General features: G+C 64.5%; 105 protein-coding genes, 3 pseudogenes and 1 riboswitch (2 of these 109 cut by a window edge). Of the genes and pseudogenes, 41 read left to right on the top strand and 67 right to left on the bottom strand.

Translation table 11 applies throughout. The features are described from left to right. A protein-coding gene (locus A4C63_RS00335; protein ID WP_063911050.1) for a sodium:alanine symporter family protein crosses the window boundary here: on the bottom strand, positions 1-529 show its start. The gene continues 914 nt to the left of window position 1, outside the view; the window shows 529 of its 1,443 coding nt (coding positions 1-529); it begins with the start codon at positions 527-529; its stop codon lies beyond the left edge, outside the window. 179 nt (positions 530-708) lie between these two features. Here A4C63_RS00335 and A4C63_RS00340 point away from each other — a divergent pair, with 179 nt between their 5' ends. After that, positions 709-1,518 (top strand): helix-turn-helix transcriptional regulator, encoded by an 810-nt coding sequence (locus tag A4C63_RS00340; RefSeq protein ID WP_063911051.1) that lies wholly within the window; start codon positions 709-711, stop codon positions 1,516-1,518. Between the two features lie 11 nt (positions 1,519-1,529). Here A4C63_RS00340 and A4C63_RS00345 read toward each other — a convergent pair whose 3' ends face one another. Both A4C63_RS00345 and A4C63_RS26670 read right to left on the bottom strand, forming a co-directional pair. After that, the gene (locus A4C63_RS00345) at positions 1,530-2,375 is read right to left on the bottom strand and encodes an alpha/beta hydrolase (RefSeq protein WP_063911052.1); all 846 of its coding nucleotides are present in this window, start codon (positions 2,373-2,375) and stop codon (positions 1,530-1,532) included. A 7-nt stretch (positions 2,376-2,382) separates the two neighbouring features. Further along, a pseudogene (locus A4C63_RS26670) lies at positions 2,383-2,639 on the bottom strand (hypothetical protein); the annotation flags it as partial. Between the two features lie 96 nt (positions 2,640-2,735). Between A4C63_RS26670 and A4C63_RS00350 the strand changes: the two are divergent. Together A4C63_RS00350 and A4C63_RS00355 are read left to right on the top strand one after the other, a co-directional pair. Further along, positions 2,736-3,620 (top strand): sugar nucleotide-binding protein, encoded by an 885-nt coding sequence (locus A4C63_RS00350; RefSeq protein ID WP_063911053.1) that lies wholly within the window; start codon positions 2,736-2,738, stop codon positions 3,618-3,620. After that, entirely contained in the window at positions 3,613-4,545 is a 933-nt protein-coding gene (locus A4C63_RS00355) for an NAD-dependent epimerase/dehydratase family protein (protein WP_063911054.1), read from the top strand. Before A4C63_RS00350 ends, A4C63_RS00355 begins: the two co-directional genes overlap by 8 nt. 131 nt (positions 4,546-4,676) lie before the next feature. On the opposite strand, the gene A4C63_RS00360 is transcribed toward A4C63_RS00355, so the two are convergent. Continuing rightward, on the bottom strand, positions 4,677-5,120 hold the full coding sequence (locus A4C63_RS00360) for a helix-turn-helix domain-containing protein (protein ID WP_063911055.1): 444 nt from the start codon (positions 5,118-5,120) through the stop codon (positions 4,677-4,679). Positions 5,121-5,222: 102 nt separating this feature from the next. Between A4C63_RS00360 and A4C63_RS00365 the strand changes: the two genes are divergently transcribed. Next, positions 5,223-6,428 carry an MFS transporter gene (locus A4C63_RS00365; RefSeq protein WP_063911056.1) on the top strand — a complete coding sequence of 402 codons (1,206 nt, stop codon included), beginning with the start codon at positions 5,223-5,225 and terminating at the stop codon, positions 6,426-6,428. On the opposite strand, the gene A4C63_RS00370 is transcribed toward A4C63_RS00365, so the two are convergent. After that, positions 6,416-7,099 carry an OmpW family protein gene (locus A4C63_RS00370; RefSeq protein ID WP_063911057.1) on the bottom strand — a complete coding sequence of 228 codons (684 nt, stop codon included), beginning with the start codon at positions 7,097-7,099 and terminating at the stop codon, positions 6,416-6,418. The genes A4C63_RS00365 and A4C63_RS00370 overlap by 13 nt on opposite strands. A 192-nt stretch (positions 7,100-7,291) precedes the next feature. Here A4C63_RS00370 and A4C63_RS00375 point away from each other — a divergent pair, with 192 nt between their 5' ends. Then, positions 7,292-8,542 (top strand): RNA-guided endonuclease TnpB family protein, encoded by a 1,251-nt coding sequence (locus A4C63_RS00375; RefSeq protein WP_063911058.1) that lies wholly within the window; start codon positions 7,292-7,294, stop codon positions 8,540-8,542. Between the two features lie 67 nt (positions 8,543-8,609). Here A4C63_RS00375 and A4C63_RS00380 read toward each other — a convergent pair whose 3' ends face one another. The 4 genes from A4C63_RS00380 to A4C63_RS00395 all read right to left on the bottom strand — a co-directional run bounded on the left by A4C63_RS00380 (position 8,610) and on the right by A4C63_RS00395 (position 11,797). Then, entirely contained in the window at positions 8,610-9,122 is a 513-nt protein-coding gene (locus A4C63_RS00380; protein ID WP_082888262.1) for a DUF3299 domain-containing protein, read from the bottom strand. A gap of 126 nt (positions 9,123-9,248) precedes the next feature. Continuing rightward, a complete protein-coding gene (locus tag A4C63_RS00385; RefSeq protein ID WP_063911060.1) occupies positions 9,249-10,514 on the bottom strand; it encodes an ABC transporter permease in 1,266 nt (421 codons plus the stop codon). Then, positions 10,514-11,224, bottom strand: coding sequence for an ABC transporter ATP-binding protein (locus tag A4C63_RS00390; RefSeq protein ID WP_063911061.1), 711 nt, complete (start codon positions 11,222-11,224; stop codon positions 10,514-10,516). Before A4C63_RS00390 ends, A4C63_RS00385 begins: the two co-directional genes overlap by 1 nt. Further along, positions 11,225-11,797 carry a DUF2796 domain-containing protein gene (locus A4C63_RS00395; protein ID WP_063911062.1) on the bottom strand — a complete coding sequence of 191 codons (573 nt, stop codon included), beginning with the start codon at positions 11,795-11,797 and terminating at the stop codon, positions 11,225-11,227. A gap of 130 nt (positions 11,798-11,927) precedes the next feature. Here A4C63_RS00395 and A4C63_RS00400 point away from each other — a divergent pair, with 130 nt between their 5' ends. Further along, positions 11,928-12,272, top strand: a complete 345-nt coding sequence (locus tag A4C63_RS00400) for a hypothetical protein (protein WP_063911063.1) — start codon at positions 11,928-11,930, stop codon at positions 12,270-12,272. A gap of 123 nt (positions 12,273-12,395) precedes the next feature. On the opposite strand, the gene trxA is transcribed toward A4C63_RS00400, so the two are convergent. Genes trxA through A4C63_RS00415 form a run of 3 tightly spaced genes read right to left on the bottom strand, consistent with a single transcriptional unit; the run spans position 12,396 to position 14,424 of the window. Then, the gene (gene trxA / locus A4C63_RS00405) at positions 12,396-13,268 is read right to left on the bottom strand and encodes a thioredoxin (RefSeq protein ID WP_063911064.1); all 873 of its coding nucleotides are present in this window, start codon (positions 13,266-13,268) and stop codon (positions 12,396-12,398) included. Between the two features lie 31 nt (positions 13,269-13,299). After that, positions 13,300-13,971, bottom strand: a complete 672-nt coding sequence (locus A4C63_RS00410) for a methyltransferase (protein ID WP_063911065.1) — start codon at positions 13,969-13,971, stop codon at positions 13,300-13,302. Continuing rightward, a complete protein-coding gene (locus A4C63_RS00415) occupies positions 13,972-14,424 on the bottom strand; it encodes a YbaY family lipoprotein (RefSeq protein ID WP_063911066.1) in 453 nt (150 codons plus the stop codon). Between the two features lie 106 nt (positions 14,425-14,530). On the opposite strand from A4C63_RS00415, the gene nrdR reads away from it, so the two are divergent. From nrdR to A4C63_RS00475, 12 genes are all read left to right on the top strand, one after another. Then, positions 14,531-14,995, top strand: coding sequence for a transcriptional regulator NrdR (gene nrdR, locus A4C63_RS00420; RefSeq protein ID WP_011531964.1), 465 nt, complete (start codon positions 14,531-14,533; stop codon positions 14,993-14,995). Positions 14,996-14,997: 2 nt separating this feature from the next. Then, the gene (gene ribD, locus A4C63_RS00425; protein WP_063911067.1) at positions 14,998-16,128 is read left to right on the top strand and encodes a bifunctional diaminohydroxyphosphoribosylaminopyrimidine deaminase/5-amino-6-(5-phosphoribosylamino)uracil reductase RibD; all 1,131 of its coding nucleotides are present in this window, start codon (positions 14,998-15,000) and stop codon (positions 16,126-16,128) included. A gap of 42 nt (positions 16,129-16,170) precedes the next feature. Further along, on the top strand, positions 16,171-16,836 hold the full coding sequence (locus A4C63_RS00430) for a riboflavin synthase (RefSeq protein ID WP_003255399.1): 666 nt from the start codon (positions 16,171-16,173) through the stop codon (positions 16,834-16,836). An 18-nt stretch (positions 16,837-16,854) separates the two neighbouring features. Continuing rightward, positions 16,855-17,946 (top strand): bifunctional 3,4-dihydroxy-2-butanone-4-phosphate synthase/GTP cyclohydrolase II, encoded by a 1,092-nt coding sequence (gene ribBA / locus A4C63_RS00435; RefSeq protein WP_016484697.1) that lies wholly within the window; start codon positions 16,855-16,857, stop codon positions 17,944-17,946. Between the two features lie 92 nt (positions 17,947-18,038). After that, positions 18,039-18,515, top strand: coding sequence for a 6,7-dimethyl-8-ribityllumazine synthase (gene ribE / locus A4C63_RS00440; RefSeq protein ID WP_003255395.1), 477 nt, complete (start codon positions 18,039-18,041; stop codon positions 18,513-18,515). Next, entirely contained in the window at positions 18,512-19,012 is a 501-nt protein-coding gene (gene nusB / locus A4C63_RS00445; RefSeq protein WP_013970674.1) for a transcription antitermination factor NusB, read from the top strand. The genes ribE and nusB overlap by 4 nt, the downstream gene beginning before the upstream one ends. 18 nt (positions 19,013-19,030) lie before the next feature. Next, positions 19,031-19,999, top strand: coding sequence for a thiamine-phosphate kinase (gene thiL, locus A4C63_RS00450; protein ID WP_063911068.1), 969 nt, complete (start codon positions 19,031-19,033; stop codon positions 19,997-19,999). Continuing rightward, positions 19,996-20,499: a phosphatidylglycerophosphatase A gene (locus A4C63_RS00455; protein ID WP_004376077.1), complete on the top strand. Its 504-nt coding sequence runs from the start codon at positions 19,996-19,998 to the stop codon at positions 20,497-20,499. The genes thiL and A4C63_RS00455 overlap by 4 nt, the downstream gene beginning before the upstream one ends. Positions 20,500-20,515: 16 nt before the next feature. Continuing rightward, positions 20,516-21,259 (top strand): ABC transporter substrate-binding protein, encoded by a 744-nt coding sequence (locus A4C63_RS00460; RefSeq protein WP_063911069.1) that lies wholly within the window; start codon positions 20,516-20,518, stop codon positions 21,257-21,259. Between the two features lie 246 nt (positions 21,260-21,505). After that, positions 21,506-22,123 (top strand): GTP cyclohydrolase II, encoded by a 618-nt coding sequence (ribA, locus tag A4C63_RS00465; protein WP_003260612.1) that lies wholly within the window; start codon positions 21,506-21,508, stop codon positions 22,121-22,123. Next, positions 22,120-22,539 carry a hypothetical protein gene (locus A4C63_RS00470; RefSeq protein WP_063911070.1) on the top strand — a complete coding sequence of 140 codons (420 nt, stop codon included), beginning with the start codon at positions 22,120-22,122 and terminating at the stop codon, positions 22,537-22,539. The genes ribA and A4C63_RS00470 overlap by 4 nt, the downstream gene beginning before the upstream one ends. Next, entirely contained in the window at positions 22,539-23,351 is an 813-nt protein-coding gene (locus A4C63_RS00475; RefSeq protein ID WP_063911071.1) for a cobalamin-binding protein, read from the top strand. The genes A4C63_RS00470 and A4C63_RS00475 overlap by 1 nt, the downstream gene beginning before the upstream one ends. A gap of 132 nt (positions 23,352-23,483) precedes the next feature. On the opposite strand, the gene dxs is transcribed toward A4C63_RS00475, so the two are convergent. The 4 genes from dxs to ribB all read right to left on the bottom strand — a co-directional run bounded on the left by dxs (position 23,484) and on the right by ribB (position 27,552). Next, positions 23,484-25,379, bottom strand: a complete 1,896-nt coding sequence (gene dxs, locus A4C63_RS00480) for a 1-deoxy-D-xylulose-5-phosphate synthase (protein ID WP_063911072.1) — start codon at positions 25,377-25,379, stop codon at positions 23,484-23,486. Between the two features lie 188 nt (positions 25,380-25,567). Then, positions 25,568-26,455, bottom strand: coding sequence for a (2E,6E)-farnesyl diphosphate synthase (gene ispA / locus A4C63_RS00485; RefSeq protein ID WP_063911073.1), 888 nt, complete (start codon positions 26,453-26,455; stop codon positions 25,568-25,570). Then, positions 26,452-26,694 carry an exodeoxyribonuclease VII small subunit gene (locus A4C63_RS00490; protein WP_003255380.1) on the bottom strand — a complete coding sequence of 81 codons (243 nt, stop codon included), beginning with the start codon at positions 26,692-26,694 and terminating at the stop codon, positions 26,452-26,454. Before A4C63_RS00490 ends, ispA begins: the two co-directional genes overlap by 4 nt. A 207-nt stretch (positions 26,695-26,901) precedes the next feature. Continuing rightward, entirely contained in the window at positions 26,902-27,552 is a 651-nt protein-coding gene (ribB, locus tag A4C63_RS00495; protein WP_063911074.1) for a 3,4-dihydroxy-2-butanone-4-phosphate synthase, read from the bottom strand. 80 nt (positions 27,553-27,632) lie between these two features. Continuing rightward, positions 27,633-27,774, bottom strand: a riboswitch (FMN riboswitch). Between the two features lie 91 nt (positions 27,775-27,865). On the opposite strand from ribB, the gene A4C63_RS00500 reads away from it, so the two are divergent. The 4 genes from A4C63_RS00500 (at position 27,866) to A4C63_RS00515 (ending at position 31,599) form a co-directional block, all read left to right on the top strand. After that, positions 27,866-29,071: an RtcB family protein gene (locus A4C63_RS00500; protein WP_063911075.1), complete on the top strand. Its 1,206-nt coding sequence runs from the start codon at positions 27,866-27,868 to the stop codon at positions 29,069-29,071. 363 nt (positions 29,072-29,434) lie between these two features. Beyond that, positions 29,435-29,677: a hypothetical protein gene (locus A4C63_RS00505; RefSeq protein ID WP_063911076.1), complete on the top strand. Its 243-nt coding sequence runs from the start codon at positions 29,435-29,437 to the stop codon at positions 29,675-29,677. 156 nt (positions 29,678-29,833) lie between these two features. After that, entirely contained in the window at positions 29,834-30,097 is a 264-nt protein-coding gene (locus tag A4C63_RS00510) for a DUF3077 domain-containing protein (protein WP_061551360.1), read from the top strand. Positions 30,098-30,489: 392 nt separating this feature from the next. After that, the gene (locus A4C63_RS00515) at positions 30,490-31,599 is read left to right on the top strand and encodes an NAD(P)/FAD-dependent oxidoreductase (protein WP_063911077.1); all 1,110 of its coding nucleotides are present in this window, start codon (positions 30,490-30,492) and stop codon (positions 31,597-31,599) included. A gap of 19 nt (positions 31,600-31,618) precedes the next feature. Here the strand turns inward: A4C63_RS00515 and A4C63_RS00520 are convergent, their stop codons facing one another. The 17 genes from A4C63_RS00520 to A4C63_RS00600 form a co-directional block, all read right to left on the bottom strand. Further along, on the bottom strand, positions 31,619-32,296 hold the full coding sequence (locus A4C63_RS00520) for a c-type cytochrome (RefSeq protein ID WP_063911078.1): 678 nt from the start codon (positions 32,294-32,296) through the stop codon (positions 31,619-31,621). A gap of 9 nt (positions 32,297-32,305) precedes the next feature. Then, complete coding sequence (locus A4C63_RS00525; RefSeq protein WP_063911079.1) at positions 32,306-33,376, bottom strand: copper resistance protein B; 1,071 nt, start codon at positions 33,374-33,376, stop codon at positions 32,306-32,308. Then, the gene (locus A4C63_RS00530) at positions 33,366-33,713 is read right to left on the bottom strand and encodes a hypothetical protein (RefSeq protein ID WP_063911080.1); all 348 of its coding nucleotides are present in this window, start codon (positions 33,711-33,713) and stop codon (positions 33,366-33,368) included. Before A4C63_RS00530 ends, A4C63_RS00525 begins: the two co-directional genes overlap by 11 nt. Then, the gene (locus A4C63_RS00535; protein WP_063911081.1) at positions 33,710-35,479 is read right to left on the bottom strand and encodes a copper resistance system multicopper oxidase; all 1,770 of its coding nucleotides are present in this window, start codon (positions 35,477-35,479) and stop codon (positions 33,710-33,712) included. The genes A4C63_RS00530 and A4C63_RS00535 overlap by 4 nt, the downstream gene beginning before the upstream one ends. Positions 35,480-35,836: 357 nt before the next feature. After that, the gene (locus A4C63_RS00540) at positions 35,837-37,033 is read right to left on the bottom strand and encodes an ABC transporter permease (RefSeq protein ID WP_063911082.1); all 1,197 of its coding nucleotides are present in this window, start codon (positions 37,031-37,033) and stop codon (positions 35,837-35,839) included. Continuing rightward, a complete protein-coding gene (locus tag A4C63_RS00545; protein WP_063911083.1) occupies positions 37,033-38,244 on the bottom strand; it encodes an ABC transporter permease in 1,212 nt (403 codons plus the stop codon). The genes A4C63_RS00540 and A4C63_RS00545 overlap by 1 nt, the downstream gene beginning before the upstream one ends. Continuing rightward, the gene (locus A4C63_RS00550; protein ID WP_063911084.1) at positions 38,244-38,930 is read right to left on the bottom strand and encodes an ABC transporter ATP-binding protein; all 687 of its coding nucleotides are present in this window, start codon (positions 38,928-38,930) and stop codon (positions 38,244-38,246) included. The genes A4C63_RS00545 and A4C63_RS00550 overlap by 1 nt, the downstream gene beginning before the upstream one ends. Next, positions 38,927-40,087 (bottom strand): efflux RND transporter periplasmic adaptor subunit, encoded by a 1,161-nt coding sequence (locus A4C63_RS00555; protein ID WP_063911085.1) that lies wholly within the window; start codon positions 40,085-40,087, stop codon positions 38,927-38,929. The genes A4C63_RS00550 and A4C63_RS00555 overlap by 4 nt, the downstream gene beginning before the upstream one ends. A 430-nt stretch (positions 40,088-40,517) precedes the next feature. Beyond that, the gene (locus tag A4C63_RS00560; RefSeq protein WP_063911086.1) at positions 40,518-41,219 is read right to left on the bottom strand and encodes a helix-turn-helix transcriptional regulator; all 702 of its coding nucleotides are present in this window, start codon (positions 41,217-41,219) and stop codon (positions 40,518-40,520) included. Positions 41,220-41,513: 294 nt separating this feature from the next. Continuing rightward, complete coding sequence (gene ppa, locus A4C63_RS00565; protein WP_003255365.1) at positions 41,514-42,041, bottom strand: inorganic diphosphatase; 528 nt, start codon at positions 42,039-42,041, stop codon at positions 41,514-41,516. 93 nt (positions 42,042-42,134) lie between these two features. Then, a complete protein-coding gene (locus A4C63_RS00570) occupies positions 42,135-42,950 on the bottom strand; it encodes a zinc-dependent peptidase (RefSeq protein ID WP_063911087.1) in 816 nt (271 codons plus the stop codon). A gap of 8 nt (positions 42,951-42,958) precedes the next feature. Further along, on the bottom strand, positions 42,959-43,606 hold the full coding sequence (locus tag A4C63_RS00575; RefSeq protein ID WP_003255361.1) for a DedA family protein: 648 nt from the start codon (positions 43,604-43,606) through the stop codon (positions 42,959-42,961). A gap of 248 nt (positions 43,607-43,854) precedes the next feature. Next, the gene (locus A4C63_RS00580; protein ID WP_003257044.1) at positions 43,855-44,313 is read right to left on the bottom strand and encodes a GNAT family N-acetyltransferase; all 459 of its coding nucleotides are present in this window, start codon (positions 44,311-44,313) and stop codon (positions 43,855-43,857) included. Positions 44,314-44,421: 108 nt separating this feature from the next. Next, entirely contained in the window at positions 44,422-45,240 is an 819-nt protein-coding gene (gene eutC, locus A4C63_RS00585; protein ID WP_063911735.1) for an ethanolamine ammonia-lyase subunit EutC, read from the bottom strand. Between the two features lie 8 nt (positions 45,241-45,248). Further along, positions 45,249-46,643, bottom strand: coding sequence for an ethanolamine ammonia-lyase subunit EutB (locus A4C63_RS00590; RefSeq protein ID WP_013970694.1), 1,395 nt, complete (start codon positions 46,641-46,643; stop codon positions 45,249-45,251). A gap of 46 nt (positions 46,644-46,689) precedes the next feature. After that, positions 46,690-48,138, bottom strand: a complete 1,449-nt coding sequence (gene eat, locus A4C63_RS00595) for an ethanolamine permease (protein ID WP_025337550.1) — start codon at positions 48,136-48,138, stop codon at positions 46,690-46,692. 227 nt (positions 48,139-48,365) lie between these two features. Continuing rightward, positions 48,366-49,886 (bottom strand): aldehyde dehydrogenase family protein, encoded by a 1,521-nt coding sequence (locus A4C63_RS00600; protein WP_012270312.1) that lies wholly within the window; start codon positions 49,884-49,886, stop codon positions 48,366-48,368. 255 nt (positions 49,887-50,141) lie between these two features. Between A4C63_RS00600 and A4C63_RS00605 the strand changes: the two genes are divergently transcribed. From A4C63_RS00605 to A4C63_RS00620, 4 genes are all read left to right on the top strand, one after another. After that, entirely contained in the window at positions 50,142-52,130 is a 1,989-nt protein-coding gene (locus A4C63_RS00605; protein ID WP_063911088.1) for a sigma-54-dependent Fis family transcriptional regulator, read from the top strand. A gap of 66 nt (positions 52,131-52,196) precedes the next feature. Beyond that, positions 52,197-53,546 (top strand): UDP-N-acetylmuramate:L-alanyl-gamma-D-glutamyl-meso-diaminopimelate ligase, encoded by a 1,350-nt coding sequence (gene mpl, locus A4C63_RS00610; protein ID WP_063911089.1) that lies wholly within the window; start codon positions 52,197-52,199, stop codon positions 53,544-53,546. Then, on the top strand, positions 53,543-54,172 hold the full coding sequence (gene ubiX / locus A4C63_RS00615; protein WP_016715383.1) for a flavin prenyltransferase UbiX: 630 nt from the start codon (positions 53,543-53,545) through the stop codon (positions 54,170-54,172). Before mpl ends, ubiX begins: the two co-directional genes overlap by 4 nt. After that, entirely contained in the window at positions 54,169-54,456 is a 288-nt protein-coding gene (locus A4C63_RS00620) for a YceK/YidQ family lipoprotein (RefSeq protein WP_063911090.1), read from the top strand. The genes ubiX and A4C63_RS00620 overlap by 4 nt, the downstream gene beginning before the upstream one ends. A 108-nt stretch (positions 54,457-54,564) precedes the next feature. Here A4C63_RS00620 and A4C63_RS00625 read toward each other — a convergent pair whose 3' ends face one another. From A4C63_RS00625 to A4C63_RS00655, 7 genes and pseudogenes are all read right to left on the bottom strand, one after another. Beyond that, a complete protein-coding gene (locus A4C63_RS00625; RefSeq protein WP_063911091.1) occupies positions 54,565-55,209 on the bottom strand; it encodes an oxidoreductase in 645 nt (214 codons plus the stop codon). A gap of 27 nt (positions 55,210-55,236) precedes the next feature. Then, on the bottom strand, positions 55,237-56,970 hold the full coding sequence (locus A4C63_RS00630) for a C13 family peptidase (RefSeq protein ID WP_063911092.1): 1,734 nt from the start codon (positions 56,968-56,970) through the stop codon (positions 55,237-55,239). Between the two features lie 586 nt (positions 56,971-57,556). Next, on the bottom strand, positions 57,557-58,621 hold the full coding sequence (locus A4C63_RS00635; protein ID WP_233688305.1) for a 2,3-butanediol dehydrogenase: 1,065 nt from the start codon (positions 58,619-58,621) through the stop codon (positions 57,557-57,559). Between the two features lie 52 nt (positions 58,622-58,673). Beyond that, positions 58,674-59,780: an acetoin dehydrogenase dihydrolipoyllysine-residue acetyltransferase subunit gene (locus tag A4C63_RS00640; protein WP_063911094.1), complete on the bottom strand. Its 1,107-nt coding sequence runs from the start codon at positions 59,778-59,780 to the stop codon at positions 58,674-58,676. After that, positions 59,777-60,799, bottom strand: a complete 1,023-nt coding sequence (locus A4C63_RS00645; protein WP_063911095.1) for an alpha-ketoacid dehydrogenase subunit beta — start codon at positions 60,797-60,799, stop codon at positions 59,777-59,779. Before A4C63_RS00645 ends, A4C63_RS00640 begins: the two co-directional genes overlap by 4 nt. Before the next feature lie 33 nt (positions 60,800-60,832). Further along, the gene (locus tag A4C63_RS00650) at positions 60,833-61,810 is read right to left on the bottom strand and encodes a thiamine pyrophosphate-dependent dehydrogenase E1 component subunit alpha (RefSeq protein ID WP_063911736.1); all 978 of its coding nucleotides are present in this window, start codon (positions 61,808-61,810) and stop codon (positions 60,833-60,835) included. A 38-nt stretch (positions 61,811-61,848) separates the two neighbouring features. Continuing rightward, positions 61,849-62,888 (bottom strand): annotated as a pseudogene (locus tag A4C63_RS00655) (ATP-NAD kinase family protein); the annotation flags it as partial. A 283-nt stretch (positions 62,889-63,171) separates the two neighbouring features. On the opposite strand from A4C63_RS00655, the gene A4C63_RS00660 reads away from it, so the two are divergent. Next, complete coding sequence (locus A4C63_RS00660; protein ID WP_063911097.1) at positions 63,172-65,025, top strand: sigma-54-dependent Fis family transcriptional regulator; 1,854 nt, start codon at positions 63,172-63,174, stop codon at positions 65,023-65,025. A gap of 181 nt (positions 65,026-65,206) precedes the next feature. Here the strand turns inward: A4C63_RS00660 and accC are convergent, their stop codons facing one another. The 6 genes from accC to A4C63_RS00690 all read right to left on the bottom strand — a co-directional run bounded on the left by accC (position 65,207) and on the right by A4C63_RS00690 (position 73,324). Then, positions 65,207-66,562, bottom strand: a complete 1,356-nt coding sequence (gene accC, locus A4C63_RS00665) for an acetyl-CoA carboxylase biotin carboxylase subunit (RefSeq protein ID WP_046615992.1) — start codon at positions 66,560-66,562, stop codon at positions 65,207-65,209. A gap of 17 nt (positions 66,563-66,579) precedes the next feature. Beyond that, entirely contained in the window at positions 66,580-67,044 is a 465-nt protein-coding gene (accB, locus tag A4C63_RS00670; RefSeq protein WP_063911098.1) for an acetyl-CoA carboxylase biotin carboxyl carrier protein, read from the bottom strand. 100 nt (positions 67,045-67,144) lie between these two features. Next, positions 67,145-67,600, bottom strand: a complete 456-nt coding sequence (gene aroQ, locus A4C63_RS00675; protein WP_003255330.1) for a type II 3-dehydroquinate dehydratase — start codon at positions 67,598-67,600, stop codon at positions 67,145-67,147. A 179-nt stretch (positions 67,601-67,779) separates the two neighbouring features. After that, a complete protein-coding gene (locus tag A4C63_RS00680) occupies positions 67,780-69,552 on the bottom strand; it encodes a protein-disulfide reductase DsbD (protein WP_063911737.1) in 1,773 nt (590 codons plus the stop codon). Between the two features lie 205 nt (positions 69,553-69,757). After that, on the bottom strand, positions 69,758-71,719 hold the full coding sequence (locus A4C63_RS00685) for a methyl-accepting chemotaxis protein (RefSeq protein WP_063911099.1): 1,962 nt from the start codon (positions 71,717-71,719) through the stop codon (positions 69,758-69,760). A 246-nt stretch (positions 71,720-71,965) separates the two neighbouring features. Next, a complete protein-coding gene (locus tag A4C63_RS00690) occupies positions 71,966-73,324 on the bottom strand; it encodes a diguanylate cyclase (protein ID WP_063911100.1) in 1,359 nt (452 codons plus the stop codon). A 247-nt stretch (positions 73,325-73,571) separates the two neighbouring features. Here A4C63_RS00690 and A4C63_RS00695 point away from each other — a divergent pair, with 247 nt between their 5' ends. From A4C63_RS00695 to A4C63_RS00715, 5 genes are all read left to right on the top strand, one after another. Continuing rightward, positions 73,572-74,639, top strand: coding sequence for a DUF2333 family protein (locus A4C63_RS00695; RefSeq protein ID WP_063911101.1), 1,068 nt, complete (start codon positions 73,572-73,574; stop codon positions 74,637-74,639). A gap of 2 nt (positions 74,640-74,641) precedes the next feature. After that, complete coding sequence (locus tag A4C63_RS00700; RefSeq protein ID WP_063911102.1) at positions 74,642-75,178, top strand: NUDIX hydrolase; 537 nt, start codon at positions 74,642-74,644, stop codon at positions 75,176-75,178. A gap of 298 nt (positions 75,179-75,476) precedes the next feature. Next, positions 75,477-75,848 carry a translation initiation factor Sui1 gene (locus tag A4C63_RS00705; RefSeq protein ID WP_063911103.1) on the top strand — a complete coding sequence of 124 codons (372 nt, stop codon included), beginning with the start codon at positions 75,477-75,479 and terminating at the stop codon, positions 75,846-75,848. A 152-nt stretch (positions 75,849-76,000) separates the two neighbouring features. After that, positions 76,001-77,914 carry an arginine decarboxylase gene (gene speA / locus A4C63_RS00710; protein WP_063911104.1) on the top strand — a complete coding sequence of 638 codons (1,914 nt, stop codon included), beginning with the start codon at positions 76,001-76,003 and terminating at the stop codon, positions 77,912-77,914. 151 nt (positions 77,915-78,065) lie between these two features. Further along, positions 78,066-78,521, top strand: coding sequence for a transposase (locus A4C63_RS00715; protein ID WP_063911105.1), 456 nt, complete (start codon positions 78,066-78,068; stop codon positions 78,519-78,521). Between the two features lie 121 nt (positions 78,522-78,642). On the opposite strand, the gene A4C63_RS00720 is transcribed toward A4C63_RS00715, so the two are convergent. Next, the gene (locus tag A4C63_RS00720) at positions 78,643-79,980 is read right to left on the bottom strand and encodes an MATE family efflux transporter (protein ID WP_063911106.1); all 1,338 of its coding nucleotides are present in this window, start codon (positions 79,978-79,980) and stop codon (positions 78,643-78,645) included. 258 nt (positions 79,981-80,238) lie between these two features. Here A4C63_RS00720 and A4C63_RS00725 point away from each other — a divergent pair, with 258 nt between their 5' ends. Next, the gene (locus tag A4C63_RS00725; protein ID WP_063911107.1) at positions 80,239-85,140 is read left to right on the top strand and encodes an alpha-2-macroglobulin; all 4,902 of its coding nucleotides are present in this window, start codon (positions 80,239-80,241) and stop codon (positions 85,138-85,140) included. A 161-nt stretch (positions 85,141-85,301) separates the two neighbouring features. On the opposite strand, the gene A4C63_RS00730 is transcribed toward A4C63_RS00725, so the two are convergent. Continuing rightward, positions 85,302-85,595 carry a hypothetical protein gene (locus tag A4C63_RS00730; RefSeq protein ID WP_025337571.1) on the bottom strand — a complete coding sequence of 98 codons (294 nt, stop codon included), beginning with the start codon at positions 85,593-85,595 and terminating at the stop codon, positions 85,302-85,304. 77 nt (positions 85,596-85,672) lie between these two features. On the opposite strand from A4C63_RS00730, the gene pbpC reads away from it, so the two are divergent. Then, on the top strand, positions 85,673-88,027 hold the full coding sequence (gene pbpC / locus A4C63_RS00735) for a peptidoglycan glycosyltransferase PbpC (RefSeq protein ID WP_063911738.1): 2,355 nt from the start codon (positions 85,673-85,675) through the stop codon (positions 88,025-88,027). A 201-nt stretch (positions 88,028-88,228) separates the two neighbouring features. Further along, a complete protein-coding gene (locus tag A4C63_RS00740) occupies positions 88,229-89,893 on the top strand; it encodes a ShlB/FhaC/HecB family hemolysin secretion/activation protein (protein ID WP_063911108.1) in 1,665 nt (554 codons plus the stop codon). Between the two features lie 118 nt (positions 89,894-90,011). Here A4C63_RS00740 and A4C63_RS00745 read toward each other — a convergent pair whose 3' ends face one another. The 8 genes from A4C63_RS00745 to A4C63_RS00780 all read right to left on the bottom strand — a co-directional run bounded on the left by A4C63_RS00745 (position 90,012) and on the right by A4C63_RS00780 (position 96,214). Then, entirely contained in the window at positions 90,012-90,788 is a 777-nt protein-coding gene (locus A4C63_RS00745; protein ID WP_063911109.1) for a response regulator transcription factor, read from the bottom strand. 120 nt (positions 90,789-90,908) lie between these two features. Then, complete coding sequence (locus A4C63_RS00750) at positions 90,909-91,379, bottom strand: prepilin peptidase (RefSeq protein ID WP_063911110.1); 471 nt, start codon at positions 91,377-91,379, stop codon at positions 90,909-90,911. Positions 91,380-91,653: 274 nt separating this feature from the next. Beyond that, positions 91,654-92,223, bottom strand: coding sequence for a DUF4136 domain-containing protein (locus A4C63_RS00755; protein ID WP_063911111.1), 570 nt, complete (start codon positions 92,221-92,223; stop codon positions 91,654-91,656). A 19-nt stretch (positions 92,224-92,242) separates the two neighbouring features. After that, the gene (locus tag A4C63_RS00760) at positions 92,243-92,878 is read right to left on the bottom strand and encodes a DUF4136 domain-containing protein (protein ID WP_063911112.1); all 636 of its coding nucleotides are present in this window, start codon (positions 92,876-92,878) and stop codon (positions 92,243-92,245) included. Between the two features lie 21 nt (positions 92,879-92,899). Next, complete coding sequence (locus A4C63_RS00765; RefSeq protein WP_015268825.1) at positions 92,900-93,649, bottom strand: methyltransferase domain-containing protein; 750 nt, start codon at positions 93,647-93,649, stop codon at positions 92,900-92,902. Further along, positions 93,646-93,951, bottom strand: a complete 306-nt coding sequence (locus tag A4C63_RS00770; RefSeq protein ID WP_063911113.1) for a MazG-like family protein — start codon at positions 93,949-93,951, stop codon at positions 93,646-93,648. The genes A4C63_RS00765 and A4C63_RS00770 overlap by 4 nt, the downstream gene beginning before the upstream one ends. 56 nt (positions 93,952-94,007) lie before the next feature. Beyond that, positions 94,008-94,859 (bottom strand): MaoC/PaaZ C-terminal domain-containing protein, encoded by an 852-nt coding sequence (locus tag A4C63_RS00775; protein ID WP_063911114.1) that lies wholly within the window; start codon positions 94,857-94,859, stop codon positions 94,008-94,010. Between the two features lie 2 nt (positions 94,860-94,861). Beyond that, complete coding sequence (locus A4C63_RS00780; RefSeq protein WP_063911115.1) at positions 94,862-96,214, bottom strand: 3-oxoacyl-ACP reductase; 1,353 nt, start codon at positions 96,212-96,214, stop codon at positions 94,862-94,864. 118 nt (positions 96,215-96,332) lie between these two features. Here A4C63_RS00780 and A4C63_RS00785 point away from each other — a divergent pair, with 118 nt between their 5' ends. Next, entirely contained in the window at positions 96,333-97,610 is a 1,278-nt protein-coding gene (locus A4C63_RS00785) for an acetyl-CoA C-acetyltransferase (protein ID WP_063911116.1), read from the top strand. Between the two features lie 80 nt (positions 97,611-97,690). Next, on the top strand, positions 97,691-98,470 hold the full coding sequence (locus tag A4C63_RS00790; protein WP_063911117.1) for a helix-turn-helix transcriptional regulator: 780 nt from the start codon (positions 97,691-97,693) through the stop codon (positions 98,468-98,470). A gap of 126 nt (positions 98,471-98,596) precedes the next feature. Here A4C63_RS00790 and A4C63_RS26960 read toward each other — a convergent pair whose 3' ends face one another. The 5 genes and pseudogenes from A4C63_RS26960 to A4C63_RS00810 all read right to left on the bottom strand — a co-directional run bounded on the left by A4C63_RS26960 (position 98,597) and on the right by A4C63_RS00810 (position 103,953). Continuing rightward, positions 98,597-99,364: a methyl-accepting chemotaxis protein gene (locus tag A4C63_RS26960; protein WP_370464319.1), complete on the bottom strand. Its 768-nt coding sequence runs from the start codon at positions 99,362-99,364 to the stop codon at positions 98,597-98,599. Positions 99,365-99,454: 90 nt separating this feature from the next. Further along, positions 99,455-100,600: pseudogene (locus tag A4C63_RS26965) on the bottom strand (sensor histidine kinase); the annotation flags it as partial. Positions 100,601-100,707: 107 nt separating this feature from the next. Further along, on the bottom strand, positions 100,708-101,118 hold the full coding sequence (gene cueR, locus A4C63_RS00800; protein ID WP_063911119.1) for a Cu(I)-responsive transcriptional regulator: 411 nt from the start codon (positions 101,116-101,118) through the stop codon (positions 100,708-100,710). After that, positions 101,115-103,514, bottom strand: coding sequence for a heavy metal translocating P-type ATPase (locus A4C63_RS00805; protein ID WP_063911120.1), 2,400 nt, complete (start codon positions 103,512-103,514; stop codon positions 101,115-101,117). The genes cueR and A4C63_RS00805 overlap by 4 nt, the downstream gene beginning before the upstream one ends. Positions 103,515-103,566: 52 nt before the next feature. Next, positions 103,567-103,953: a hypothetical protein gene (locus A4C63_RS00810; RefSeq protein ID WP_063911121.1), complete on the bottom strand. Its 387-nt coding sequence runs from the start codon at positions 103,951-103,953 to the stop codon at positions 103,567-103,569. Positions 103,954-104,097: 144 nt separating this feature from the next. Here A4C63_RS00810 and A4C63_RS00815 point away from each other — a divergent pair, with 144 nt between their 5' ends. Continuing rightward, the gene (locus tag A4C63_RS00815; protein ID WP_063911122.1) at positions 104,098-104,295 is read left to right on the top strand and encodes a heavy-metal-associated domain-containing protein; all 198 of its coding nucleotides are present in this window, start codon (positions 104,098-104,100) and stop codon (positions 104,293-104,295) included. Between the two features lie 193 nt (positions 104,296-104,488). Continuing rightward, positions 104,489-105,670, top strand: a complete 1,182-nt coding sequence (locus A4C63_RS00820; RefSeq protein WP_063911123.1) for a multidrug effflux MFS transporter — start codon at positions 104,489-104,491, stop codon at positions 105,668-105,670. Here the strand turns inward: A4C63_RS00820 and A4C63_RS26675 are convergent. Continuing rightward, positions 105,621-105,818: a hypothetical protein gene (locus A4C63_RS26675; protein WP_082888227.1), complete on the bottom strand. Its 198-nt coding sequence runs from the start codon at positions 105,816-105,818 to the stop codon at positions 105,621-105,623. The two genes, A4C63_RS00820 and A4C63_RS26675, sit on opposite strands and share 50 nt — an antisense overlap. A 489-nt stretch (positions 105,819-106,307) precedes the next feature. Here A4C63_RS26675 and A4C63_RS00825 point away from each other — a divergent pair, with 489 nt between their 5' ends. Continuing rightward, entirely contained in the window at positions 106,308-107,021 is a 714-nt protein-coding gene (locus tag A4C63_RS00825) for a helix-turn-helix transcriptional regulator (RefSeq protein ID WP_063911124.1), read from the top strand. Between the two features lie 31 nt (positions 107,022-107,052). On the opposite strand, the gene A4C63_RS00830 is transcribed toward A4C63_RS00825, so the two are convergent. The 5 genes from A4C63_RS00830 to A4C63_RS00850 all read right to left on the bottom strand — a co-directional run bounded on the left by A4C63_RS00830 (position 107,053) and on the right by A4C63_RS00850 (position 111,579). Next, positions 107,053-108,000: an adenosine deaminase gene (locus tag A4C63_RS00830; protein WP_063911125.1), complete on the bottom strand. Its 948-nt coding sequence runs from the start codon at positions 107,998-108,000 to the stop codon at positions 107,053-107,055. An 86-nt stretch (positions 108,001-108,086) separates the two neighbouring features. Continuing rightward, complete coding sequence (locus tag A4C63_RS00835; RefSeq protein ID WP_063911126.1) at positions 108,087-108,773, bottom strand: SDR family oxidoreductase; 687 nt, start codon at positions 108,771-108,773, stop codon at positions 108,087-108,089. A 541-nt stretch (positions 108,774-109,314) separates the two neighbouring features. Beyond that, positions 109,315-109,899: a YigZ family protein gene (locus tag A4C63_RS00840; protein WP_063911127.1), complete on the bottom strand. Its 585-nt coding sequence runs from the start codon at positions 109,897-109,899 to the stop codon at positions 109,315-109,317. Between the two features lie 9 nt (positions 109,900-109,908). Then, the gene (locus tag A4C63_RS00845; RefSeq protein ID WP_012270360.1) at positions 109,909-110,571 is read right to left on the bottom strand and encodes a TetR/AcrR family transcriptional regulator; all 663 of its coding nucleotides are present in this window, start codon (positions 110,569-110,571) and stop codon (positions 109,909-109,911) included. A 90-nt stretch (positions 110,572-110,661) separates the two neighbouring features. Then, complete coding sequence (locus A4C63_RS00850) at positions 110,662-111,579, bottom strand: LysR family transcriptional regulator (protein ID WP_046616867.1); 918 nt, start codon at positions 111,577-111,579, stop codon at positions 110,662-110,664. A gap of 118 nt (positions 111,580-111,697) precedes the next feature. Here A4C63_RS00850 and A4C63_RS00855 point away from each other — a divergent pair, with 118 nt between their 5' ends. Then, on the top strand, positions 111,698-112,740 hold the 5' portion of the coding sequence (locus A4C63_RS00855) for an aspartate aminotransferase family protein (RefSeq protein WP_063911128.1). 304 nt of this gene lie beyond the right edge of the window; only the first 1,043 of its 1,347 coding nucleotides appear in the window; it begins with the start codon at positions 111,698-111,700; the stop codon falls past the right edge of the window.

A 112,740-nucleotide genomic window follows, 5' to 3' on the forward strand; every position in this document is an offset into this window, starting at 1 on the left:
GCTTGGGGTCGAAGGCGAAGGCGTTCTGCAGCGAGTGGGTCACGGTGTACGACTGCAGGCCGATGAAGGCGAAGCCGTAGGTGACCAGCAGCAGGACCGAGAACACGATGGCCATGCTTTTCAGCTTCAGGCCGTGCTGGATGTAGTAGGCCGGGCCACCACGGTACAGGCCGTCGCCATCGGCGCGTTTGTAGACCTGGGCCAGGGTGCATTCGAAGAAGCTGCTGGACATGCCCACCAGTGCGGTGACCCACATCCAGAACACGGCGCCTGGGCCACCCAGGGTCACGGCAATGCCGACACCGGCGATGTTACCGGCGCCCACGCGGCCGGCCAGGCTCAGCATCAGGGCCTGGAAGGAGCTCAGCTGGCCAGCCTGGCCACGCAGCGACTCCTTGAACACACCGAACATGTGGCCAAAGTGGCGGAACTGGACGAACCGGGAGCGGATGGTGAAGTAGCTACCCAGTCCTACGATCAGCACAATGAGAAGTTTCCCCGAGAGGAAATCGTTGAGTACTTCGAGCATTGGAAAATGACCTCGATTCTTATTGTTCGTGTGGAAAGACCAGCGGACGGCGGGCGCACCGCTATTCGTTGGGGCGCATGGTTGGCTATGACAAGACCGGTTACAATTTCGCGGGTTGCTCTGATTTGGTGCAACTTGATGCTACACTTGCGTCATTCGCGTCACCTGAGCCCCGTGTCATGAGCGATCATTTCGCTACCAATCTCAAACTGGCCTGCAGCCACTACCGCTCTATCTCCGAAGTTTGCCGCAAGCTCGCGATCAATCGCGCACAGTTCAACAAGTACCTGAGCGGGCAGAGCCGTCCGACGGCATTCAACCTCAAGCGCATCAGCGACTTCTTCGGCGTCGAGGATTACGAGCTGAATTTGCCGCCCGAGCAGTTCAGCCACCTGATCGGTGCGCGTGTGTCGACCTTGGCCGAGCAACCCGGCGACCCGATCAGCGAGTTGTTCCGCCCGTTGCACGAACATGCCGGCAATCTGTCGCGTTATTGCGGCTACTACCTGGAGTATTCCAACTGCATGTCGGTGCCGGGCACGATCCTGGTATCGCTGGTGCACCTGTGGGAAGAGCGCGGGCAGTTCCTGTTCGAGCGCCAGGAACGCCAGGAGCGCTCCAGTGCCACCGACCACCATGCCGAGGTGCGCTGCCGCTACCTGGGGGCGGCGTTCCAGTTGCAGGACCGGATGTTCCTGGTCGACTACGAGTCGCTGACTTTCAACGAGATGAGCCAGACCATCCTCATCCCCAGCTTCAAAAGCCGCATTACCCGCCTGAACGGCCTTAAGGTCGGCGTTTCCAGCGGCGACCAGCGCTACCCGGCCTGCACCCGGGTGGTGTGGGATTACCTGGGAGAGGAGATCAATCGCATCAACGCCTATCGCCAGGTAAAACTGTACCAGCCGGATGATCCCCGTATAGATGACGACATACGCGAGCGCTTGAGTGTGAGGCCGCTTAGTAACGGATTGTTTGAAATCAAGTAGTGGTCAACGCGTCAGGCGTCGTCGAGGATGAAGGTTTCCACGGCGCTCGCAACCTGATCGGCAATCGCTGGTGCACTGCGTAAGTGGGCGGCGATGCCATGGTCGCAGTCTGTAAGAAACAGGCATTGCAAACGCGACGCTGAAACTGATTGCATCAGGGTCTGGGTAACTTCTTCAGGAATCGGGCTGTAGCGCTCGGCGCCGGCCAGCCACAGGTTACCTGCACTAGTGCCCGGATCTTTGCCAAATCGTTGTGAGTTCAGCCCGTCATACTCGCCAATCACCATCAGAACTCTGCCTTGGAACTGTTTGAGGAAGGCGTAACTGTCGCAATCGAGAAAACCATAGGGTTCCCTGATCGCGGCCGTGAATGCCGGGCCGAACGGTACCTGGTGAGCACGGTCTGGATAGACTGCCGGGCAGATCAGAACGATGCTGTCCACTTGCGGCAACTGTGCTGCAAGTTTCAGCGTTATAGCCGCGCCCAGGCTGTGGCCTATTATCGTCCGACAGCGAAGCGCGATATGCGCGTGGAAACGCCGGGCTTCATCAAGGTTGGTAGCCAGTGAGGGTGACACTGCGCCTGGCTCACTGGCGAGGCTATGACCTGACAGATTGGCAGTGAGGGAACCAATGCCTGCGGCTTGCAGGCGATAGAGCAGGGGATTGAGCCGGGTAAAGTCGGAGCGCGCGCCGCCCAGGACGAATGCAGGCGCTGCGCGTTCGATATCGGGGACCAGCAATCGGGCTTGTTGCTGGTAGTTTCCAAATACTTCGTCGATGAACAGTTCTTTGCCTGGGGCGAGTTCGTCAAACTGCCATTTCAGGCGCTGAGAAGATTCCGTTTGCAAGTGCATGGGGCCTCTAGAGAAATTGCTTGAGCCATTCGCCGAGTGGATTTCCCGTATCGAGTAGCAGTTTGATAGCCATGATGATGCAGATACTGACCAGCAGCGGCTTTATGAGACCAGAGCCGAAACGAACGGTACAGCGCAGGCCGGCATGAAGAACCAGCCGACTCCAGGGCCGAAGTTGTCATCATAAAACCCGATGCCTGGAGCAACCTCCGCACAGAACAGGTCAGTCCTTTGCCTCCGGGCGGCCCAAGTCTGCAATGGCTTGGCTTGCAATGGCTATGGCCTACGTTGGACTTCCCCGCCCAGAAACCGCAAAATGACTTCTTTCCTTCAATCAACCTCTCCGGATCTGCTGACTCTATGCGTATGCGCCTAATGCTGTTGGGTGGTGGCAATGCCCTCGGGCAAGCGCTGATTCGTCTTGGGGCCGAGGAGGACATCGCATTCCTGGCGCCGCGCCCGCCCGAGAACGGCTGGACGCCGGCCAGCCTCACCCAGCTGCTCGACGATCATCGCCCCGATGCCCTGGTCAACCTGGCCTATTACTTCGACTGGTTCCAGGCCGAGTCGGTCAGCGAGCAACGCCTGGCTCAACAGGAGCGGGCGGTGGAGCGGTTGGCGGAGCTGTGCCAGCACCACCAGATCACCCTGGTGCAGCCTTCCAGCTACCGGGTGTTCGATGGTTCGCGGGCCACCGCCTACAGCGAAAAGGATGAGCCCGTGCCGCTGGGCATGCGTGGCCAGGCGCTGTGGCGTATCGAGCAGAGCGTTCGGGCGGCCTGCCCACAGCATGTGCTGCTGCGCTTTGGCTGGTTGCTCGACGAGAGCATCGACGGCTCGCTGGGCCGCTTCCTGACCCGCGCCGAGCAACCAGCGGAGCTGCTGCTGGCCGATGACCGGCGCGGCAACCCGACGCCGGTCGACGACGCCGCCCGGGTGATACTGTCGGTGCTCAAGCAACTCGATTGCAGCGCGCCGCTGTGGGGCACCTACCATTACGCCGGCAACGAGGCGACCACGCCGCTGGCGCTAGGCCAGGCGATCCTCGCCGAGGCCGGCCAATACCGTCAGCTGGCCGTGCAGGCACCGACGCCGCAGGCCCATGCCGCGCGCCCGGATGCCAGCGAAGAGCCGCAGCACGCGGTACTGGCCTGCAAGAAAATCCTTCATACCTTCGGCATCAAGCCGCGCGCCTGGCGCGCCGGCCTGCCGCCTCTACTGGACCGGTTCTACCGCCATGGCTGACGCCCCCATCCTGATCACCGGCGGTGCCGGCTTCATTGGCTCCCACCTGTGCGATGCGTTGTTGGACAAAGGCTACGCAGTACGCATTCTCGACGACTTCTCCACTGGCCAGCGGGGCAACCTGCAGGTCGGCCACCCACGGCTGGAACTGGTTGAAGGCGATGTCGCCGATGCCGGGCTGGTCACGCAGGTTGCGGCTGGTTGCAGTGCTGTGGTGCACCTGGCGGCGGTGGCCTCGGTGCAGGCCTCGGTCGAGGACCCGGTGCGGACCCACCAGAGCAATTTCATCGGCACCCTCAATGTGTGCGAAGCCATGCGCGTGCATGGCCTGCGCCGGGTGTTGTTCGCCTCCAGTGCTGCGGTGTACGGCAACAATGGCGAAGGCGAGTCGATTGCCGAAGACACCCCCAAGGCGCCGCTGACCCCCTATGCCGTGGACAAGCTGGCCAGTGAGCAGTACCTGGACTTCTACCGTCGCCAGCATGGCCTGGAGCCTGTGGTGTTCCGCTTCTTCAATATCTTCGGGCCGCGCCAGGACCCGTCTTCGCCGTATTCCGGGGTGATCAGCATCTTCTCCGAGCGTGCTGTGCAGGGTTTGCCGATTACGGTGTTCGGCGATGGCGAGCAGACCCGGGACTTCCTCTACGTGGGCGACCTGGTGCAGGTGATGGTGCAGGCGCTGGAGCAGCCGCAGGTCGAAGAGGGCGCGGTGAATATCGGCCTCAACCAGGCCACGTCGCTTAACCAGCTGCTGGCGGCGCTGGAGAAAGTGGTGGGTAGCTTGCCGGCGGTCAGCTATGTGCCGGCACGCTCGGGTGACATTCGCCATTCGCGGGCGGATAACCAGCGTTTGCTGGCGCGGTTCGAGTTTCCGCAGGCGACGCCGATTGTCGAGGGCCTGGCGCGGCTTCTGGGCAAGGGCTGAAATCCTTGGGGGCGCTTTGCGCCCCTATCGCGACACAAGGCCGCTCCTACAGAGATCGCGTAAAGCCAAACATGTCCGGTCCATGTGGGAGCGGCCTTGCGTCGCGAAAGGGCCGCACAGCGGCCCCGGAATCATCGATGCCGCACCACTTTTCGCAGGCAATCCCCGGCCGCCAGCACCCGCCCATCCCGGGCCCGCACCTGCAGTGTTTCCAGCGCCTGCCCGGTATCGCCATCCACCAACTCCGAACGCACTTCACCTGCCTCGAACAGAAACCGCTCCCCCCACTGCCTCAAGCCAACCACCACCGGGAACACCGATCGTCCTTTCTCGGTCAGCACATATTCCTTGTAGGCACTGCCATCCGACGCAGGCTGCAGCGTCAGCAGCCCGCTTTCCACCAGCCACTTGAGCCGAGAGGCGAGGATATTCTTCGCCAGCCCCAGGTTCTTCTGGAATTCACTGAAGCGCCGCAGGCCATCGAAGGCATCGCGCAGGATCATTAACGCCCAACGGTCTCCCAGCACCTCCAGGGCCCGGGCCACGGGGCATTGCGCATTGTTTTCATCGAGCATGGACGGGGCCTTTCGTAATCATCTGGTTGCAGATTAAAACCACATTTGCTAAATAGCCAGCATGTGGTTTCAATTCGAAACCAGATTGACGAGGCCAGCCCGATGACCCCTACGCTGACACGCTGGATAACTCTGTTGCTGGCCACCACCAGCGCCATGGCCGTGGCGACCGTGTATTTCGCCCAGCCTTTGCTCGAATCGATGGCCGCCGACCTGGGCGTGGCGCAGCAGCGGATCGGCTGGGTAGTTGGCGCGACCCAGGCGGGCTATGCGCTGGGGTTGTTGCTGATCGTGCCGCTGGGGGACCTGATCGACCGCAAGCGCCTGTTGCTCGGGCAGTTGCTGTTCTCGACCCTGGCGCTGCTTGGTGTAGGCATGGCGCCGAACTGGGCGCTACTGCTGCTGGCCCTGGCCATCACCGGGCTGATGGCGGTCATGGTGCAGGTGATGGTGGCGCATGCAGCGAGCCTTGCCAGCCCCGGCCAGCAAGGGCAGGCCGTGGGCAGCGTCACCAGCGGCGTGGTGCTGGGCATTCTGCTGGCGCGTCTGGTCTCGGGCGGGCTTGCCGACCTGGCCGGCTGGCGCAGCGTGTACCTGTTTGCCGCAGGGCTGCTGATGCTACTGGCCCTGGTGCTGTGGCGCAGCCTGCCCACGGGGCAGCCGGTGACGCTGCGGTCTGGCTACCGAGCGCTGATCGTTGCCCAGTTCAGGCTGTATCAGCACGATCGGCTGCTGCGTCAGCGTGGACTGTTCGGCGTATTGATCTTCGCCGCGTTCAGCGTGCTGTGGAGTGCCATGGTCATGCCCCTGAGTGTCGCGCCATTGGCGCTGAGCCATACAGAGATCGGTCTGTTCGGCCTGGCGGGTGTTGCCGGCACATTGGCGGCAGCGCGCGCCGGTCGTCTGGCCGACCAGGGGTTGGGGGAGCGCACCACCGGGTTGGCGCTGGCTCTGCTGGTGCTGTCATGGCTGCCTACGGCCTTCGTCGGGCATTCACTGCTGGCCTTTGGGCTGGGTGTGCTGATGCTGGACTTTGCCGTGCAGGCGGTGCATGTCACCAACCAGAGCCTGTTGCTGGCCGGGCGTGGCGCAATGGCCAGCCGGTTGATCGGCGCCTACATGTGCTGCTATTCGCTTGGCAGTGGGCTTGGGGCGGTGCTGGCGAGCTGGGTGTATGCCCATTGGGGGTGGGCAGCGGTGTGTGGGCTTGGGATGGGCATCAGCGCGGTCGCGCTGGGGTACTGGCTAGGGTTGCAACGAGCGAGGGCGGCCGAAGCCGCCCTGCAGTGTTCAGGTCAGAACTTGTAGCCAAGGCCGACCATGTACACCCACGGGTCGACTTCGACGTCGACCTTGGTCTTGCTGTAGCCCAGTGCGGACGGGCCGTTGACGCTGGCCTTGGTGTCGATGTCGACGTACCAGACCGAGGCGTTGACCAGCAGGTTGTCGGTGATCATGTAGTCCATGCCCAGCTGGCCGGCGATGCCGACCGAGTCCTGCAGCTTCAGGTTGCTGAAGCCCTGCTGCTTGCGTGCACTACTGAGGTCTTCATCGAAGAACAGGGTGTAGTTGATGCCGACGCCGGCATACGGCTGGAACCTGGAAGTCGGCTCCATCGGGTAGTACTGCAGCGACAGGGTCGGTGGCAGTTGCTTGATGTCGGCCAGCTTGCCGTCCAGGCCGCCGCCCAGGCCTTTGACACCGACGGTGTGCTTGAACGGGGTGGCTGCCAGCAGCTCCAGGCCGATGTGGTCGGTGAGCATGTAAGCGAAGGTCAGGCCCAGTTGGGTGTCGCTGTCCAGGGTCGCCTTGGTGCCCGAGACTTTGTTGCCGTCGAATTTCAGGTCGCCGCTGCTTTCGTTGGGAGCGGTGGTGATGGCACCGGCGCGGACGATGACATCGCCTGCCTGGTGGGCGTGGGCGACAGGGGCAGCGAGCGCCAGGGCCGCGAGGGCGGCGCTGAGCAAGGACTTGTTCATGGAAGCTCCCAAAGGACGTGAGTAATCGAGTAGTCCAATGGTACGGATGCGGTTAAACAGAAAGTTTGACCCAGCTCAAAGAAGCGTGTTCACGAAGTCGCGCGGGAAGCCCCGTCTCTTCAGAGCGGGGATGGATAGCGCTCACCGCAAAGCGGTGATATCATCAAGCTGTATATATGTACAGTACTCACAATGAAACGCCTTCAAGCCTACAGGTTCCGACTTGAGCCAACCTTTCAGCAGCGAATCCTCCTCAGGAAATTTGCCGGTTGCGTGCGCGTCGTCTGGAATAAAGGTTTGGCACTCCAGCAAGCCAGGCATGAAGCAGGCGAGAAAAAACTTGGCTATGCAGGACTCTGTAAAGAACTGACAGCCTGGCGAAACGACCCTGACACACCCTGGCTTGCCGAGGCATCAGTCGACGTCGAGCAGCAGATCTTGCGCGACCTCGAAACCGCCTACAAGCGCTTCTTCGACAAGCTCTCTGACTTTCCTCGATTCAAGAAAAAAGGTGCTCGGGATAGCTTTCGATTCCCTCAGCCAAAAACAATCAAGCTTGACCAGGCTGGCGCGCTAATCCTCCTGCCTAAACTGGGCTGGCTGAAATACCGAAGAAGCCGCAAGGTTCTTGGCCTGGTCAGAAACGTCACAGTCAGCTTGAAAGCTGGCCACTGGTATGTATCCATCCAGACCGAGCGAAAAGTGGCAGAACCCTGCCACCCAGCCGCTACAGCGGTAGGCATCGACATGGGCGTTGTCCGATTTGCGACGCTTTGGGATGGTCAACAAGAGACCGTGATTCAGCCTCTGTCGAGCTTCAAACGAAATGAAACTCGACTGGCGAAAGCTCAACGCCAGATGAGCCGCAAGGTTAAATTCAGCAGTAACTGGAAGCGCGCAAAAGCCTGCGTTCAGCGAATCCACAGCCAGATTGCCAACGCCCGCAGCGACTTCCTGCACAAGGCCTCACACACCATCAGCAAAAACCACGCGATGATTGTTGTCGAGGATCTGCAGGTCAAGAACATGAGTCGTTCGGCCAGCGGCAATCTGGCTGAACCTGGTCGAAACGTTCGAGCCAAATCTGGCCTGAACAAGTCGATCCTGGATCAAGGCTGGGGCGAATTCAGTCGCCAGCTCGACTATAAGTCCGCCTGGAACGGCGGTTGGCTGATCGCTATCCCACCCGCCAATACAAGCCGCGAATGCCCTGTCTGTGAGCACACTTGCGCTGACAACAGAAAGAGCCAGCGCGTGTTTTCGTGCGTGGCCTGCGGCCACACCGAGAACGCGGACCTGGTGGCTTCGAAGAATATCCGAGGGCGTGGATTGAATAGCCCAAAGGCCAGGACAATTGGCCGGATCGCCTGTGAAGTGAGTGGTGCTTCAATGCCGCCAGCAGCAGGAACCCATCGAAGCGAGCAGCCGACTTTCGTCGGCTGACGCAGTAGGGAATCCCCCTCCTTTCCGGCGAAAGCCGGCGTCTAACAAGGCGAGGTGGGAGAGGATGTCAATTCAGCTCGTAAGCGTATATTTTCTCGGCTTCCATCTGGTATCCGGCGTCGGCCAGTTCGCTGCTGGAGGCTCTAACCTGCAGCTTTCCCTCGATCCAGTAGGGCTGGTAGAGGTCTTCGACGCGCACGCCCATTTCGCTGAAAATATGCACGATCTGGTTCGACGGTGGGGGTGGCACGTGGATGCACGCGCCGTAGTAGGGGACCAGCAGGAATTCGGTGGTGCGGCCTTCTTCGCTCACCTCCAGCGGCACGATGTAGCCGGGCAGTTTGATCTGCTGGCCGTCGAGGCTTTTTACCACCGGAGCGTCGGGCGCCTGCTGGCGCGCCGGTGGGGCGGACTCGGCGGACAGGGCGTTGCTGAGCTGTGACATGTCGTGCAGTGGCGCGAGTTGTGGTGGGATGACCGGGGCGCCTTCGGGGATAAGAGCGGGCCAATCCAGTTCGCGGGGTTCCGAGGCCCACAGAGGCATCGCTACTGTCAGCAGCAGGATCAGCAGCGTATGCAGTGCTGGCCTCTTCGCGGGCATGCCCGCTCCCACAGGGTTCACCACAGGCTTCGAACCTTGTGAAGGACCTGTGGGAGCGGGCGCGCCCGCGAAGAAGGCAGTGAGGTACTGGATCATTGCACGTACTCAGAGGTGAATGGACAGGCCATCGGCCAGCGACTGCCGATAGGCCCGCCACGCCGGCACGCTGCCCATCAGCAGAGCAGCCCCCAGGATAATAGCCAGCAACATCCATTCATGAGCGCTTGGCATGGCCAGCGGCAAATACAAACCATAGTTGGCCTGTACATACCCCTGGGCCAGCGCGATACCCGCATACAGCAAGCCAAGCCCGGCGCCGATCCCGACCGCCGCCAGCGACAGCGCCTCCAGTACCAGCAGCCCCGCGATATGCCATGGCCTTGCGCCAACCGAGCGCAGTATCGCCATCTCCCGGCGGCGTTCGTTGAGGCTGGTGAGAATCGCCGTGAGCATGCCGATCAGGCCAGTCAGCACCACGAACAGCGAAACCACGAACAACGCCTGCTCCGCAGTGCCCATCAGGCTCCACAGTTCCTGCAGGGCCACCCCGGGCAGGATCGCCAGCAACGGCTCGCTGCGGTATTCATTGATCTCCCGCTGCAGGCTGAATGTCGCGATCTTGCTGTTCAGGCCGAGCATGAACGCAGTGATGGCGGCAGGTTGCAGGTCCATGCTCCGTGCCTGCTCGGCGCTGATACGCCCGGCACCTCGGGCCGGCACGCCGTTGTGCCAGTCGACGTGGATGGCTTCCATACCGCCCAGGCTGATATGCAGCGTGCGGTCGACCGGCGTGCCGGTGCGCTTGAGCACACCGACCACGGTGAATGGCTTGTCATCGTGCTTGACCAGGCTGATCGCGGCGACACCATGTGCCAGCACCAGCTTGTCGCCCAGCTTGTAGTGCAATGCCTCGGCCACTTCGGCGCCGAGCACCACCTCGAACGGATCATCGGCAAACGCGCGACCCTGGCTCAATTCCAGGTGCTGGCGGCGACCGTACTGGTAATGGCTGAAGTAGTCGCCGGTAGTGCCCATCACCCGGTAACCGCGGTGCGAGTCGCCCAGCGAGATGGGGATGGCCCATTTTACCCGCGGGTCCTTGGCGTAGTGCTCATAGCTGTCCCAGCGGATGTTGTTGGTGGCGTTGCCGATACGGAATACCGAGTACAGCAGCAGGTTCACCGAGCCGGAGCGGGCACCGACGATCAGGTCGGTACCGCTGATGGTGCTGGCGAAGCTGGCCCGGGCCTCGGTACGGACCCGTTCCACGGCCAGCAGCAGGCACACCGACAGGGCAATGGCAAAGGCGGTGAGGAATGCGGTGAAACGGCGGTTGGCCAGGCTGGCCAGGGCAAGGCGGAGCAGGTACATCAGGCCTCCCGGGGCTTGGCGGCACGGTTGAGTTCGGCCAGCGACAGGTGGCGGTCGAACAGCGGCGCCAGGCTCTGGTCGTGGCTGACGAACAGCAGGCTGGCACCGGCGGCGCGGCATTCATCGAACAGCAGGCGGATGAACGCTTCGCGGGTGTCGGCATCCAGCGCCGAGGTTGGTTCGTCGGCGATCACCAGTTCGGGCTGGCCGATCAGTGCGCGGGCGGCGGCAACCCGTTGTTGCTGGCCGATCGACAGGCTGTCGGCGCGGCGGGCGAGCAGGGCGGGGTCGCCCAGCCCCAGGTGGGCCAGCAGCGTGCTGGCCGCCTGGTCGACGCTGCCATGGCGCTGCTCGGCGCGGGCCTTGCGGCTGCGCGAGAAACGGCAGGGCAGCTCGACGTTTTCGCGAACCGAGAGGAACGGCAGCAGGTTGAACTGCTGGAAGATGTAACCGGTGTGGTCGACCCGGAATCGGTCACGGGCGCCTTGGCCCAGGCGGCCGAGGTCCTGGCCGAGCAACTGGATACGGCCCTGGCCCGGCACGTTGACCCCGCCCAGCAGGCCCAGCAACGTGGTCTTGCCACTGCCGCTGGGGCCCTTGAGAAACAGGGCCTCGCCAGCTTCCAGGCGGAATGCAGGAATGTCCAGCAGCGCGGGCTGGCCTGGCCAGGCGAACACCAGGTCATGCAGTTCGATCAACGGCTGGCGCATTCAGAACGCGACCGCGGCCTTGGCCGGCGTGGTTTCCACACCTTTCTGGCCATTGGGGCCGATCAGTTGCACGTTGATTTTCTGGGTGGCCGGGAAGGCCTTGAACAGCGGCGCGAGGTCCACCTGTACCAGTTTGTCTGGGTTGGCGCAGGTCAGCTGGTAGTGGGCGCCGATGTCGCTGTGCGGGTGGCTGTGCTCGTGCTCGTCACCGTCGTCGTCGGTTTTCGGGGCGTCACCGAACAGCGGGCTTTCCAGTTCCTGCTGGTCTTCCTTGCAGCCGGCGGCAGCGGGCAGGCCGAATAGCTTCATTGGTTGCTCGAGTTGCTGGCGCACCGCCGCGACCTTGGCCTTGTCGGCGTCGCTGTTGGCGGCGTGTTCGAAGCCGACCAGGTTCATGGCCGGGCTGTCCAGCTCCAGCTCCAGGGTGTTGCCATCGAGTACGGCGTTGAGCTTGGCCACGCCATGCTCGTGGGCACCGAGGGTGCCATGGGCGTGGTCATGATCATGGTCATCAGCGTGGGCATGGGCCAGGGGCAGCAAGGCGAAGGGCAGGGCGAGCAACAGGCGACGCATGGACGACTCCGGAGCGGGCGGGAAGATTGGGTTATGTTATAACAACTTTTCCGCGTGCTGCCAGTCTGCGTGGCTCAGGTTTCATGTTGGGGTAGCATGGTGGCATTGACTTGGGTTCAAGGAATGCAGCATGAGAATTCGTGGACAGATTGGTGATTGGCCTGTGGATCTGACCATCGAGCTGGCGCCGGAAGAGTGGGCGCAACTGGGGCGGCAGATCGAATTGCCCGCGGTGGTGCAGACCGCCGCAACGGAAACCGTGGCGACAACTCGTCAGGATGACGGGCAATGGACTGCGGCACGTGAGGTGTTGCGCCTGGCAGGGCAGATGAGCGGGCCGGAATTGCTGGATCGGTTGGAGGGGCTGGCGGGGAGTACGGCGGCGGGTAAACGGCTGTTGGTGCGGTTGCGGCATAGCAGTGAGGTGAAGGTGGAAAGTGGCGTGGACGCGCCGGTGTATCACTGGGTGGGATAGATCTCTATTGGCTGTGCTGGCCTCATTCGCGGGCATGCCCGCTCCCACAGTGAGTACAGTGCGTACCCTGTGGGAGCGGGCGTGCCCGCGAACGAGGGTGAAGCCCTCGCAAATAACTTCAGGTCAGAACATCGCCGCCGACAACTTGCGACGATACACGCCGACCAGCGGGTGATCCCCGCCCAGCAACTCGAACACTTGCAGCAACGCCTTTTGCGGCAGCCCGTTCTCATAGCCACGGTTACGCTGGAACAGCTTCAGCAACCCCTCCAGCGCCGCTTCATACTGCTGGCGCGCCAGTTGCTGGATGCTCAGCTGATAGGCCGCCTCGTCATCCTGCGGGTTCTGCGCCAGGCGGCTCTTCAGGTCGGCCACTTCCGGCAGGCTGGCAGCCTGGCGCAGGAAGGTCAGCTGGGCCTTGGCACCTGCCAGGGCAGCCTTGTGCTCGTCGGTCTTGACTGCATCCAGCACCACCTGGGCTTCACCCAGCTCCCCGCGCTCGGCCAGGCAGCGGGCGTACAGGATCAGCGCCTCGGCATTGCTGTTGTCCTCACCCAGCAGCGCCTGCAGCAGCGCTTCGGCCTCGGCAAAACGGCTTTCGGCAAACAGCGCCTTGGCTTGTTCCAGCGGCGAAGCAACGGGCGCGGCAGGCAGTTGCACGTGCGGTTCGAGCATGGCGCGGATCGCCGACTCCGGCTGTGCACCGGCAAAGCCGTCCACCGGTTGACCGTCCTTGAACAGCACCACGGTCGGCAGGCTGCGGATGCCGAACTGGGCAACCACCTGTTGCTCCACGTCGCAGTTGATCTTGGCCAGCAGCAGCTCGCCCTGGTAACCCTCGGCGATCTTCGCCAGCAGTGGCATCAGTGCCTTGCACGGCGCACACCACTCGGCCCAGAAGTCCACCAGCACCGGCTTGTGGAAGGAGTTCTCGATTACCAGTTGCTGGAAGGTGGCATCGGTGGCGTCGAAAATGTAAGGCGTGTCTTGGCTCATTGCGACTCTCGCAAACTCGTGAATGACACCACTATAAGGTGTCGCGGCTGGCGTGGTACAGGCTGACCCGGCGGAATTCGTGCGGCTCGGCCAGGTCTGGCAGGGTCAGCGCTTCCAGTACGCCCAACTGCTGGTATAGCGGGTGGCTGAAGTCGCGTACCCGCGAGTCGGCCACCAGCGCCTGGCGCCCGCGGCCGAGGAAGGCATCCAGCAGCGGCAGGTTGGCGCGGTCGTAGAGCACATCGGCAACCAGGATCAGGTCGAAGCGGTCGTCTTCGGCAAAGAAATCGCTGCTGTAACCCAGCTCCACCCCGTTCAGTGCGGCATTCGCGCGGCAGGCATCGAGGGCCAGCGGGTCGAGGTCGCAGGCTACCACTTCCAGCGCACCGGCGCGGGCGGCGGCAATGCCGGCGATGCCGGAGCCGGCGCCAAAGTCCAGCACGCGCTTGCCGGCTACCCACTCCGGGCGCTCGGCCAGGTAACGGGCCATGGCCAGGCCGCTGGCCCAGCAGAAGCTCCAGTAGGGCGGTTCTTCAAGAATGCGCCGGGTCTCCTCGCTGCTGAAGGCGCGGTCCATGTTCTGGTCGTCGATCAGCCACAGCTTCAGGTCGCAGCCGGGCAGTTCGCTGATGACCAGGCGCGCTTCGCCGATCAGGCCGCTGAGGGCCTGTTGCAGGGGCTGTTGTAGGGAGATTGGCCCCACTTACGGCGCCTTTTCGAAACGCAGCGGGCCGATGGCCTGGGTCTGGGCCTGGGTAATGCGCACCGGCGGCAGGTGCATGATCAGCTGGCCGGAGCGGCTGGCGCGGCCACGCAGCTCGACCCGGGCACCGGCGGGGAAGGCCTCGGGGTTGAAGCGCAAGTGGTAGGGCAGGGCCTGGCCAGTGCCGGTCAGGTTGCTGCTGGCCAGCAGGCGTTGTGGGCGGTCGCGTTCGTCGATGACCAGCAAGGCCAGCTCCACGTCGGCACCGGCCGGGATCTCCAGCAAGGTGCCGCTCAGCTCGCGCTGGTAGGCCGGCAGCGGGCCCAGTACTTCGGCCGGCTTGGCCGCGCGGGCTGGCGTGGGGGCCGGAGGGGTGTCGGGCTTTGGCCTGTCGCTGCCGCAGGCGGCGAGCAGGGCGGCGCAGCACAGCACGACGAGCGCTCGGTAGTGCATGGGGTAGTCCTTCACGGGCAGATTTCCCATGGATGTTAACCCCTTTGGCTTGTCTTGCCAGTGGGATGCGCTACCATGGCCCTCCCTTTTTTTGTTGCCTGCCACCATGCACTGTCCCTTTTGCGGTGCCAACGACACCAAGGTCATCGACTCTCGCCTCGTCGCCGAGGGCGAGCAGGTGCGCCGCCGCCGCGAATGCGTCGCCTGCGGTGAGCGCTTCACCACCTTCGAAACCGCTGAGCTGGTGCTGCCCCGGCTGATCAAGCAGGACGGCACGCGCCAACCCTTCGACGAAGATAAGCTGCGTGCCGGCATGCAGCGGGCACTGGAAAAGCGCCCGGTCAGCATCGAGCGCCTGGAAGCGGCGCTGGCGCATATCAAGAGCCGCTTGCGTGCCACCGGTGAACGCGAAGTCAAATCGCTGGTGGTGGGTGAAATGGTCATGGCCGAGCTGCGCAAGCTCGACGAAGTGGCCTATATCCGTTTTGCCTCGGTTTACCGGCGCTTCCAGGACCTCGACGAGTTCCGCGAAGAAATCGACCGCCTGGCCCGCGAGCCGGCTAAAGAGTGAACATGCCCAGCCAAGCTGCCATCCTCGACGCCCACTACATGGCCCGCGCGCTGGAGCTGGCGCGCAAGGGCCTGTACACCACCCACCCGAACCCGCGCGTAGGCTGCGTGATCGTGCGCGATGGCGAGGTGGTCGGCGAAGGCTGGCATGTGCGCGCCGGCGAGCCGCATGCCGAGGTGCATGCCCTGCGCCAGGCCGGTGAGCGTGCTCGTGGCGCCTGTGCCTATGTCACCCTTGAGCCCTGCAGCCACCATGGCCGCACGCCGCCGTGCGCCGAAGCGCTGGTCAAGGCCGGCGTGGCGCGGGTGGTGGCCGCCATGCAGGACCCTAACCCGCAAGTGGCGGGGCAGGGCCTGCGGCGCCTGGCCGAGGCCGGTATCGAAGTGGCCAGCGGCGTGCTCGAGGCCGAGGCCCGGGCACTCAACCCCGGTTTCCTCAAGCGCATGGAACATGGCCTGCCGTTCGTTCGCGCCAAGCTGGCCATGAGCCTGGATGGCCGCACCGCCATGGCCAGTGGCGAAAGCCAGTGGATTACCGGCCCGGCCGCCCGCTCGGCGGTGCAGCGCCTGCGTGCCCGTTCCAGCGTGGTGCTGACCAGCGCCGCCAGCGTGTTGGCCGATAACGCGCGGATGACCGTACGTGGCGCCGAACTGGGCCTGGATGCCGAAACCACCGCACTGGCACTCAGCCGCACACCGCTGCGCGTGCTGGTCGATGGCCGCCTGCGCCTGCCGCTGGATGCACCATTCTTCCAGGCCGGCCCGGCCCTGGTGGTGACCGCTGTCGCAGATGACCCGCGCTATGCCGCTGCCGGCCACGAACTGCTCAGCCTGCCGGGCGACAATGGGCAGGTAGACCTGCCGGCGCTGCTGCAGGCCCTGGCGGCCCGTGGCGTCAACGAAATCCTGCTGGAAGCCGGTGCCGGCCTGGCCGGCGCCTTTGCCCGGCAAGGCCTGGTCGACGAGTACCAGTTGTTCGTCGCCGGCACCTTCCTCGGTTCCCGGGCCCGCCCGCTGCTGGACTGGCCACTGGACAGGATGAGCGAAGCGCCGCGACTGAAAATTACCGAAATGCGCGCAGTGGGCGATGACTGGCGGGTCACGGCCATCCCCCTGCCGGCGCCCGGCGTATAATGCCAGGCTTGCCCCGCGCAAACCGTTTTTGAGGAAGACCCCATGTTCACCGGCATCATCGAATCCATCGGCACCATCCGCAGCCTGACCCCCAAGGGTGGCGACGTGCGCGTCTACGTCGAAACCGGCAAGCTCGACCTGGGTGACGTCAAGCTCGGCGACAGCATCGCCGTCAACGGCGTGTGCCTGACCGCCGTCGAATTGCCGGGTGACGGCTTCTGGGCCGACGTCAGTGTCGAAACCCTCAAGCGCACCGCCTTCATCGACCTCAAGAGTGGCAGCAAGGTCAACCTGGAAAAAGCCCTGACCCCCACCACCCGGCTGGGCGGGCACCTGGTCAGCGGCCACGTCGACGGGGTCGGCGAAATCATCTCGCGCAGCGATAACGCCCGCGCCATCCAGTTCCGCGTGCGTGCACCGAAGGAGCTGGCCAAGTACATCGCCCACAAGGGTTCGATCACCGTCGACGGCACCAGCCTGACGGTCAACGAGGTCAATGGCGCCGAGTTCGAGCTGACCATTGTCCCGCACACCCTGTCCGAAACCATCATGGCCGACTACCGTGCAGGGCGTCGGGTGAACCTTGAGGTCGACCTGCTGGCCCGTTACCTGGAGCGTTTGCTGCTGGGTGACAAGGCCGCCGAACCGAGCAAGGGCAGTGGCATTACCGAAAGCTTCCTGGCCGCCAACGGCTTCTTGAAATCCTGATTGAGAAGGGGGTGCCGCGTGGCGCTCAACAGCATCGAAGAACTGGTCGAAGACATCCGCCAGGGCAAAATGGTCATCCTCATGGATGACGAAGACCGCGAAAACGAAGGCGACATCATCATGGCAGCCGAGTGCTGCCTGCCCGAGCACATCAACTTCATGGCCAAGCACGCCCGTGGCCTGATCTGCATGCCGATGACCCGCGAGCGTTGCGAAACGCTGAAGCTGCCGCTGATGGCGCCGCGCAACGGCTCGGGCTTCGGCACCAAGTTCACCGTGTCGATCGAAGCCGCCGAAGGTGTCACCACCGGCATCTCCGCCGCTGACCGCGCGCGCACCGTACAGGCGGCCGCCGCCAAGGATGCCAAGGCCGAAGACATCGTCAGCCCTGGCCACATCTTCCCGCTGATGGCCCAGCCTGGCGGTACCCTGGCCCGTGCCGGCCACACCGAAGCCGCCTGCGACCTGGCGCGCATGGCCGGGTTCGAGCCGAGCGGCGTGATCTGCGAAGTGATGAACGACGATGGCACCATGTCGCGCCGTGCCGAGCTGGAAGTGTTCGCCGCCGAGCACGGCCTGAAGATCGGCACCATCGCCGACCTGATCCACTACCGCATGATCCACGAGCGCACCGTGCAGCGCGTCTCCGAGCAACCGGTGGAGAGCGAGCTGGGCGAGTTCAACCTGGTCACCTACCGCGACGCGGTGGAAGGCGACGTGCACATGGCCCTGACCCTGGGCAAGATCTGCGCCGAAGAGCCGACCCTGGTGCGCGTGCACAACATGGACCCGCTGCGCGACCTGCTGCTGGTCAAGCAACCGGGCCGCTGGAGCCTGCGCGCGGCCATGGCCGCCGTGGCCGAGGCCGGCAGCGGCGTGGTATTGCTGCTGGGCCACCCGCTGGACGGCGACGTGCTGCTGGCGCACATCCGCGAAAGCGCCGGCGATGCACCGGCCAAGGCACCGACCACCTACAGCACCGTGGGTGCCGGTTCGCAGATCCTGCGTGACCTCGGCGTGCGCAAGATGCGCCTGATGAGTTCGCCGATGAAGTTCAACGCGATATCCGGATTCGATCTGGAAGTTGTAGAATACGTGCCCTCCGAGTGACTTGAGGCGGCAGTGACGCCCTCCAGCTCGAGTCCATACCCCTGTCGAGGCCGCCAGCATGCGGCCTCGCTCTTGAAGATGAGAATATCGGAATGACCCTGAAGACCATCGAAGGTACCTTCATCGCCCCCAAAGGTCGCTATGCTTTGGTGGTTGGCCGCTTCAACAGCTTCGTCGTCGAAAGCCTGGTAAGCGGTGCCGTTGATGCCCTGGTACGCCACGGTGTCAGCGAAAGCGACATCACCATCATCCGTGCCCCGGGTGCATTCGAAATCCCGCTGGTGGCACAGAAGGTCGCCCAGCAAGGCGCCTACGACGCGATCATCGCCCTGGGCGCTGTGATCCGTGGTGGTACCCCGCACTTCGAATATGTGGCGGGCGAATGCACCAAGGGCCTGGCCCAGGTGTCCATGGAGTTCGGTGTTCCGGTGGCCTTCGGCGTACTGACCGTCGACTCCATCGAGCAAGCCATCGAGCGTTCCGGCACCAAGGCCGGCAACAAAGGTGCTGAAGCTGCCCTGTCCGCTCTGGAAATGGTCAGCCTGCTGGCGCAGTTGGAGGCCAAGTGATTAGCGACGAAAGCGATCGTTTCAACCCGCGCGATCCAAAACCTGCGGATGCCGGCAAGCCCTCGAAGAGCGCCAAGCGCCGCGAAGCCCGCAAGCTTGCGACCCAGGCGCTGTACCAGTGGCACATGGCGCAGCATTCGCTGAACGAGATCGAAGCGCAGTTCCGGGTCGATAACGATTTCTCCGATGTCGACGGCGCTTATTTCCGCGAGATCCTGCACGGGGTCCCGGCAATCAAGAGCGAAATCGACAGCGCCCTGAAGCCATGCCTGGACCTGGCACTGGAAGAGCTCGACCCGGTCGAGCTGGCCGTACTGCGTCTGTCCACCTGGGAGTTCATCAAGCGTGTCGACGTACCGTACCGCGTGGTGATCAACGAAGGTGTCGAGCTGGCCAAGGTCTTCGGTGCCACCGACGGCCACAAGTTCGTCAACGGCGTGCTGGACAAGCTGGCCCCGAACCTGCGCGAAGCAGAAGTCAAGGCGAACAAGCGCTGATCCTGGCGCTTGCGGACCATGGGTGAGTTCGAGCTGATCAGCCATTACTTCGCCGCCGCGCCCTGTGCGCAAGGCGGTGAAGGCGTGGCCCTGGGCATCGGCGACGACTGTGCCCTGCTGAGCCTTCCCGCCGGCGAGCAACTGGCGGTGTCTACCGACACCCTGGTCGCCGGGGTGCATTTTCCGGCTGTGTGCGACCCGTGGTTGCTCGGCCAGCGCTCGCTGGCCGTGGCGGCCAGCGACCTGGCGGCCATGGGCGCCACCCCCATCGGTTTCACCCTTGCCCTGACCTTGCCCGAGGTCAGCGCCGACTGGCTGCAAGCCTACGCCAGTGGCCTGAACCGCATGGCCGGCCACTGCCAGCTGAGCCTGATCGGTGGCGACACCACCCGTGGCCCCCTGAGCATCACCATGACCGTGTTCGGCCGGGTTCCGGCGGGGCAGGCGTTGCGCCGTGACGGCGCTCGCCCGGGCGACCTGCTGTGCGTGGGGGGGGAGCTGGGTAACGCGGCAGGGGCCTTGCCACTGGTACTGGGCCAGCGCCAGGCCGATGCCGCGCTGGCGCAACCGTTGCTCGACCATTACTGGTCGCCGTCGCCGCAGTTCACCCTGGGCCAGCTGCTGCGCGGGCGTGCCACCTCGGCACTGGATATTTCCGACGGCCTGCTGGCCGACTGCGGGCATATCGCCAAGGCCTCCCGCGTGGCGCTCGAGGTGAACCTGGAGCAGGTGCCGGTGTCATCCGCCTTGCAGGGTTTCCTCGGCGCCGAGGCGGCCGTACAGGCGGCGCTGACTGGTGGCGACGACTATGTGCTGGCGTTCACCTTGCCGCCAGTCGAGCTTTCATCCCTGCAGGCACAAGGCCTGGCGGCATTCCACGTCATCGGGCGGGTGCTCGAGGGGCAGGGCGTCAGCCTGCGCGACCGGCAGGGCCAGGACATCACCCCGCGGCAACGCGGCTATCAACATTTTAGGGAGACACCGTGACCGATCACCCCAACCAGGTGCCTGCGGAGTTCGTTCCGCCTTCGGTCTGGCGCAACCCGTGGCACTTCATCGCCTTCGGCTTCGGCTCCGGCACCTTGCCCAAGGCACCGGGCACCTGGGGCTCGCTGGTGGCCATACCGTTCATCCCGCTGTGGCAGATGCTGCCCGACTGGGGGTACTGGCTGTTGCTGGGCGTGAGCATGCTGTTCGGCTTCTGGCTCTGCGGCAAGGTCGCCAACGACTTGCGTGTGCACGACCACGAAGGCATTGTCTGGGACGAGATCGTCGGCATGTGGATAACCCTCTGGCTGGTGCCGGAAGGCTGGCAGTGGCTGCTGGCGGGGTTCCTGATGTTCCGCTTCTTCGACATCCTCAAACCGTGGCCGATCCGCTGGGTCGACCGCCATGTGCATGGGGGCGTCGGGATCATGCTCGACGATATCCTGGCCGGCGTGTTTGCCTGGCTGGGCATGCAGGTTCTGGTGTGGGCGGTTGCCTGATACAGGGAGCGTGTGAATGGCCATGAGGACGATGCTGCTGGCAATGCTGCTGAGCCTTGCCCCGTGGGCGGCGGCTGCCGAAGGTGTGCCAAAGCACATCCACCTGGTCAGCGAAGAGTGGCTCGACTACACCGGCGCCGACGGTACCGGGTTAGCCTGGGACGTGCTGCGCAAGGTGTTCGAGCCGGCCGGGGTCAAGGTGGTGACCCTGAGCGCGCCCTACAGCCGTGCGATCGGATTGGTGAAGCGTGGTGAGGCTGACGCCTGGGTAGGCTCGTACAAGGAAGAGAACGACGACAACCTGTACCCGCGCTGGCACTTCGACATGGACCATATCTACGCCCTGGGGCTGGCCAGCAAGCCTGTGCCTACCCTGGAGAGCGTCGGCAAGTACCGCCTGGTGTGGGTGCGTGGCTACGACTACGGCAGCTACCTGCCGAACGTGCAGGAGTTCCGTGAAGTCCAGCGTCGCGAGGGCATCTTGCCGATGCTTGAGCATGACCGTGTGGACTTCTACATCGACGCCCTGACCGAGGTCGACTACGTGCTCGGCCAGGCCTCCCAGCCGGAGCGCTTCCGTCGCACCCATGTGGCCGAACTGCCGCTGTACCTGGCTTTTGCCCGCAACGACCAGGCCAGGGCCCTGCGCGACCTGTTCGACAAGCGCATGGCCGAACTGGTGCGCAGTGGCGAGCTGAAGGCGATTTTCCAGCGCTGGCAGCAGCCTTATCCGTTCAGTGCGGACAGCAAACCGCATTAAACAACCCGTTTCATGGGCTGACACGGGCCCTGTGGGAGCGGGCGTGCCCGCGAAGAATCCACCGCGGTGGTGGCACCGGCTACGCCGGTGTTCGCGGGCATGCCCGCTCCCACAGGATTGAGTACAGACCTCTGCTAAGCATCGAACTTTTCGATCTTAAGCCACGGTATTCAGCCAGCCCACATCCCTCAACCTGCTGATACAATCGGCCCACGAGAAATTTTCAACTTATTCCAGGAGCACAACGTGCCCGTCGTCTTTGTTGCCGCCTCTAAACTCCCGACTCCCTTCGCGACCTTCACCATGCATGGCTTCCTTGACGAAGCCACCGGCCGTGAGCATGTGGTGCTCAGCCTGGGTGACATCGCGGACGGCCAGCCGGTGCTGGGGCGCCTGCACTCCGAGTGCCTGACCGGCGATGCCCTGTTCAGCCAGCGCTGCGACTGCGGCTCGCAGCTGGAAGCGGCGCTGCAGGCCATCGCCCGCGAAGGCCGTGGCGTGCTGCTGTACCTGCGCCAGGAAGGCCGTGGCATCGGCCTGCTGAACAAGATTCGCGCCTACGAGCTGCAGGATGGTGGCGCCGACACCGTCGAGGCCAACGAGCGCCTGGGCTTCGCCGCCGATCAGCGCGACTACGCCATGTGCCTGCCGATGCTGGAGCACCTGGGCGTGAAGTCGCTGCGCCTGATGACCAACAACCCGCGCAAGGTCAAAGCCCTGACCGACATGAACATCGTTGTCGCCGAGCGCGTGCCGCTGCACACCGGGCACAACCCGCACAACCGCTACTACCTGGCGACCAAGGCCGGCAAGCTGGGCCACATGCTGGGTAACGAGCACCAGGGCGAGGTGCCTCAGGCGTGACCCGCGCCGAGGTCAAGCGGCGCCTGGCGCTGGCCTGGTGGCAGTACCTGGCGGTGGGCCTGGTGCCGCTGCCGGTGATGGCCTGGGCCTTCGGTGGCGGTGATGCGCTGGCCTCGGTGCTGGCCATGCCACTGTTCATTGCCGGCGCGGCGACCATGTTCCTCAGCCTGCCGCGCTTCGGTGCCTACAAGCACGCCCTCATTGCCACCTCCAAGGTGCTCGGCACTGGCGAAGAACCCGCCGCCTGGATCGAGCTGGCGCGGGTACGGCGCCTGGCCATGCTGTATGCCTGCTTTCCGGCCTGGGTCGCCGCCCTGTCGGTGCTGGTCGGCCTGGAGGTGGTGCCGCAGATCCTGCTGGCGTTGTCCTCCGTGGTGGTGCTGTACCTCTATCGCATTCCCCGCCAGCTCGGCTGATGCGCCTGCTGCCCGGCCTGCTGGCGCTGTTCGCCTGCTCCGCACTGGCCGGCGAACCCCTGCGGGTGGTCAGCCTGGCCCCATCGATGAGCGAGATCATGCTCGAACTGCAGGCCGATGACCTGCTGGTAGGTGTGCTCGACGGTGGCGAACGGCCGGCGGCGCTGCGCGAGCTGCCCTCGGTGGGTCGCCAGGGGCAACTGGACCTGGAGCGCCTGCTCAGCCTGCGCCCCGACCTGTTGCTGCTGTGGCCGGGCAGCGTGCCACCGGCCCAACGCGACCAGCTCAAGCGCTTGGGCATCGCCACCTTCAGCGCCGAACCCCATGATATCGGCCAGCTGATCGAGCAGATCGAAGCCATTGCCGGGCGTATCGGCCGTGCCGACCAAGGCCATCGGTATGCCCAGGCCCTGCGTGACCGGCTGCGGCAGCTGCGCCAGCAGTATCGACGTGACGAGCCTTTGCAGGTGTTCTACCAGGTATGGGACCGACCGCTGTATACGCTCGGTGGCCGGCAGGTGGTCAGCGATGCCCTGGCCGTGTGCGGGGCGCGTAATGTCTTCGCCGATCTCACCCAGCCGGCGCCGCAGGTCAATGTGGAATCTGTGCTGCTGCGCAATCCGCAGGTGATTCTGGCGGGTGATGAAGCGCAGCTGGCGAGCTGGAAGGCTTGGCCGCAATTGCGTGCGGTTGCCGATGATCGTTTGCTGGTGGTGCCCGACAAAGGCCTGGAGCGGCCCAGCGGGCAGATGATCGAAGCAACGGCGCGCTTGTGTGCGTTGCTCGAGGCTAAAGTACCAACGCCCAGGTGAGGTTCTGCGAGGGCTGCGCCCTCGATCGCGACGCAAGGCCGCTCCCACAGGGACTGCACAAGGCTTGGTGCTTGCACGACCTTTGTGGGAGCGGCCTTGTGTCGCGAAAGGGCCGCAAAGCGGCCCCGGGGATTACAACCCGAGCCTGGCCATCCGAGCCTTCACCGAAGCCTCGATCCCGGCCGCATCCAGCCCACACTCAGCCAGCATCTGCGCAGGCTTGGCGTGCTCGACATAGATGTCCGGCAACCCCAGATGCAGCAGCGGTTTCACGATCGCCTGGCTGGCCAGGAACTCACCAACAGCCGCACCGGCACCGCCCATGATGGCGTTCTCTTCGATGGTCACCAGTAGCTCATGGCTTGCGGCCAGCTCCAGCACCAGTGCCTCGTCCAGCGGTTTGACGAAACGCATGTCGACCACGGTAGCGTTGATCTGCTCGGCTACCTGCATGGCCTCGGCCAGTTGCACGCCAAACACCAGCAAGGCGACTTTCTCGCCCTGGCGACGGACCACGCCCTTGCCGATTTCCAGCGGCTGCAGGTCACCGCTGATCGGCGCGTTCGGGCCGGTGCCACGTGGGTAGCGCACAGCCGCCGGGCCGTTGTACAGGTGGCCGGTGCTGAGCATCTTGCGCAGCTCGTTCTCGTCGCTTGGGGTCATCACCAGCATGCCCGGGATGCAGCGCAGGTACGACAGGTCGTAGCTGCCCGCGTGGGTCGGGCCGTCTTCACCGACCAGGCCGGCGCGGTCGATGGCGAACAGCACGTCGAGGTTCTGTACTGCCACATCGTGGATCAGCTGGTCGTAGGCGCGCTGCAGGAAGGTGGAGTAGATCGCCACCACCGGCTTGCTGCCCTCGCAGGCCATGCCGGCCGCCAGGGTCACGGCATGCTGCTCGGCGATCGCCACGTCGAAGTAACGCTCCGGGTAGCGCTCGCTGAAATCGACCAGGTCGGAGCCTTCCTTCATTGCCGGGGTAATGCCCACCAGGCGGTTGTCGGCGGCGGCCATGTCGCACAGCCACTGGCCGAACACCGCAGAGTATTTCGGGCCGCTGGCTTTCTTCGGTGCGGCGGGCTTGTCGGCCGGCTCCAGCTTGGTGATGGCGTGGTAGCCGATCGGGTCAAGCTCGGCCGGGGCGAAGCCCTTGCCCTTCTTGGTCACCACGTGCAGGAACTGCGGGCCCTTGAGGTCACGCATGTTGCGCAGGGTGGCGATCATGGTCGGCAGGTCGTGGCCGTCGATCGGGCCGATGTAGTTCCAGCCCAGCTCTTCGAACAGCGTGCCCGGCACCAGCATGCCTTTGGCGTACTCCTCGGTGCGGCGGGCGATTTCCCAAGCGCCCGGCAGGCGCGACAGCACTTTCTTGCTGCCTTCGCGCATGCTCGCGTAGGTGCGGCTGGAGAGGATCTTGGCCAGGTAGTTGGACAGGCCACCGACATTGCGCGAAATCGACATGTCGTTGTCGTTGAGGATCACCAGCATGTCGGCGTTGACTTCCTGGGCGTGGTTCAACGCCTCGAAGGCCATGCCGGCGGTCAGTGCGCCGTCGCCGATCACCGCGATCGACTTGCGTGCGCTGTTCTGCAGGCGGGCGGCAATGGCCATGCCCAGCGCGGCGCTGATCGAGGTGCTGGAGTGGCCGACGCCGAAGGTGTCGTACTCGCTCTCGCTGCGGCGCGGGAAGGCGGCGATGCCGTCCTTCTGGCGCAGGCTGAGCATGCGGTTACGGCGCCCGGTGAGGATCTTGTGCGGATAGGCCTGGTGACCCACATCCCACACCAACCGGTCGTCCGGGGTGTCGAAGACGTAGTGCAGGGCGATGGTCAGCTCGATGACGCCCAGGCCGGCACCAAAATGCCCACCGGTCTGACCCACGGTGTAGAGCAGTTCCTGGCGCAGCTCGTCGGCCAGGGTCTCCAGGTCGGCTTCGGCCAGCCGGCGCAGGCCGGCAGGCGTGTCAGCGCGGTCGAGCAACGGCGTGACCGGGCGTTCGCGGGGGATCTCTTGAAACGTCGTGGGCATCAGGCGAGTCGTTATAGGTGTGTGAAGAGGCGGCAGTTTACCCCATTGTAGGAAATACTGCCCATTCAGACGGGTGTCGCATGGGGCTGCTTTGCAGCCCTTCGCGGGCAAGCCCGCTCCCACAGGTGCAGCGCTGTCCTGTAGGAGCGGGCTTGCCCGCGAAGGGCCGCACAGCGGCCCCAATCAAATCAGTTGCGGCGTTCGACGATGTAACGCGCCAACGCCCGCAGCGGTTCGGCCTTGTCGCCGAACCCACCCAGTGCGACCAGCGCCTGGTCGCGCAATTCGATCGCATAGGCCTTGGCCGCTTCCAGGCCCAGCAGCGCCGGGTAGGTCGGTTTGTCACGGGCGATATCAGCCCCCTGGCGTTTGCCCAGGGTGGCGGTGTCGCTTTCCACGTCGAGGATGTCGTCCTGCACCTGAAACGCCAGGCCGATGGCCTGCGCGTAGGTCTGCAGGGCATCCAGTTGCGCCTGTTCGGCGCGGGCGCTGGCCAGGGCACCGAGGCGCACGCTGGCTTCGATCAGCGCACCGGTCTTGTGCCGGTGCATGAACTCCAGCGCTTGCTGGTCCAGCTTCAGGCCCACCGAGCCCAGGTCGATGGCCTGGCCACCGACCATGCCTGCCGGGCCGGCCGCCTTGGCCAGGGCCTGGACCATGGCCAGGCGAATGCTGTCGGCCTGCGGGCTCAGGCGCGGGTCGAGCAGGGCGCTGAAGGCCAGGCTTTGCAAACCGTCGCCGGCGAGGATCGCGCAGGCTTCGTCGAAGGCTTTGTGGGTGGTCGGCTGGCCGCGGCGCAGGTCGTCGTCGTCCATGGCCGGCAGGTCGTCATGCACCAGCGAGTAGGCGTGGATCAGTTCCACCGCACAGGCTGCGCCGTTGGCCTGTTCGGCCGGGGCGCCCAAGGCTTCGCAGGCCGCGTAGGCCAGCAGCGGGCGGACGCGTTTGCCACCGTTCATCACGCTGTAGCGCATGGCGGCGTAAAGGCGTTCGAGTTCCTTGGTCGGGGCGACGAACAACGGTTCGAGGGCGGCGTCGACCCGTGCCTGGCAGCTGGCCTGGTAGGTGCCGATCATGCTTCCGGCTCCGCGTCGAAGGGCTGGGCAGCCAGTTCGCCATCGCGTTCCAGCAGGATCTGCACCTTCTGTTCGGCCTGGGCCAGGGCGCCCTGGCAATCACGGGTCAGGGCGATGCCTTGCTCGAAGGCGGCCAGCGACTCTTCCAGCGACAACTCGCCGTTCTCCAGGCGCTCGACCAGTGCTTGCAGGTCTGCGAGGGATTGCTCGAAATCGAGGGAGGCTTTTTTGCGGGCCATGGCGGCTGTCTCGGTGGCATTCAGAACGGCGCGACACTAGCAGAGCGGGGCGGGGGGAGCAAACTTCCGGCAGCCTGAGGTTGGACTTGCCGGCCTCTTCGCGGGTAAACCCGCTCTCACAGGTACTGCACCGGTTCCGAGTCTGCGCGGTCCCTGTGGGAGCGGGTTTACCCGCGAATGGGCCGCAAAGCGGCCCCGTGCGGTGGATCAGGCTGGCTCTGCTTCCCGCTCCAGCATGGCCTCACGGTACCGCGCCAGTTCCTCGATGGTCAGCACCGGCAAATTGTACTGCCGCGCATACACCGCCACCTGCTCGCCACGGGCCATCGTGCCATCGGGGTTCATCAGTTCGCACAGCACTGCCGCCGGGCGCAACCCGGCCAGGCGTGCCAGGTCCACCGAGCCTTCGGTGTGGCCACGGCGGGTCAGCACCCCGCCATTGCGGGCGCGCAGCGGGAACACATGCCCCGGGCTGACGATATGGCGCTGGTCCGCCGTGGAGCGCAGTGCCGCGCCAATGGTAGTGATGCGGTCCTGGGCGGACACCCCGGTAGTGATACCTTCCGCCGCCTCGATGGTGACGGTGAAGCCGGTGCCATGGCGGGCCTGGTTGTTCTGCACCATGGGTGCCAGTTGCAGTTCGTCGACGGTGGCCTCGTCCAGGCACAGGCAGACGATGCCGCTGCAATCGCGAATCATCATGGCCATGGTCTGCAGCGAGATGTTCTCGGCGGCGGCGATGATGTCCGCTTCGTCCTCGCGGTCGTCGTCGTCGAGCAGCAGCACGGGGCGCCCGGCCTTGAAGGCGGCGATGGCGGCGCTGACATTGGGGAATTGCGGGTGGTGCATGGTGGACATGAAACGCTCCTCGTGAATGATCGATGAACGTCTCGGGGCGAACAAAATGCGCGCGCAGGGGCGCCCGGATGGCCCCTGCCTGACGCCTTCTTTCATCCGGACTATGACCGTCGGCTCTGGAGTTTCACCAGATCTGCTGACCCCCGGCATGGCCGGGGCGCTCGCGGGCTCATCTTTCGATTTACCGCCGGTGGGGACTTTCACCCCGCCCTGAAGACCGGCCAAGCATACAGCACATTGCCACCCCACTGGCAACCCGTGGCCCTACGACCTTTGGCGGTATCATGCTGGTATGCATTCGAGGAACAGCCCCATGAACATTCTCCAGGTCGCCGGCGGCAAGCCGGTCAAGTTGTGGACCGATGGCGTACCTGTCGAAGACGACGCCCGCAAGCAACTGCTCAACACGGCGAGGATGCCGTTCATCTTCAAGCACCTGGCAGTGATGCCCGACGTGCACCTGGGCAAGGGCTCGACCATCGGCAGCGTCATTCCCACCGTTGGCGCGATCATCCCCGCCGCGGTAGGTGTGGACATCGGCTGCGGCATGATCGCTGCGCGCACGTCGCTGCACGCCCGCGACCTGCCGGACAACCTGCATGGCCTGCGCAGTGCCATCGAACACGCCGTGCCACACGGCAAGACCTTCGGCAAACGTGACCAGGGCGCCTGGGCCGATGTGCCAGCCAAGGCGGACAAGGCCTGGGGGCAACTGGCGGGGCGCTTCAAGGCCATCACCGACAAGTACCCGCGGCTGGAGAAGACCAATAACCGCCATCACCTGGGGACGCTGGGCGGTGGCAACCATTTCATCGAGGTGTGCCTGGACGAGGCCGACCGCGTCTGGTTCATGTTGCACAGCGGCTCTCGGGGCGTGGGCAATGCCATTGGCAACCTGTTCATCGAACTGGCCCAGGCCGACATGCGCCAGCACCTGGCCAACCTGCCGGACAAGGACCTGGCGTACTTCGAGGAAGGCAGTCGCCATTTCGCCGACTACGTCGAAGCGGTGGAGTGGGCGCAGGACTACGCCAGGCAGAACCGCGAGCTGATGATGCTGGCGGTGGTCGGTGCGGCGCGCAAGGCGCTGGGCAAACCGTTCGAGGCCAGCCTGGAAGCGGTGAACTGCCACCACAACTATGTGCAGCGCGAGCAGCATTTTGGCCGAGAGGTGCTGGTGACACGCAAGGGCGCGGTGTCGGCGCAGAAGGGGCAGTTGGGCATCATTCCCGGCTCGATGGGGGCCAGGAGTTTCATCGTGCGAGGGCTGGGCAACGAGGAAGCGTTCTGTTCCTGCAGCCATGGTGCCGGCCGGCTGATGAGTCGGACCAAGGCCAAGAGCCGCTTCACCGTGGAAGACCAGCGGCGGGCCACGGCGCATGTGGAATGCCGCAAGGACAAGGAGGTGATCGACGAGATCCCCATGGCCTACAAGGACATCGATGCGGTGATGCGCGCGCAGCAGGAGCTGGTGGAGGTGGTGCACACCTTGCGGCAGGTGGTGTGTGTGAAGGGCTGACAGGTTTACCGCGACATCCCTTCAATCGCGCCGGTAATAATCAGATTTTTCCCGTTGCGCGTAGGCCATTTCTGAAATAGCTTCCTAGCGCCCTTGAGCCATTGCGGTGGTGTTCCTGGCGGCCTAGTGTGGCCCTGTCGTTGCCAAATCAGCGACCGGGCCTGCAAGCCTGTCCAGAGCAAAATGCCGATCACCGATGCCAATGGCATGCCATTGCGCGCGCTTAATGGTGGCTGCGTACGGGAGGTTTTCGAACCTGCCGGATTTTGCTCTCTGCCGGTCTTGCAGACCCGTACGTGGCTGCCACCCATCACACTGCAAGTCATGAGTGGTAGCTCTAGCCAACCTATAGAGAGTGTCACCATGCTTAAGATTGTCCCCGATCCACCCCACGATATTCATTCCCTTGAAGACACCTTGATCCAGGCCACGGACTACGCGCTGTGCGCTGCGACCGTTGTGCATCAGGCCATGCAGTTGCAGCCCAAGTCGCCGGCGTCGGTTTTGATGATGACGTCGATGCATGAACTGGAGACGCTGCGGGCTTTGCTGGAGTCGGCATTGATTCAGGTGCAGATGCCCACTGAGCCCAGGACTTTGCACTAGGGCCTAAGCAATGTGTTGCCTGTTCTGGCCTCTTCGCGGGCACGCCCGCTCCCACAGGTTCTTCACGGTACTCAAGACTTGCACAGTACCTGTGGGAGCGGGCGTGCCCGCGAAAGGGCCAGAGCAAGCAGTCGAGAACTTTCAGGGGATTCAACAATGACCACAGAAGACACCCATTTCACTGTCGGCAAGACCACGTTCTACCAAGGCGAACATGGCACCCACCCACTGTTCCGCATCGAGCCCGGCATCCCCTGCCGCGATGCCCGCGAGCAGTCCTCAGAGTTGATGGGCTATGTCCGCGAACTGACCATCACCGGCCTGATGGATGAGAAGCCGATGATGATCTGGGCTGCGCACTACCTGAGTGCGATGGCCAAGGCGCTGATGGATGATGCTGAGTTGGGCATGGGGCAGTGAGCGTTTGCCTTCAGGTCGCATGAGGGCCGCAAGGTGTTCGCCGCGGCAGTTTCAGCGCCTGGCAGACCGAGCGCCGCCCGCGCGGCGCTTCGCAGCACAAGGCTGCTCCTACATCTGTTTCGGCCCAGTCCTTCCTGTGTAATTCGCGCGCGAACGCCTTGGCGCATGCCGTGATATCGCGTCGCACAAACAAGGCGACCGCGTGCGCCTGGCACAGGCGATATTGGCCCGAAACAAATGTAGGAGCAGCCTTGTGCTGCGAAGCGCCGCGCGGGCGGCGCTCGGTCTGACAGGCGCTGCAAACCTGTCGGTATACACCTGCTGGCCCTCTTGATTAGAGTGGCGCCTGGGGTAATACAGGCCAGTCAAACCTTTCGACAAGCGAGGTACAGGTGAGCGTTGATATCGAGTGTGTGGTGGTCGGGGCCGGTGTGGTCGGCCTAGCTGTGGCGCGTGCCTTGGCCCAGGCTGGCCATGAAGTGCTGGTGGTGGAGGCGGGCGAGGGCATCGGCGTCGGGGTCAGCTCACGCAACTCCGAGGTGATCCACGCCGGCCTGTATTACCCCGATGGCAGCCTCAAGGCGCAGTTGTGTGTCGAGGGCAAGCAACGCCTGTATGCCTATTGCGACAGTCGGGGCGTTGAATACCAACGCCTCGGCAAACTGATTGTCGCCACCGATGTGGCCCAGGTCGAAGGCTTGCAGCGCCTGCTGGAGCAGGGCCGGCGCAATGGCGTTGACGACCTGCAATGGCTCGACGCCGAGCAGGCGCGTGCGCTGGAGCCGGCGCTGTCATGCGTCGCTGCACTGTGGTCGCCGTCCACCGGCATCATCGACTCTCACGGTTTGATGCTCGCCCTGCTGGGGGACGCCGAGGCTGCGGGGGCGACCTTGGTTCTGCATACCCCAATGCTGGCCGCGCGGGTGATCGAGGCCGGTTTCAGCCTGGATATGGGCGGTGCCGAGCCGATGAGCCTGACCTGCCAGCGGTTGATCAACTGCGCCGGGTTATCGGCGGTTGAAGTCGCTCGCCATATCACAGGCCTCGACCCTGTCCATGTGCCCAAGGCCTATCTATGCAAAGGCAGCTACTTCAGCCTGAGCGGTCGTGCGCCATTTCGGCACCTGGTGTACCCGGCACCGGAGCACGCCGGCCTGGGTGTGCACATGACCCTCGACCTCGGTGGCCAGGCGCGCTTCGGCCCGGATGTGGAGTGGGTGGAACAGATCGACTACCCGGTAGACCCTCGACGCGGCGACAGTTTCTACGCCGCGGTACGGCGCTATTGGCCCGACCTGCCCGACGCCAGCCTGCAACCGGCCTACAGCGGCATCCGCCCGAAAATCAGCGGCCCGCTGGACCCGGCGGCGGACTTTGTCATCAGTACGCCTGCCGAGCATGGCGTGCCGGGGCTGGTGAACCTGTTTGGCATCGAGTCACCGGGTTTGACCAGTTGCCTGGCGTTGGCGGACCGCGTGCTACGTACTCTGCGTGACAACTGAAGGTAGTGCGAAGCTGCCTTCAGTCTTTATGCATGTGCTGCTTGCCATCACGATGAGTATGCGCCTTTGAATGCCCCTCATCACGATGGCCTGCGCCCGAGGCCTGCTCACCATGGTGGTCAGGCACGTTGTCGCCGTGCTGGCCTTCATGGTTGTGCATTTCACTTTCGCCACCACCATGCTGGTGGCCGCCACTGGCCGTGACCATTGTCTTGTACTGTTGGGCGTTCAACTGGGGTAGCTGATCCAGGAAGGCGACAATGCCCCAGATGTATTCATCGCCCATGCTTTTGCCCCAGGCCGGCATGCCGGAGGCCTTGATGCCGTGCTTGATGATCCAGAACGCAGCCGCAGGGTCGCCACTGATCCCGCTCCTGGCAAGGTTGGGGGGGGATGGATACAGAGCCTGGCTGAGCTCGGTGTTCTCGACGCCAGGGGCGAGGTGGCAACCGATGCACATGGCATTGTAGTTACCGGCGCCGGTACGGATCAGCGCTTCATCTTTCAGGTCTGGCACCTCGATGTCCCTGGCCCGCACTGCGATCGAGCGCTCCCGTGCCATGGCCAGAAAGGCATGCACGGCGGGGAAATGGGGATCATCGGCTCCGACATTGACCAGGCCGGAGTACGCGGCACCCAGCACGGCCACGCTGGCCACTGCGCCTGCTGCAACAAGCGTTGTAATTGTTTTTTTCATGTCTGGTTCTCAAAACCACAGGCGAATACCGGCCACGAAACGCGCTTCATCCACATCACCACCCTCGTCGCGGATGAAATCGGCGGTTTTGCCGTAGGAGCGGTTCCAGGTGACGCCGATATAGGGGGCGAACTGGCGGACAATTTCATAGCGCAGGCGCAGCCCGATTTCGGTATTGGCCAGGCCGGAGCCCACGCCGCGCCCAGGGTCGTTCTTGCCATAGAAATTGGCTTCAGCGGTTGGCTGCAGGATCAGGCGGTTGGTCAGCAGAATGTCGTAGTCGCCTTCCAGGCGCGCGGCAGTCTGGCCGTTCTCGCCAATGAACGCAGTGGCTTCGGCCTCGAAGTCGTAAAGTGCCATGCCCTGGATACCGAACGCCGCCCAGGTCTGGGGAGATTCAGGCTTGAAATCCTGGCGCACCCCGGCAACCACATCCCACCATGGGCTGATCGAGCGGCCGTACAGCAGCTGCAATTCGGCATCCTCGGTGACACCGTTGGTGCGTTCACCTTCGGAGCGGATCCACAGCCGGTTGATATCGCCGCCTATCCAGCCAGAAGCATCCCAGGCCAGCGTGCTGCCTTCATCGGCATCCTGGTACTCGAGCTGATCCAGCAGGAAGAAGCTGTTGATCGCACTGTCGTGCATCTGATGCCCGCCCAACGGCGGGAAGGCCGCCTGGCGGTCGGCATCGGTCAGCACCGGGATCGGGGTACGGCTGGTCGTCGGCGTATCCGCCGAGCCGTGGTTCATTTTCGAATGGTCCATGGCACCATGATCCATTTCGCCATGATCCATTTCGCCATGATCCATGCCCTGCATGCTGCCATGATCCATCTTGCCGTGGTCCATGGGCGCGGGTTTGGCCGTGGGCTGACCGTGCCCCATCTGGCTGTGGTCCATGCCTGGCATCGAGTCATGCGACGGGGCATTATCCATCGGCATGGAGCCGTGCCCCATGGCTGAATGGTCCATCGTCGAATGGTCCATTTCTTCAGCGGCGAAGCTGGGCGCAGCTCCCAGCACGCCGAGCGAAACGGTCAATGCCAGCAGCGATGGTCGTGCCAGGCTATTGAGCATCTTTCCCTGCCTTGGCTTTGTCGCTGCCATGGGATTCCATCATCTTGCCGTGGTCCATGCCTTGCATCGAGCCATGGTCCATACCCTTCATGGCGTCATGGTTCATACCTTTCATCGAGCCGTGATCCATCCCTTTCATGGCGCCGTGATCCATGCCCTTCATCGCACCATGGTCCATGCCTTGGGCGCCCTTGGCTTTTGCGGCATCGGCAGGCTGCTGATTATCGCCGTCGGACCATGATGACGGGGCATAAACGGCAAACAGGCCGGCCATCGCAGCAGAAAGGAAAAACGCGCTTCGTTTCATTGGTTTGCTCATCTCGGATCTCCAGTTCATTCGTCCACACGGACTTCGCGGAACATGCCCATTTCCATGTGGAACAGCAGGTGACAGTGATAGGCCCAACGTCCTAAAGCATCTGCAGTGACGCGGTAGCTTCGTTTGGAGCCAGGCGGCATGTCGATCGTGTGTTTGCGCACCATGAAGTTGCCGTTCTCATCCTCCAGGTCGCTCCACATGCCATGCAGATGGATGGGGTGAGTCATCATGGTGTCGTTGACCAGGGTGATGCGCAGGCGCTCGCCATACTTGAGGCGCAATGGCTCGGCATCGGAAAACTTGATGCCGTCAAAGGACCAGGCGAACTTTTCCATGTGGCCGGTGAGGTGCAGCTCGATTGTGCGACCTGGCGCGCGGCCGTCCGGGTCCGGGAAGGTGCTGCGCAGGTCCGCATAGGTCAGCACACGGCGGCCGTTGTCACGCAGCCCGATGCCCGGATCGCCCAGTTTTGGCGTAGGGGTCATCGTCTGCATGTCGACCAGGGGGTTGTTGGTCTCGGAGTCTGGGTGGCTCTGCATGGCCGCGCTGGCACCAGCCATGTCGCCATGGTCCATGCCGGCCATGCTGCCGTGGTCCATACCAGCCATGTCGCCGTGATCCATGCCGGCCATGCTGCCGTGGTCCATACCACCCATGCCACCATGGTCCATGCCCATATCGCTCATGGAAATGAGTGGCCGTGGATCGACAGCTGGAACAGGGGCTTGCAAGCCTTCGCGAACAGCCAGGGTGCCCCTGGAATACCCGGTACGGTCCATGGATTGAGCGAAAATGGTGTAAGCCTGCTCGTTCTCCGGCTCAACAATGACGTCGTAGGTTTCGGCAACGGCGATGCGGAACTCGTCGACCGAAACGGGCTTTACATGCTGCCCATCCGCCGCGACAACCGTCATCTTCAGGCCGGGAATTCGCACATCGAAATACGTCATGGCCGAGCCGTTGATGAAGCGCAGGCGGATTTTCTCGCCCGGCTTGAACACGCCCGTCCAGTTACCGTCCGGGGCTTGGCCGTTCATCAGGTAGGTGTAGGTGTAACCGCTCACGTCGGCGAGATCGGTGGGGCTCATCTTCATCTCGGCCCACATCTTGCGGTCGGCTACCGCAGCGGACCAGCCCATTTCGCTCACGTCGTTGACGAAATCAGCCACCGTGCGCTTGTGGTAGTTGTAATAGTCGGACTGCTTCTTGAGCTTGGACAGCACCCGGGCAGGGTCTTCATCCGTCCAGTCGCTGAGCATGACCACATAGTCTCGGTCATAGGTGAATGGCTCAGGCTCTTTGGCATCGATGACCAGGGCGCCGTACACCCCGACCTGCTCCTGGAAACCGGAGTGGCTGTGGTACCAGTAGGTGCCGTTCTGCTGGACCTTGAACCTGTACTCATACATGCCGTCGGGGGCGATGCCATGGAAGCTCAGGCCCGGCACGCCGTCCATGTTCGCCGGCAGGATGATGCCGTGCCAGTGAATGGAGGTGTCCTGCTGCAAGCGGTTGCGCACACGCAGCGTGACGGTATCGCCTTCGCGCCAGCGCAGAATGGGCCCGGGTATGGAGCCGTTGATGGCCATCGCTGTGCGCGCAGCGCCGGTAATGTTGACCGGCAGCTCACCGATGTAGAGGTCGAAGTCGGTGCCGCTCAGCACATTCGGTTGGCCGGGGCTGGTCACGGCCCAGACCGGCGTGCGCCACATGCCCAGCCCGCCAAGTAGTCCGGTAGCGGCCAGGCCTTTGACGAAGGAGCGTCTGGTGGTTTTGCTTTGCATGCCGTTGCGTCCAGTCAGTCGAAAAGTTGCTGGTATTCAGGCGGGTGAATGCCCAGCGTGTGGGTCGAGAAGCCCCACAATCTTCCTTCACGCTAGCTGATCTGCGCTGTCAGCTGGCTGAGCTTCAGATTACTTTTCTGTCAGCTTGTGGTGGGTGTGACTGATGAAGCGCATGGCATGCTGAGTCTGGGGCCGCCTTGCGGCCCTTCGCGGGCACGCCCGCTCCCACAGGGATGGCGCTGTAGCCAGGACATGCGCGGGAGCTGTGGGAGCGGGCGTGCCCGCGAAGGGCTGCAAAGGAGCCCCAGTAAAGCCTGTAGAGATCTTCATGCAGCGTACGGCTCATTGGCCTGGCCGCTACTCACTGCGCAGCGCCGCCACCGGATGCAGGCGGGCGGCCCGCAGTGCCGGAGCCAGGCCGGCGAGAACCCCCAGCACCGCCGCCAGCAGCAGCGCCAGTAGCAGAAACAGCGGATGCAGCGCCAAGGGCAGGCTCGGCATGGCCAGGTGCAGTAGCCCGAGCAGGAGGCCCATCAACAGCAGGCCAAGCAGCCCACCGGCCAGGGACAGCAGTGTCGCTTCGGCGAGAAACAGTCCGAGCACCTGCCGCGGGCTGGCGCCAATCGCCCGCAACAGGCCGATTTCCGCCGTGCGCTCGCCCACAGCGGTCGTCATGATGGTGAGAATGCCGACCGCGCCAACCAACAGCGAAATACCCCCCAAGGCACCGATGGCCAGGCTCAGGGTGCCGAGCACGCGGTTGAAGCTGCGTAGCATGTCGTCCTGGGTGGTCAGGCTGAAGTCCTCCGTGCCGTGCCGTTCGCCGAGCACCTCGCGAATCTGCCGGCACAACGCCTTTGAAGTGGTGCCTGCGCCGAACACTACATGGGCTTTGACCACCCCGGTGCGGTTGAACAGGCTTTGCGCCCAATCCACCGGGATGTAGGCGATATCGTCGAGGTTGAAACCGAGCAACTGGCCCTTCTTTTCCATCACGCCGATCACCCGGAAACGCACGCCGCCGACGCGAATCAACTCGCCCAGCGGATTGCGCGCACCGAACAGCTCGGCACGCAGCTGATGGCCGAGCACCACATAGGGCGGCGAGCGACCGTCACGGGCCGCGGGCAGGAACTCGCCCAGGCTCAGCTGCATGCGCCAGGCCTGCGCCAGCTGATGGCCACCACCGAGAATGTCGCTGCGCCGGCTCAGCTGGCCGAACTGGACATCCCCGCTGCCCTGAATGATTGGCACCGCCGCTTCGACATGCGGCAAGCGCCGCAGGGCATCGGTGTCACTGATGGTCAGTGGCCGTACGCTGCCGAGCAGGCCGCCGAGGCCGCTGGTTTGGGTCTTGCCCGGGCGCACGGTGATGATCCGTGTACCGAACTGCGAGAAGTTCTCCAGCACATAGCCGCGCACGCCCTCGCCGATGGCCGTGAGCAGCGCCACGGCGGCTATGCCGATCGCTACCCCGAGCAGGGTCAGCAGGCTGCGCAAGGGGCGGCAGGTCAGCGCCGAGCTGGTCAGCCGGAGACCATCTTGCCAGCGCATCAGTGCGCTCCCGGCGGGCGTAGCGCCGCCACCGGCTCCAGCGCCGAGGCCCGAGCGGCCGGCAGCCAGGCGAACAGCAGTGCCGTGCCGAGTGCCAGCAGTACTGCGCCAGCCCGTGCCCACCAGGGTGCATAGAGCGGCAGATCGAACGCCAGGCGCCCCAGCCAGAGCAAGGTTTCGGCCAGCAGCAGCCCCGCCAGCGCCCCCGTCAGGGCCAGCAGCGCCGCCTCGCCGAGGAACAGCAGGCGCAGTTGCGCCGCCGTCACACCTATGGCTTTGAGCAGGCCGATCTCGGCGCTGCGCTGGCTCACCGCAATCCAGGTCACGTTCATGATCAGGATGCCTGCCACCACCAGGCTGATCGCGGCAATCCCGGCCACCGCCAAGGTCAGCACCGCGAGTATCTGGTCGAAGGCGCTGAGCAGGCTGTCCTGGCTGACCAGGGTGACGTCTTCCTCACCCTCGTGGCGTTCCTTGAGCGCGGCGAGTATCAGGCGCTTGCTACGGTCGAGAACGCTCGGACCATGCACCTCGACAAACACCCGCGACAACCCCTCGCTATTGAACAAGGCCTGGGCACTGGCCACCGGGATGATCAACATCTCGGCGAAATCCATGCCCAGGGATTCGCCCCGCTCACCGAGGATACCGACCACCCGGAAGCGCCGGTCGCCGGCGCGCAACCATTCACCCAGGGCCGGGCGTGCACCGAACAGCTCGCGCCGGAGTTTGCCGCCGATCACGCAGACGGCCTCGGCCTGCTCAGGGTCCAGCGCCGGCAGGGGTTGGCCCTGGACGACCGTCAGTTGGCGAATGGCGAAGAAGTCCCGGGTGGTGCCCAGGGTCAGCACCTCACGATTGCGGTTGCCGACTATCACCTCCATCTGCCCGGCCTGCTGCGGCGCGACCCGGCGGATGCCCGGCAACCGGGTGATGGCCTGGACATCCTGCAAGGTCAGCTCGTGCGGCGTCAGGCCAGTGAGCGGGGGCATTCGCCCCGTGGTTTCCTTGCGGCCCGGGAAAACGATCAGGATGTCGCGTCCGAGCAGCGAGAACTCGTTCAGGACAAAGGTCCGCGCCCCCGCGCCGAGACCGGTGAGCAGATTGACCGCCACCACCCCGATGGCGATGGCCAGCAGTAGCATCAGGCTGCGCGAGCGGTGCCCACGCAAGGCACCCAGCCAGAAGCCCAGGGCATCGACAGCGCGCATCAGGCCAGCGCCCGTTGCGGCGCAATACTGTGGATGCGCCCGTCACGCATGTGTAGGTGGCGCTGTGCGCGGGCGCCCAGGCTGGCGTCGTGGGTCACCACTATCAGGGTCAGGCCCTCGCCGTTGAGCTCTTCCAGCAGGCTGAAGACCTCGGCGCCGGCCTGGCTATCGAGATTGCCGGTGGGCTCGTCGGCCAACAACAGCGCCGGCTGCATGACCATCGCCCGGGCGATCGCGACGCGCTGGCGCTGGCCACCGGACAGTTCGGCCGGGCGATGGGCAAGGCGCTCGCCCAGCCCAAGGCGTTCCACCAATTGGCTGCTGCGCTTGCGCCGTTGCGCCGCACCGATGCCAGCGAGGACCATCGGCAGCTCGATGTTTTCCAGCACCGTCAGCCGTGCGATCAGGTGGTAGGACTGGAACACGAAGCCTATCAGTCGGCTGCGCAACTGGGCGCGGCGCGCCTCGCTCAGCGCCGCCGTGGCCTCGCCCTGCAGCCAGTACTCGCCGGCGCTCGGCGCGTCGAGCAGGCCGAGGATGTTCAGCAGGGTCGACTTGCCCGAGCCCGACGGGCCCATCACCGCCATGTAGTCACCGGCGGCGATGTCCAGATCCAGGCCGTCAAGCCCCATCACCTGCTGCTCGCCCAGCTGGAAGCTGCGGCTGACGCCGCGCAGGCGGATCATTTCGCGGTCTCCGCGGTCTCCGCGGCATCCACCGGGATCACCGCCACGGTATCCTTGAGCCCTTCCTGCTCGAGGCTGGCGACTATACGCGCATCCTCGTCCAGCCCTGCGAGCACCTCGGTCCAGCGCCAGTTGCTCAACCCGGTTTGCACCTGCACTTCGCGCAACACCCGGGCGCTCGGGTCATATCGCAGCACACGCTGCCCCTCCAGCAGGGTTTCAGTGGGGATGCGCAAAGCACTTGCGTGCTGCTCCAGGAGGATCTCGACATCGGCGCTATAGCCGGTGAGCAGGGCCAGATCTGACGGCGGCTGGTCGAAGCGTACCTCGACATCGACGGTGCGCGCCTGCTTCTCCAGTTCACGCACATAGGGTGCGATGCGGCTGACGCGGCCGGTGAAATGCTGGCCACGGAAGGCGTCCAGGCTGATTCGCACGGCGGTTCCGGGGTGAACCCGGGCAGCGTCCACCTCATCAATCGGTGCCTCGACATACAGGCAGCTGTCGTCAATAAGGTCGACCGCCGGTGGTGTGGGAATACCCGGCGGCGAAGGGGTGACGAACTCACCGAGTTCGCCGTTGATTTCTGCGACTACGCCGGCAAATGGTGCACGCAGGGTCGTCTGCTCCAGCAGTGAACGCTGCAGCTGCAGGCTGGCGTCAGCCTCGCGGATCAGCACGGCACTGGCACTGCACATCAGCTTCGCCAGGTTGGCCTTGGTCGCGGCCTGGTCGAGGCGATCGGCGGCAATCAACTTGCGGTCGGCCAGCTGGCCCATGCGATCAAGGTCGCGACGGTCCAGGAGAGCTTGCTGGCAACGCTGTTCGCGGGTGTTGCGCTGGGCCTCCAGCCGCGCCTCGGCCTCTTGCAGCCTGGCCAGCTGCTCGTCCTGGCGCAGGCGCATGAGCACCTGGCCCGGCTGGACCCGCTGGCCCTCGCTGACCTGCAACTCGGCAACCTGGCCGCCGACATTGAAGGACAGGTGCGAGCGTCGACAGGACTTCAGCGTGCCCGCGCGCGTGTTGGCCACCACCGTTTCCACCGGCCCCCGCTCAACCTCCAGCAGCCTGACCGGCAACGGCTGCGGTCGACTCAACCAGCCGCCCAACACCACCAGACAAGCCAGTATCGACGAGCCAATCAATAATTTGCGCATGGACTACACCTCCTCCCATATGGCTTGAGCCTAGAACAGGAGGATGAAAGCTCCACGCGAAACGTCATTTATCCGACGATTTTCAGATGAGCGTCAGTGTGGTGTCAGATAAATGGCGAATGAGATTATTTTCGCTCTCACAACTGCGTTTTCCCAGCCATAGGAAGGTTGCAGAGGATGAGAATGGCTTTTCTTCGGGCATTAAAAAGCCGGCTTGTGGCCGGCTTCTCGGGGACGCTTCCGACTAATTTATGGTAAGCCGCAATCGCCTTAACTGTGTGGCCATCAAGGGCCTGAAAGAGATGGCAGATGCCCGTGTGGGATATCGCCGAGCCCTCTGGACCGCGGCTCGCGCCGGTCGGGGCTGAATGTGCGGCGTAGCATACAAGGGCGCGCGCAGGATGCCCAGCAAAAAATGGCACAGGTTGTTTCAGCCGGGCCGTTGCTGGCGGAAATGCGACCAGTGGAACACCCAGCCGAGGATTTCCAGCCCTTGTGCCTGGCGCTGGGCAGCGGTGTAGCGTTCTACCGCATAGGTGCGCCGGTCATGGCTGTGCAGGTACAGCGTGCCGTGCTGGCCGAGGCTGAGGTTGTTCACCCGAAGCGCGCCGTTGTGCAGCAGGGCATAGGTTTCGCCCTCGACCACCCGGGTCATGCCCAGGTCAATGGCCAGGGTGGCCTGCTGTGGAATCAGCGGGGTCATGTTGCTGGCGGGCATGGCCAGGCAGATGGCGTTGTTGGCATGCACTCCCAACAGTTTCAGGGCTTTTGCGGGCAGGCACAGGTGTTTGCTGGCCACGGGTGACAGCAGGCCGTTGTGCAGTTCGTAAAAGGGCACTTTCAGTGCCCGGCCGCCTTGCGCCGACAGTGGCGTGGGCGGGTTGACGGGCGCGGGCCCTGGCGGGCAGTTGCGCAGGATCGGGTTGTGGTGTTTGGGTCCTTCGCCCGTGCGCAACCAGCGACGATGCACGCAGAACAGGTCGGCCATTTCGTCCAGCCGGGCCAGGGGCACACCGCGCTTGAACCAGTTGTTGACGTGCTGGGGTGTGACGCTGCGCTGGGCGGCGAAATCGGAAGGGGTCAGGCCACATTCGTGGAGCAGGGCTTTGAGGCGGTCGCCGGATGTGTTCATGGCGGCGAGTGTAGCGGCGGGGTGCCAGCAAGGATATGAACCGGATGTTGATGGGGTTTGTGTGAAAAGCGCCTGTTTGTAGGGCGTTGGCGTAGGACTGCGTAGGATTTGTTACTCTCCCAAGCAAGTGCGCGGTTCCCGCTCCCACAGGGATCGCGCCAGCATTTAGAGTTTGAGCAAGACAGTTGCTCCCACAAAAGTGCTGCGCAGGCAGGTCATCCAGTGCCAGGGCGACCAGCCATCCATCAGGCATAAAAAAACCCCGCCAAGGCGGGGTTCTTCATGCAACCGGTATCAGCCCTTGTAGGCAGCAACCGATTTGGTGATCGCGGCACGGGCGGCGTCAGCGCCTTCCCAGCCTTCGATCTTGACCCACTTGCCCTTCTCGAGATCTTTGTAGTTGGCAAAGAAGTGCTCGATCTGCTGGATCAGCAGGGCTGGCAGGTCGGTGTATTCCTTCACGTCGACGTACAGCTGCGACAGCTTGTCGTGAGGAACAGCGATGACCTTGGCGTCGCCGCCGCCGTCGTCGGTCATGTTCAGCACGCCGACCGGACGGGCGCGGATAACCGAACCTGGAGCTACCGGGTAAGGGGTAACGACCAGCACGTCCAGCGGATCACCGTCATCGGCCAGGGTGTTCGGGATGAAGCCGTAGTTGGCTGGGTAGAACATCGGGGTAGCCATGAAACGGTCGACGAACAGGGTATCGCTGTCCTTGTCGATCTCGTATTTGATCGGCGCGTGGTTGGCCGGGATCTCGATGGCGACGTAGATGTCGTTCGGCAGGTCTTTGCCCGCCGGAATCTTGCTGTAGCTCATTGGGCAGTGCCCCCGTGTTTGACCAAAAAAGTGGCGGCGATTATAGGCACATTCTGCATGGGCATGCCACGCCTGGGCTGATGTGCGGCCCCGTCAGGCGTGGCTTTCGCGGTATTCCGGGTGTTCGGCCTGCAGCCGGCACAGGCGCGCTAGCGGGTCCTGGCGGTAGAACAGCGACAACTGGCGGTAGACCTGTGGATAAGCCTGTTGCAGCAGGTCGGGAGCACTAAAGAAGTACTCGCTGGTGACGGCAAAGAACTCCGCCGGGTTCTCCGCGGCATACGGGTCGATGGCGGTTTCGGCGTCGGGGTTGGCGTCCAGCTGGCGGTTGAGGTCGTCATAGGCCTGTTGCATGGCGGTTGCCCATGCATCCACAGGCATGCCGCTGTGCAGCGGCGGCAGGCCGTTGGCATCGCCATTGAGCATGTCGAGCTTGTGCGCCAGCTCATGGATGACCAGGTTGTAAGCCTCCCAGCCCCCACTGGCCAGCACGCCGTTCCAGGCGAGGATGATCGGGCCCTGTTGCCAGGCCTCGCCGCTGTGCTCGCCGTCCCATACGTGCTCGACGCCACTGGCATCGCGGTGGCGCTGGGGGCTCTTGAAGTCGTCGGGGTAGAGGATGATTTCGTGGAAACCCTGGTACCAGTTCAGCTCGCCCAGGTGCAGCAGCGGCAACTGCGCCTGGGCGGCCAGCAACAGGCGCTGCTCGTCGTCCGGCTCGACGCCGGGCAGGCAGGTGAGGTGCTTGTCGAGCAGGAACAGGATGCAGGCTTCACGCAGCCAGCGATCTTCTTCGTCAGTGATGCCGTCCAGCATCGGCAGGCGCTCGCGCACGGCCTGCCATTGCTGGGGGGGGATGGGGTAGCGCGCCAGGGTGCGCTTGCGCCGCCAGGCGCTGAACGACCACATTGGCAGGCTTAGTGCGCCTTGGCCGTGCGGCCCAGGCGGCCACGCAGCAGGCCGAGGATCATCGGCACCAGCGACAGGATGATGATGCCTACCACCATCAGCGACAGGTGCTGCTTGATGAATGGCACGTTGCCGAAGAAGTAGCCCAGGGTAACCAGGCCGCCGACCCACAGCAGCGAACCGGCGACGCTGAAACCGAGGAAGCGCGGGTAGTGCATGTGGGCGATGCCGGCGACGAACGGTGCAAAGGTGCGCAGGATGGGCAGGAAGCGCGCCATGGTCACGGTCTTGCCGCCGTGGCGTTCATAGAAGTCGTGGGTACGCTGCAGGTAGTCGCGACGGAAGATCTTCGAGTTTGGGTTGTTGAACAACCGCTCGCCGGCCGTGCGGCCGATCACGTAGTTGGTGCTGTCGCCGAGGATCGCGGCGGCCATCAGCAGGCCGGCCAGCAGCACCGGGTCCATGCCGCCACCGGCGGCCACGGCGCCGGCGATGAACAGCAGCGAATCGCCGGGCAGGAAGGGCATGACCACCAGCCCGGTTTCACAGAAGATCACGGTGAAGAGGATGGCGTAGATCCAGGGACCGTAGTTGGTGACCAGCAGATCGAGGTAGGCATCGAGATGCAGGATAAGGTCCAGCGGGTTGAAATCCATGTACAGCACCTGTGTTCTTGGGCGTAGGCTCGGTTACCTGGGGATGGGTAAATTTTCACACATGACAGGTGGGCCATTATACGGCTAAGTCAGGATCATGCCCGGGGAGTTTGTAGCGGGGGGTTACGGCAGGGGTATTCCTGTTCCGGCCTCTTCGCGGGTGAACCCGCTCCCACAGGTACAGCATCGATTTCAGATGCGTCGCGATCCCTGTGGGAGCGGGTTCACCCGCGAAGAGGCCAGCACAGTCAATCCTGGCTGATCGGCAGGATGTAGCTCTTGAACTCGTTATCCTCACGAAACCCGATGGATTCGTAAGTCTTGTGCGCTACCTCATTGTCCGCGCTGGTCGACACCCGCATGCGCACGGCATTGGTTTCCTTGGCCATTTTCTTCGCCTCGCGCATCAGGTGGTCGGCCACCAGCATGCGCCGCGAATCCTCGGCCACGTAGATATCGTTGAGAATCCATACCCGCTTCAACGACAGCGACGAGTAGCTTGGGTACAGCTGGCAGAAACCCAGCAGTTTGCCGTCGTCATCATCGGGTAGCGCCAGGTAGATCACCGACTCATCCCGCTTCAGGCGCTTTTCCAGGAAGCTGCGCGAGCTGTCGGGGTAGGGTAGCTGCCCATAGAACTCACGGTATTTGACGAACATCGGCGTGAGCAGGTCGAGGTGTTCCAGGGTTGCCTTGATGATGCGCATGTGCGGCCCTCAGAGTCCGTTAGGGGAAACAGCGGATTGCCAGCAGCTTTCAAGGGCATGCTGCCCAATGCGCGGCGCAAGTGCAATCCGCCTTCCGTGACATGTTTTTTACCCTTTGCCGAGCAGGAAGTTACCTTTCTGGCCGGTGCTGTGTTCACTCTCCAGGCTATGGACCTCGGCTTCGTCCTTCAGATTCACCCCGGAAAGCTGGCGCCGGCAGGCTTCACGCATCAAGTACAGCAAGCGGTGCGCCGCCATGCCATAGCTCAGCCCCTCCAGGCGGATGTTGGAAATGCAGTTGCGGTAGGCATCGGTCAGGCCGACCTTGGGTGCATAGGTGAAATACAGGCCAAGGCTGTCGGGCGAGCTGAGCCCCGGCCGTTCGCCGATCAGCATCACAGTCATCCGTGCGCCCAGCAGTTCACCAACCTCGTCGGCCACTGCCACGCGGCCCTGCTGCACCAGCACCACCGGGGCGCTGGTCCAGCCGTCGGCGGCGGCCTGCTCCTCGAAGCGCGCGAGGAAGGGCAGGGTGTGGCGGTGCACGGCCAGGGCCGACAGGCCGTCAGCGACGACGATGGCCAGGTCGACCCCACCGGGGTTGGCCTGGGCGTGCTGGCGCAGCGCGGCAACTGAATCTTCGCTCAGGCGCCGCCCCAGGTCCGGGCGTTGCAGGTACTGGTTGCGGTCGCTGGCGGCGCTGTGCAGCACCAAGCTTTCGCGCCCGCGGTCACTCAGTTGGGTAGCCAGGCCGGCATGGTCGAAGGCCAGGTGCACGGCGTCGCGGGCCTGGGCATGGGCGAACTGGAAGTCCAGCTGCGCCCCGGTCGGCAGGCTGGTGCCGGCACGGCCCAGGGCGATGCGCGCCGGGGTCAGGTTGCGCAGGGCCAGCCAGGGGTTGTCGGGGGTAGGCGTGCGGTGGTCCATGGTCATCCCTATGCAAGCTGTGCCAAGGCCTGACGGAAGGCCGGCGGCAGGTTGTCACCAAAGCGCACCCGGCCATCGGCCTGGGTGAAGATGCCGGTGCGGGCCAGCCATGCCTCGAATTCCGGCCCGGGCTTCAGGCCCAGGGTCTGGCGTGCGTACAGCGCGTCGTGGAACGAGGTGGTCTGGTAGTTGAGCATGATGTCATCGGAGCCGGGGATGCCCATGATGAAGTTGATCCCGGCTACGCCCAGCAGGGTCAGCAGGGTGTCCATGTCGTCCTGGTCGGCTTCGGCGTGGTTGGTGTAGCAGATGTCGCAACCCATCGGTACTCCCAGCAGCTTGCCGCAGAAGTGGTCTTCGAGGCCGGCGCGGATGATCTGCTTGCCGTTGTACAGGTACTCCGGGCCGATGAAACCGACCACGGTGTTGACCAGGAACGGCTTGAAGTGCCGGGCCACGGCATAGGCACGGGTTTCACAGGTTTGCTGGTCGACGCCATGGTGGGCGTTGGCCGACAGCGCGCTGCCCTGGCCGGTTTCGAAGTACATCAGGTTCTGCCCGAGGGTGCCGCGTTTCAGCGACAGGCCTGCTTCGTAGCCTTCCTGCAGCACGTTCAGGTTGATGCCGAACCCGGCGTTGGCCGCCTCGGTGCCGGCGATGGACTGGAACACCAGGTCCAGTGGCACGCCACGGTTGATTGCCTCGATCGAGGTGGTGACGTGGGTCAGCACGCAGGCCTGGGTGGGGATGTCGTAGCGCTGGATGATGGCGTCGAGCATTTCCAGCAGGGCGCAGATCGAGGCGATGCTGTCAGTGGCCGGGTTGATGCCGATCATGGCATCGCCGTTGCCGTACAGCAGGCCGTCCAGAATGCTGGCGGCGATGCCGGCCGGCTCGTCGGTCGGGTGGTTGGGCTGCAGCCGGGTCGACAGGCGCCCGCGCAGGCCCATGGTGCCACGGAAGCGGGTGACCACGCGGATCTTCTGCGCCACCAGCACCAGGTCTTGCACGCGCATGATCTTCGACACCGCTGCGGCCATTTCCGGCGTCAGCCCGGGCGCCAGGCTGCGCAGGCTGTCCTCGTTGGCCTCTTCGCTCAGCAGCCAGTCGCGCAGGCCACCCACGGTCAGGTGGCTGACCGGGGCGAAGGCCTGGGCATCGTGAGTGTCGATGATCAGGCGCGTGACTTCATCATCTTCGTAAGGGATCAGCGCTTCATTGAGAAAATGCGTCAGCGGGATGTTGGCCAGGGCCATCTGCGCGGCGACCCGTTCGCCGTCGTTGCTGGCCGCAACGCCCGCCAGGTAGTCCCCCGAGCGGGCGGGGCTGGCCTTGGCCATCACTTCCTTGAGGCTGTCGAAGCGGTAGACCAGGTGGCCGACCGTGTGTACGAAACTTGCCATACAGACTCTCCAGAGCCGCGGGTTGCCCCGCGGCGGGTGGCGGCGATCAGTGCAGGGCCTCTTCGGCCTTCTGGATCGCGGCGAATTCCTCTTCCGGTGTACCCGCGACCAGGTGGTGGCGGCTGTAGAAAGCAAAGTAGGCAATTAATACCGCATAGATCACTGCGGCGCCAATCACCACCCGTGGGTCGACCAGGAAACCGGCGACCACGGCGATGCAGGCCAGCACCAGGGCCAGGCCCGAAGTGAAGATGCCACCGGGGGTACGGTATGGGCGCTCCATCTTCGGCCGGCGGATGCGCAGGGTGATGTGCGCGGCCATCATCAGCACGTACGACAGGGTAGCGCCGAACACCGCCACCAGGATCAGCAGGTCACCCTGGCCAGTCAGCGACAGGGCAAAGCCGATGATCCCGGGGATGACCAGGGCCAGTACCGGGGCCTTGCTCTTGTTGGTTTCCGACAGCTTGCGCGGTAGGTAGCCGGCGCGGGACAGGGCGAAGATCTGCCGGGAATAGGCGTAGATGATCGAGAAGAAGCTGGCGATCAGCCCGGCCAGGCCGACCAGGTTGACGAAGCCGCCCATCCAGGTGCTACCGCCGTAGGCCTTGGACAAGGCTTCTACAAGTGGGTTGCCGGACGCTTTCAGTGCTTCGGAGCCTGCGCCGCCAGGGCCGACCACCAGGATCAGCAGGGCGAAGGCCAGCAGCACCAGCATGGCGCCGATCAGGCCGCGTGGCAGGTCGCGCTTGGGGTTCTTGGTTTCTTCGGCGGCCAGCGGCACGCCCTCTACGGCGAGGAAGAACCAGATTGCGTAGGGGATGGCCGCCCACACGCCGACATAGCCGAACGGCAGGAAGCTGCTGGCGCCCACGGCGTCCGTTTTGGCGATGTCGAACAGGTTGGCTGCATCAAAATGGGGCACCATGCTCACCAGGAACACGGCCAGGGCGATGGCGGCGATGGCAGTGATGATGAACATCAGCTTCAACGCCTCACCCACGCCAAAGATGTGGATGCCGATGAACACGATGTAGAACGCCAGGTAGATCATCCAGCCGCCGATGCCGAACAGTGACTGGCAGTAGGCGCCGATGAACACCGCGATGGCGGCGGGGGCGATGGCGTACTCGATGAGGATCGCCGTCCCGGTTAGGAAACCGCCCCAGGGGCCGAAGGCGCTGCGGGCAAAGCCATAGCCGCCGCCTGCGGTGGGGATCATCGACGACAGCTCGGCCAGCGAGAAGCACATGCACAGGTACATGGTGGCCATCAGCAGGGTGGCGAGGAACATGCCGCCCCAGCCGCCCTGGGCCAGGCCGAAGTTCCAGCCGGCATAGTCACCGGAGATGACATAGGCCACACCCAGGCCGACCAGCAGGACCCAACCGGCGGCGCCTTTTTTCAGTTCACGTTGCTGGAAATAGTCCGAGCCGACTTTTTCGAAGTCGACGGAAGAGCCTGCCGGCGAGCCGGCGGAATGATCGCTTGGCATAGATTCACCTGTTGTTTTTCTTGGTGGCCGGACGGGTTCCGGGCCGATGGTGATGTGTATTGCAGGAAGCGAGCCAGAGCGGTTGGTGCACGGTTACCGCTCTGGGTTTTGTGTAAAGCAGGCCAGGCCTCTTCGCGGGTGAACCCGCTCCTACAGGGGGTGTACAGCACCTTAAGCAAGCGCAGTACCTGTGGGAGCGGGTTTACCCGCGAAGAAGACGGCGCGGTTTAGAAGAAGCCCAACGGATTGATGTCGTAGCTCACCAGCAGGTTCTTGGTCTGCTGGTAGTGATCGAGCATCATCTTGTGGGTCTCACGCCCGACCCCCGACTTCTTGTAGCCACCGAACGCCGCATGCGCCGGGTACAGGTGGTAGCAGTTGGTCCACACGCGGCCAGCCTTGATCCCACGGCCCATGCGGTAGGCACGGTTGATGTCGCGGGTCCACACGCCGGCGCCCAGGCCGAATTCGGTGTCGTTGGCAATCGCCAGGGCTTCGGCTTCGTCCTTGAAGGTGGTGACGCTGACCACCGGGCCGAAGATTTCTTCCTGGAACACGCGCATCTTGTTGTTGCCTTTGAGCAGGGTCGGCTGGATGTAGTAACCGGTGGCCAGCGAGCCTTCCAGTTTTTCCACCTTGCCGCCGGTCAGCAGCTCGGCGCCTTCCTTCTGGGCGATGTCGAGGTACGACAGGATCTTCTCGAACTGCTGTTGCGAGGCCTGGGCGCCGACCATGGTGTCGGTGTCCAGCGGGTCGCCGCGCTTGATCTGCAGCACCTTCTTCATTACCACTTCCATGAACTGCGGGTAGATCGATTCCTGTACCAGTGCCCGCGACGGGCAGGTGCATACCTCGCCCTGGTTGAAGAACGCCAGCACCATGCCTTCGGCCGCCTTCTCGATGAAGCTTGGCTCGGCCTGCATGATGTCTTCGAAATACACGTTCGGCGACTTGCCGCCCAGTTCGACGGTGGACGGGATGATGTTCTCGGCGGCGCATTTCATGATGTGCGAGCCGACCGGGGTCGAGCCAGTGAAGGCGATCTTGGCGATGCGCTTGCTGGTGGCCAGGGCTTCACCGGCTTCGCGGCCATAGCCTTGCACCACGTTGAGCACGCCAGGTGGCAGCAGGTCGCCAATGACTTCGAGCAGTACGGTGATTCCCAGTGGCGTTTGTTCGGCCGGCTTGAGCACCACGCAGTTGCCGGCGGCCAGTGCCGGAGCAAGCTTCCAGGCGGCCATCAGGATCGGGAAGTTCCACGGGATGATCTGCCCGACCACGCCCAGTGGCTCGTGGATGTGGTAGGCCACGGTGCCTTCGTTGATCTCGGCAGCGCCGCCTTCCTGGGCGCGGATGCAGCCAGCGAAGTAGCGGAAGTGATCAACCGCCAGCGGGATGTCGGCGTTAAGGGTTTCGCGGATCGGCTTGCCGTTGTCCCAGGTTTCGGTAATGGCCAGCAGTTCGAGGTTCTGCTCGATACGGTCGGCGATCTTCAGCAGAACGTTGGAGCGATCCTGCACTGAAGTGCGGCCCCAGGCGTCGGCCGCAGCGTGGGCGGCATCCAGGGCTTTATCGATGTCTTCGGCAGTGGAGCGAGGGAATTCAGCGATCAGCTTGCCATTCACCGGGGAGGTATTTTCGAAGTACTGCCCCTTTACCGGAGGAACGAACTCACCACCGATGTAGTTGCCGTAGCGGCTCTTGAAGGAAACCTTCGCGCCTTCGGTACCGGGATGTGCGTAACGCATGGTGTGTCTCCTGGCTATTGTGTTTGTTAGGGAGTTGGAAAGCGTAGAGCAAAGGTTGGGCCAGCGTTTCGAGTGTCAGTAAAATCAATGACTTGGCTCGATTCCCAAAGCCTGCCCCACGGTTGCTGTACCAGCACCGGTACGCGCGGGGGTGACACTTTGTGCCATTTGCGACACGTAACCGGAGGGTGCATTGCAAAGCCTTCCCGGGTGGAGGATGCTGGCGGGACTCTCTATCTGCGGAGAACTACAACAATGCAGAGCAATCTTTTCAGTCGCCATGCCCAGCAAGTCCACAGCGTTGCCCATGGTGGGGCCGGAGAGGGCGGCAGCGACCCCTCCATCGCCCGCTCCTGGCTGCGCTGCCTGGAGGACTACCACCTCGACCCGTCGGTGATCGAGGCCCCGGTGGTGCTCGAACACGGGCGCCTGCTGGAAAGCCGCGAGCGCCTGCGCCAGGTGCTGCAGATTGCCGACCATGAAATGAACAGCCTGCACCAGCAGCTTTCCGGGGCCGGCCATGCGGTGCTGCTGACCGATGCCCGTGGGGTGATCCTCAATTGCGTCAGCGCGCCGACCGAGCGGCGCAGCTTCGAGCGCGCCGGGCTGTGGCTGGGCGCCGACTGGAGCGAGGCTCGCGAGGGCACCAACGGCATCGGCACCTGCCTGGTCGAGCGCCAGGCGCTGACCATTCACCAGAACGAGCACTTTCGTGGTCGCCACACCGGCCTGACCTGCTCGGCCAGCCCGGTGTTCGACCCGCATGGCGAGCTGCTGGCGGTGCTGGATGTGTCTTCGGCACGGCCCGACGTTTCCCGGCAGAGCCAGTTCCACACCATGGCCCTGGTCAACCTGTCGGCGAAGATGATCGAAAGTTGCTACTTCCTGCGCCATTTCGAGCAGCAATGGCTGCTGCGTTTTCACCTGCAGGCCGAGTCGGTCGGCCTGTTCAGCGAAGGCCTGCTGGCCTTCGACGGTGACGGTCGCATCTGCGCTGCCAACCAGAGCGCGCTGAACCTGCTGGGCACGGTGCGTGGTGGCGTGCTGGGCAAACCGCTGGAGCGCTTTTTCGCTTGCAGCCACGACGAACTGTTCAGCCGCGCCACGCCCGGAGGCAGCACGGCCTGGCCGCTGCATACCCTGGACGGGCGCCAGGTGTTCGCCAGCCTGCGTGGCCAGGCGCGCGCACCGGTGTGGTCGGTGCCAGCCGCCCAGCCGCGACCCGTGCGGGACGTGGAGCCGCTTATCTGCCTGCTCGACCCGGCCTTGCAGAACGACTTTCGCCGCAGCGTGCGGGTGTTCGAGCGCGATGTGCCGCTGCTGCTGCGCGGCGAGACTGGCTGCGGCAAGGAGGCTTTCGCCCAGGCTGTGCACCAGGCCAGCGAGCGGCGCGGCAAGCCGTTTGTCGCCATCAACTGCGCGTCGATCCCGGAGAGCCTGATCGAGAGCGAACTGTTCGGCTACCGCGGCGGCAGCTTTACCGGTGCGCGCAAGGAAGGCATGCGCGGCAAGCTGCTGCAGGCCGACGGCGGCACCTTGCTGCTGGACGAGATTGGCGACATGCCACTGACTCTGCAAACCCGCTTGCTGCGTGTGCTGGAGGAGCGCCAGGTGGTGCCGATCGGCGGTGAGCCGCAGGCGGTCGATGTGCGCATCGTCAGCGCTACCCACCGTGACCTGCTGGAGCGGGTGGAGCAGGGCAGTTTCCGCGAGGACCTGTATTACCGCCTGAATGGCCTGGAAGTGGCGTTGCCGGCGGTGCGCGAGCGCAGTGACAAGGCGCAGTTGCTGGACTTTCTGCTGCGTCAGGAGGCGCAGGGAGAACCGATCGATATCGAACCCAGGGCGCGACAGGCGCTGCTCGACTTCGCCTGGCCGGGCAACGTGCGGCAGATGCGCAACGTGCTGCGTACCTTGGTGGCGCTTTGCGAAGACTCCCGGATCATGTTCCCTGATCTCCCCGCCATTCTCCGCAACAGCACCGTCCCAGTAGGAGCGGCCTTGTGTCGCGAAAGGGCCGCAGAGCGGCCCCAGGGTCTCAGCAGCGCCGACCAACCTGCAGGGGCTGCGTCGCAGCCCGATCGCGATACAAGGCCGCTCCTACAGGGTGCGGAGCGGCAAGCATTGTTGGAGACGCTAGAGGCAAAACACTGGCACCTCACCCGTGTTGCCGAGCACTTGGGCATCAGCCGCAATACCTTGTATCGAAAACTGCGCAAACACGGCATCACCAGGGCCGGCTGAGCGAAACATCTGGTGCGATTTGTCGCGCCCTGGGCTACCCTGCCTCGATGTTTTGCGAGGTCGACCATGCATATTCACATTCTCGGTATTTGCGGTACTTTCATGGGCTCGCTGGCGGTGCTGGCCAAGGAACTTGGCCACCGCGTCACTGGCTCGGACGCCAACGTCTATCCCCCGATGAGCACCCAGCTCGAAGCCCAGGGCATCGAGCTGACCCAAGGCTATGACCCGGCCCAGCTGGACCCGGCGCCAGACCTGGTGGTCATCGGCAATGCCATGTCGCGTGGCAACCCGGCGGTGGAGTACGTGCTGAACAAGGGCCTGCCCTATGTTTCCGGCCCGCAGTGGCTTGCCGACCACGTGCTGCAGGGCCGCTGGGTGCTGGCCGTTGCCGGTACCCACGGCAAGACCACCACCAGCAGCATGCTGGCCTGGGTGCTGGAGCACGCCGGCATGAGCCCGGGCTTCCTGATCGGCGGTGTGCCGCAGAACTTCTCGGTGTCGGCGCGCCTGGGCGATACGCCGTTCTTCGTGGTCGAAGCCGACGAGTACGACAGCGCCTTCTTCGACAAGCGCTCGAAGTTCGTCCATTACCACCCACGCACGGCGATCCTCAACAACCTTGAGTTCGACCATGCGGACATCTTCCCCGACCTGGCCTCGATCGAGCGGCAGTTCCATCACTTGGTGCGCACCATCCCCAGCGAAGGCCTGGTCATCCACCCCACCACCGAGCTGGCGCTGGAGCGAGTGATCGGCATGGGCTGCTGGACCCCGGTGCAGACCACCGGGGAAGGTGGCCAGTGGCAAGCTCGCCTGCTCAGCCCCGACGGCTCGCGCTTCGAAGTGCTGTTCGACGGCGAAGTGCAGGGCGTGGTGGATTGGGCACTCACTGGCCAGCACAACGTCGCCAACGCCCTGGCCACCCTGGCAGCGGCGCGCCATGTAGGTGTGGTGCCAGCCATGGGCATCGAAGGCCTGAGTGCCTTCAAGAGCGTCAAGCGGCGCATGGAGAAGGTTGCCGAAGTGCAGGGCGTGACCATCTACGATGACTTCGCCCACCACCCGACCGCCATCGCCACCACCCTCGACGGCCTGCGCAAGCGCGTTGGCGAGGCCCCGGTGATCGCCGTGATCGAGCCGCGCTCCAACTCGATGAAGCTCGGTGCCCACCGTGACGGCCTGCCGGAAAGCGTCAACGACGCCGACCAGGTGATCTGGTACGCCCCGGCCAACCTGGGCTGGGACCTGGCTGCCACTGCCGCGCAATGCAAAGTGCCCAGCGTGGTGGCCGACAGCCTCGAAGCGATCATCGAGCGAGTCAAGGGCCAGGCCCGCCCAGGTACCCACGTTGTGATCATGAGCAATGGCGGCTTCGGCGGCCTGCACGGCAAGCTGGCCGAGGCACTGAAGTGAGCGGGCCGGAACGCATCACCCTAGCCATGACGGGCGCCTCTGGCGCCCAGTATGGCCTGCGCCTGCTCGACTGCCTGGTGCGTGAGGACCGCGAGGTGCACTTCCTGATCTCCAAGGCCGCGCAACTGGTGATGGCCACCGAGACCGACGTGTTGCTGCCAGCCAAGCCGCAGGCGATGCAGGCCTTTCTCACCGAATACACCGGAGCCGCCGACGGGCAGATCCGCGTGTATGGCAAGGAAGACTGGATGTCGCCGGTGGCCTCGGGTTCCGGCGCCCCGGCGGCGATGGTGGTGGTGCCCTGTTCCACCGGCACCTTGTCGGCGATTGCCACCGGTGCCTGCAACAACCTGATCGAGCGTGCTGCCGACGTTACCCTCAAGGAGCGTCGCCAGCTGATCCTGGTGCCGCGCGAAGCGCCGTTCTCCACCATCCACCTGGAGAACATGCTCAAGCTGTCGCAGATGGGCGCGGTGATCCTGCCGGCGGCGCCGGGCTTTTATCACCAGCCGCAGACCATCGATGACCTGGTCGACTTTGTCGTCGCGCGCATTCTCAACCTGCTGAACATTCCCCAGGACATGTTGCCGCGTTGGGGGGAGCACCATTTCGGGGTGGATGATTGAAGCGAGCGCTGGCGGTTGTGCTGGCGCTGGTGCTGCTCGGTGGCTGTGCCACGGTGCGCACGCTGGATGCCAACAAGCCCGGGGCGCCGGTGGTGTATGCCGGTACCCGGCTGGATTTGTATGTGATCAATGGCGGGTGTTGCCCGCGTGATCATTATGGGGCTGATGCCCCGGCGTACCCGCGGCTAGACCTGCCGGGGAGCATGCTGCTCGATACCCTGTTGCTGCCGTTGTCGTTGCTGACAGCGGCCGGTGTAGGCTTCCAGGCCACTGGTGGCCTGTAAGGGCCCTTTCGCGGGCACGCCCGCTCCCACAGGATCTGTGTAATCCTCAAGTGATTACAGTACCTGTGGGAGCGGGCGTGCCCGCGAAGAGGCCATCACAAGTGAAGCCTATTTCTTGCCCAACCTGCGCAACTCATCCGACTCCACGATCCGCACCCCGTCTTCCTCCTCCAGCGCCAGCCGCCACAGCGCCCGGGCCAAGGTACAAGCCTCGATCCCCCGATACTTCCCGGGTATCAGCCTGGAAAACGGCGACATCAGCTTTTCCCCGAGCCGCGGCTGGACCCGCTCGCCCAGCAGCAACGATGGCCGCACGATGGTCAGCTGCGGCCAATCCTGGGCCTTGAGTGCCTCTTCCATCTCGCCCTTTACCCGGTTGTAGAAAATCGACGATTTCGGGTCGGCGCCCAACGCACTGACCACCAGCAGATGCCGCGCGCCCATCTCCCGGGCACGCTTGCTGAAGGCCACCACCATGTCCAGGTCCACTGCACGGAAAGCCGATTCGGAGCCGGCCTGCTTCAGCGTGGTACCCAGGCAGCAATAGGCGATATCGACCCGCCCGGCTAGCTGCGGGAGGAACACCGCCGGGTCGCCCACCGGGTTTTCCAGGTGCGGATGCTCGGCCAATGGCCGGCGGGTAGGCGCCAGTACGCGGGTGATGGTTGGCTCGTTGAGCAGGCGGTCGAGCAGGTGCTCACCTGTCAGACCTGTGGCACCGGCAAGCAGGACATGCTGAGGCGTCAAATACATGATGTCTCTCCCTTGTTACACACAAGCTTAGTGGCTGCCGGGCGTTTCCGCCTGTTCCCCCACGGTGGCCTGTGCGGCGTTACGCAATGCTTCTTCGGCCTGCTGCCGGCGTAGGTGCTGCCAGTGCTCAAGCACACTCGGCGGCGCCCACAGCTGCGGTTCGGAGGCCTCGAAACCTTCCCTTTGTTCTCTTTCGGCAACGCTGGCGCGCGCCAGTTCAAACGCCTGTTTCAGGTCGTCGGTCTGGTTCAGCGCTTCGGCGAACAGGGCATCGCCAAAGTAGGTGAAATCGGCTTCTTCCGAGCAACCGAAGGACACGCGGTCCGCCCGGGCGGCGGTCATGATCAGCGTGCGTTCGTCCTTGAGCGAGGCGATGTAGCCCCCTGAATAGCAGGCGGATATGACAATGACCTTGTCGCGGTCCTTCAGCGGCGCCAGGGCGCTGGCCAGTTCGTCGGTGGACAGGTCGGCCAGCTGCAGGCGCGGCTGGTCGAGCACCAGCTGGTGGTCCTGGCTGCCATGGCTGGTGAGGTAGATGAACACCAGGTCTTCGGGGCCGCTGCGCTCGGCCAGGGTGCTGGCGGCGCGGGTGAGGTTCTCGCGCGTGGCCATGGCGCGGGTGGTCATGTGGTCGCGGTGGTTGACCAAGGTCACCTGGCCACGGGCGCCAAAGCGCACCTTGAGCATGTTGCTGACGTAGTCGGCTTCGCGCAGGAACACGCTCTGCTGGCCATCGCCGGCCACTACCAGGCTGTACAGCTGGACCGGTGGCGTCGAGCGCGGTACCCGGGCCAGCGCCTCGTCCAGCAGCCGGCCCTGATTGAGCAACGCCAGGTCCAGCGGGTCGGGCAACAGCTTGCCATTCTGGTCGCGTACGCGCACACCGTTGCTCCAGGTGCCGCTTTCGACCTTGCCGCTGGCCAGGATCAGCCGGCCCTGACCGTGGTAGGCATCATTGAGGAAGCCGCCGATGTACTTGCTGCCGTCGGCCAGTTGCAGGCTGCCCTGGCCCGACAGGCGCCAGTCGGCGAAGGTACCTTTGTAGTGGCTGCCGTCGCTGCCCAGCAGTTCGCCTTCGCCGACCAGCGAACCGTCCTTGAATTCGCCGATCCACACATCACCCTCGGTGTTTTCGTAGCGGCCACGGCCCTCCAGGCGGTTGTCCTTGAATTCGCCGATGTACTGCTCGCCGTCGACGCTGTCGTAGGTGCCGCTGCCTTCCAGCTGGCCGTTGATGAAGCGGCCGCTGAACTGGTTGCCGCTGGCATCGCTGCGCACCCCGGCACCGTTGGGCTTGCCCTTGGCGAACAGGCCCTGGTAGCGGCTGCCGTCGGCCAGTTCCAGCTCGCCGGCGCCTTCGTACAGGTCGTCCTTGAACTGGCCGCGGTAGGTCTGGTCGGCTTGCTTGAGGGTACCTTCGCCGTCGCGGCGGCCGCGGCTGAAGGTGCCGGCATAGTGGCTGCCCGGGGTGGTCAGCTCACCCAGCCCCTGGAACAGCCCTGCGGCGAACTGGCCACGGTACACCTCGCCGTTGCGCCCGTGCCATTCGCCCTGGCCGTGCCATTGGCCGTCCTTGAAGCTGCCGGCGTACCAGCTGCCGTTGGGGTAGTCGATTCGGCCTTCGCCTTGCAGCAGGCCATCGACCACCTGCCCCCGGTACCGCCCACCGTCGGGCAGACGCGCGTCCGGCGGGAGCAGCGATTCGCCATCGCCGCAGGCGGCGAGCAGCAGGACCAGGGTGATGGGGAGCAATGGACGCATGGCGAGAACCGGGCAATAGGTCTGCCGAGTATGACGCAGAATGGGATCCTGAAACAGCGAACGCATGTGCTGGCGCAGCTCTCGAGCCTGCACTGCATCGAAAAGCTGGCACGGTCCCTGTGGGAGCGGGCGTGCCCGCGAACACCGGCGACGCCGGTGCCATGCAGCGCGTGGTCTTCTTCGCGGGTAAACCCGCTCCCACAGGTCCAGCGGTGACTTTCAGCTTTGCGCAATACCTGTGGGAGCGGCTTTAGCCGCGAACACCGGCGAAGCCGGTGCCATGCACCGTGTGGTCTTCTTCGCGGGTAAACCCGCTCCCACATGTCCAGCGGTGACTTTCAGCTTTGCGCAATACCTGTGGGAGCGGCTTTAGCCGCGAACACCGGCGAAGCCGGTGCCATGCACCGTGTGGTCTTCTTCGCGGGTAAACCCGCTCCCACATGTCCAGCGGTGACTTTCAGCTTTGCGCAATACCTGTGGGAGCGGCTTTAGCCGCGAACACCGGCGAAGCCGGTGCCAGGCACCGAGTCGCCGGCTTCGCGGGCACGCCCGCTCCCACAGGTTCTGTGTTGCCTTTGAGGTGCAATCAGCGCACGCCCGGCGATACGATGATCTTCACGTTCTCCTCCTTGTTGTTCACCAGTTCCTCAAAGCCCAGCTCGACAATCTGCTCCAGTCCGATCCGCCCGGTCACCAGCGGGCGAATATCCAGCCTGCCGTCAGCGATGAAGGCAATCACATCGGCAAACTCGCCGTTATAGGCCAACGCCCCCAGCACCTGCTTTTCAGTGGACACCAGTTCGAAGAAGTTGAACTCGCTCGGCTCCTCGAATATCCCCACCAACACGCACTTGCCCGCCTTGCGGATGGTGTCGATGGCCAGCTTGGCCGTGTGCTTGTTGCCGATGCATTCAAAACTCACATCCGCTCCCAGCCCGGCAGTCAGCTTGCGGATTTCCGCCAAGGCGTCGCACTGGCTGGGGTCCAGCACTACGCTGGCGCCAACTTCTTTAGCCTTGGCCTTGCGCGCCGAGGACATTTCCAGGGCGATCACCTGCGCCGCCCCCGCTGCCTTGGCACACATGATGGTGCACAGGCCGATGGTGCCGGCGCCGACCACCACCACGGTCTGGCCTAGCAGGCTACCGGCCTTTTTCACCGCATGCATGCCCACCGCCAGCGGCTCGATCAGCGCCCCGGCCTCCGACGGGAAGCCCTGCGGTAGCCGATACAGCAGGTTGGCGGGCACGTTGACCAGCTCGGCGAAGGCGCCGTTGTTCATCAGGCCGGTGAAGGCCAGGCGCTCGCAGATGTTGTACAGGCCGTGGGTGCAGTAGTAGCAGGTGCCGCAATGCTGGCAGGCGTCCGCAGCCACCGGGTCACCGACGGCAAAACCTTCCACGCCTTCACCCAGCTTGGCAATCTGGCCGCAGAACTCGTGGCCGAGGATGCACTGGCCCTGGATGCCGGTCAGCGGGTGCGGTGCCTCCACCGGGATGAATACCGGGCCGGCGACGTATTCGTGCAGGTCGGAGCCGCAGATGCCGCACCAGTCCACCTTGATCTGCACCCATCCGGGCGCAGGGTCGGCCGGCAGGGGCACCTGTTCGACGCGAATGTCATTGCGGCCATGCCAGACGGCGGCGCGCATGTGGGTGTGGCTCAGGTCGTTCATGGGTTTTCTCCAGGCTCATGGAAAGGGCTTAGTGCTTGCGCAGGAATGCGAGCAGTTGCTGGTTGACCTGTTCGGCCGCTTCCATCTGCACCATGTGCCCAGCCTCAGGCAGCACCAGCACTTCAGCCTCCAGCCCTTCGGCATGGCTGGCCGGGATGATCGCGTCCTTGCCGCCCCACACCACCAGGGCCGGGTGTTGCCCCAGCACCCCGCGCAGGTCGTGGCGCTGCCGGTCGCCGTCGGCGATGGCCGATGCCAGCAGACGCAACGCGTCGTCCACCCCTTCCAGGCGCTTGAACTTGAGCATGTCCTCCAGCATCTGCCGGGTGACCAGTGTCGGGTCGGCAAACAGCTGCACCATCTGCGGCTTGAGGGCATTGCGGTTGGCGGCAGCGACGAAGCCTTGCAGGTACTGCCCGTTGATCGCCTCGCCCAGCCCGGCGCTGGCCACCAGGCTCAGGCTGGCCACCTGCTGCGGTGCCAGGCGCGCCACGTTCAGGCTGACTGCGCCGCCCATGGAGTGGCCGGCCAGGTGGGCCTTGGCGATGTCCAGGTGGTCGAGCAGGGCCAGCACGGTTTCGCTCAGTTCATCCAGGTCGCCGCGTTGCAGGGCCTTGCCCGACTCACCATGCCCCGGCAGGTCGAGGGCGATCACCCGCCGCTCGGCCGCCAACGCCGGGTGGTTGAACAGCCAGTTGTTGAGGTCGCCGCCAAAGCCGTGCACCAGCACCAGCGGCGTGCCGCCATCGCCCAGCTCGAACCAGCGCAGCAGGCGACCGCCCACTTCCGCCTTCTGTGGCACTGGCCCCTGGGCCTGGTCAGCGCCACCTTCGGCGACGAACTCGGCCTGGAAGCGCTGCACCACGGCATCGATTTCAGCCTCTTCGGCTTCCCCTTCCACCACCACTGCCAGCAGCGCACCGACCGGCAGGGTTTCATCCGGCCTGGCCACCTGGCGACGCAGTACGCCGCTGAACGGGGCTTCGACACTGCTGCTGATCTTGTCGGTCTCGACGTCCAGAACCTCGTCGCCCTTGTTGATTTCGTCACCTTCCTGCTTCAGCCAGGTGTCCACCCGGCCCTCGGTCATCGACAGGCCCCACTTGGGCATGGTCAGGGTATGGATCTGGCTCATGCGGCACTCCTTGCGGCTTCGATCACTTTGCGTACCGCAGCCTCGATCTTCGCCGCGTCAGGGATGTACAGGTCTTCCAGGGCATCGGAGAACGGCACGGGAGTATGCGGGGCGGTGACCATCTCGATCGGGCCCTTGAGCGCGCCGAAGGCCTTCTGTGCCACCAGGGCGCTGATGTCGGTGGCCATGGAGCAGCGAGGGTTGGCTTCGTCGATCACCACCAGGCGGCCGGTCTTTTCCACACTTTCCAGAATGCTGTCCTCGTCCAGCGGGCTGGTGGTGCGCAGGTCCAGCACCTCGCAGTCGATACCCTGGCGGGCCAGGTTGTTGGCGGCCTCCAGCGCTACATGCACCATGCGCCCATAGGTCACCAGGGTCACGTCGTCGCCATCCCGCAGGTAGTTGGCTTCGCCGAACGGCACGGTGTAGACCTCTTCCGGCACCTCGCCTTGCATGCTGTACAGCAGTTTGTGCTCGCAGAAGATCACCGGGTCGTTGTCGCGGATTGCCTGTATCAACAGGCCCTTGGCATCGTACGGCGAGGACGGGCAGACCACCTTCAGGCCGGGGATATGCGTCCATAGCGAGGTGAGCATCTGCGAGTGCTGGGCCGCTGCGCGCAGGCCAGCACCGTACATGGTGCGCATCACCAGCGGGGTGACCGCCTTGCCGCCGAACATGTAGCGGAACTTGGCGGCCTGGTTGAGGATCTGGTCCAGGCAGCAGCCGGCGAAGTCGACGAACATCAGCTCGCACACCGGGCGCAGGCCCTGGGTGGCGGCACCGACGGCGGCGCCGACGTAGCCGATTTCCGACAGCGGCGCGTCGAGCACGCGCCCCGGGAACTGGTGGTACAGGCCCTTGGTCACGCCGAGCACGCCACCCCAGGCGTCATCCTCGCCGGGGGCACCGGCGCCGCCGGCGACGTCTTCGCCAATGATGAACACTGTACTGTCGCGGCGCATTTCCTGGGCCAGGGCTTCGTTGATGGCCTGCTGGTAGCTGATCTTTCTTGCCATGGTGATTCTCCTGTTGTTCTTGTAATCCGCGGCTCAGGGGTAGGCGACGTAGACGTCGGTGAGCAGGTCGGCGGGCTGTGGCTTGGGATCGGACTTGGCGCGGCGCACAGCGTCTTCGATCAGGTCTTCGATGCGGGCGTCGATGGCGTCCAGTTGCGCTGCCGTGAGCAGGCCGGCGCGAGTGGTCTTGTTGCGGAACTGCATGAGGCAGTCGCGGGATTCGCGCAGGTTCTTCACTTCATCGGGGGCGCGGTAGGTTTGTGCATCGCCTTCGAAATGGCCGTAATAGCGGCTGAGCTTGACCTCGATCAGCGACGGGCCTTGCCCGGAACGTGCACGTTCGATGGCAGCGCCGGCGGCCTCGTACACGGCAAAGAAGTCGAAACCGTCGATGGTGACGCCAGGCATGCCGAAACCGGCAGCGCGGTCGGCGATATGGTCGCAGGCTACCGACCAGGTCGAGGCGGTGGCTTCGGCGTAGCCGTTGTTCTCGGCCACGAAGATGCACGGCAGGTTCATGATCGACGCCATGTTCATGGCTTCGAACACCGCGCCTTCGTTGGAAGCGCCATCGCCGAAGAAGGCCACCGACACATCGTCGTTGCCCTTGATCTTGGCCGCCAGCGCGGCCCCGGCTACTAGCGGTGCACCGGCACCGACGATGCCGTTGGCGCCGAGCATGCCTTTTTCCAGGTCGGCGATGTGCATCGAGCCGCCTTTGCCCCCGCACACGCCGGTCTTCTTGCCGTAGATTTCGGCCATCATGCCGTACACGTCGACACCCTTGGCGATGCAGTGGCCATGGCCACGGTGGGTCGAGGCGATGCAGTCGCTGTCGCGCAGGTGGGCCATGACACCGGCAGCTGAGGCTTCCTCACCGGCATACAGGTGGACGAAGCCGGGGATCTCGCCGGTGGCGAACTCCACGTGCAGGCGTTCTTCGAAGGCGCGGATGGTGCGCATCACTTCATAGGCATGCAGCAATTGTTCGGTACTGAGTTGATTGGACATCTTGTTGTTCTCCAGGGTTGTCTCAACACGGGTTTGCAGGGTGTAACCGGTGGCCGCGCGGTACGGCCAGCAGGTGATGGCGGGCGGCATGCGCCAGCACGGCCTCGACGTCCACGCTCAACGGGCCTTGGTGGTCGAGGGTGATGGTGGGGGTGTCGTGCTCGGCGAATTCGATTTCGCGTTCGCCGTCCAGCGCCAGCGTTCCGCTGGCCAGGCTCAGCCGGTGGGCGACGCCGGGCGTCAGCGGGCCGCTGGCGGTGATGCCGCAGCCTTGCAGCAGGCCGGGTGCCAGCGGCGCGAGCAGCGCTTGTTCGGCACCGGGGTTCAGGCGTACCCAGGCGCCGTGCGGGTCCTGGCGCGAAACCGGGCACCACAGGCCGCACAGGGCCGACAGGCCGATGGCATGGGGTTCGGCGAAACAGGCGAAGACTTCGCAGAGGTCCTCGCTGCGGCTGAGAGCCCGAGCGCCGATGAAGCGCTGGGGCGACACCGCCACCTCGACCAGGGCCCATTCGGCAAGCTGCTGCTCGGGCACCTTCACCAGCAGGCGCTTGTTGCGGCGCACGCCGATGGCGGCCGGTACCCGGCCGCTGGCGAGCAGGCCGCCAGCCAGGCCGGCACTGGTGGCTTCGCGCAGTTCGGGGAAGGCATTGTTGGTGCCGGTGGACAAGGTCAGCAGCGGTACGTCACCGGCCTCGGCGGCCACTGCCTTGTGGGTGCCGTCGCCGCCGAGCACGGCGATCATCGCCACGCCGCGCTCGAGCATGTGGCGGGTGGCCAGGCGGGTATCGGCAACGGTCTGGGTCAGCGGCAGGTCGAGTATTTCGATGGCCGGCCAGTGCTGGTCACGGGCTGCCGGGCCCCGGCTGGCCTTGAGCACGGCGGCGGCGATGCCGGTCATGTCGCTGGGCAGCAACACCTGGCCGATGCCGGTGGCACCAAAGGCAGCGAGCAGGCGCTGGATCGCCGAGGCCTTGTCGGTACTCGAGTAGAGCCCGGCGTTGGCGGTCAGGCGGCGCAGGTCGCGGCCAGAGGCAGGGTTGGCAATGATCCCGACGGTCGGGGCGGGTAGCGGCATGGCGCACCTCGTATTTTTGTTTGTCAGGGCAGGAGCAAGCGCGGTGCCAGCTTCATTTGAATTGACTGAAGTTGCCGCAATAGAGCGGTTTGCTTGCGCTTCGGCAGAGGCTGATGGTTGGGCTGGCGAGACGCCCGGTGCCAGCCCGGGGTCGAGGTTGCCGAGACGCTGAGACGCTGCGTCTCAAGCCGGCCGGTAATCACACAGTGCTTGTCGGGGCATGCCCGGAAGCGCTTAATGGCCGGACAACGATAAAAACAGCAACGAGAACCGGAGGGCCTGAATGCTTGCCGCGAACTCCCGAGCCCATGTCGACTGCGTCAGCAGGGTGTTGAAGAATGCCGACCGCCTGCCGCAGGCGCCGGTGCCACCGCTGATCCTCGATTCATGGCGCCGCTCCATGGAGCTGTACCGCCTCGACCCCGGGTCCCAGCAGGGGCCGCGCATCCTGTCCCAAAGCCTGCTAAACGAATGCCGCGAACGCGCCGAACTGTTCCTGCGCATTGCCAGCGATGCCGTGGCCCGCTTGCATGAGCGGGTACGCGGTGCCGACTACTGCGTGTTGCTCACCGATGCCCTGGGGCGCACCATCGATTACCGGGTCGAGTCGGCCATCCGCAACGACTGCCGCAAGGCCGGGCTGTACCTGGGCACCTGCTGGTCGGAGGGCGAGGAGGGCACCTGCGGCGTGGCGGCGGTGTTGACCAGCAAGGCCCCGGTCACGGTGCACAAGCGCGACCACTTCCGCGCTGCGTTCATTGGCCTGACCTGTACGGCGGCGCCGGTGTTCGACCCGCTGGGCGAGTTGCTGGGCGTCGTGGATGTCTCGGCCCTGCAGTCGCCGGACGACCGCCGTAGCCAGCACCTGATCCGCCAACTGGTCGAGCAGACCGCCCGCGAGATCGAAAATGCCTTCTTCATGCACAGCGCCCAGGGCCATTGGGTGATGCGCGCCCATGGCACGCCGGGTTATGTGGAAAGCCAGCCCGACTACTTGTTGGCCTGGGATGCCGATGGCCGCCTGCAGGCGATCAACAGCCTGGCGCGTCAGCGGTTGGTGGCGCACCTGGGGCGTTTGCCCGAGCACATTGGCGAGCTGTTCGACATGGACCAGCTGCGCCGTGTGAACGCATCGTCCGCTCAACGCCTGCCGGGCCTGGGTGGGCTGTACGGCCGGGTCAGCGCACCCCGCCAGCGCCAGCCTGCGCAGCCGTTGCGTCAGGCCCAGGACGCCCGCATCGAGCAGCACCTGCGGTTGGCCACACGGGTCAAGGACTGCAACCTGGCGGTGCTGGTGCAAGGCGAGACCGGGGCTGGCAAAGAGGTGTTCGCCCGCCAGCTGCACCAGCAAAGCCTGCGTCGCGATGGCCCGTTCGTCACCCTGAACTGCGCGGCCATTCCGGAAAGCCTGATCGAGAGCGAGCTGTTCGGCTATGTGGCCGGGGCCTTCACCGGTGCTTCCAGCAAAGGCATGCAGGGGCTGTTGCAGCAGGCCGATGGCGGCACGCTGTTCCTCGACGAAATCGGTGACATGCCGCTGAACCTGCAAACCCGGTTGCTGCGCGTGCTGGCCGAGGGTGAAGTGGCGCCGCTGGGCGCGGCGCGTCGGGAGCGGGTGGATATCCAGGTGATTTGCGCGACCCATCGTGATTTGGCGGCGATGGTGGAGGAGGGGCGTTTTCGTGAGGATTTGTACTTCCGCCTGGCCAATGCCCGGTTCGAGTTGCCGCCGCTGCGCGAGCGCGAGGACCGCCTGGGGCTGATTCACCAGTTGCTGGCCGAGGAGGCCGAGGCCTGTGGGGTTGAGGTGGTGCTGGCGGATGATGCGCTGCAGGCGCTGCTGGTTTACCGCTGGCCGGGGAATTTGCGCCAGCTGCGTCAGGTGTTGCGCTATGCCTGTGCGGTGAGTGAGGGCGGGCGGGTGCAGTTGCAGGACCTGCCGCAGGAGGTGCGGGGTGAGGCAGTTGGCTCGGCTGAAAGCGGGGTGTCGTGCCCGGCGCGGCAGTTGTTGCTGGATGCGCTGATCCGCCATCGCTGGAAGCCGGCCGATGCGGCGCGGGCTCTGGGGATATCGCGGGCGACCTTGTACCGGCGGGTTCATGAGCATCACATCGAGATGCCGCGGATGAAGGGCTGAGTCACGCGGACCTGTAGGAGCAGCCTTGTGCTGCGAAAGGGCCGGCATGAGCAACAAATTTGTTTGGGAAGTAATGGCCTCTTCGCAGCACAAGGCTGCTCCTACAGGGCTTCTGCCAAACCAGTGACCCATAAAAAAACCCCGGCACAAGTCCGGGGTTTCGGTACATCACACTACGCGATCACTCCTGGCTAGCCAGTTTGTGCTCGAGGTAGTGAATGTTGACGCCGCCTTTGCAGAAACCTTCATCACGCACCAGGTCGCGGTGCAGCGGGATGTTGGTCTTGATGCCGTCGACGACGATCTCGTCCAGGGCATTGCGCATGCGCGCCATGGCTTCGTCGCGGTCCTTGCCATAGGTGATCAGCTTGCCGATCAGCGAGTCGTAGTTCGGCGGAACCGAGTAACCGCTATACAGGTGCGAGTCCACACGCACGCCGTTGCCGCCCGGGGCGTGGAAGTGCTTCACCTTGCCTGGGCTCGGGATGAACTTCTTCGGGTCTTCGGCGTTGATACGGCATTCCAGCGCATGGCCACGGATCACCACGTCTTCCTGGCGGAACGACAGCTTGTTGCCAGCGGCGATGCTCAGCATCTCCTTGACGATGTCGATACCAGTGACCATCTCCGAAACCGGGTGCTCAACCTGCACGCGGGTGTTCATCTCGATGAAGTAGAAGCGGCCGTTTTCGTACAGGAACTCGAAAGTACCGGCACCACGGTAGCCAATCTCGATGCACGCATCGACGCAGCGCTTGAACACTTCCTGACGGGCTTTTTCATCGATGCCCGGGGCTGGTGCTTCTTCCAGCACCTTCTGGTGACGGCGCTGCAGCGAGCAGTCACGGTCACCCAGGTGGATGGCGTTGCCCTGGCCGTCGGACAGTACCTGTACTTCCACGTGGCGTGGGTTGGTCAGGAACTTCTCCAGATAGACCATCGGGTTGCCGAAGGCGGCACCGGCTTCGGTACGGGTGAGCTTGGCCGAGGCAATCAGGTCCTCTTCCTTGTGCACCACGCGCATGCCGCGACCACCACCGCCACCGGCGGCCTTGATGATCACCGGGTAGCCGACGTCACGAGCGATCGCCAGGGCGACTTCTTCGTCTTCCGGCAGCGGGCCATCGGAGCCCGGCACGGTCGGTACGCCCGACTTGATCATCGCGTCCTTGGCCGAAACCTTGTCGCCCATCAGGCGAATGGTGTCGGCTTTCGGGCCGATGAAGGCGAAACCGGATTTTTCCACCTGCTCGGCGAAGTCGGCGTTTTCCGCCAGGAAACCGTAGCCCGGGTGGATCGCGGTGGCGCCGGTCACTTCGGCGGCAGCGATGATCGCCGGGATATGCAGGTAGGAATCCTTGGACGATGCAGGGCCGATGCAGACCGACTCGTCTGCCAGGCCCAGGTGCATCAGTTCACGGTCGGCAGTGGAGTGCACGGCGACGGTCTTGATACCCAGCTCTTTGCAGGCACGCAGGATCCGCAGGGCAATTTCCCCGCGGTTGGCGATCAGGACTTTTTCGAGCTTCCCAGACATCGTTGGCTCTCCGCGATTCAAACGATGGTGAACAGCGGCTGGTCGAATTCAACCGGCTGGCCGTCTTCTACCAGGATGGCGTCGATGACACCGCCAACATCGGCTTCGATGTGGTTCATCATCTTCATGGCTTCAACGATGCACAGGGTGTCGCCTTTCTTCACGGACTGGCCAACTTCAGCGAAGTTCGGCGAGGTCGGCGAAGGCTTGCGGTAGAAGGTACCTACCATCGGCGAGCGGATCACGGTGCCTTTCAGGGCCGGGGCGGCGGCAGCGGCTTCAGCGGCCGGAGCGGCAGCGGCGGCGACCGGGGCAGCAACAGGGGCAGCGGCTACCGGAGCCGGTGCGAAGTACTGCTGGGCAGCTGGGGTCTTGCTGTGACGGCTGATACGGACCGACTCTTCGCCTTCCTTGATCTCCAGTTCGTCGATGCCAGACTCTTCCAGCAGCTCGATCAGTTTCTTGACTTTACGGATATCCATTAATCATCAACTCCCAAAGGTTCGGTCAGGGGGCGAAATACAAAAAAACGTATCTGAAACGTTTCTCTCGAACCCTGGCCCACTGAGGCCAGGGTTTTCATCATTTGGGCTGTGCGTTGGCAGCCAGTTGTTCCAGCGCGGACTCCAGGGCCAGGCGATAACCGCTGGCGCCCAGGCCGCATATCACCCCTACGGCAACATCGGAAAAGTAGGAGTGGTGGCGGAACGGTTCGCGTTTGTGCACGTTGGACAGGTGCACTTCGATGAATGGGATGCTCACCGCAAGCAATGCGTCACGTAATGCGACGCTTGTGTGGGTGAAAGCAGCCGGATTGATCAGGATGAAGTCCACACCCTCGTTGCGTGCGGCGTGAATGCGGTCGATCAGTTCGTATTCAGCGTTGCTCTGCAGGTACTGCAGATGGTGGCCCGCGGCGCGGGCACGTTGCTCCAGGTCCTGGTTGATCTGGGCCAGGGTCACGGCGCCGTAGTGGCCAGGCTCGCGGGTACCGAGCAGGTTGAGGTTGGGGCCGTGAAGCACCAGTAGCGTTGCCATCTGCGGATTCCTTGGATTTGTAGGGCAATTCGACACAGCGCGGCGAGTGTGCCGTAAAGCGACGGCAAGTGTCCAGTTCCCGGCAATAGCCAGCACGATGTCCGAGGTTCGCGCGAAGTATGTGACCAAATGATTAAGTTTGGTCACTGATTTCAGGATTTTTCACAGCTCGCGGGAAGTTATAGACCGACTTTGTCGCGTACGCGTGTCAGAATTTGCGCAAATTCACCGGCATTTATCTCGCCAATGACCCGATCAGCGGTTATTTCGCTACCGTTCGCGGCAAAGAACAACAGGGCAGGAGGGCCGAACAGCTGGTAGCGGTCGAGCAGGCTGCGTTGGTCGGCATTGCTCTCGGTGATGTCGAAACGCAGCAGTTTGAAGCCGGCCAACTGTGCTTGCACCTGCGGCGCGGTCAACACCTCGCGCTCGATCACCTTGCAGCTGATGCACCAGTCGGCGTACCAGTCCAGCAGTACCGGCTGGCCGGCCGCCTTGGCCTGGGCCAGTGCGGCGTCCAGTGCGGCGGGGGTGGTGATGGTCTGCCAGCTATCTGCCTGCACCGCCGGGCTGTTGCCGGTGGCCACAAGGGTTGCCGGCGGTAGCGGGCGCAGCGGGTCGCCCTGGCCGCTGAGGGCGCCGTACCAGCAGGCCAGGGCGTACACCAGCAAGGCCAGGCCAAGCAGTTGGGCCAGGCGCTGGCGTGCGGTCTTGACGACGAACTCGAGGGCGCCGAGGAACAGCGCCACGCCAGCGGCAAGGAACCCGACCAGCAGCAAGGTCACCGGGCCTGGCAACACACGGCTGAGCAAGCCGATGGCCAGGCCCAGCAGCAGGACGCCGATGGCGTTTTTCACCGTGTTCAGCCAAGGGCCGCTTTTCGGCAGCCAGGCCGCGCCACCGGTGGCCACCAGCAGCAATGGTGCGCCCATGCCCAGGCCCAGGGCGAACAGCTTGAGTGCGCCGCCCAGGGCATCGCCGCTGGCGCTGATGTACAGCAACGCACCGGCCAGGGGCGCCGACACACACGGCGAAACCAGCAGGCTGGAGAGTACGCCCAATATTGCCGCGCCCAGCAGCGAGCCGCCTCGGGTGTGACTGGCGACGTTGTTCAGGCGGTTGCTCAGGGCCTGCGGCAGCTTCAGTTCGAACAGGCCGAACATGGCCAGGGCAAACACCACGAAGAACAGCGCAAAAGGCACCAGCACCCAGGCCGACTGCAGGCGTGCCTGCAGGTTCAGGCCGGCGCCGAACAGCCCCATGAGGGCACCGAGTACCGCGAAGCTGGCCGCCATGGGCAGCACATAGGCCAGTGACAGCGCCAGCCCGCGCAGGCCGCCGGCCTGGCCACGCAGTACCACGCCGGAGAGGATCGGCAGCATCGGCAGCACGCAGGGCGTGAAGGTCAGGCCGACCCCGGCGAGGAAGAACAGCAGCAGCGACTTCCAGGTCCAGGCGTGTTCAGCGGTGGCCGGGGCGCTTGCGCCGCCTTCGCCATCGATGCTCAGGCGTGCGGTTTCCGGTGGGTAGCACAGGCCTTTGTCGGCGCAGCCCTGGTAGCCCACCAGCAGGGTGAAGGCACGCGGGTCGTTGCGCGGCAACTCGATATCGAGCACGCCGTGGTACACCTCGACATCGCCGAAGAATTCATCGTGCTTGGCCTCGCCCTTGGGGATGTTTGGTGTGCCCAGGGCAATGTCGGCCGGTTCGGTGCGGAACTGGAAGCGATGGCGGTAGAGGTAGTAGCCATCGGTGGCGACGAAGCGCAGCTTGATGGTTTGCGCATCGGCCTGCACCAGGTTGAGCTTGAAGGCCTCGTGTACCGGCAGGAAGTCGGCGTTGTTGGCCAGCGAAGCGGCGCCGAGGGTGGCACTGGGGCGGTTGTCGAGCAGGCCCGTGGCGAAGGCAGGGCTGGCCAGCAGCAGGAACAGCAGGAAAAACAGGCGGCGCATGGCGGACTCGCGAGGTGGAACGTGCTGGGCATGATAGCGGAGTTGGTGCAGGTTGGGGCCATGCAGGCGGAAGGGGCGACACATGGCCGCTGGCTCATGTGCTGCCTGTGCCGGCCTCTTCGCGGGTAAACCCGCTCTCACCTCGAGCGCATAGGCTATCCCTGTGGGAGCGGGTTTACCCGCGAAGAGGCCAGTACAGCCCAACCTAGACTCTGAAGGCCCGCACCGCCCGGTTCAGTTCATCCCCCAAACTCAGCAACTGCTCGCCTTGCTCACGCCCCTCGCCAATGCGCTGCAGGTTGTCCTCACCCAACTCATGTATCCGCTCGCTGTGGTCGCGAATCTCGCTCACGGCACCGCTCTGCTGCGCCGTGACATCGGCAATCCGCACCGCAGTGTCCGAAATGGTGCGAATGGCACAGACAATCTCGTCCAGTGCCCCGTCCGCCGCCTGGGCCTGGTTGGCCGTGGCCTCGGCATGCTCAAGTTGCGCGCGCATCCCGGCCACCGAACTTCTGGCTGCCTGCTGCAAGCGGTCGATCAAGGCCTGAATCTCGCCGGTAGCCCCGGTGGTGCGCTGCGCCAGCGAACGCACCTCATCGGCCACCACGGCAAAACCACGGCCCATCTCACCGGCCCGGGCCGCTTCGATCGCGGCATTCAGCGCCAGCAGGTTGGTCTGCTCGGCAATCGAGCGGATCACTGTCAGCACGCCGCCGATGGTGGCCGACTCTTCCGCCAGTTGTTCGATCATGCGGGCGTTGCCCTGCACTTCATCGACCAGCTCACGCAAGCCCGACAGGCTCTGGCCAATCACCGCCTGGCCTTGCTCCACTGCACGCCCGGCATCGCGGCTGGCGTCGGCGGCGGCGCTGGCGTCGCCGGCCACTTGCTGGATGGTCGCTTCCAGTTCGCCCAGGGCATCGCGAATCTGCCCGGTGTCGCCGGCCTGGCGCTCGGCGCCGTCATGCAGGGCGGCGCTCATGCCGGCCAGGGCGTGGCTGCTGCCAGCCACCTGCTCGGCGTTGTGGCGGATGGTGCCGACCAGCTCCACCAGGTACTGGCGCAGGCGGTTGAGCGATTCCTGGATGTCGCGCAATTCGCGGTTGGTCTTGCCCAGGGCGATGGCCTCGGCGAAGTCGCCCTCGGCCCAGCGTGACAGGGCCGGGGCCAGGCCGGTCAGGGTGCGCGCCAGGCGCCTTTGCAAGGTGTCGATCAGCAGGGCGATAAGCAGGATCAGGCCGATCATCAGGCCCTGGATGATGCGCACTTCGGCGGCAATTTTCGCGTGCTGGCCGCGTACCTCGGGCTCCAGCGCCGCGATGGCCTGCTGTACGGCCTCCAGGCGCTGGCTGGTGCTGGCGGCCAGGGCGACGCGGCGCTCGATCTGTTCGCGGGTGCGCTGCAGTTCGGCCGGGTAGCGGCTGAGCAGGCTCTGCAGTTCGCGTTTGAGGCCAACGGCAATGTCTTCCTGCTGGGCGCTGGCCTGGGTTTCCAGGCCCATCATTGCGGCGAAGTCGTCGGCACCGGATTCGGCGGTACGGGTTACGCCCAGCAAGGGCAAGGCGTCGATCGCCTGGGCCTGGGCGCGGATCAGTTGCAGCTCGCGCTCCACTTCGTCGGCCAGTTCCGGGCGGCCGCTGCTGACCAGCTTGTCCCGGGCCAGCGACAGGCGGCCGAGGTGCACGGTGGCGTCGAGCAATGGCACCAGGTAGCGGTTGGCGTCGGCGCTGCCGCTGTCACGGGCGTAGCCGGCCAGTTGTTCGAAGTTGGCTCCCAGTTCCCGCTCGGCCTGCAGCAGCAGGGCTTGGGGATCGCCGGCCAGCTTGCCGGCGGCCAGTAGCTCCTCGGCGGTAAAGGCCTGCAGGCTATCCAGGCTGGGGCGCAGTTTGTCGGCCAGCTCAGTGGGCCACTCGGCCAGCGCGGCCTGCAGTTTCTGGTTGGCCTCCATGGCCGCGGCGTGACGCAGGGCATCACCGCTGCCCAGGTAGGCCTGGATGTTGCGGGCCGCCTGGTTCTGGAACTGCTGGGACAGGCCCAGGTAGCGCTCCATCAACTGGTAGGGGCGCTCCAGGGCACGCTGCGACCACCACAAGGTGGCGCCCAGAGCAATACACACGGTTACCAGCAACAGGGTGTTGAAATTGGTCAGCCACTTCAGGCGCATAGCCGCGAGCTTCCTGCGGGGAGGGGGAGAGGTCGGTGGCTGAAGTTATTGCGATTTTGTGACGGGGTGATGACTGCAGGGGGTTGGCGTCGTAAAAAAGTGGCACAGTGCCTGTATCTGCATTGCCTGTACTGGCCTCTTCGCGGGCTTGCCCGCTCCTACAGGATATCTACCAGACCTGAATGCAGCGCAATCCCTGTGGGAGCGGGCAAGCCCGCGAAGAGGCCGGTACAGGCGATGAAGAACTCAGGGCTCTACACGCACCACGCAATTGCGCCCGGCATGCTTGGCCCGGTACAGCGCCTCGTCCGCCGCACTGGCCATGGTCAGCGCATCCAGCCCCTCATCCAGCTGCACCACGCCTGCACTGAAGGTGCACTGCAAGTCCCGAGGCTGCGCCGGGTAGAGAATCTCGGCAAAGCGCCGGCGGATTTCGTCCAGCACCTTGTGCGCCGCGTCCAGCGCGGTATCGGGCATGACAACGGCGAACTCTTCGCCACCATAACGGCCAATGAAATCGGTCTTGCGCAAGCGCTGCTTGAGAAACAGCGCCAGGCTCTTGATCACCCGGTCGCCCATGGGGTGGCCGTGGCGGTCGTTGATCTTCTTGAAGTGGTCGATGTCGAGCATGGCAAAGCTCAACGGCTGCTGCTCACGTCGGGCGCGGAAGCTGCAGTCCTCCAGCAGTTGCAGGATGTGGGTGTGGTTGTACAGCCCGGTCAGGCTGTCGCGCACCATGCGCGCCTTCAGGTGCCGGGCACGGGCGGCGCGGTTGCGCACGGTGGTGATCAGGTGGCGTGAGCGAAACGGTTTGGTCAGGAAGTCATCACCGCCTTCGCTCATGGCATCCAGTTGCTTGTCCAGGTCGTCCTCGGCGGACAGGTAGATGATCGGCACGCTCACATAACGGTCGCTGTGGCGGATCACCTTGGCCAGCTCAGGGCCGGTGCAGGCCGGCATGTACAGGTCGAGGATGATCAGGTCGGGCTGGAACTCGGCCAGCTCGGCCATGGTGCGGATCGGGTCGGTCAGGCTGCGGGTGAGCATGCCGGCGCTGGCCAGCACACGCTCGGTGTACAAGGCCTGGGTGCGCGAGTCGTCGATGATCAGCACGCGTAACGGGTCGTGCTGGGCGGCATTGGTCAGCAGTTCGACCTTTTCCAGCAGGCTGGAGGCTTCCAGGGTGCCGGTGAGGAAGTCCTGGCCACCGGCGCGCACGGCGGCCAGGCGGGTCGGCGTGTCGGTTTCGTGGTGGCTGAAGAACAGCAGCGGTATATGCCGGGCCAGCCCCTGCTGCACCTGGGCAGCCAGCAGCAGGCCTTGGCCGGCGCCACTGAAGTCGACATCCATGATGATGGCCGAAGGCGGGCATTCCTCGATCGAGGCGTGAAACGCCGCGGCGCTGGCCAGCGCCTGCACCACCAGGCCAAAGAATTCCAGTTGTTGGGCCAGGCGCTGGGCACGCTCGTGGTCCTGCAGCAGGATGTACACCGGCTTGCGCAGGGGCGGTAGCAGCACCTGATCGAGCGGGTCGTCCTTGCGCAGGCCGCTACGCGTCAGCTGTTGGGCGGGGCACTGCGGGCTCGGCTCGACTGCTTGGCTCATGTCCTGGCTACTTGTAGGTTGGGATGTGCAGGGGCAATGATGGCTCTATGCTAGCAGCTCTTTCCAGATGCGTGAGTGCCCTGCATCAACAAAGCGGGCAGAACGAATATTCAGTTTCTGACCGATTGGTCGCTTATGCGTAAGGCGGTGTCTGCTTTATAGTGCTGCCACGCGGGCTTGCCGTGGCACCCTGGCGCAGGCCTGTGGTCCAAGCCCCTGAACCGTCGTGACTGATAAGGACAAAGCCATGCTGGACTGGAAAAACCGCGAGGCCAAAGCCGAGCCCCGCGAGCGTGTCGACGGCCGTGGCGCCGCCGCCCGTAGCTACCTTGGCGGCCTCTGGAGCCGTGCCCTGGGGACCCTGATCGGGTTGTACCTGCTGGTGTGTATCGGCCTGGGCTGGTACTGGAGCCAGGAGCCGGACCTGTTCCCGGTGCAGCAGAACGCCCAGGCCGCCGCCGAGCGCACTGGCCAGCAGATGGTGGTGGGCTACACCACTATCGAAACCCTCAAGACCGTGGCCGGCACCTTGCTGAACAAGCCGGGTGGCTACATTTCCAACGACCGCTTCCCGCCAGGGCTGTGGATGGACAACATGCCGAGCTGGGAATATGGCGTGCTGGTCCAGGTGCGCGACCTGTCCCGTGCCCTGCGCAAGGACTTTGCCCGTTCGCAGTCGCAGTCCACCGAAGACGCCGACCTGGCCAAGGCCGAGCCGCGTTTCAACTTCGACAACAAGAGCTGGATCTTGCCGTCGAGCGAGTCGGAGTTCGAAGAGGGCATCAAGTCGCTGACCCGATACCAGACCCGTCTGGCTGCCGGCGACAAGGGCGCGATCTTCTACACCCGTGCCGACAACCTGAACAACTGGCTGGGTGACGTGGCCACCCGCCTGGGCTCGCTGTCGCAGCGCCTGTCGGCCAGCGTTGGCCGGGTCAAGCTCAACACCACGCTGAAGACCGAGTCGCTGGTCGCCGGCCAGGCGCCGCAGGTGGACGAGGAATTGGTGGAAACCCCGTGGCTGCAGATCGACAACGTGTTCTACGAAGCCCGTGGCCAGGCCTGGGCGCTGTCGCACCTGCTGCGCGCCATCGAGGTGGACTTTGCCGACGTGCTGGCGAAGAAGAACGCCACGGTCAGCGTGCGCCAGATCATCCGTGAGCTGGAAGCCTCGCAAGAAGCGCTGTGGAGCCCGATGGTGCTCAACGGCAGCGGCTTCGGCATGTGGGCCAACCACTCGCTGGTCATGGCCAACTACATTTCCCGGGCCAACGCCGCGGTCATCGACCTGCGTCAGTTGCTGTCGCAGGGTTGATGATGGCTATCAGCCCAAACGAGGCCGCCCACCGGGCGGCTTCCGACCGCGAACTGGTCACCTGGGTGGACGAAGCCGACCAGGTGCTGGGGGCCTTGCCCCGCGCCGAACTGCGCGAGCGCGGCCTGATCGGGCGTTGCACGTTCATTCTGCTGTTCAACAGCGCCGGTGAGCTGTGCGTGCACCGGCGCACCCTGAGCAAGGCGCTGTACCCGGGGTACTGGGATGTGGCGGCAGGCGGCATGGTGACGGCCGGGGAGGCGTATGCCGATTCGGCTGCGCGGGAGCTGGCCGAGGAGCTGGGGATCGACGGTGTGGAGCTGCGCTTTCATGAGCGGTTCTACTTCGACCAGCCGGATAACCGCTTGTGGTGTGCGGTGTATTCGGCGGTTTCGGATGCGCCGTTGCGGCTGCAGCCGGAAGAGGTGATCGAGGCGCGCTTCATTGGCCTGGAACAGGCTGAAGAGGAGAGCCTGACGAAGCCGTATTGCCCGGACTCGTTGGCGGCGTTGCAGCGCTATAAAACCAGCCTGGGATAGTTGTTTTGGCGGTGCCGGCCCTTTCGCGGGCACGCCCGCTCCCACAGGGACTGTGCAGTGTTCGAGAGCGGCGCCGTACTTGTGGGAGCGGGCGTGCCCGCGAAGGGGTCGCAAAACATTCGCAAAATGCCGCAATCCAGTACTTAGCAACAGCCGGATTTATCGTTAAACTGCGCGCCCTTTTCGGGCTGCCGCAGGTCTTGCGGTGGTAGCGCCGCCCCTGCCAGAGTGGGGCTTCGCGGTCGGGCTCAACCCCCTGGGGCCGACCAGTTTTTGTCCTCAGCACAGAGGAACAAAAGTGGCCAAGAAAGCTTCTTCCTTCGCCGCCCTTGGCGGTCTCGTTTACTCCACCGACGCCGGTCGGCACTGCCCCGACTGTGGCCAGCCGGTGGATGCCTGTACCTGCAAGCAGCAAATCATCCCCGAAGGCGATGGCATTGCCCGTGTGCGCCGCGAAAGCAAAGGGCGTGGCGGCAAGACCGTGACCACCGTCACCGGCGTGCCGCTGCCGCTCGACCAGCTCAAGGAGCTGGCCTCTACCCTCAAGCGCCGCTGCGGTACCGGTGGCGCCCTGAAGGATGGGGTCATCGAAATCCAGGGCGACCATGTCGAGCTGCTGATCGGTGAGCTGACCAAGCAGGGTTTCAAGGCGAAAAAGTCCGGCGGCTGATGCGGCCACGCGATTTTTTGCCCAGTGCTTTCTAAACTCGTTGCCGTGACCAGGGTCTATCCCAGGGCACGGACGAATCGTCATTTTTGGCTTTTACACTGCGCCCGCCTCCTTGCGGGGCAGTGTCTTCGACTTATCTATAGGGGACTTGAATGTCCGTACGACGCACACGCAAAGACGATGGTAGCCAATGGACCGTGGCCGACAGCCGCAGTGTTTATGGTATCCGCCATTGGGGCGCTGGTTATTTCGCCATCAATGAAGCCGGGCGCGTCGAAGTACGCCCCAACGGCCCGAAAAGCGCACCGATCGACCTGTTCGAACAGGTCGACGAACTGCGCCAGAGCGGCCTGTCGCTGCCATTGCTGGTGCGCTTCCCCGACATTCTGCAGGACCGCGTGCGCCAACTGACCGGCGCCTTCGACGCCAACATCGCGCGCCTGGAATACCAGAGCAAGTACACCGCGCTGTACCCGATCAAGGTCAACCAGCAGGAAGCGGTGGTGGAGAACATCATCGCCACGCAGAACGTCTCCATTGGCCTGGAAGCCGGCTCCAAGCCTGAGCTGCTGGCAGTGCTGGCGCTGGCGCCGAAAGGCGGCACCATCGTCTGCAACGGCTACAAGGACCGCGAGTTCATCCGCCTGGCGCTGATGGGCCAGAAGCTCGGCCACAATGTGTTCATCGTCATCGAGAAAGAGTCGGAAGTGGCCCTGGTGATCGACGAGGCTGCCGAGCTCAAGGTCAAGCCGCAGGTCGGCCTGCGCGTGCGCCTGTCGTCGCTGGCCTCGAGCAAGTGGGCCGACACCGGTGGCGAAAAGTCCAAGTTCGGCTTGTCTGCCGCCCAGCTGATCTCGGTGGTGCAGCGCTTCCGCGATGCCGGCCTGGACCAGGGTATCCGCCTGCTGCACTTCCACATGGGCTCGCAGATCGCCAACCTGGCCGACTACCAGCACGGCTTCAAGGAAGCCATCCGTTACTACGGTGAGCTGCGTGCACTGGGCCTGCCGGTCGACCACATCGACGTTGGTGGTGGACTGGGCGTGGACTATGACGGTACCCACTCGCGCAATGCCAGCTCGATCAACTACGACATGGACGACTACGCCGGCGTGGTGGTGGGCATGCTCAAGGAGTTCTGCGACGCGCAGGGCCTGCCGCACCCGCACATCTTCTCCGAGAGTGGCCGTTCGCTGACCGCGCACCACGCCATGCTGGTGATCCAGGTGACCGACGTCGAGAAGCACAACGACGACGTGCCGACCATCGAGAACAAGGAAGCCCTGCCCGAGACCGTGCAGTGGCTGGTCGACCTGCTCGGCCCGACCGACATCGAGATGGTCACCGAGACCTACTGGCGCGCTACCCACTACCTGGGTGACGTGGCTGCGCAGTATGCCGATGGCAAGATCAGCCTGGCCGAGAAGGCCCTGGCCGAACAGTGCTACTTCGCCGTGTGCCGCCGCCTGCACAACTCGCTGAAAGCCCGCCAGCGCTCGCACCGTCAGGTGCTGGACGAGCTGAACGACAAGCTGGCCGACAAGTACATCTGCAACTTCTCGGTGTTCCAGAGCCTGCCGGATACCTGGGCCATCGGCCAGGTACTGCCGATCATTCCGTTGCACCGCCTGGACGAAGAGCCGATGCGTCGTGCCGTGCTGCAGGACCTGACCTGCGACTCCGACGGCAAGATCAACCAGTACGTCGACGAGCAGAGCATCGAGACCAGCATGCCGGTGCATGCGGTGAAGGAGGGCGAGGACTACCTGCTGGGTGTGTTCCTGGTCGGTGCCTACCAGGAAATCCTCGGTGACATGCACAACCTGTTCGGTGACACCGATTCGGTGAACATCTTCCAGAACGCCGACGGTAGCGTGTACCACGCCGGTATCGAGACCCACGACACCATCGAAGACATGCTGCGCTACGTGCACCTGTCACCGGAGGAGTTGATGACCCACTACCGTGACAAGGTGGCCAGCGCCAAGATCACTGCGCGTGAGCGGACCCAGTATCTGGATGCCTTGCGCCTGGGGTTGACCCGGTCTTCGTACCTGTCGTCGTAACCGCCAGGCCGCTCCTGCCTTTTTTGTGGGAGCGGCCTTGCGTCGCGATATGAGGGCGAAGCCCTCACCGCGTCATACCTGGTAATGGTCCAGTCCTCGCCTGTCACATCAGCGCCGCTACCTTTGAATGCAATGTTCAAAGGAGGATGACATGGAAAGTCCCGGCTCCCATCGTTTACGTAGTGGCCGAGTGTCCGAACCAGGGCGTCTCTACCTGCTCACCACAACCACTCGCAACCGAACACCGTTGTTCAAAGACTTTTTGTTCGCCAGAACAGTTATCCAGCAATTACGGCTCAGCGAAGAGTGCAAGGCGTGTCGATCTCTGGCGTGGGTCTTGATGCCGGATCATCTTCACTGGCTTGTTGAGCTTGGGCCGTCGAGCCTGAGTAGGCTGATGTGCGAGTTCAAGTCCAGAAGCAGTTGTGCGCTGTACAAGGTAGGGGCCGACAGGCGGCATATCTGGCAGACCAGCTTTCATGACCGGGCTTTGCGCCGCGAGGAGGATGTGAGGGCCGTCGCCCGCTACATCATTGCAAACCCGATTCGGGCTGGCCTGGTAAAGCGGGCTGGCGAGTATCCACATTGGGATTGTGTGTGGCTGTGAGTCAGCAGGTGAGGGCTTCGCCCTCATTTCGCGACACAAGGCCGCTCCCACAAAGTCCTGCGTACGCCGATCAATGTGGGAGCGGCCTTGCGTCGCGATGGGCCGCAAAGCGGCCGCGGCATTACTGAATCCACTCACCTTTCTCCTGCAACCGCCACCCCACCCATCCCAACGTCACCGCCCGCAATGCCATGAACCCGAGGAAGGCCAACCACAATCCCTGGTTGCCAAGGTCACCCATGAGCACGCCCAAGGGCAGCGCAATCACCACCGACACCAGCATCGCATTACGCATCTCCCGCGCCCGGGTGGCGCCGATGAACAGCCCATCCAGCAAGTAACTCCACACCGCAATCAACGGCAGCAATGCCAGGTACGGCAGGTACGGATAAGCCGCTGCCCGCACACTCTCGATGTCGGTCTGCAAATCGATGAACAGGTGCCCTCTCAGCAGGAACAACCCGGCAAACCCCAGGCTGGTGATCAGCGACCAGCCACAGGCCACCACCAGCGAGCGGCGCAATGTGTCGCGGTCGCGGGCGCCAATGGCATGGCCGCACAGGGCCTCCACTGCATGCGCCAACCCGTCAAGCGCATAGGCAGTCAGCAGCAGGCCGTTGAGCAGCAGGGCATTGGCCGCCACGGTGGCCTCGCCCAGGCGTGCGCCTTGCACGGTGATCAGCAGGAACACCAGTTGCAGCGCCAGGCTGCGCAGGAAGATGTCGCGGTTCACCGCCAGCAGCGGCCGCCAGGCCTGCCAGCGCTTGAGCGCCGCCCACACGATCTGCCCCGGGTAGGCGCGCAAGGCCGGGCGGGTAAGGGCCAGGCCGAGCAGGGCGGCGCTCCATTCGGCAATCACCGACGCCCGCGCCGAACCCAGCACGCCCCAGTTCAGGCCAAGCACGAACCACAGGTTCAAGGCGATGTTCAGCAGGTTGGTGGTCAGCAGGATGGCCAGTGGCGCCCTGGCGTTCTGCGTGCCGAGGAACCAGCCGACCAGCGCGTAGCTGGCCAGTGCCGCAGGCAGGCCGAGCAGGCGGGTGTGGAAGAAGTCTTCGGTGGCTTGCTGCAGGGCCGTGCTGGGTTGCATCACGTGCAGCGCCAACTGGCTGAAGGGCAGGGCCAGCAGGCCGATCAGCAGGGCGAAACCGACCGCCAGCAGCAGCCCTTGCACCAGCACCTGGCGCAACGCAGCACCGTCGCCACGGCCGGCGGCCTGGGCGGCGAAGCCGGTGGAACCCATGCGCAGGAAACCCATCAGGCCGACCATGAAGGTGAACAGCGTGGCCCCCACGGCCACGGCGCCAAGCTGGTGGGCGTGGGGGAGGTGGCCGATGACGGTGCTGTCGACCAGGGCTACCAGCGGCACGGAGATGTTGGACAGGATCATCGGCGCGGCCAGGGCCCAGACCTTGTGGTGGGTGGGGCGGTGCTGCCAGTCGGTGGAGAGTTGGGACATTTGCATTCCATGGGACCCTGGGGCCGCTGCGCGCCCCTTCGCGGGCACGCCCGCTCCTACAGGATAGTGTTGTTCTTGCGGCCGGCGCCGAACCTGTGGGAGCGGGCAAGCCCGCGAAGGGGCGCGAAGCGGCCCTCCTTTTAACGAATGACACAGTGTAACGGCCTGGCAACCAATGCGCGCAACGCCGGGTATTGCACCCGCCATTGCGCTATAGTTGCTGCCCTCACGTACACGCTGCCCAAGAGTTCCTACTCCATGTTCAACAAAGGATTGTTGCTGGCCTGCGCGCTGGCTTTGCTCAGTGCCTGTGACTCTTCGACGCCGGACAAACCGGCGCCAGCCGAAAAGCCGGCGGCCACTGCGCCCGCCGCCACCCCGGCGCCCGAGCGCGAAGACCCGGCCGTACTCGCCAAGCGCTACGAGGGCCGCGAGCTCACCGTGCTGGATGTTTCCGAAGTGCAGCTCGATGGCGCTGCAACGCTGTCGATCAGCTTCTCCGCACCGCTGGATGCCAAGCAGGACTTCGCCAGCAAAGTGCACCTGGTCGACACGGTCAAAGGCAAGCTCGACGGCGCCTGGGAACTCTCCGACAACCAGATGGAGCTGCGCCTGCGCCATCTGGAGCCGCAGCGCAAGCTGGTGCTGACCGTCGACAAGGGCCTGCAGGCAGTCAACGGCAAGCAGCTGGACAGCGAGTCGGTCAGCCGCCTGGAAACCCGCGACATGCAGCCGACCATCGGCTTCGCCAGCCGTGGATCGCTGTTGCCCACGCGCCTGGCCGAGGGCCTGCCGGTGATTGCCCTCAACGTCGACAAGGTCGATGTCGAGTTCTTCCGTGTGAAGCCGGACATGCTCTCGACCTTCCTGGCCAACTGGGGGCGCAACAGCAGCCTGTACTACTACCAGTCCAAGGAAACCCTGGACATGGCCGAGCTGGTCTACAGCGGCCGCTTCGATCTCAACCCCGCACGCAATACCCGCGAAACCGTGCTGCTTCCAATCGCCGGCATCAAGCCGCTACAGGAGCCAGGCGTGTACCTGGCAGTGATGCGTGCCTCGGGCACCTATGATTACTCGCAGCCAGCGACCCTGTTCACCCTCAGCGACATCGGTGTGTCCGCGCACCGCTACCGCGACCGCCTGGATGTGTTCGCCCAGGCCCTGGAGGGCGGCAAGGCGATGAACGGCGTCAACCTGGAAATCCATGACGACAAGGGCAAGCTGCTGGCCCAGGCCAGCACCGATAGCGATGGCCACGCCCAGCTGCCGATCACGCCCAAGGCCGACACCCTGATCGCCACCCAGGGTGTGCACACCACCTTGCTGCGCCTGAGCAGCGCGGCACTGGACCTGGCCGAGTTCGACATCACCGGCCCGCAGGCCAACCCGCTGCAGTTCTTCATCTTCGGCCCGCGCGACCTGTATCGCCCAGGCGAAACGGTGTTGCTCAACGGCCTGCTGCGCGACCAGGACGGCAAACCGGTCAAGGCTCAGCCAGTAAGCGTGGAAGTGCGCCGCCCGGATGAGCAGGTCAGCCGCAAGTTCGTCTGGGAAGCCGACAGCAATGGCCTGTACCAGTACCAGTTGCAGCTGGCCAGCGAGGCCCCGACCGGCCGCTGGCAACTGCTGCTCGACCTGGGCGGCGGGCGCAAGCAGGTGTATGAATTCCTCGTCGAAGACTTCCTGCCCGAGCGCCTGGCGCTGGAACTCAAGGGCAGCAGCAAACCGTTGGCTCCGGATCAGGATGCGCGCATCCAGGTCAATGGCCGTTACCTCTACGGCGCCCCGGCTGCCGGCAACCGCCTGAGCGGCCAGGCCTATGTTCGCCCGCTGCGTGAGGCGGTGCCGGCGCTGCCTGGCTACCAGTTCGGCTCGGTCACCGAAACCGAGCTGAACCAGGACCTGGAGCTGGACGAAGTCACCCTCGACCAGGCCGGCAAGGCCGTGGTCGATATCGAAAGCCGCTGGGCCGAAGCCCGCTCGCCGCTGCAACTGACCGTACAGGCCAGCCTGCAGGAGTCTGGTGGCCGGCCGATCACCCGGCGCCTGGAACAACCCATCTGGCCGGCCGAGCGCCTGCCAGGCCTGCGCGGCCTGTTTGACGGTGAGGAAACCGACAGTGACGGGCCGGTGGAGTTCGAGTTCCTGGTGGCCGACCGCGACGGCAACAAGCTGGCGGCCAACGACCTCAAGGTGCGCCTGGTACGCGAACGTCGCGACTACTACTGGAACTACTCGCAGAGCGATGGCTGGAGTTACGCCTACAACGAGAAGTTCCTCACCCAGAGCGAGGAGACTGTCAGCGTCAAGGCCGGCTCCACCGCCAAGCTGAGCTTCCAGGTGGAATGGGGCCCGTACCGCGTCGAGGTGGAAGACCCGCAGACTGGCCTGGTGTCCAGCGCGCGCTTCTGGGCCGGCTACCGCGCCCAGGACAACGCCGAAGGCGGTGCGGTGCGGCCGGACCAGGTCAAGCTGGCGCTGGACAAGCCGGCCTACGCCGACGGCGCTACCGCCAAGGTCACCGTCACCCCGCCCGCAGCCGGCAGTGGCTACCTGATGATCGAGTCCAGCGATGGCCCGCTGTGGTGGCAGGAGATCGACGTGCCCGCCGAGGGCAAGACGTTCGACGTGCAGCTGGACAAGCAGTGGGCGCGCCACGACCTGTACATCAGCGCGCTGGTGATCCGCCCCGGCGAGCGCAAGGCCAACGCCACGCCGAAACGTGCGGTGGGCGTGCTGCACCTGCCGCTGGACCGCGCCGAGCGCAAGCTGGCGGTGAGCCTGCAGGCGCCGGAGAAAATGCGCCCGAAACAGCCGCTGACGGTGAAGGTCAAGGCTGCAAATGCCGATGGCAGCGTGCCCAAGCAGGTGCATGTGTTGTTGTCGGCGGTGGACGTGGGCATCCTCAACATTACCGACTTCAAGACCCCCGATCCGTTCGCCAGCCTGTTCGGGCGCAAGGCCTATGGTGCTGACCAGCTGGATATCTACGGCCAGTTGATCGAAGCCGGCCAGGGCCGCCTGGCCAGCCTGGCGTTCGGCGGTGACGCGGCGATGGCCAAGGGTGGCAAGCGCCCCAATACCACGGTGACCATCGTCGCCCAGCAAAGCCTGCCGGTGACCCTGGACGACAAGGGCGAGGGCCAGGCCACGGTCGATATCCCCGACTTCAATGGCGAACTGCGGCTGATGGCCCAGGCCTGGACCGAGGAACACTTCGGCATGGCCGAAGGCAAGACCGTGGTCGCTGCGCCGTTGATTGCCGAGCTCTCGGCGCCGCGCTTCCTGGCCGGTGGCGACCGCACCAGCCTGGCGCTGGACCTGGCCAACCTGTCGGGCCGTGCCCAGCAGCTGAACGTTGAAATCAGCACCGAAGGGCAGCTGAGCCTGGCGGCCAACGCCGTGCAGAACGTTGCCCTGGCTGAAGGTCAGCGCTCGACGCTGATGATCCCGGTACAGGCCCAGGGTGGCCTGGGGCAGGGCAAGGTGCATGTGCGGGTCACTGGTCTGCAGCTGCCGAACGAGCCGACCGGCGCGTTCGAGCGTGAGTGGACGCTGGGTGTGCGCCCGGCCTACCCGGCGATGCTCAAGCATTACCGCGTGGCCTTGAAGGACCAGCCTTGGACCCTGCCTGAAGCAGACCTGGCCGCCTTTGAACCCGCTGGCCTGGAAGCCAGCCTGGCCTTGTCGAGCCGGCCACCGCTGAACCTGGCCGAGCAGATCCGTGCCCTCGAGGCCTACCCTTACGGTTGCCTGGAACAGACCACCAGCGGCCTCTACCCGTCGCTGTACGCTGATGCCGACAGCCTCAGGCGCCTGGGTATCAAGGGCGAGCCAGCCGATGTGCGCAAGCGCAAGATCGAGATGGGCATCGAGCACCTGCTGGGCATGCAGCGCTACAACGGCAGCTTCGGCCTGTGGAGCTCGGACAGCGAAGAAGAGTACTGGCTGACTGCCTATGTCACCGACTTCCTGCTGCGTGCTCGTGACCAAGGCTACGGCGTGCCGGCCGAAGCGCTGAAGAAGGCCAGCGAACGCCTGCTGCGCTACCTGCAGGAGCGCAACCTGATCGAGGTCGACTACAGCGAGAACGCCGAACACACCCGCTTCGCCGTGCAGGCCTACGCGGCGTTGGTACTGTCGCGCAGCCAGCAGGCGCCGCTGGGGGCCCTGCGTGGCCTGTTCGAACGCCGCGCCGACGCCCGCTCTGGCCTGCCGCTGGTACAACTGGCGGTGGCGCTGGACAAGATGGGCGACAAGCCGCGTGCCGAGCAGGCCCTGCAGGCGGGCCTGGGCATCAGCCGCGGTAAAGGCTGGATGGCCGACTACGGCAGCGCTCTGCGCGACCAGGCACTGATCCTGGCGCTGCTGCAGGAAAGCAACCTGGCCAGCCGCCAGGTCGACCAGCGTCTGTTCGCCCTGTCGGATGAGCTGGAGGCCAACCGCTGGCTGTCGACCCAGGAGCGCAATGCGCTGTTCCTGGCCGGCCGTGGCCTGTTGGGCAAGCCGGAAGGCCAGTGGCAGGCGCGCCTGGACAGCGCGGGCGAAGTGCGCGAGTTCAACAATGCCGAGTCCGGCATGAAGCTCGAAGGCCCGTTGCTGGCCTCGCCGCTGAGTGTGCAGAACCAGGGCAGCGAGACGCTGTACCAGCAACTGACCCTGTCGGGTTACCCACGCCAGGCGCCTGCGGCCGGTGGCAACGGCATGCAGATCCGCCGTGAGTACCTGGGCATGAATGGCCAGTTGCTGGACCTGCACAACCTGCGCAGTGGCGACCTGGTGCTGGTGCACCTGGCGCTCAAGGCTGAAGACCGGGTGCCGGATGCGCTGGTGGTGGATTTGCTACCGGCAGGCCTGGAGCTGGAAAACCAGAACCTGGCGCAGAGTGCCGCCAGCCTGGACAACGCCAGCAGTGCGGTGAAGGAGTGGCGCGAGTCGATGCAAAACGCCAGTGTGGTGCACCAGGAGTACCGCGATGACCGTTACGTCGCCGCGCTCAAGCTGGACAGCTACGGCACCACCCACCTGCTGTACCTGGCGCGGGCGGTGACCCCGGGCACCTACCGCGTGCCGCCGCCGCAAGTCGAATCGATGTACCGGCCGAACCTGCAGGCCGTGGGGGATGGGCAAGGGGAGATGACCGTAAAAGCCCGCTAAGCGCCTGTCAGGCGCGGGCTATGTGGGAGCGGCCTTGTGTCGCGCAAGGGCCGCAAAGCGGCCCCGGCAACTCAAGCGGCGGAGCTGAAAATCTGGGGCTGCTGCGCAGCCCTTTCGCGACACAAGGCCGCTCCCACAGGTCCGCGCCGGGCAGTTCAATGTCAGTGTATTACCCAGCTCATCACCCACAACCCCAGCAGCAGCCAGATGATCCCGAGGATGATCGAGGCACGCATGAACGCGCGGATTGCCGAGTACAGCAGCACCAGCCCGATGATCAGGGCGAGGATGCTGAGCAGCGAGGTTTCCATGCCCAACGTGCGCGCCAGGCCATCGATGAAATTGCCACCGGCACTGGCCAGCAGGTTGAACAGCCCGCTCAATGCGTCGACGATGAAGCGGATCAACGACCCCAGCGCCTGGCCCAGCCACTCGAAAAAACCTTCTACATGCATAGTTGCTTCCTGATGAACGAATCGGCGAGGTTGCCGTTCCCAAGCCTTTGGCCATCACCTGGCCGGGTCGGTTCCCGATGCCAAGCTTAACGCGGCCGCGTACCCGTGCGGGCAGGCTGTTGCGTGCCACTGTGATCGGCATGCTCGTGTTGTTCGGCCTGTTGTGGCTGGCCGACCGCCTCTGGCCGCTGCCCATGCCCAGCGACGATCTGGCCCGGGTGGTGCTGGCCGAGGACGGCACGCCGTTGTGGCGCTTTGCCGATGCCGATGGTGTTTGGCGCTACCCGGTTAGCCCCGACGAGGTTTCGCCGCTGTATCTGCAGGCACTGCTGACCTACGAGGACCGCTGGTTCTACAGCCACCCCGGGGTCAACCCGCTGGCCCTGGCCCGCGCTGCCTGGCTGAACCTGCATGGCGGGCGTGTGGTTTCGGGCGGCAGCACGCTGTCGATGCAGGTCGCGCGCCTGCTCGACCCGCATGAGCGCACCCTGGCCGGCAAACTGCGCCAGCTGTGGCGCACGGCGCAGCTGGAATGGCATTTGTCCAAGCGCGAAATCCTGCAGATCTACCTGGACCGCGCGCCCTTCGGCGGCACCCTGCAGGGCGTTGCGGCTGCCAGCTGGGCCTACCTGGGCAAGTCGCCTATGCACTTGACCCCGGCCGAAGCGGCGCTGCTGGCCGTGCTGCCCCAGGCACCCAGTCGCCTGCGTCCGGACCGCCATCCCGAACGTGCTCAGCGCGCCCGGGACAAGGTGCTGCAACGCCTGGCCGAATACCAGGTGTGGCCGGCACAGCAAGTCCGTGAGGCAGCCGAAGAACCGCTGCTGCTGGCGCCACGCCAGGAGCCGGCCCTGGCGCCGCTGCTGGCCCGGCGCCTGAACAGCAGCGACAGCCCGCCGCTGATCCGCACCACGCTCGACGCCGCGCTGCAGCGGCGCCTCGAAGACCTGCTGCTGGGCTGGCGCGCACGGCTGCCGGAGCGCACCTCCGCCGCCATCCTGGTGGTCGAGGCGCAAACCATGGCGGTGCGTGCCTACCTGGGCTCGATCGACCTGGCCGACGAGCGCCGCTTCGGGCATGTCGACATGGTGCGTTCGTTGCGCTCGCCTGGCTCCACGCTCAAGCCGTTCCTCTACGGCATGGCGCTGGATGACGGCCTGATCCATTCCGAGTCGCTGCTGCAGGATGTGCCGCGACGCTATGGCGACTACCGCCCCGGCAACTTCTCCATGGGTTTCAGCGGGCCGGTATCGGCCAGTTCGGCGCTGGCGCTGTCACTCAACCTGCCGGCGGTGCAGCTGTTGGAGGCCTACGGCCCGAAACGCTTTGCCGCGCAACTGCGCATGGCGGGCATGCCGCTGATACTGCCGCCCCTGGCCGAGCCCAACCTGTCGTTGATCCTGGGTGGCGCGGGCAGCCGCCTGGAGGACCTGGTGGGTGGCTACGCCGCGCTGGCGCGGGGTGGCAACAGTGCGCGAGTGCGCCTGCAACCGCAGGACCCGTTGCTGGAACGGCGCTTGCTGTCACCGGGGGCGGCGTGGATCATCCGGCGCATCCTCAGCGGCCAGGCGCGCCCCGACCGCGACCCGCATGCCGAGCTGGTGCAGCGCCCGCAACTGGCCTGGAAAACCGGCACCAGCTATGGCTTTCGCGATGCCTGGTCGATCGGCGTGGGCCCGCGCTACCTGATCGGCATATGGATCGGCCGCCCCGACGGCACGCCGGTCCCCGGGCAATTCGGGCTGGCTTCGGCAGCGCCGCTGATGCTGCAGGTGCACGACCTGCTGAGCAACCGTGACAGCCAGCGTGGCATCAGCGTGCCGATGGAGCGGGTGCCGGCGAATGTCGGTGTGGCGGCAATCTGTTGGCCGCTGGGCCAGCCGATGAACAAGCAGGACCCCAACTGCCGGCGTCAGCGTTTCGCCTGGACCCTGGATGGCACCACGCCGCCAACCCTCCAGGCTGCCGACCAGCCCCTCGGCCTGGGCCTGCGCGAAAGCGTATGGGTCAACGACCAGGGGCTGCGCGTCGATGGCAGCTGCCAGGGCGCCAAGGCCCGCGACATCGCCCTCTGGCCGGCCCCGCTGGAGCCTTGGCTGCCACGCATCGAGCGGCGTGCGGCGCGCCTGCCGGCCATCGACCCGGCCTGCCCGCCGCAGGTGCCAGCCAGCGCGCCACCGCTGTCGATCGTGGGCGTGCGCCCTGGCGACAACCTGCGCCGCCCGGTCACCAGCAGCGAGCCGTTGCAGCTGCATGTGTCGGCGCTAGGCGGTGGCGGGCGGCGCTGGTGGTTCCTCAACGGCCAGCCATTGGGCGAAACCCAGGGGCAGGACAACCTGCTGGTGCGCTTGCCACAGGTTGGGCAGGCCGAAATCAGCGCACTGGATGAAAGTGGCGAGACAGCGCGTGTGGCGTTCCAGGTCAGTGAGTAGCCGTTCGACGAGGGCCGAGGCAGCACCTACGCTTGCAGGTAACGGGTGTGACCGGCTGGCGCCCCTTTAAGCAATTTGGGGCCGCTTTGCGGCCCTTCGCGGGCACGCCCGCTCCCACAGTTCAGAAAGTGCGCGATCTCTGTGGGAGCGGGCGCGCCCGCGAAGGGCTGCAACGCAACCCAAGGGAACATGGAGCGCCCTATGCGTCCTTTGGCCGTGCCCCTGTTGTTGCTGCCTTGGGCGCTTGCCGCCCATGCCGAACCGTTGCCGGGGTTTCTAGACAGCCATGAGTACGAACGCCGCCTGCCCGACACCAACCTGCCAATAGACGCCTATCGCCCGGTCAGCGCTCACCTGCAGCTGACCGGAACGGATGGCGACAGCCCCGCCTGGGCGCCTGCGAATACCCGGCTGGTGCTGCATAAAGTGCGCTTCGAAGGCGGCACGGTGTTCCCCTTGAGCGACCTGCGCGAACACTATCAGCCGCTGATCGGGCGTCAGACCACGTTGGGCGAACTGCAGCAATACACCGCGCGCCTGACCCAGCGCTATCGGCAGGAAGGCTACCTGTTGTCGTACGCCTACCTGCCGCCGCAGGAGGTGGCCAATGGCCGGGTCAATGTGGTGCTGGTCGAAGGTTATATCCGTGATTACCGCGTGGATGGCGATATCGGCCCGGCCAGCGCCTATCTGCACCAGCTGCTGGAGCGGCTTGCCGCCGAGCGCCCGCTGACCCGGGAAACGCTGGAGCGCTACCTGGGCCTGGCCGAGCGCATGCCGGGGGTGACGATAGAGCCGCAGATGGCCGTGGCGCAAACCACTGATGGTGCTGCGCGGTTAACCGTGCATGCGCAGCGCAAGCCGTTCAGCGCTGCGGTTGCCGTTGCCGATGGCAACCGCGACGATGCGCAGGCGCTGCTGACGGCAACCAGCCACGCCCAGACCCGCTTTGCCGAACAGATCGAGGCCAGCCTGTTGCTGCCACCGGGGGATGACCAGGTGCATTACCAGCGCCTGGCCTACAGCCAGTACCTGGATGCGGGTGGTAGTCAGCTGCTGCTGTCGGCTTCGCGCTACCGCAGCGAGCCCGGCACGCGGATTCGTCTGGACGATGGCCGTGACATTACCCGCAAGCGCGACAGCGATCGCTATGCGATCGGCCTGCGGCAGCCGGTGATCGTCAGACCGGATGAATGGATGGTGGTGCAGGGGCAGGTGTATTCGGTCAGTGAGCACCTCGAAGACCGGGTGGATGGGTTGCCATTGGTCCGGGACTACGACACCTACGTGCGTGCGCTGTCATTCGAGGGCGACTGGCGCAAGGTGGAAGCGGGGCGTTTGCGTATCGTCAGCGCCGGGGTCTATCAGGGGCTGGATTACCTGGGGGCGCGCAGCGATGCCGACTACGATCTGGATTTTCTGCGGTTGCGGCTTTCGGGGTTGCAGAGTGATGCGTTGCTCGATAACTGGCAGGGGGTGATGTCCGGGGCCTTGTACTGGAGTGATGACCGCTTGCCCGACAGCGAGCGTGCGGGGTTTGGCGGGCAGAGCTTCGGCCGTGGCTATCCGCGTGACCAGGCGGATGGGGACAAGGGCTGGGGTGTGGCTTACGAGTTGAACTACAGCGTTCGTGGTAGCTGGCTGGCGCAGGTGCAGCCCTATGTGGTGTTGGATACGGCGCAGGCCTGGCACAACCGCGGGCCGGTGGAGGACGCCCATCTGGCCTCGGCGGCGCTTGGTGTGCGGTTGGGGGATGGGCGCTTGTTCAATGTGGCGCTGGAGGTGGCCAAGCCTTTGGCGGATGTGGCATTGGACAGCCTGGACCGGAGCCCTCGGCTGACTCTGACTGTTGGTGTTCAGTTGTAAGGGCGCGCTTTAGGAGCGGGCATGCCCGCGAAGAATCCAACGCGGTGCACGGCACCGGCTGCGCCGGTGTTCGCGGGCGCGCCCGCTCCCACAGGTGTCGTGATTGGCTGCAAGGCACTCAATGGGTAGTAAATCGCTGATGCATTGGCGAAGAGCTGGGTGTCAGCGCCAGTGCCAGTTGGGTGCGGTTGTGCATGTGGGTCAGGCGCAGCACCTGCGACACATACAGCTTCACGGTATTCTCGGTAATGCCCAGCTCACAGGCAATCTGGTAGTTGGTCTTGCCCTTGCCCACCAGGCGCGCCACTTCCAGCTGGCGTGGCGACAGCTTCTCGAACGCCGCTGGCAGCTCGCTTTCGCTTTCTTCCACATCAGTGGCACGCCGGTGAGTACCTTGGCCCCGGGCTCTTTCCAGATCCTGGTAGAGCTCGTCAACCGACTCGGCCAGTTCCTGCAGGCGCTGATTCAATCCGCCAAGGTCGCGGAAGTTGCGCTGGCGTTCCAGCAATGCCTCTTCCTGCCGACGTACGCCTTCCAGCAGTTCATCGAGGTCCATCGGCTTCTGGTAGTAGTCGGCAAAGCCTTCGCGTAACGCGCGGATCACGTCCTGTTTCTCGGCACGCCCAGTCAACATGATGGCTTCGAACATGCGCTGGCTGCGGTCGACCCCTTTCAAGGCGCGCACCAGTTCGATGCCATCTCGCTCCGGCATGTGCAGGTCACAGATGAGCAGGCCGATGGCCGGGTCTGCCGCATAGCGCTCGATGGCTTCGTCAGTTGAATGGGCTGGTACGCAGACATAGCCCTTGGTTTCGAGGAACTCACACAGTTGTTCGACAATGACCGGTTGGTCATCTACCACTAAAACCTTCAATTCACTCACTGGTCTGGTCACGATCCACTCCCTGTTCGTATACGGCCCTGCTCCCGGGGCCAGACGCTCTGGCAGCTTAAAAATAGCCGCACCACGCGAACATGTACAAGGTATGTACAAGGCATCGGACCACAGGCAGATTCATTGGATCCAGACAGCGGTCAAAAGAAAGCCGGTCAGCACATAGGGGACAAAGGCCTGCTTGTCGCCCATTTCCTCGGTCAGGGCCTGCAAACGCTTTTTCACCTTTGGGTTGAGCAAGGTCCACAGACGCCGGCGGGTGAGCAGCCACAGCAGCACACTGACACCGGCGCCAATAAAGGTACCAAGCACGTATTGCGGGCTGGTGGCCAAGGCCAGTGCGCCCATCAGCTTGACGTCATCGGCACCGAAACGTCCAAGCATGTAGCCGGGCAGGGTCAGTAACATGACGATGGCCAGCGCCCAGCCGGCATCGCTGGCATCGGCGCCGATCCAGCTGTGGCCGGTGGCGAACAGCCAGACCAGGGCGCAGGTAGCCACGCCAAGGGTGAGCATGTTGGATATCTGGCGTTGACGCACGTCCTGTTCGGAGCACAAGGCAAGCCACATCAGGAGAACAATGCTTTGCATTGGCAGGTCGTCCTTCCCAAATGTTGAACACATCTACCCGGTCAGTCAGGTTTCCTTAAGTGAAGATAGACGGGAACCTGCGGGGGAGTGGGGCGGGACAGGCAAAAAGGCGTGGCCGGGATGGATTTTGTCGTAGCTGACACAGGTCTGGCAGGTACAGCTGTCTTGCCCGGAATCGCGATCCCTGTGGGAGCGGGCGTGCCCGCGAACACCGGCAACGCCGGTGCCATGCACCGCGTCGTTTTCTTCGCGGGCACGCCCGCTCCCACAGGGGTTACTTCTTGCTACCCGGCGGGTAGTTGGCCAATACCTTGGTCACGGTGTTGTGGATTGCGCTGTTGCGTTCCTCAGGGCTCGGCGGGTAGTTGTTCATGATCTGCTCGGCACTGCCGCGCCACACCAGCTTGCTGTCATGCCCATCGAACAGGTCGATCTGGATGGTGGCGACTTTGTAGTCGACGCTGCGGGTTTCGTTGTACATCGGGCCACCCCAGTAACCGCCCCAGTAGCCCCCCCAGCCTCCGCCGTAGTTGGTGGTGATCTGTTGCTGACGCTGCTCGACGATCAGGTAGGCGCGCACTGTCAGGTCCGGCCGCGCACCGCCTTGTACCGGGCGCAGGCCGCGCTGGTCGAGTTGGTCGGCGACCGCCTGGCGAATGCGCTGCTCGGTCAGGTCGCTCTTGATTCGCGGGTCGTCCGGGCGGTACTGCAGCCCCGGCTCCTGCCATGCCCAGCTGCGGTAGGCGGCAAAATCACGGCTGGCATCGAAATCCTGCTGGACGTTATTGCTGGAGCAGGCGGCGAGCAATAACGCGAATGACAGTAGAACGAGACGGCGCAACATGATGGTTCTCCGTTAGATATCAACTGGGAGGATAGCCGCTGAGCGCCTTGTGCACGGAATCGCGCAAGGCACTTTCGCGTTCACGCGGCGAGTCCTTGTCGCTGCCGCTTTCGGCGCTGGCACTCCATACCGGCTGGCCGTTGCGGGCGTCGTACAGGTCGATACGCACCACCATCACCTGCACCTCGTAGGTGCGCACGACGGGCACGCTGGCATAGGCCCCATAGCCATGGCGGTAGCCGCCATAGCCGACCCCCCCGTAGGGGTACGGGCCGTAGTACGGGTCGTAGGCATCGTAGTCACGTACCTGGCGCAAGCGCTTTTCCAGGCGTATGTCGGCGCTGACCAGCAAGTCGCCGGGGCCGCCCCGGGCGGGGCGCAGGCCCTGCTGGTCGAGCGCGCCGCTGACGGCATCGGCCAGTTGCGCCGGGTCGGTATCGACCGAGCCGCTGGGCAACTGGCCGTTGCGCCAGCTCCAGCTGCGGTAGTGCCCGTAATCACGGGCGGGTGCCGGGTAGGCACTGGCATCGAAGGTGCTGGCCGCCTGGGCAGGCGCCGGTGGTAAGGGGCGGCTGCTGGCCACATACGGGTTGCTGCCCTGGCAGCCAGCCAGGGCAAGCGGCAGCAGGGCCAGGCACAACAGACGGTACGGCATGTATTCCTCCCAGCGGGCGGCTCAACGGGGGCGGCAGACCCAGTGCAGGTAGCGGCCGAGCCCGGCGAAGCTGGGGTGGCGACGGTAGGCCAGTTCCATTTCCAGCAGGTCGAGCAGCTCGGCCTTGCCCTGGAATTCCTTGGGCATGTAGTCGTGGAACACCCGCACGCCACTTTCGCTTTCAACCTGCCACATAGGATCAAGTTGCGCCCTGAGTTCGCGTGGATCAAGCGGTTTTTGTGGGGTCAGGCTCTGCTTTTCACCTTCCAGCCGATTGCTGCGCAACTTGCGGAAATGGCCCTTGAGCAGGTTGCGATAGACCAGTGCGTCGCGGTTGTAGAAGGCCAGGGACAGCCACCCGGAGGGGGCGGTGAGCTGGTGCAGCACTGGCAGGATGCTTTCGGGCTCGGCCAGCCATTCAAGGACGGCGTGGCATAGCACCAGGTCGTAGGGTTCGGTCAGCTGGCCGAGCAGGTCTTGCCAGGGGGCCTGGATGAAGGTGGCCGGTTGGCCGGCTTCGGCAAAGCGCGCCCGTGCGCCGTCGAGCATCGGCGCGGCGGGTTCGGCCAGGGTCAGCTGGTGGCCGCGCTGGGCCAGCCACAAGGCCATGTGGCCCAACCCGGCACCGATGTCGAGGATGCGCAGCGGGCGGTCGGGCAGGGCTTCGGCCAGGTCGGCCTGCAACACGGCCAGGCGGATCGCGCCCTTGGCACCGCCGTAGATCTTCTCGGCAAAGCGGGTGGCCAGTTCATCGAAGTGACGGTCGTTCATCGGGCGAAGCGCCTCTCGCTGTCGGCCAGCTTGGCCCGCACCACCTGGTCCATGTCCAGGCCCAGCTCGCTGCACAGCAGCAACAGGTACAGCACCACATCGCCGATTTCCTGGCCGGCGTGGGCCAGCTGGTCGGCGGGCAACTGGCGCGATTGGTCCTCGCTCAGCCACTGGAAGATTTCCACCAGCTCTGCCATTTCGACGCTGGCGGCCATGGCCAGGTTCTTCGGGCTGTGGAAGCCGCGCCAGTCGTTGTTGTCGCGGATCTGGTGCAGGCGTTGGGTGAGTTCTTGCAGGTTCATCGGGGGTCTCCTAATGCTGCATAGCTTCTGCGCAGGCCCGATGCAAAGCAAGGGGCCTAAAGCCGAGCCCAGCGCCCGACCATATGCAGCACCCCTCCATGCCCATCCAGCCGCAGCTCACCCGCAGCCCCCGCCTCACTGGCACCTAGCACCACCTCCGACGGCAACCGCACCGGTTTGCGGAAATCCACCTCGAAGGCATAGCCACTGTGCGGCAGGTGCCCGCGCAGTGCTGCCAGGGCCATGGCCTTGCTCCACATGCCATGGGCAATGGCCGTGGGGAAGCCGAACAGCCGAGCACTGGCGGCGCTGAGGTGGATCGGGTTGTAGTCCCCGCAGACCTTGGCATAACGCCGGCCGATATCCTTGTCGGCGTACCAGCGGCTCGCCTCTGGTAATGCTTGTGGCTCGTCCTCGGCAGGTTCGCCTGCCTCGCTTTCCAGCTTCAGCCCGCGCACCAGCATACGGCTGGTCTCGCGCCAGATCAGGCCGATGCCGTCTTCGGCTTCGGTAACCAGGTCGAAGGTGCCGCCCTTGGCATGTGCTTGCAGATTGGCCGCATACACCGCAAAGCGCAGCCCTTCGATACCGCCCAGTGGGCGCACCACTTCGATGCGGTTGTGCAGGTGCACCAGGCCGAGCAGCGGGAAGGGGAAGTCTGGCGCGGTCATCAATTGCAACTGCAGCGTGAATGCCATGACATGGGGATAAGTCCCCGGTAGCCGGCCATCGTCGGTGAAGTGGCACAACCGTCGATAGGCGGCCAGGTTGCCCGGCTGGACGCGGATGAAACAGCGCAGGCCGTCGTCCGGCAGATGATCGCCGCTGATGGTGCGCTTGCTGACCGCGCGCAGGTACAGGTTGGCGCGCGAAGCCGGGCTGTGCAGGTCGTGCCAGTGTCGGCTCATGTTCAAGCCCCCATCAAGGCCTGGCCGCATACCCGCAGCACCTGGCCGTTGACTGCCCCGGAGCCCGGCTGGCTGAGCCAGGCGATGGCTTCGGCGACATCCTGCGGGCGGCCGCCCTGGCCCAGCGAACTCAAGCGTCGCCCGGCCTCGCGCAGGCCCATGGGCATGGCGGCGGTCATGTGGGTTTCGATGAAACCGGGTGCCACGGCATTGATGCTGCCGCCGTGTTCGGCGAGCCGGGGCGCCCACGCCTGGGCCAGGCCGATCAGCCCGGCCTTGCTCGCGGCATAGTTGGCCTGCCCGCGGTTGCCGGCGATGCCGCTGACCGAGGCCAGCAGCGTGATGCGCGCGTTTTCACCCAGGGCGCCGTTGTCGTACAGCGCCTGTGTCAGCAGCTGCGGTGCCTTGAGGTTGACCGCCAGCACCGCGTCCCAGTATTCCGGGGTCATGTTGGCCAGGGTCTTGTCGCGGGTGATACCGGCGTTGTGCACCACGATATCGATGCCGTCGGGCAGGGCCGCGAGCAGTTGCGTTGCCGCGTCGCTGGCGCAGATGTCCAGGGGCAGCGCCTTGCCGCCCAGGCGCGCGGCCAGGGCGTCGAGGTCCTGGCTGGCCTGTGGTACATCGAGTAGCAGTACGTCGGCGCCGTCCCGCGCCAGGGTTTCGGCTATGGCGGCACCAATGCCGCGCGCGGCGCCCGTCACCAGGGCGCGGCGGCCAGCCAGCGGCCGGGTCCAGTCCTTGACCTGGCTGGCGCAGGCTTGCAGGCGTAGCACCTGGCCGGAGATGAAGGCGCTTTTGGGCGAGAGGAAGAAGCGCAGGGCGCCTTCCAGCTGGTCTTCCGCGCCGGGGCCGATATACAGCAACTGCGCGGTCGCACCGTTGCGCAGTTCCTTGGCCAGTGAGCGGCCGAAGCCTTCCAGGGCCCGTTGGGCGATGCTGGCCAACGGGTTGTCGAGGCTTTCTGGCGCACGGCCCAGCACCACCACATGGGCGCACGGCGCCAGGCTGCGCAGCAGTGGCTGGAAAAATTCGCGCAACTGCTTCAACGCGTCGCTGTCGGACAGGTGACTGGCATCGAATACCACAGCCTTGATCTTCGGTCCCAGGCCAGCTACCCACGCCTCGGCCTTGAGGTTGTCGGTATTGAAGCTGTAAAGGGTGTCGGTCAGGCACGGGGCAATGGCTTCGACCTGGTTCGCCAGTGGCCCACCACCCAGTACCAGAGCACCTTCGACCGGGCGCAGGCGGCCTGTCTGCCAGCGCTCCAGCGGCGCCGGGCGTGGCAGGCCAAGGGCATCCACAAGACGGCGGCCGAGGTTGGAGTTGGCAAAGCCGAGGTAGCGATCGCTCATGAGTGGGTCTCCCGGAAGGCAAGCTTGAAAGTGTGGACCAACTTTGTGGCAAGGTCGTTCGAATGCGGTAAAAACACCTAGGCTGTACGGATCGAATTGTTTCAGGAGGAACAAGCGCATGCGTTCACTTCGCCGGGTCGCGATCCTGGGCGGCAACCGAATTCCCTTCGCCCGCTCCAATGGCGCCTACGCCACGGCCAGCAACCAGGCGATGCTCACTGTCGCCCTTGAAGGGCTGATCGAACGCTACCGCTTGCATGGGTTGCGCATGGGGGAGGTGGTGGCCGGTACGGTGCTCAAGCACTCGCGTGACATGAACCTGACCCGTGAGTGCGTGTTGGGCTCGCGTCTGTCGCCGCAGACGCCGGCCTATGACATCCAGCAAGCCTGCGGCACCGGGCTGGAGGCGGCACTGCTGGTGGCCAACAAGATTGCCCTGGGGCAGATCGACTGTGGCATTGCCGGTGGCGTGGACACCACCTCCGATGCGCCGATTGCGGTCAACGAAGGCCTGCGCCACATCCTGCTGCAGGCCAACCGTGGCAAAAGCCTGGGCGAGCGGCTCAAGCCGTTCCTCAAGTTGCGCCCTCACCACCTGAAACCCGAATTGCCGCGTAACGGTGAACCGCGCACCGGGCTGTCGATGGGCGAGCATTGCGAACGCATGGCCCAGGCCTGGCGCATTGGCCGTGCCGAACAGGACGAGCTGGCGCTGCTCAGCCACCAGGCGCTGGCTGCCGCGTACGCCGAAGGTTGGCAGGATGACCTGCTGACGCCGTTTCTGTCGTTGACCCGTGATAACAACCTGCGCCCCGACCTGAACCTGGAGCAACTGGCCCGGCTCAAGCCGGCCTTCGATCGCAGCGGGCAGGGCACGCTGACGGCGGGCAATTCCACACCGCTGACTGATGGCGCTTCGCTGGTGTTGCTGGGCAGCGAGGAATGGGCCGAGCAGCAGGGGCTGCCGGTGCTGGCCTATCTGGTCGATGGCGAAACCGCTGCGGTGGATTTCGTTACGGGACGCGAAGGGCTATTGATGGCGCCAGTGTATGCGGTGCCGCGGCTGCTGGCGCGCAATGGCCTGACGCTGCAGGACTTTGACTATTACGAGATTCACGAAGCCTTTGCTGCCCAGGTGCTATGCACGCTCAAGGCCTGGGAAGATGCCGATTATTGCCGCGAACGGTTGGGGCTGGATGCACCGCTCGGGGCGATCGACCGCAGCAAGCTCAACGTCAAGGGCAGTTCGCTGGCGGCCGGGCACCCGTTTGCCGCCACCGGGGGGCGGATATTGGCCAACCTGGCCAAGTTGCTGGCGAGGGCGGGGAAGGGGCGAGGGCTGATTTCGATCTGCGCGGCGGGTGGGCAGGGGGTGACGGTTATCGTAGAGCGCTGAGGCAAACCCTGTGGGAGCGCGCCTGACTTGACCATGAATCAACTGTTAGGCTTGTCTGATCAGAACTACAAGAAGCCGCCATGCCGATCATCGGACACCCCCGCGCCATCCCGGCGCTGGACCACCTGCCCAGGCCGCTCTATGCCCGTGCCGAAAGCCTCGGCGCCGGCTCCTGGACCACCCGCCACCAGCACGACTGGGTGCAGTTCTCCTACGCGATCAGCGGCGTCCTCGGGGTGTATACCCACGAGGGCAGCTACTTCGCTCCACCCCAGTGGGGAGTGTGGATTCCAGCCGATGCCGAACACGAAGTGGTCACCTCGATGCAGGCCGAAATGCGCAGCCTGTACGTGCGCCGGGATGCCTGCCCGTGGGCACCGGAGCAATGCCGGGTGCTGGAAGTGACCCCGCTGGCGCGTGAACTGATCAAGCAGTTCTGCCTGTTCCCGGCAGACTACCCGGAGGGTGACAGCGCCGAGGCGCGGCTGGTGGCGGTGCTGCTCGACCAGCTACGCATGCTGCCCGAGGTCGGTTTTTCGCTGCCACTGCCACGGCACCCGGGTTTGCTGGCGCTGTGCAATGGCCTGATCGCTGCACCGGACCAGCCGCAGACCTTGCAGCAGTGGGCGCGGGAGTTGGGGTGTTCGGAGAAGACGCTGATGCGGCTGTTCCAGCGGGAGACGGGTTTGAGTTTTCGCAACTGGCGGCAGCGTATGCGGCTGTTGTCATCGCTGGCGTTGCTGGAGGCAGGGGAGAATGTGACCGAGGCGGCGTTGGGGTGTGGGTATGATTCCACCTCGGCTTACATTGCGGCGTTCAAGCAGTTGTTCGGCGCGACACCGGGAGAATTGAAGCTTTAGTGATTGGTCGCCTGTGCCGGCCTCTTTGCGGGCACGCCGGCTCCCACAGGTACTCCACAGCCTGCAAAGCTGCGGTGATTCTGTGGGAGCGGGCATGCCCGCGAAGAGGCCGGCGCAGGCAACACATCAGGTACGGAACCTGCGCACCAGTGCATCCAGCTCATTGGACAACCCGGCCAGGCTCTCCGAATCCACCTGCGCCGCCTGGGCAAGTTCCGCCACCAGTTGCGCATCGCCGTGAATCTGGCTGATGTGACGGTTGATGTCCTCGGCCACCTGGTGCTGTTCCTCGGCCGCCGTGGCGATCTGGGTGTTCATGTCGCGTATCACATCCACCGACTCGCGGATCTGCCCGAAGCTGTCACGGGCCAGGCCGATGCGGCTCACCGACTGCTGCGAAACCTCCAGGCTGGCGTGCATCTGTGCGGCCACTTCGGCGGTGCGGCTGGCCAGGTTGCCCAGCAGGCCGTCGATCTCGGCGGTGGAGTCGGCAGTACGCTTGGCCAGCGCCCGCACTTCGTCGGCGACCACGGCAAAGCCACGGCCCTGCTCGCCGGCACGGGCCGCTTCGATGGCGGCGTTGAGCGCCAGCAGGTTGGTCTGTTCGGCAATCGAGCGGATGGTGCCGAGGATCGACTGGATGGCATTGCTGTCACGCTCGAGTTGCTGGATCGACTGCGCCGACTGTTCGATTTCCTGGCTCAGGCGGTCGACGCTATTTACCGCGGCATCGATCTGCTGCTGCCCTTCGCGTGCCTGTTGCTGGCCGCTGTCGGCCGACTGCGCCGCCTGGCTGCAGGAGCGAGCCACTTCGTTGGCGGTGGCGACCATTTCGTGGAAGGCGGTGGAGACCATGTCCACTGCTTCGCGCTGGCGGCCTGCGGCTTCGGCCATGTCGCTGGAAACCCGGGTCGAGCTGCTGGAGGTGCTGAGGATCTTGCTGGCGGCAGTACCGATGTGCTGGATCAGGCTGCGAATGGCCCCGAGGAACTGGTTGAACCAGTTGGCCAGTTGCGCGGTTTCGTCGCGGCCACGGATTTCCAGGTTACGGGTCAGGTCGCCCTCGCCTTGGGCGATATCTTCCAGGCCGCTGGTGACGCTGTTGATCGGACGTACGATCAGCTTGGCGAAGGTGGCACCCACCACGGCGAACAGCGCAGCCAGCACCACGGCCACGATGCCGATCAGCCAGGTCAGGCGGGTGGTGGTCTGCATCACTTCGCTTTGTTCGATCAGGCCTATCAAGGTCCAGCCCAGCTGTTCATCCGGGTAGATGTTGGCCATGTAGCGCACGCCATTGAGCTCCACTTCGGCCAGCCCCTTGCCGTGCTTGGCCAGCTCGGCGTACCCGTCGCCAAAGCTCGCCAGTTGCTTGAAGTTGTGCTTGGCGTCACGGGGGTCGACCAGTACGTTGCCGTTGTTTTCCAGCAGCAGCAGGTAGCCGCTTTCGCCCAGCTTGATCTGCTGGACGATCTCGGTGAGGCCTTTGAGCGACACGTCGACGTTGACCACGCCACCAGGGTTGCCCAGCTGGTTGGCGACGGTACGCACGGTGCTGACCAGCACGGCGTCGTCGGCAGCCCAGTAGTAGGCGCCAGTACGCAAGGTCTTGCCAGGGTTGGCCATGGCCAATTGGTACCAGGGGCGGGTGCGCGGGTCGTAATTGACGAACTTCTGCCCGGCCGGCCAGCCGACGTAACCACCGTCATTCACCCCGTAGGACAGGTACGCATAGCTGGGGTGCGTGGTGGCCAGGCGAGTCATGAACTCCAGCACTTTGCTGGCATGGTCGCCCAGTTCATAGGACGGGGTTGCGCTCATGTACTTGTTCAGATCGCTGCCCGTGGCGGCGACCAGGGGCTGCGAGGCCATGTACTCGACGTTCTGGTTGATGCCCTGGAAGAAGATGTTCATTGCGTTGCTGACCTGGCGGATTTCCCGGCTGCTGCCGTCGAGGAATCCGTCGCGGGCTTCGCCACGCAGGTTGAGGACTACCAGGGTGGCCACAAAGACGATGGGCAAGCCGGCGATGACCGCGAATGCCCAGGTCAGTTTCTGTTTGATGCTCATCGACGCTCCCGGATTTTTATTTTTGATACACGAGGCAGGTAACAACTGCATCGGCAGCATCCGGGTTTAATGTAGGAAAACGCCCGTATTTATTGGATAAAGTCGCAGTTGGTGACTATTCGGTCGTGTTTGGACGTATATGGCATACCAAAGGATTGCGGGGCGGCTCAGTGACAGCAGCCGCCCGCAGCGCCGTTGGCCAGGTCCTTGAGGATCGGGCAGTCCGGGCGCTCGTCCCCCTGGCAGTGCGAGACCAGTTCGCCGAGGGTGTCGCGCAGGCTCACCAGCTCTTCGATGCGCCGGTTCAGTTCATCGATATGTTGCATGGCCAGCGCTTTCACATCAGCGCTGGCGCGTTGGCGGTCCTGCCACAAGGTCAGCAGCTTGCCGACCTCCTCGAGGGAAAAGCCCAGGTCGCGGGAGCGTTTGATGAAGGCCAGGCTGTGCAAGTCTTCCGCCTGGTACAGGCGGTAGCCGCTGTCGCTGCGCGTTGCGGGCTTGAGCAGGCCGATGGACTCGTAGTAACGGATCATCTTGGTGCTGAGCCCGCTGCGGCGGGCGGCCTGGCCGATGTTCATGGGGCCTCCTGAGTGTTGCTGGTGGGTTTCCAGGCCTTGAGCCACAGCGCGTTGCTTACCACGCTGACGCTGGACAGGGCCATGGCTGCGCCGGCCAGTACCGGGTTGAGGTAACCCAGCGCGGCCAGCGGGATGCCGATCAGGTTATAGATGAACGCCCAGAACAGGTTCTGGCGGATCTTCGCATAGGTCTTGCGGCTGATCTCCAGAGCGGCCGGTACCAGGCGTGGGTCGCCGCGCATCAGGGTGATGCCGGCGGCCTGCATGGCCACGTCGGTACCGCCACCCATGGCGATGCCGATATCGGCTGCAGCCAGCGCCGGTGCATCGTTGATGCCATCACCGACCATGGCAACCACGCCATCCTGCTTGAGTGCGGCCACGGTCGCGGCCTTGTCGGCCGGCAGCACTTCGGCATGCACGTCGTCGATGCCCAGGGCGTCGGCCACCACTTTGGCGCTGCCGCGGTTGTCGCCGGTCAGCAGGTGGCTGCTGATGCGTTGCGCGTGCAGGGTATCGATCGCCTGCGCGGCGCCGGGCTTGAGGCTGTCACCAAAGGCGAACAGGCCCAGCACCCGCGGCTGTGCGCCGCGTTCGATCAGCCATGACAGGGTGCGCCCTTCGGCTTCCCAGGCCTGGGCCTTGGCGGCCAGGTCACCGGGTAGCAGGGTGCTTTCGTCGAGCAGGCGGCGGTTGCCCAAGGCCAGTTCGCGGCCTTCCACGCGCCCGGCGATACCACGCCCGGTCAGCGACTGGCTGTCGGCAACGGCAGGCACGTCAAGGCCCTGTTCGGCACAGGCATCCAGTACCGCCTTGGCCAGCGGGTGTTCGCTGCCGCGCTGCAGGGCGCCGGCCAGGCGGTGCAGGTCGGCGCTGCTGCCCACCTGCGCCTGGCTGTGGACAGCGCGTGGGCTGCCGGAGGTGAGGGTGCCAGTCTTGTCGAACACCACACGGTTGACCGCATGGGCTCGCTCCAGGGCTTCGGCGTCCTTGATCAGGATGCCATGGCGGGCGGCGACCCCGGTGCCGGCCATGATCGCTGCGGGTGTGGCCAGGCCGAGGGCGCAGGGGCAGGCGATGACCAGCACGGCAACGGCGTTGATCAGCGCGGTTTCCAGCGGTGCGCCGGCCAGCCACCAGCCGACCAGGGTAATCAGCGCCAGTACCAGCACGGCCGGGACGAATACCTGGCTGACCCGGTCGACCAGCTTCTGGATCGGCGCCTTGGCCGCCTGGGCGTCTTCCACCAGGCGGATGATGCGCGCCAGCACGGTTTCGGTACCCAGTGCCTGGGTACGTACCAGCAGCCGGCCTTCGCCATTGATGGCGCCCCCGGTGACGCTGTCCCCGGGTTGCTTGGGCACCGGCAGGCTCTCGCCGCTGATCAGGGCTTCATCGGCATGGCTGCTGCCGTCTTCGACCACGCCATCGACCGGGAAGCGTTCGCCGGGTTTGACCAGTACCAGGTCGCCGAGGCGCAGTTGGGCAATGGCCACGTCTTCTTCCCGGCCATCGACCAGGCGCACGGCACGTTCCGGGCGCAAGGCTTCAAGGGCCCGGATGGCGCTGGCAGTCTGGCGCTTGGCACGGCTTTCCAGGTACTTGCCCAGCAGCACCAGGGCAATCACCACGGCCGAGGCTTCGAAGTACAGGTGCGGGGCCATGCCGGCGGGGGCTTGCGCCCACTGGTACAGGCTCAAGCCGTAACCGGCGCTGGTGCCCAGGGCCACCAGCAGGTCCATGTTGCCGGCACCGGCGCGCACGGCTTTCCAGGCGGCCACGTAGAAACGCGCGCCGAGAATGAACTGCACCGGCGTGGCCAGCAGGAACTGCACCCACGCTGGCAACATCCAGTGCAGGCCGAACGGCTGCACTACCATTGGCACCACCAGCGGCAGGGCGAGCAGCAACGCTGCAGCGACCGCCAGGCGTTCGTTACGCAGGCGGCGTTGGGCAGCAGGTTGGTCGTCCTTGGCGGTTTGCGGCAGGCTGGCGCTGTAGCCGGCTTTTTGCACGGCGTCGATCAGCAGGTTGTCGTCAAGGGCCGCGAGCACTTCGAGGTGCGCGCGTTCGCTGGCCAGGTTGACGCTGACCTGCTCAACCCCCGGCAGCTTGCCGAGGGCGCGCTCTACGCGGCCGACGCAACTGGCGCAGGTCATGCCGCCAATCTGCAGTTCGACGGTGCGGGTGGGCACGCCATAGCCGGCTTCGCGTACGGCGTCGACGAGGGCGGGCAGGCTGTTGGCCGGGGCCTGGACCCGGGCCTGTTCGGTGGCGAGGTTGACGCTGACCTGTTCAGCGCCGGTGACCTTGCGCAGGGCGCGCTCGACCCGGCCGGCACAGCTGGCGCAGGTCATGCCGGAGATCGGCAGGTCGTATGTGGTGGATGCGGGCATGGCTCTCCTCCTTGGACAGGCCTCCAGCATCAACCTTGCCACGCAGGTAAGGTCAATAGCCCAGGCCGGCTCGCTTCAACTCCAGCCCATAGTGCCCCATGGCGATGCGGTATTTGTTGATCTGGCCCGCCTGCAGGTTCAATCGTGTGCTGCGCTGGTCCTCGACACCCGCGGAGCAGCCCGGCATTTGCCCGGGCAGCAGGCGCAGGCGCACATCTACCGGGCCGGGCGGCAGGTTGAACGAGGTGGACTGCTCCTGGAATACGCGCCCGGAGAGCTGGTCGTTGAGGTAGATGCCGATTTCGCAACTGGTGGCCACTTCCAGGCGCTCCCGGGAAATGATCAGCACGCTGTAGTCCGAGTTGCCCTCGGCGCTGGCCGGTGGCACTGCAGCCAGCGTGCTCAATAGCCCGACGACGCCCAATGCTGCCCTGAACATGAAAAATCTCCTGCTTGCCTGATCATCAAAGGCGCAGCTTGGCCGACGCGCGCGCGGATTTCCACCCCGGCTGTTGTCGGCAGGTCTTGACCTTGCCCCGATGGCAAGCTTGAGACTCGTGGAAAACCTGAAGGAGGTAACCCCATGCAAGTGTTCAATGTACAAGGCATGACCTGTGGCCATTGCGTGAAAGCCGTGACCCGGGCGGTGCAGGAGCAGGATGCCGCGGCCAAGGTGGAGGTCGACCTGGCGGCCAGGCAGGTACGGGTGCAGAGTGAGTTGGCGCAGGAGCAGATCCTCACGGCCATTCGCGATGAAGGTTATCAGGCCGAGGCGGCCTGAATACTGACCTGTGGGAGCGGGCGTGCCCGCGAACACCGGCGCAACCGATGGCATCCACCGCGCCGCCTGATTCGCGGGCACGCCCGCTCCTGCAGGGGCGGCGCCAGGCCCAGTATTGTTGCAAATGTTTTCATGTCGATAGGGCCCACAGCAGGTAGAATCAAGCACTTGCTTAGCCTGCTATGGATTCCTGATGAACCTGCGAATGGTGCTCATCCTGGGCGCACTCAGTGCGTTCGGGCCCTTGGCGATCGACTTCTACCTGCCCGCCTTCCCGGCCATGGCGCAGGCGTTCGCCACCGATGAAAAACATGTCCAGGCCACCTTGGCCGCCTACTTCCTTGGCCTGTCCATCGGGCAACTGGCCTACGGGCCGGTGGCTGACCGCTTTGGCCGACGCAAGCCGCTGATGTTCGGGGTGACCCTGTTCACCCTGGCGTCACTGGCCTGTGCCTATGCCCCCAACCTCGACACCCTGGTGCTGGCGCGTTTCGTCCAGGCGCTGGGCGGTTGCGCCGGGATGGTGCTGTCGCGGGCCATTGTCAGTGACAAGTGTGACCCGGTGGCCTCGGCCAAGGTGTTCTCGCAACTGATGCTGGTCATGGGGCTGGCGCCAATCCTGGCACCGATGCTGGGCGGGGTGTTGGTGAACCTGGCCGGCTGGCAATCGATCTTCCTCGCCCTGAGCCTGTTCAGTGCCGGTTGCCTGCTGGCGGTCAGCCTGGGCCTGCCGGAAAGCCTGCCTGAGCACATACCGCGGCAACCGCTGTCTGGCGCCTTGCGTCAGTACTTGCGCCTGCTCGCTGACCGGGTGTTCATCGGCCATGCCTTGACCGGTGGTATCGCCATTGCCGGCATGTTTGCCTACATCGCCGGTTCACCTTTCGTGTTCATCAAGCTCTACGGCGTGCCGGCCGAGCATTACGGTTGGTTGTTCGGCACCAATGCTGCCGGCTTTATCCTGGTGGCGCAGGTGAACGCACGCTTGCTGGCCAAGCGTGGGCCGGCGTTTCTGCTGGCGCGTGCGGTGTGGTTGTACCTGGCTGCGGGCCTGACGTTGCTAGGCGTGGCGGCACTGCGGCCAACACAGCTTTGGCCACTGCTGGTACCACTGTTCGTCTGCATCTCCAGCCTCGGTTGCATCATCCCCAACGCCTCCGCCTGTGCCATGAGCGGGCAGGGCGCAAGGGCCGGGAGTGCCTCGGCGCTGATGGGCTGCCTGCAGTTCAGTGTCGCCGCTGGCGCAGCGGCGCTGGTCGGGCTGCTGCATGATGGCAGTGCGGTGCCGATGGCGCTGGTGATCAGCCTGTGCGGGGCACTGGTGGTCAGTGTCGCGCTGCTGACCCGACGTTTGCCGGCCAAGGTTCCCGCATAAGCGGGTGAGGTGCCTGCAGGCGGGTTTCCAGCGTGGCGACGAAGGCACGGGCCTCGGCCTCGCTGCGGAAACTGACCACGTGTTGATCGAGCTGAACCTGCCAGGGGCAGGCGGGGTTTCGGCTCGACGCGCTGACGACAATTTTCATCGCGGCATACCTCCAAAGGGGGGAGAGCGGATGAAGTGTAGCGCTACCCCTTCTGCCTGCCATGACTGGCATCAGTGTCCTGACTGACGGTCGACGGGAACATTTTCTACGCGCTTTTGCCTGCTTGGGGCGCAATGCCCGCAAGCACGTGGAACCTTCGCTTTGGCTTGCGCTACTTGTGGAAATCAGGTGTCGGCCGCGTCCGAAGTTGTATTCGGTGTTTTTTCCGCCTGTCGTTCCCGTGCCCCTGCCAGGGTGTGCCGGGCTGCTTGCCCGTGCGGTCCGGGCAGGTTTCACGCCCCGTTTCACTGCTTGCCATGGGTAGGCATACCCAGTGTTTTTTTGCCTGCGGCGCCACTGCGCGGGGCTGCCTGAATGGCGTTTTTTGCGGCTTATACTGGCGAACCAGGCCAGTGCCAGCGAGAGGCGCTTCCCTGCCAGGGTTGGCCATCGCATCCACACAGTGAACTTGCAGGGAGTTACAGGGACATGAACGCAGCCAGCAGTATCAGCCAGATCGCCAGCCTGATGGCCGACCCCAAGCGCAGTGCCATGTTGTGGGCATTGATCGATGGCACGCCACGGCTGGCCAACGAGCTCGCGGTAATGACCGGCCTGACCTCGTCATCGGCCTGCGCTCACCTTTCGCTGTTGTCGTCGGCCGGTTTGCTCCGGCACGAAGCGCGGGGCCGCAAGCGCTACTTCCGCCTGGCCACCCCGCAAGTCGGGGCGGCGGTGGAGGCCCTGGCCAGTGTCCAGCTGGAGAGTACCAAGGGGGAGCGGGCCAAGGCCCCGGTATCATCGCTGCCCATGTCGATACGCAGGGCGCGTCGCTGTGGCGATCACCTGGGTGGCGAACTGGCCGGTGAGCTGTATCACCGTCTGGTGGTGGCCGGCTGGCTGGAGGGTAGCGGTCGCCAGCTGATGGTGAGTGAGGAGGGGCGGGCGCAGTTGGCTTTGGTCGGGGTCTACATCGATGCCTTGGCACCGCATCAGCAACGTGGCTGTGTGATCTGCCGCTGCACCGAGTGGAACGATGAGGGGCCGCACCTGGGCGGAGTACTGGGGCAGGCCTTGTTCCGGCTGTTCCTGCAATCGGGCTGGATGCGCGAGGCCGAGGACTCGCGGGCTTTGCATATCTCTGCACTGGGTATCCAGCAGATCAATCGCATTGCCCGCGTGCCAACCTGGCAGGTCGGTTGACCGCGACACTGTCATGTCGCCGTCATGTCATTCAGACCAGCCGGGCATCCAGGCTGTTCTGGGCCAGCCGACGGGCCTGGTCTTCGGTCATGCCCAGGTGGGTGTACAGGGCGTGGAAGTTCTCGGTGACGTAGCCACCGAAGTAGGCCGGGTCGTCCGAATTGACCGTGACCTTCACGCCGCGCTCGAGCATGTCGAGGATGTTGTGCTGGCTCATGTGGTGGAATACGCAGAGCTTGGTGTTCGACAGCGGACACACTGTGAGCGGGATCTGCTCGTCGATGATGCGCTGCATCAGGCGCTCGTCCTCGATGGCGCGCACACCGTGGTCGATACGCTTGACCTTCAGCAGGTCCAGGGCTTCCCAGATGTACTCGGGCGGGCCTTCCTCGCCGGCATGGGCAACGGCGACCAAGCCTTCGCTGCGGGCGCGGTCGAACACGCGCTGGAACTTGCTTGGTGGGTGGCCCATTTCCGAGCTGTCCAGGCCAACGGCGATGAAGGCATCGCGGAACGGCAGGGCTTGGTCGAGGGTTTTCTGTGCTTCATCTTCGCTGAGGTGGCGCAGGAAGCTGAGGATCAGGCCGCTGCTGATGCCCAGTTGCTCGCGACCGTCCTTGAGCGCCTGGTTGATGCCGTTGAGCACCACTTCGAAGGGGATGCCGCGGTCAGTGTGGGTCTGTGGGTCGAAGAACGGTTCGGTGTGGATCACGTTCTGCGCCTTGCAGCGTTGCAGGTAGGCCCAGGTCAGGTCGTAGAAGTCCTGCTCGGTGCGCAGCACGTCGGCGCCCTGGTAATACAGGTCGAGGAACTCCTGCAGGTTGTTGAAGGCATAGGCACCGCGCAAGGTCTCCACATCGGCCCAAGGCAGGGCGATCTTGTTGCGCTCGGCCAGGGCGAACAGCAGCTCGGGCTCCAGCGAGCCTTCCAGGTGCAGGTGCAGTTCGGCCTTGGGCAGGGCGTTCAACCAGTCATACATAGTGGGTCATCTCGATCAGGTACGGTTGCCGCCATTCTACAGAGGCTGGCCGGGCAATGCGCCCGGCCAGGCTGTGACCCGGTGAATCACCAGACCAAGGGTTCGCCCTTGTAGTTGATGAAGCGCAGGCCGCCGTTGCCGCTTTGCGCCTTGATCTGTTCAAGCATGCCGCGGGTGCTGGTCAGCACATCGATTTCGGCGTTTTCACCGCCCATGTCGGTTTTCACCCAGCCCGGGTGCATGGCCAGCACACACAGGTCGGGGCGTTGTTGCTCGACGACAAAGCTGTTGATCATCGAGTTCAGGGCTGCCTTGCTGGCCTTGTACAGGCAGATTTCGCCGCCATCGGGGATGGTCACGCTGCCCAGGATCGAGCTCATGAAGGCCAGCACGCCGCTGCCTTCGCGTACTTGGCCGACCAGGCGGCGGGCCACGCGGATGGGTGCCACGGCGTTGGTCATGAACAGGTCGCCGATGTCCTTGTTCTGCACCGCCTCCAGGTCTTGCGGCAGGGGGCCCATGACGCCGGCGTTGACGAACACCAGGTCGAACACTTGACCTTGCAGGCGTTGCTTCAGGCCATCGAGTTGGGCCGTGTCGTTCATTTCCAGCTGCTCGATGCGCACGCCGGGCACATCTGCCAGAGCGCCGGGCTGCTGCGGGTTGCGCACGGTGGCGGTGACGTTCCAGCCGTCTTCGTGCAGGCGCTGCACCAGGCCCAGGCCCAGCCCGCGCGAGGCGCCGATGATAAGTGCAGTTTTTGCGTTAGCCATGTGGACGCACTCCGTGATCAGTTTGCAGGGAAAGGTATTGAGGATAATGCACTGGGGCCAATTTGCGGCCCTTCATTCAAAAGCGGTGCAGTACCTGTGGGAGCGGCCTTGTGTCGCGATGGGCTGCGAAGCAGCCCCAGGATTTCAGCAACTCCGCATGAATTGCCGGGGCCGCTTTGCGGCCCTATCGCGACGCAAGGCCGCTCCCACAAAGGATCGCGTTCTCCTGTGGGTAATTCGGCGTGCGAGCTGGCTAAAAAACGACCAGTCGCGCCGCGCCCTTGTCTGGGCGGGTACTTCGCCTGTTGGCGCACGGGTTATCCACAGGCTGTTCCACAGTTATTGTGTGCAAACCGAGAGGCAGCAGGCTGGCGCCTCTGGCCTCGTGCTGGGGATAACTCCTGAGGTTTCAGCAGTTTGCCGCTGTCATCAAACAGTGATCAAAATATGATCAAAGCTCTGTAGGCCTTGAAAGCATTGACCTGCAAGCGAATGCCCCAAGCTTATCCACAGGCCGGCCCACAGTTGTTGTGGGCAATGTTCAGCGTGCTTCGAGCAGAATGCGCCCGCGGCTCAAGTCGGCCAACTGCTGCTGCAGTGGGGCGAGGTGGGCGTCACCGAGTGCAATCAGCAGGTCCACACCATTGGCGGTGAACTGCTCATCCAGGACCAGGCCGTCAACCTCCGCCAGGCGCAACTTCACCAGCGCCAGTTCGCTGAAACTGCAACTGCAGGTGAATTCGCTGCGCTGCACCAGCAGCCGCTTGGGTGCCTGTTGCAGGCACTTGTTGGCGCCGCCGCCGTAGGCCCTGGCCAGGCCACCGGTGCCCAGTTGGATGCCGCCGTACCAGCGGATTACCAGCACCACCACTTGGTCGCAGTCCTGCGCTTCGATGGCCGCGAGGATTGGCCGCCCCGCGGTACCGCCAGGTTCGCCGTCATCGCTGCTGCGGTACTGGTCGCCGAGCTTCCAGGCCCAGCAGTTGTGGGTCGCGGCCAGGTCGCTATGGCGTTCGATGAAACTCATCGCTTCGGCGGCACTGCTGATCGGCCCGGCGAGGGTGATGAAGCGGCTTTTGCGGATTTCCTCGCGGTATTCGCAGAGGTCGAGCAGGGTAGAAGGCATAAATGACGGTCAGGCAGCCGGCTTGATGCCGCAGCCTTTCAGGATGATGTGGATAAGGTTGTTGCTCGCGTCTTCCATGTCCTGCTTGGTCAGGCGACTGCGGCCGGTAACCTGGCAGATCTGGGTGGCGAAGTCGGCGTAGTGCTGGGTGCTGCCCCACAGCAGGAAGATCAGGTGCACCGGATCGACCGGGTCCATCTTGCCGGCTTCGATCCAGGCCTGGAACACCGCGGCCCGGCCCCGGAACCATTCGCGGTAGTCGGCACTGAAATATTCGGTCAGGCAGGTGCCGCCGCTGATCACTTCCATGGCGAAAATCCGCGAGGCTTGCGGGTTGCGCCGGGAGAACTCCATCTTGGTGCGAATGTACTGGCTCAGGGCTTCGCCCGGGTCATCCTCGACGCTCAAGGCGTTGAAGGTGCTGTCCCACAACTCGATGATGTTGCTGAGCACGGCAATGTACAGGCCCAGCTTGTTGGTGAAGTAGTAATGCAGGTTGGCTTTGGGCAACCCCGCCTTGAGGGCGATGGTGTTCATGCTGGTGCCCTTGAAACCATGGCGGGCAAACTCGTCTTCGGCGGCCTGGATAATGGCCTGTTCGTTCTTCTGGCGGATACGGCCCGCGGGCTTGCCCGAGGCGGAGAGGCGATGCGCAGGGACTTCTAGGGTCATGGACGATTCCGTACGGGTCAGTGGCTGCGGCTGTCGGACAAGATTACCTGCCTGTGCCGAAGTGACAAGCGTTTGCGGCACAGACTGGCATCAGCGTGTCGCAGCCAGGCTTTCGAGGAAGCTTTCCAGCACCAGGTTAGGCCGTCGGCCTTTGCGCGTTACCCAGCTGAGGCTCAGGTCATAGAAGCGTTGTTGGGGCTTGAGGGCACGCAAGCGGCCTTGCTGCACCCAGAACGTGGCGTAGTGGTCTGGCAGGTAGCCGATGTAGCGCCCGGTAAGGATGAGAAACGCCATGCCTTCACGGTCCGAAGCACTGGCCGTGCAGTTCAGCGCCTGGTAATGCGCCTGGATTTCGGCCGGCAGGCGGAAGGTGGGGGTGATGGCTTCCTGGCTGTTGAGGCGGTCGTCATCGATCTGCTGGTCATCGGCATAGAACAGCGGGTGGCCGACCGCGCAGTACAGCAGTGAGCGCTCGCTGTACAACGGCTGGTACTCGAGGCCCGACAGCGGGCTGGTCTGCGGCACCACGCCGACGTGCAGGCTGCCGTCGAGCACGCCGTGCTCGACCTGGCTGGGTGCGATCATGCGGATCTGGATGCGCACGTCGGGGCCGCGGTCCTTGAGCTCGGCCAAGGCATGCGTGATGCGCATGTGCGGCAGGGTCACCAGGTTGTCGGTCAGGCCAATGTTCAGCTCGCCACGCAAATGTTGGTGCAGGCCGTTGACCTCGGTGCGGAAGCTTTCCAGGGCGCTGAGCAGTTGCAGTGCCGAGTGGTAGACCTCACGGCCTTCTTCTGTCAGTGAGAACCCGGCGCGGCCGCGTTGGCACAGGCGCAGACCGAGGCGTTGCTCGAGGTCGTTCATTTGCTGGCTGATGGCCGAACGGCCAATGCCCAGCACGTTTTCGGCGGCCGAGAAGCCGCCGCACTCGACTACGCTGCGGTAGATCTTCAGCAGACGGATGTCGAAATCGCTGACCTGGGCGAGTGGATCGGGGCGTCGGCTCATTAGTTTAGTCAGGGCCTGTCTGAAGATTAGAAATGTTGGCTTTTTCAGACTTTATCGCCGTGCCAATTTAGCTGCAACAACATCCATCGTTGCCTAATCGTCTTCCGAGGAACCGCCGATGAACATGCCCGAAACCGCCTCCGCCGGTATCGCCAGCCAGCTCAAGCTGGATGCCCACTGGATGCCCTACACCGCCAACCGCAACTTCCAGCGCGACCCACGCCTGATCGTGGCGGCCGAAGGCAGCTATCTGTTCGATGACCAGGGGCGCAAGATCTTCGATGCCCTGTCGGGCTTGTGGACCTGCGGCGCCGGGCACACCCGCAAAGAAATCACCGAGGCGGTGGCTCGGCAGGTCGGCACCCTGGACTATTCCCCGGCCTTCCAGTTCGGCCACCCACTGTCGTTCCAGCTGGCCGAGAAAATCACCGAGCTGACCCCGGGCGACCTGAACCATGTGTTCTATACCAACTCCGGTTCCGAGTGTGCCGACACCGCGCTGAAGATGGTGCGTGCCTACTGGCGCCTGAAAGGCCAGGCGACCAAGACCAAGATCATCGGCCGTGCCCGTGGCTACCACGGTGTGAACATCGCCGGCACCAGCCTGGGTGGCGTCAACGGTAACCGCAAGCTGTTCGGTCAGCTGCTGGATGTCGACCACCTGCCTCACACCGTGCTGCCGGTGAACGCTTTCTCCAAAGGCATGCCGGAAGAGGGCGGTATCGCCCTGGCTAACGAAATGCTCAAGCTGATCGAGCTGCACGATGCCTCCAACATCGCTGCCGTGATCGTGGAACCGCTGGCGGGTTCGGCTGGCGTACTGCCGCCGCCGAAGGGTTACCTGAAGCGTCTGCGTGAAATCTGCACCCAGCACAACATCCTGCTGATCTTCGACGAAGTGATCACCGGCTTCGGCCGCATGGGCGCGATGACCGGTTCCGAAGCCTTCGGCGTGACCCCGGACCTGATGTGCATCGCCAAGCAGGTGACCAACGGCGCCATCCCGATGGGTGCGGTGATCGCCAGCAGCGAGATCTACCAGACCTTCATGAACCAGCCGACCCCGGAGTACGCCGTGGAATTCCCGCACGGCTACACCTACTCGGCCCACCCGGTAGCCTGTGCCGCCGGTATCGCCGCGCTGGACCTGCTGCAGAAGGA

Source organism: Pseudomonas sp. p21 (assembly GCF_001642705.1).
Classification (GTDB): Bacteria; Pseudomonadota; Gammaproteobacteria; order Pseudomonadales; family Pseudomonadaceae; genus Aquipseudomonas.

Coding starts and splice junctions, on each gene's coding strand:
- A4C63_RS00340 (WP_063911051.1), top strand. CDS start 709: ATGAGCGATCATTTCGCTACCAATCTCAAACTGGCCTGCAGCCACTAC.
- A4C63_RS00345 (WP_063911052.1), bottom strand. CDS start 2,375: ATGCACTTGCAAACGGAATCTTCTCAGCGCCTGAAATGGCAGTTTGAC.
- A4C63_RS00350 (WP_063911053.1), top strand. CDS start 2,736: ATGCGTATGCGCCTAATGCTGTTGGGTGGTGGCAATGCCCTCGGGCAA.
- A4C63_RS00355 (WP_063911054.1), top strand. CDS start 3,613: ATGGCTGACGCCCCCATCCTGATCACCGGCGGTGCCGGCTTCATTGGC.
- A4C63_RS00360 (WP_063911055.1), bottom strand. CDS start 5,120: ATGCTCGATGAAAACAATGCGCAATGCCCCGTGGCCCGGGCCCTGGAG.
- A4C63_RS00365 (WP_063911056.1), top strand. CDS start 5,223: ATGACCCCTACGCTGACACGCTGGATAACTCTGTTGCTGGCCACCACC.
- A4C63_RS00370 (WP_063911057.1), bottom strand. CDS start 7,099: ATGAACAAGTCCTTGCTCAGCGCCGCCCTCGCGGCCCTGGCGCTCGCT.
- A4C63_RS00375 (WP_063911058.1), top strand. CDS start 7,292: ATGAAACGCCTTCAAGCCTACAGGTTCCGACTTGAGCCAACCTTTCAG.
- A4C63_RS00385 (WP_063911060.1), bottom strand. CDS start 10,514: ATGTACCTGCTCCGCCTTGCCCTGGCCAGCCTGGCCAACCGCCGTTTC.
- A4C63_RS00390 (WP_063911061.1), bottom strand. CDS start 11,224: ATGCGCCAGCCGTTGATCGAACTGCATGACCTGGTGTTCGCCTGGCCA.
- A4C63_RS00395 (WP_063911062.1), bottom strand. CDS start 11,797: ATGCGTCGCCTGTTGCTCGCCCTGCCCTTCGCCTTGCTGCCCCTGGCC.
- A4C63_RS00400 (WP_063911063.1), top strand. CDS start 11,928: ATGAGAATTCGTGGACAGATTGGTGATTGGCCTGTGGATCTGACCATC.
- trxA (WP_063911064.1), bottom strand. CDS start 13,268: ATGAGCCAAGACACGCCTTACATTTTCGACGCCACCGATGCCACCTTC.
- A4C63_RS00415 (WP_063911066.1), bottom strand. CDS start 14,424: ATGCACTACCGAGCGCTCGTCGTGCTGTGCTGCGCCGCCCTGCTCGCC.
- nrdR (WP_011531964.1), top strand. CDS start 14,531: ATGCACTGTCCCTTTTGCGGTGCCAACGACACCAAGGTCATCGACTCT.
- ribD (WP_063911067.1), top strand. CDS start 14,998: ATGCCCAGCCAAGCTGCCATCCTCGACGCCCACTACATGGCCCGCGCG.
- A4C63_RS00430 (WP_003255399.1), top strand. CDS start 16,171: ATGTTCACCGGCATCATCGAATCCATCGGCACCATCCGCAGCCTGACC.
- ribE (WP_003255395.1), top strand. CDS start 18,039: ATGACCCTGAAGACCATCGAAGGTACCTTCATCGCCCCCAAAGGTCGC.
- thiL (WP_063911068.1), top strand. CDS start 19,031: ATGGGTGAGTTCGAGCTGATCAGCCATTACTTCGCCGCCGCGCCCTGT.
- A4C63_RS00460 (WP_063911069.1), top strand. CDS start 20,516: ATGGCCATGAGGACGATGCTGCTGGCAATGCTGCTGAGCCTTGCCCCG.
- A4C63_RS00475 (WP_063911071.1), top strand. CDS start 22,539: ATGCGCCTGCTGCCCGGCCTGCTGGCGCTGTTCGCCTGCTCCGCACTG.
- dxs (WP_063911072.1), bottom strand. CDS start 25,379: ATGCCCACGACGTTTCAAGAGATCCCCCGCGAACGCCCGGTCACGCCG.
- ispA (WP_063911073.1), bottom strand. CDS start 26,455: ATGATCGGCACCTACCAGGCCAGCTGCCAGGCACGGGTCGACGCCGCC.
- A4C63_RS00490 (WP_003255380.1), bottom strand. CDS start 26,694: ATGGCCCGCAAAAAAGCCTCCCTCGATTTCGAGCAATCCCTCGCAGAC.
- ribB (WP_063911074.1), bottom strand. CDS start 27,552: ATGTCCACCATGCACCACCCGCAATTCCCCAATGTCAGCGCCGCCATC.
- A4C63_RS00500 (WP_063911075.1), top strand. CDS start 27,866: ATGAACATTCTCCAGGTCGCCGGCGGCAAGCCGGTCAAGTTGTGGACC.
- A4C63_RS00505 (WP_063911076.1), top strand. CDS start 29,435: ATGCTTAAGATTGTCCCCGATCCACCCCACGATATTCATTCCCTTGAA.
- A4C63_RS00510 (WP_061551360.1), top strand. CDS start 29,834: ATGACCACAGAAGACACCCATTTCACTGTCGGCAAGACCACGTTCTAC.
- A4C63_RS00520 (WP_063911078.1), bottom strand. CDS start 32,296: ATGAAAAAAACAATTACAACGCTTGTTGCAGCAGGCGCAGTGGCCAGC.
- A4C63_RS00525 (WP_063911079.1), bottom strand. CDS start 33,376: ATGCTCAATAGCCTGGCACGACCATCGCTGCTGGCATTGACCGTTTCG.
- A4C63_RS00530 (WP_063911080.1), bottom strand. CDS start 33,713: ATGAACTGGAGATCCGAGATGAGCAAACCAATGAAACGAAGCGCGTTT.
- A4C63_RS00535 (WP_063911081.1), bottom strand. CDS start 35,479: ATGCAAAGCAAAACCACCAGACGCTCCTTCGTCAAAGGCCTGGCCGCT.
- A4C63_RS00540 (WP_063911082.1), bottom strand. CDS start 37,033: ATGCGCTGGCAAGATGGTCTCCGGCTGACCAGCTCGGCGCTGACCTGC.
- A4C63_RS00545 (WP_063911083.1), bottom strand. CDS start 38,244: ATGCGCGCTGTCGATGCCCTGGGCTTCTGGCTGGGTGCCTTGCGTGGG.
- A4C63_RS00550 (WP_063911084.1), bottom strand. CDS start 38,930: ATGATCCGCCTGCGCGGCGTCAGCCGCAGCTTCCAGCTGGGCGAGCAG.
- A4C63_RS00555 (WP_063911085.1), bottom strand. CDS start 40,087: ATGCGCAAATTATTGATTGGCTCGTCGATACTGGCTTGTCTGGTGGTG.
- A4C63_RS00560 (WP_063911086.1), bottom strand. CDS start 41,219: ATGAACACATCCGGCGACCGCCTCAAAGCCCTGCTCCACGAATGTGGC.
- ppa (WP_003255365.1), bottom strand. CDS start 42,041: ATGAGCTACAGCAAGATTCCGGCGGGCAAAGACCTGCCGAACGACATC.
- A4C63_RS00570 (WP_063911087.1), bottom strand. CDS start 42,950: ATGTGGTCGTTCAGCGCCTGGCGGCGCAAGCGCACCCTGGCGCGCTAC.
- A4C63_RS00575 (WP_003255361.1), bottom strand. CDS start 43,606: ATGGATTTCAACCCGCTGGACCTTATCCTGCATCTCGATGCCTACCTC.
- A4C63_RS00580 (WP_003257044.1), bottom strand. CDS start 44,313: ATGCGCATCATCAAGGCAACCCTGGAACACCTCGACCTGCTCACGCCG.
- eutC (WP_063911735.1), bottom strand. CDS start 45,240: ATGGACCACCGCACGCCTACCCCCGACAACCCCTGGCTGGCCCTGCGC.
- A4C63_RS00590 (WP_013970694.1), bottom strand. CDS start 46,643: ATGGCAAGTTTCGTACACACGGTCGGCCACCTGGTCTACCGCTTCGAC.
- eat (WP_025337550.1), bottom strand. CDS start 48,138: ATGCCAAGCGATCATTCCGCCGGCTCGCCGGCAGGCTCTTCCGTCGAC.
- A4C63_RS00600 (WP_012270312.1), bottom strand. CDS start 49,886: ATGCGTTACGCACATCCCGGTACCGAAGGCGCGAAGGTTTCCTTCAAG.
- A4C63_RS00605 (WP_063911088.1), top strand. CDS start 50,142: ATGCAGAGCAATCTTTTCAGTCGCCATGCCCAGCAAGTCCACAGCGTT.
- mpl (WP_063911089.1), top strand. CDS start 52,197: ATGCATATTCACATTCTCGGTATTTGCGGTACTTTCATGGGCTCGCTG.
- A4C63_RS00625 (WP_063911091.1), bottom strand. CDS start 55,209: ATGTATTTGACGCCTCAGCATGTCCTGCTTGCCGGTGCCACAGGTCTG.
- A4C63_RS00630 (WP_063911092.1), bottom strand. CDS start 56,970: ATGCGTCCATTGCTCCCCATCACCCTGGTCCTGCTGCTCGCCGCCTGC.
- A4C63_RS00635 (WP_233688305.1), bottom strand. CDS start 58,621: ATGCGCGCCGCCGTCTGGCATGGCCGCAATGACATTCGCGTCGAACAG.
- A4C63_RS00640 (WP_063911094.1), bottom strand. CDS start 59,780: ATGAGCCAGATCCATACCCTGACCATGCCCAAGTGGGGCCTGTCGATG.
- A4C63_RS00645 (WP_063911095.1), bottom strand. CDS start 60,799: ATGGCAAGAAAGATCAGCTACCAGCAGGCCATCAACGAAGCCCTGGCC.
- A4C63_RS00650 (WP_063911736.1), bottom strand. CDS start 61,810: ATGTCCAATCAACTCAGTACCGAACAATTGCTGCATGCCTATGAAGTG.
- A4C63_RS00660 (WP_063911097.1), top strand. CDS start 63,172: ATGCTTGCCGCGAACTCCCGAGCCCATGTCGACTGCGTCAGCAGGGTG.
- accC (WP_046615992.1), bottom strand. CDS start 66,562: ATGTCTGGGAAGCTCGAAAAAGTCCTGATCGCCAACCGCGGGGAAATT.
- accB (WP_063911098.1), bottom strand. CDS start 67,044: ATGGATATCCGTAAAGTCAAGAAACTGATCGAGCTGCTGGAAGAGTCT.
- aroQ (WP_003255330.1), bottom strand. CDS start 67,600: ATGGCAACGCTACTGGTGCTTCACGGCCCCAACCTCAACCTGCTCGGT.
- A4C63_RS00680 (WP_063911737.1), bottom strand. CDS start 69,552: ATGCGCCGCCTGTTTTTCCTGCTGTTCCTGCTGCTGGCCAGCCCTGCC.
- A4C63_RS00685 (WP_063911099.1), bottom strand. CDS start 71,719: ATGCGCCTGAAGTGGCTGACCAATTTCAACACCCTGTTGCTGGTAACC.
- A4C63_RS00690 (WP_063911100.1), bottom strand. CDS start 73,324: ATGAGCCAAGCAGTCGAGCCGAGCCCGCAGTGCCCCGCCCAACAGCTG.
- A4C63_RS00695 (WP_063911101.1), top strand. CDS start 73,572: ATGCTGGACTGGAAAAACCGCGAGGCCAAAGCCGAGCCCCGCGAGCGT.
- A4C63_RS00700 (WP_063911102.1), top strand. CDS start 74,642: ATGGCTATCAGCCCAAACGAGGCCGCCCACCGGGCGGCTTCCGACCGC.
- speA (WP_063911104.1), top strand. CDS start 76,001: ATGTCCGTACGACGCACACGCAAAGACGATGGTAGCCAATGGACCGTG.
- A4C63_RS00715 (WP_063911105.1), top strand. CDS start 78,066: ATGGAAAGTCCCGGCTCCCATCGTTTACGTAGTGGCCGAGTGTCCGAA.
- A4C63_RS00720 (WP_063911106.1), bottom strand. CDS start 79,980: ATGTCCCAACTCTCCACCGACTGGCAGCACCGCCCCACCCACCACAAG.
- A4C63_RS00725 (WP_063911107.1), top strand. CDS start 80,239: ATGTTCAACAAAGGATTGTTGCTGGCCTGCGCGCTGGCTTTGCTCAGT.
- A4C63_RS00730 (WP_025337571.1), bottom strand. CDS start 85,595: ATGCATGTAGAAGGTTTTTTCGAGTGGCTGGGCCAGGCGCTGGGGTCG.
- pbpC (WP_063911738.1), top strand. CDS start 85,673: ATGCCAAGCTTAACGCGGCCGCGTACCCGTGCGGGCAGGCTGTTGCGT.
- A4C63_RS00740 (WP_063911108.1), top strand. CDS start 88,229: ATGCGTCCTTTGGCCGTGCCCCTGTTGTTGCTGCCTTGGGCGCTTGCC.
- A4C63_RS00750 (WP_063911110.1), bottom strand. CDS start 91,379: ATGCAAAGCATTGTTCTCCTGATGTGGCTTGCCTTGTGCTCCGAACAG.
- A4C63_RS00755 (WP_063911111.1), bottom strand. CDS start 92,223: ATGTTGCGCCGTCTCGTTCTACTGTCATTCGCGTTATTGCTCGCCGCC.
- A4C63_RS00760 (WP_063911112.1), bottom strand. CDS start 92,878: ATGCCGTACCGTCTGTTGTGCCTGGCCCTGCTGCCGCTTGCCCTGGCT.
- A4C63_RS00765 (WP_015268825.1), bottom strand. CDS start 93,649: ATGAACGACCGTCACTTCGATGAACTGGCCACCCGCTTTGCCGAGAAG.
- A4C63_RS00770 (WP_063911113.1), bottom strand. CDS start 93,951: ATGAACCTGCAAGAACTCACCCAACGCCTGCACCAGATCCGCGACAAC.
- A4C63_RS00775 (WP_063911114.1), bottom strand. CDS start 94,859: ATGAGCCGACACTGGCACGACCTGCACAGCCCGGCTTCGCGCGCCAAC.
- A4C63_RS00780 (WP_063911115.1), bottom strand. CDS start 96,214: ATGAGCGATCGCTACCTCGGCTTTGCCAACTCCAACCTCGGCCGCCGT.
- A4C63_RS00785 (WP_063911116.1), top strand. CDS start 96,333: ATGCGTTCACTTCGCCGGGTCGCGATCCTGGGCGGCAACCGAATTCCC.
- A4C63_RS00790 (WP_063911117.1), top strand. CDS start 97,691: ATGCCGATCATCGGACACCCCCGCGCCATCCCGGCGCTGGACCACCTG.
- A4C63_RS26960 (WP_370464319.1), bottom strand. CDS start 99,364: ATGGCCGAAGCCGCAGGCCGCCAGCGCGAAGCAGTGGACATGGTCTCC.
- cueR (WP_063911119.1), bottom strand. CDS start 101,118: ATGAACATCGGCCAGGCCGCCCGCCGCAGCGGGCTCAGCACCAAGATG.
- A4C63_RS00805 (WP_063911120.1), bottom strand. CDS start 103,514: ATGCCCGCATCCACCACATACGACCTGCCGATCTCCGGCATGACCTGC.
- A4C63_RS00810 (WP_063911121.1), bottom strand. CDS start 103,953: ATGTTCAGGGCAGCATTGGGCGTCGTCGGGCTATTGAGCACGCTGGCT.
- A4C63_RS00815 (WP_063911122.1), top strand. CDS start 104,098: ATGCAAGTGTTCAATGTACAAGGCATGACCTGTGGCCATTGCGTGAAA.
- A4C63_RS00820 (WP_063911123.1), top strand. CDS start 104,489: ATGAACCTGCGAATGGTGCTCATCCTGGGCGCACTCAGTGCGTTCGGG.
- A4C63_RS26675 (WP_082888227.1), bottom strand. CDS start 105,818: ATGAAAATTGTCGTCAGCGCGTCGAGCCGAAACCCCGCCTGCCCCTGG.
- A4C63_RS00825 (WP_063911124.1), top strand. CDS start 106,308: ATGAACGCAGCCAGCAGTATCAGCCAGATCGCCAGCCTGATGGCCGAC.
- A4C63_RS00830 (WP_063911125.1), bottom strand. CDS start 108,000: ATGTATGACTGGTTGAACGCCCTGCCCAAGGCCGAACTGCACCTGCAC.
- A4C63_RS00835 (WP_063911126.1), bottom strand. CDS start 108,773: ATGGCTAACGCAAAAACTGCACTTATCATCGGCGCCTCGCGCGGGCTG.
- A4C63_RS00840 (WP_063911127.1), bottom strand. CDS start 109,899: ATGCCTTCTACCCTGCTCGACCTCTGCGAATACCGCGAGGAAATCCGC.
- A4C63_RS00845 (WP_012270360.1), bottom strand. CDS start 110,571: ATGACCCTAGAAGTCCCTGCGCATCGCCTCTCCGCCTCGGGCAAGCCC.
- A4C63_RS00850 (WP_046616867.1), bottom strand. CDS start 111,579: ATGAGCCGACGCCCCGATCCACTCGCCCAGGTCAGCGATTTCGACATC.